The 115,343-nt window shown below is 37.3% G+C and carries 114 protein-coding genes, 1 pseudogene and 1 other annotated feature (1 of these 116 cut by a window edge); of the genes and pseudogenes, 78 read left to right on the top strand and 37 right to left on the bottom strand.

Annotated features, from left to right (window positions below; genetic code table 11):
* Window positions 1–126: 126 nt before the first annotated feature.
* The 15 genes and pseudogenes from MHH88_RS22210 to MHH88_RS22140 all read left to right on the top strand — a co-directional run bounded on the left by MHH88_RS22210 (window position 127) and on the right by MHH88_RS22140 (window position 15,920).
* Complete coding sequence (locus MHH88_RS22210) at window positions 127–1,593, top strand: M23 family metallopeptidase (protein ID WP_339260750.1); 1,467 nt, start codon at window positions 127–129, stop codon at window positions 1,591–1,593.
* Between the two features lie 202 nt (window positions 1,594–1,795).
* Window positions 1,796–2,509, top strand: a complete 714-nt coding sequence (yycF, locus tag MHH88_RS22205) for a response regulator YycF (protein WP_024364334.1) — start codon at window positions 1,796–1,798, stop codon at window positions 2,507–2,509.
* Window positions 2,510–2,514: 5 nt separating this feature from the next.
* Window positions 2,515–4,380 (top strand): cell wall metabolism sensor histidine kinase WalK, encoded by a 1,866-nt coding sequence (walK, locus tag MHH88_RS22200; protein ID WP_069514076.1) that lies wholly within the window; start codon window positions 2,515–2,517, stop codon window positions 4,378–4,380.
* Entirely contained in the window at window positions 4,377–5,693 is a 1,317-nt protein-coding gene (gene yycH, locus MHH88_RS22195) for a two-component system activity regulator YycH (RefSeq protein ID WP_069514079.1), read from the top strand. Before walK ends, yycH begins: the two co-directional genes overlap by 4 nt.
* Window positions 5,680–6,513: a two-component system regulatory protein YycI gene (gene yycI / locus MHH88_RS22190; RefSeq protein ID WP_103977886.1), complete on the top strand. Its 834-nt coding sequence runs from the start codon at window positions 5,680–5,682 to the stop codon at window positions 6,511–6,513. Before yycH ends, yycI begins: the two co-directional genes overlap by 14 nt.
* Before the next feature lie 2 nt (window positions 6,514–6,515).
* Window positions 6,516–7,304 carry an MBL fold metallo-hydrolase gene (locus MHH88_RS22185; RefSeq protein WP_069514084.1) on the top strand — a complete coding sequence of 263 codons (789 nt, stop codon included), beginning with the start codon at window positions 6,516–6,518 and terminating at the stop codon, window positions 7,302–7,304.
* A 184-nt stretch (window positions 7,305–7,488) separates the two neighbouring features.
* The gene (locus MHH88_RS22180) at window positions 7,489–8,787 is read left to right on the top strand and encodes a trypsin-like peptidase domain-containing protein (protein WP_339260735.1); all 1,299 of its coding nucleotides are present in this window, start codon (window positions 7,489–7,491) and stop codon (window positions 8,785–8,787) included.
* 262 nt (window positions 8,788–9,049) lie between these two features.
* On the top strand, window positions 9,050–9,214 hold the full coding sequence (locus MHH88_RS22175) for a CxxH/CxxC protein (RefSeq protein ID WP_036205521.1): 165 nt from the start codon (window positions 9,050–9,052) through the stop codon (window positions 9,212–9,214).
* A gap of 90 nt (window positions 9,215–9,304) precedes the next feature.
* Window positions 9,305–9,784: a 23S rRNA (pseudouridine(1915)-N(3))-methyltransferase RlmH gene (rlmH, locus tag MHH88_RS22170; RefSeq protein WP_069514090.1), complete on the top strand. Its 480-nt coding sequence runs from the start codon at window positions 9,305–9,307 to the stop codon at window positions 9,782–9,784.
* A 395-nt stretch (window positions 9,785–10,179) separates the two neighbouring features.
* Entirely contained in the window at window positions 10,180–11,127 is a 948-nt protein-coding gene (locus tag MHH88_RS22165; RefSeq protein WP_107894917.1) for an ATP-binding protein, read from the top strand.
* 12 nt (window positions 11,128–11,139) lie between these two features.
* Window positions 11,140–12,012, top strand: coding sequence for a tetratricopeptide repeat protein (locus MHH88_RS22160; RefSeq protein WP_339260730.1), 873 nt, complete (start codon window positions 11,140–11,142; stop codon window positions 12,010–12,012).
* Window positions 12,013–12,441: 429 nt separating this feature from the next.
* A pseudogene (locus MHH88_RS22155) lies at window positions 12,442–12,744 on the top strand (carcinine hydrolase/isopenicillin-N N-acyltransferase family protein); the annotation flags it as partial.
* Window positions 12,745–13,006: 262 nt separating this feature from the next.
* Window positions 13,007–13,747 carry a MerR family transcriptional regulator gene (locus tag MHH88_RS22150; protein WP_339260728.1) on the top strand — a complete coding sequence of 247 codons (741 nt, stop codon included), beginning with the start codon at window positions 13,007–13,009 and terminating at the stop codon, window positions 13,745–13,747.
* Entirely contained in the window at window positions 13,740–15,449 is a 1,710-nt protein-coding gene (locus MHH88_RS22145) for an ABC transporter ATP-binding protein (protein ID WP_339260727.1), read from the top strand. Before MHH88_RS22150 ends, MHH88_RS22145 begins: the two co-directional genes overlap by 8 nt.
* Window positions 15,450–15,710: 261 nt before the next feature.
* The gene (locus MHH88_RS22140) at window positions 15,711–15,920 is read left to right on the top strand and encodes a TM2 domain-containing protein (RefSeq protein ID WP_069514101.1); all 210 of its coding nucleotides are present in this window, start codon (window positions 15,711–15,713) and stop codon (window positions 15,918–15,920) included.
* 155 nt (window positions 15,921–16,075) lie between these two features.
* Here MHH88_RS22140 and MHH88_RS22135 read toward each other — a convergent pair whose 3' ends face one another.
* The 4 genes from MHH88_RS22135 to MHH88_RS22120 are packed head-to-tail and all read right to left on the bottom strand — an operon-like array spanning window position 16,076 to window position 17,512.
* Window positions 16,076–16,402 (bottom strand): zinc ribbon domain-containing protein, encoded by a 327-nt coding sequence (locus MHH88_RS22135; RefSeq protein WP_069514104.1) that lies wholly within the window; start codon window positions 16,400–16,402, stop codon window positions 16,076–16,078.
* Between the two features lie 18 nt (window positions 16,403–16,420).
* Window positions 16,421–16,831 carry a zinc ribbon domain-containing protein gene (locus MHH88_RS22130; RefSeq protein ID WP_339260724.1) on the bottom strand — a complete coding sequence of 137 codons (411 nt, stop codon included), beginning with the start codon at window positions 16,829–16,831 and terminating at the stop codon, window positions 16,421–16,423.
* Between the two features lie 15 nt (window positions 16,832–16,846).
* Window positions 16,847–17,128 carry a zinc ribbon domain-containing protein gene (locus MHH88_RS22125; protein WP_069514109.1) on the bottom strand — a complete coding sequence of 94 codons (282 nt, stop codon included), beginning with the start codon at window positions 17,126–17,128 and terminating at the stop codon, window positions 16,847–16,849.
* A gap of 18 nt (window positions 17,129–17,146) precedes the next feature.
* Window positions 17,147–17,512, bottom strand: coding sequence for a DUF2085 domain-containing protein (locus MHH88_RS22120; RefSeq protein ID WP_069514112.1), 366 nt, complete (start codon window positions 17,510–17,512; stop codon window positions 17,147–17,149).
* Between the two features lie 309 nt (window positions 17,513–17,821).
* Here MHH88_RS22120 and MHH88_RS22115 point away from each other — a divergent pair, with 309 nt between their 5' ends.
* Entirely contained in the window at window positions 17,822–18,892 is a 1,071-nt protein-coding gene (locus MHH88_RS22115) for a DUF2920 family protein (RefSeq protein WP_339260721.1), read from the top strand.
* Between the two features lie 168 nt (window positions 18,893–19,060).
* Here the strand turns inward: MHH88_RS22115 and MHH88_RS22110 are convergent, their stop codons facing one another.
* The gene (locus MHH88_RS22110) at window positions 19,061–19,795 is read right to left on the bottom strand and encodes a glucose 1-dehydrogenase (protein WP_339260719.1); all 735 of its coding nucleotides are present in this window, start codon (window positions 19,793–19,795) and stop codon (window positions 19,061–19,063) included.
* A 108-nt stretch (window positions 19,796–19,903) separates the two neighbouring features.
* On the bottom strand, window positions 19,904–20,536 hold the full coding sequence (locus MHH88_RS22105; RefSeq protein WP_339260717.1) for a TetR/AcrR family transcriptional regulator: 633 nt from the start codon (window positions 20,534–20,536) through the stop codon (window positions 19,904–19,906).
* A 748-nt stretch (window positions 20,537–21,284) separates the two neighbouring features.
* On the opposite strand from MHH88_RS22105, the gene helD reads away from it, so the two are divergent.
* Window positions 21,285–23,609, top strand: a complete 2,325-nt coding sequence (helD, locus tag MHH88_RS22100) for an RNA polymerase recycling motor HelD (protein WP_339260715.1) — start codon at window positions 21,285–21,287, stop codon at window positions 23,607–23,609.
* 151 nt (window positions 23,610–23,760) lie between these two features.
* Here the strand turns inward: helD and MHH88_RS22095 are convergent, their stop codons facing one another.
* Entirely contained in the window at window positions 23,761–24,249 is a 489-nt protein-coding gene (locus tag MHH88_RS22095; RefSeq protein WP_339260713.1) for a hypothetical protein, read from the bottom strand.
* A gap of 232 nt (window positions 24,250–24,481) precedes the next feature.
* Here MHH88_RS22095 and MHH88_RS22090 point away from each other — a divergent pair, with 232 nt between their 5' ends.
* Complete coding sequence (locus tag MHH88_RS22090; protein WP_235617058.1) at window positions 24,482–24,631, top strand: hypothetical protein; 150 nt, start codon at window positions 24,482–24,484, stop codon at window positions 24,629–24,631.
* 74 nt (window positions 24,632–24,705) lie between these two features.
* Here MHH88_RS22090 and MHH88_RS22085 read toward each other — a convergent pair.
* A protein-coding gene (locus MHH88_RS22085; RefSeq protein ID WP_339259661.1) for an IS3 family transposase occupies window positions 24,706–25,856 on the bottom strand; the annotation gives its coding sequence in 2 pieces (ribosomal slippage) (window positions 24,706–25,583 and window positions 25,583–25,856; 1,152 coding nt in all).
* A gap of 230 nt (window positions 25,857–26,086) precedes the next feature.
* Between MHH88_RS22085 and MHH88_RS22080 the strand changes: the two genes are divergently transcribed.
* Complete coding sequence (locus MHH88_RS22080; RefSeq protein WP_339260709.1) at window positions 26,087–26,305, top strand: hypothetical protein; 219 nt, start codon at window positions 26,087–26,089, stop codon at window positions 26,303–26,305.
* Window positions 26,306–26,387: 82 nt separating this feature from the next.
* Here the strand turns inward: MHH88_RS22080 and MHH88_RS22075 are convergent, their stop codons facing one another.
* The 5 genes from MHH88_RS22075 to MHH88_RS22055 form a co-directional block, all read right to left on the bottom strand.
* Window positions 26,388–28,118, bottom strand: a complete 1,731-nt coding sequence (locus MHH88_RS22075) for a sensor histidine kinase (protein ID WP_339260707.1) — start codon at window positions 28,116–28,118, stop codon at window positions 26,388–26,390.
* A 2-nt stretch (window positions 28,119–28,120) separates the two neighbouring features.
* The gene (locus tag MHH88_RS22070) at window positions 28,121–28,888 is read right to left on the bottom strand and encodes a response regulator (RefSeq protein WP_069514136.1); all 768 of its coding nucleotides are present in this window, start codon (window positions 28,886–28,888) and stop codon (window positions 28,121–28,123) included.
* A 249-nt stretch (window positions 28,889–29,137) separates the two neighbouring features.
* The gene (msrAB, locus tag MHH88_RS22065) at window positions 29,138–30,250 is read right to left on the bottom strand and encodes a bifunctional peptide-methionine (S)-S-oxide reductase MsrA/peptide-methionine (R)-S-oxide reductase MsrB (protein WP_069514139.1); all 1,113 of its coding nucleotides are present in this window, start codon (window positions 30,248–30,250) and stop codon (window positions 29,138–29,140) included.
* An 18-nt stretch (window positions 30,251–30,268) separates the two neighbouring features.
* Window positions 30,269–30,802 (bottom strand): redoxin family protein, encoded by a 534-nt coding sequence (locus tag MHH88_RS22060; protein ID WP_069514142.1) that lies wholly within the window; start codon window positions 30,800–30,802, stop codon window positions 30,269–30,271.
* A 14-nt stretch (window positions 30,803–30,816) separates the two neighbouring features.
* Window positions 30,817–31,533 (bottom strand): cytochrome c biogenesis protein CcdA, encoded by a 717-nt coding sequence (locus tag MHH88_RS22055; RefSeq protein WP_339260704.1) that lies wholly within the window; start codon window positions 31,531–31,533, stop codon window positions 30,817–30,819.
* A 209-nt stretch (window positions 31,534–31,742) separates the two neighbouring features.
* On the opposite strand from MHH88_RS22055, the gene MHH88_RS22050 reads away from it, so the two are divergent.
* Complete coding sequence (locus tag MHH88_RS22050) at window positions 31,743–32,951, top strand: MFS transporter (protein WP_339260702.1); 1,209 nt, start codon at window positions 31,743–31,745, stop codon at window positions 32,949–32,951.
* A gap of 65 nt (window positions 32,952–33,016) precedes the next feature.
* Here the strand turns inward: MHH88_RS22050 and MHH88_RS22045 are convergent, their stop codons facing one another.
* The 8 genes from MHH88_RS22045 to MHH88_RS22010 form a co-directional block, all read right to left on the bottom strand.
* Window positions 33,017–33,292, bottom strand: coding sequence for a hypothetical protein (locus MHH88_RS22045; protein WP_069514151.1), 276 nt, complete (start codon window positions 33,290–33,292; stop codon window positions 33,017–33,019).
* Window positions 33,289–33,954 (bottom strand): hypothetical protein, encoded by a 666-nt coding sequence (locus tag MHH88_RS22040; protein WP_339260699.1) that lies wholly within the window; start codon window positions 33,952–33,954, stop codon window positions 33,289–33,291. The genes MHH88_RS22045 and MHH88_RS22040 overlap by 4 nt, the downstream gene beginning before the upstream one ends.
* Before the next feature lie 173 nt (window positions 33,955–34,127).
* Entirely contained in the window at window positions 34,128–34,541 is a 414-nt protein-coding gene (locus tag MHH88_RS22035) for a MarR family transcriptional regulator (protein WP_069514156.1), read from the bottom strand.
* A 93-nt stretch (window positions 34,542–34,634) separates the two neighbouring features.
* Window positions 34,635–36,113, bottom strand: coding sequence for a serine hydrolase domain-containing protein (locus MHH88_RS22030; RefSeq protein WP_339260696.1), 1,479 nt, complete (start codon window positions 36,111–36,113; stop codon window positions 34,635–34,637).
* A 33-nt stretch (window positions 36,114–36,146) separates the two neighbouring features.
* On the bottom strand, window positions 36,147–36,806 hold the full coding sequence (locus tag MHH88_RS22025; protein ID WP_339260694.1) for a hypothetical protein: 660 nt from the start codon (window positions 36,804–36,806) through the stop codon (window positions 36,147–36,149).
* A gap of 2 nt (window positions 36,807–36,808) precedes the next feature.
* Window positions 36,809–37,216, bottom strand: a complete 408-nt coding sequence (locus tag MHH88_RS22020) for a permease prefix domain 1-containing protein (protein WP_024364301.1) — start codon at window positions 37,214–37,216, stop codon at window positions 36,809–36,811.
* Window positions 37,213–37,542, bottom strand: coding sequence for a PadR family transcriptional regulator (locus MHH88_RS22015; RefSeq protein WP_069514166.1), 330 nt, complete (start codon window positions 37,540–37,542; stop codon window positions 37,213–37,215). Before MHH88_RS22015 ends, MHH88_RS22020 begins: the two co-directional genes overlap by 4 nt.
* A gap of 176 nt (window positions 37,543–37,718) precedes the next feature.
* Window positions 37,719–38,909, bottom strand: coding sequence for a M14 family metallopeptidase (locus MHH88_RS22010; RefSeq protein ID WP_339260691.1), 1,191 nt, complete (start codon window positions 38,907–38,909; stop codon window positions 37,719–37,721).
* 349 nt (window positions 38,910–39,258) lie between these two features.
* Between MHH88_RS22010 and MHH88_RS22005 the strand changes: the two genes are divergently transcribed.
* Window positions 39,259–42,006 carry a CHASE3 domain-containing protein gene (locus MHH88_RS22005; RefSeq protein WP_339260689.1) on the top strand — a complete coding sequence of 916 codons (2,748 nt, stop codon included), beginning with the start codon at window positions 39,259–39,261 and terminating at the stop codon, window positions 42,004–42,006.
* A gap of 8 nt (window positions 42,007–42,014) precedes the next feature.
* Window positions 42,015–42,869, top strand: a complete 855-nt coding sequence (locus MHH88_RS22000; protein ID WP_339260687.1) for a protein-glutamate O-methyltransferase CheR — start codon at window positions 42,015–42,017, stop codon at window positions 42,867–42,869.
* Window positions 42,870–42,973: 104 nt separating this feature from the next.
* Here MHH88_RS22000 and MHH88_RS21995 read toward each other — a convergent pair whose 3' ends face one another.
* Together MHH88_RS21995 and MHH88_RS21990 are read right to left on the bottom strand one after the other, a co-directional pair.
* Window positions 42,974–44,116 (bottom strand): fused response regulator/phosphatase, encoded by a 1,143-nt coding sequence (locus MHH88_RS21995; RefSeq protein ID WP_339260685.1) that lies wholly within the window; start codon window positions 44,114–44,116, stop codon window positions 42,974–42,976.
* 280 nt (window positions 44,117–44,396) lie between these two features.
* Window positions 44,397–45,407 (bottom strand): hypothetical protein, encoded by a 1,011-nt coding sequence (locus MHH88_RS21990; protein ID WP_339260683.1) that lies wholly within the window; start codon window positions 45,405–45,407, stop codon window positions 44,397–44,399.
* Window positions 45,408–45,739: 332 nt separating this feature from the next.
* On the opposite strand from MHH88_RS21990, the gene MHH88_RS21985 reads away from it, so the two are divergent.
* Window positions 45,740–46,993, top strand: a complete 1,254-nt coding sequence (locus MHH88_RS21985; protein ID WP_339260681.1) for a GNAT family N-acetyltransferase — start codon at window positions 45,740–45,742, stop codon at window positions 46,991–46,993.
* Window positions 46,994–47,012: 19 nt separating this feature from the next.
* Here MHH88_RS21985 and psiE read toward each other — a convergent pair whose 3' ends face one another.
* Window positions 47,013–47,462, bottom strand: coding sequence for a phosphate-starvation-inducible protein PsiE (gene psiE / locus MHH88_RS21980; RefSeq protein WP_069514187.1), 450 nt, complete (start codon window positions 47,460–47,462; stop codon window positions 47,013–47,015).
* 263 nt (window positions 47,463–47,725) lie between these two features.
* On the opposite strand from psiE, the gene MHH88_RS21975 reads away from it, so the two are divergent.
* On the top strand, window positions 47,726–47,950 hold the full coding sequence (locus tag MHH88_RS21975; RefSeq protein WP_107894950.1) for a phosphate-starvation-inducible protein PsiE: 225 nt from the start codon (window positions 47,726–47,728) through the stop codon (window positions 47,948–47,950).
* Between the two features lie 214 nt (window positions 47,951–48,164).
* Here the strand turns inward: MHH88_RS21975 and guaC are convergent, their stop codons facing one another.
* The gene (gene guaC / locus MHH88_RS21970) at window positions 48,165–49,148 is read right to left on the bottom strand and encodes a GMP reductase (protein WP_069514193.1); all 984 of its coding nucleotides are present in this window, start codon (window positions 49,146–49,148) and stop codon (window positions 48,165–48,167) included.
* 291 nt (window positions 49,149–49,439) lie between these two features.
* On the opposite strand from guaC, the gene MHH88_RS21965 reads away from it, so the two are divergent.
* Window positions 49,440–49,862 carry a VOC family protein gene (locus MHH88_RS21965; RefSeq protein WP_103977914.1) on the top strand — a complete coding sequence of 141 codons (423 nt, stop codon included), beginning with the start codon at window positions 49,440–49,442 and terminating at the stop codon, window positions 49,860–49,862.
* Window positions 49,863–49,994: 132 nt separating this feature from the next.
* On the opposite strand, the gene MHH88_RS21960 is transcribed toward MHH88_RS21965, so the two are convergent.
* A complete protein-coding gene (locus MHH88_RS21960; protein WP_339260679.1) occupies window positions 49,995–51,563 on the bottom strand; it encodes an IS1182 family transposase in 1,569 nt (522 codons plus the stop codon).
* Between the two features lie 413 nt (window positions 51,564–51,976).
* Window positions 51,977–53,926: a methyl-accepting chemotaxis protein gene (locus MHH88_RS21955; protein WP_339260677.1), complete on the bottom strand. Its 1,950-nt coding sequence runs from the start codon at window positions 53,924–53,926 to the stop codon at window positions 51,977–51,979.
* A 239-nt stretch (window positions 53,927–54,165) separates the two neighbouring features.
* Between MHH88_RS21955 and MHH88_RS21950 the strand changes: the two genes are divergently transcribed.
* Complete coding sequence (locus MHH88_RS21950) at window positions 54,166–54,540, top strand: VOC family protein (RefSeq protein ID WP_069514201.1); 375 nt, start codon at window positions 54,166–54,168, stop codon at window positions 54,538–54,540.
* Window positions 54,541–54,655: 115 nt separating this feature from the next.
* Here the strand turns inward: MHH88_RS21950 and MHH88_RS21945 are convergent, their stop codons facing one another.
* On the bottom strand, window positions 54,656–55,405 hold the full coding sequence (locus MHH88_RS21945; RefSeq protein ID WP_339260674.1) for a hypothetical protein: 750 nt from the start codon (window positions 55,403–55,405) through the stop codon (window positions 54,656–54,658).
* Between the two features lie 281 nt (window positions 55,406–55,686).
* Between MHH88_RS21945 and MHH88_RS21940 the strand changes: the two genes are divergently transcribed.
* The 8 genes from MHH88_RS21940 (at window position 55,687) to MHH88_RS21905 (ending at window position 63,970) form a co-directional block, all read left to right on the top strand.
* A complete protein-coding gene (locus tag MHH88_RS21940; RefSeq protein WP_339260672.1) occupies window positions 55,687–56,853 on the top strand; it encodes an acyl-CoA dehydrogenase family protein in 1,167 nt (388 codons plus the stop codon).
* Between the two features lie 35 nt (window positions 56,854–56,888).
* Window positions 56,889–57,758, top strand: coding sequence for a transporter substrate-binding domain-containing protein (locus MHH88_RS21935; RefSeq protein ID WP_024364439.1), 870 nt, complete (start codon window positions 56,889–56,891; stop codon window positions 57,756–57,758).
* Window positions 57,759–57,872: 114 nt separating this feature from the next.
* A complete protein-coding gene (locus MHH88_RS21930; RefSeq protein ID WP_025220872.1) occupies window positions 57,873–58,580 on the top strand; it encodes an amino acid ABC transporter permease in 708 nt (235 codons plus the stop codon).
* 9 nt (window positions 58,581–58,589) lie between these two features.
* A complete protein-coding gene (locus MHH88_RS21925; protein ID WP_339260669.1) occupies window positions 58,590–59,294 on the top strand; it encodes an amino acid ABC transporter permease in 705 nt (234 codons plus the stop codon).
* Between the two features lie 13 nt (window positions 59,295–59,307).
* Window positions 59,308–60,063: an amino acid ABC transporter ATP-binding protein gene (locus MHH88_RS21920; RefSeq protein ID WP_339260667.1), complete on the top strand. Its 756-nt coding sequence runs from the start codon at window positions 59,308–59,310 to the stop codon at window positions 60,061–60,063.
* A 244-nt stretch (window positions 60,064–60,307) separates the two neighbouring features.
* Entirely contained in the window at window positions 60,308–61,045 is a 738-nt protein-coding gene (locus MHH88_RS21915; protein ID WP_339260665.1) for a DUF4184 family protein, read from the top strand.
* Window positions 61,046–61,360: 315 nt separating this feature from the next.
* Window positions 61,361–62,773, top strand: a complete 1,413-nt coding sequence (locus MHH88_RS21910; protein ID WP_339260663.1) for a C4-dicarboxylate ABC transporter permease — start codon at window positions 61,361–61,363, stop codon at window positions 62,771–62,773.
* A gap of 27 nt (window positions 62,774–62,800) precedes the next feature.
* A complete protein-coding gene (locus MHH88_RS21905) occupies window positions 62,801–63,970 on the top strand; it encodes an amidohydrolase (RefSeq protein ID WP_339260661.1) in 1,170 nt (389 codons plus the stop codon).
* 179 nt (window positions 63,971–64,149) lie between these two features.
* On the opposite strand, the gene MHH88_RS21900 is transcribed toward MHH88_RS21905, so the two are convergent.
* Entirely contained in the window at window positions 64,150–65,340 is a 1,191-nt protein-coding gene (locus MHH88_RS21900) for a coenzyme F420-0:L-glutamate ligase (RefSeq protein WP_025220869.1), read from the bottom strand.
* A gap of 134 nt (window positions 65,341–65,474) precedes the next feature.
* On the opposite strand from MHH88_RS21900, the gene MHH88_RS21895 reads away from it, so the two are divergent.
* The gene (locus MHH88_RS21895; protein ID WP_069514227.1) at window positions 65,475–66,395 is read left to right on the top strand and encodes a LysR family transcriptional regulator; all 921 of its coding nucleotides are present in this window, start codon (window positions 65,475–65,477) and stop codon (window positions 66,393–66,395) included.
* A 36-nt stretch (window positions 66,396–66,431) separates the two neighbouring features.
* Here MHH88_RS21895 and MHH88_RS21890 read toward each other — a convergent pair whose 3' ends face one another.
* Window positions 66,432–67,319: a LysR family transcriptional regulator gene (locus MHH88_RS21890; protein ID WP_339260659.1), complete on the bottom strand. Its 888-nt coding sequence runs from the start codon at window positions 67,317–67,319 to the stop codon at window positions 66,432–66,434.
* A 113-nt stretch (window positions 67,320–67,432) separates the two neighbouring features.
* Between MHH88_RS21890 and MHH88_RS21885 the strand changes: the two genes are divergently transcribed.
* Window positions 67,433–68,449: a YeiH family protein gene (locus tag MHH88_RS21885; protein ID WP_339260657.1), complete on the top strand. Its 1,017-nt coding sequence runs from the start codon at window positions 67,433–67,435 to the stop codon at window positions 68,447–68,449.
* Between the two features lie 126 nt (window positions 68,450–68,575).
* On the opposite strand, the gene MHH88_RS21880 is transcribed toward MHH88_RS21885, so the two are convergent.
* Window positions 68,576–68,911, bottom strand: coding sequence for a heme oxygenase (locus MHH88_RS21880; protein WP_024364429.1), 336 nt, complete (start codon window positions 68,909–68,911; stop codon window positions 68,576–68,578).
* A 328-nt stretch (window positions 68,912–69,239) separates the two neighbouring features.
* Between MHH88_RS21880 and MHH88_RS21875 the strand changes: the two genes are divergently transcribed.
* From MHH88_RS21875 to MHH88_RS21845, 7 genes are all read left to right on the top strand, one after another.
* Window positions 69,240–69,926: a response regulator transcription factor gene (locus MHH88_RS21875; protein ID WP_339260654.1), complete on the top strand. Its 687-nt coding sequence runs from the start codon at window positions 69,240–69,242 to the stop codon at window positions 69,924–69,926.
* Complete coding sequence (locus MHH88_RS21870) at window positions 69,910–71,337, top strand: HAMP domain-containing sensor histidine kinase (protein ID WP_339260652.1); 1,428 nt, start codon at window positions 69,910–69,912, stop codon at window positions 71,335–71,337. Before MHH88_RS21875 ends, MHH88_RS21870 begins: the two co-directional genes overlap by 17 nt.
* A 152-nt stretch (window positions 71,338–71,489) precedes the next feature.
* Complete coding sequence (locus tag MHH88_RS21865; RefSeq protein ID WP_339260650.1) at window positions 71,490–72,353, top strand: peptidyl-prolyl cis-trans isomerase; 864 nt, start codon at window positions 71,490–71,492, stop codon at window positions 72,351–72,353.
* A gap of 17 nt (window positions 72,354–72,370) precedes the next feature.
* Complete coding sequence (locus tag MHH88_RS21860) at window positions 72,371–73,072, top strand: polyphosphate polymerase domain-containing protein (RefSeq protein ID WP_339260648.1); 702 nt, start codon at window positions 72,371–72,373, stop codon at window positions 73,070–73,072.
* A 17-nt stretch (window positions 73,073–73,089) separates the two neighbouring features.
* The gene (locus MHH88_RS21855; protein ID WP_339260647.1) at window positions 73,090–73,773 is read left to right on the top strand and encodes a DUF4956 domain-containing protein; all 684 of its coding nucleotides are present in this window, start codon (window positions 73,090–73,092) and stop codon (window positions 73,771–73,773) included.
* A 36-nt stretch (window positions 73,774–73,809) separates the two neighbouring features.
* Window positions 73,810–75,588, top strand: a complete 1,779-nt coding sequence (locus MHH88_RS21850) for a CotH kinase family protein (RefSeq protein WP_339260645.1) — start codon at window positions 73,810–73,812, stop codon at window positions 75,586–75,588.
* Between the two features lie 92 nt (window positions 75,589–75,680).
* Window positions 75,681–76,277, top strand: a complete 597-nt coding sequence (locus MHH88_RS21845) for a class I SAM-dependent methyltransferase (RefSeq protein ID WP_339260643.1) — start codon at window positions 75,681–75,683, stop codon at window positions 76,275–76,277.
* Window positions 76,278–76,414: 137 nt separating this feature from the next.
* Here MHH88_RS21845 and MHH88_RS21840 read toward each other — a convergent pair whose 3' ends face one another.
* Complete coding sequence (locus MHH88_RS21840; protein ID WP_339260641.1) at window positions 76,415–77,842, bottom strand: deoxyribodipyrimidine photo-lyase; 1,428 nt, start codon at window positions 77,840–77,842, stop codon at window positions 76,415–76,417.
* Window positions 77,843–77,920: 78 nt separating this feature from the next.
* On the opposite strand from MHH88_RS21840, the gene MHH88_RS21835 reads away from it, so the two are divergent.
* The 7 genes from MHH88_RS21835 to MHH88_RS21805 all read left to right on the top strand — a co-directional run bounded on the left by MHH88_RS21835 (window position 77,921) and on the right by MHH88_RS21805 (window position 84,025).
* Window positions 77,921–78,349, top strand: a complete 429-nt coding sequence (locus MHH88_RS21835) for a hypothetical protein (RefSeq protein WP_339260639.1) — start codon at window positions 77,921–77,923, stop codon at window positions 78,347–78,349.
* 317 nt (window positions 78,350–78,666) lie between these two features.
* Window positions 78,667–79,887 (top strand): ABC transporter substrate-binding protein, encoded by a 1,221-nt coding sequence (locus MHH88_RS21830; RefSeq protein ID WP_339260638.1) that lies wholly within the window; start codon window positions 78,667–78,669, stop codon window positions 79,885–79,887.
* A 205-nt stretch (window positions 79,888–80,092) separates the two neighbouring features.
* The gene (locus tag MHH88_RS21825; protein ID WP_024364419.1) at window positions 80,093–80,968 is read left to right on the top strand and encodes a branched-chain amino acid ABC transporter permease; all 876 of its coding nucleotides are present in this window, start codon (window positions 80,093–80,095) and stop codon (window positions 80,966–80,968) included.
* Between the two features lie 13 nt (window positions 80,969–80,981).
* On the top strand, window positions 80,982–81,917 hold the full coding sequence (locus MHH88_RS21820) for a branched-chain amino acid ABC transporter permease (RefSeq protein WP_024364418.1): 936 nt from the start codon (window positions 80,982–80,984) through the stop codon (window positions 81,915–81,917).
* Complete coding sequence (locus MHH88_RS21815) at window positions 81,917–82,696, top strand: ABC transporter ATP-binding protein (protein ID WP_069514247.1); 780 nt, start codon at window positions 81,917–81,919, stop codon at window positions 82,694–82,696. The genes MHH88_RS21820 and MHH88_RS21815 overlap by 1 nt, the downstream gene beginning before the upstream one ends.
* A complete protein-coding gene (locus MHH88_RS21810; protein WP_024364416.1) occupies window positions 82,696–83,403 on the top strand; it encodes an ABC transporter ATP-binding protein in 708 nt (235 codons plus the stop codon). The genes MHH88_RS21815 and MHH88_RS21810 overlap by 1 nt, the downstream gene beginning before the upstream one ends.
* A gap of 124 nt (window positions 83,404–83,527) precedes the next feature.
* Entirely contained in the window at window positions 83,528–84,025 is a 498-nt protein-coding gene (locus tag MHH88_RS21805; protein WP_103977924.1) for a cupin domain-containing protein, read from the top strand.
* A gap of 396 nt (window positions 84,026–84,421) precedes the next feature.
* On the opposite strand, the gene MHH88_RS21800 is transcribed toward MHH88_RS21805, so the two are convergent.
* On the bottom strand, window positions 84,422–85,141 hold the full coding sequence (locus MHH88_RS21800; RefSeq protein WP_339260634.1) for a hypothetical protein: 720 nt from the start codon (window positions 85,139–85,141) through the stop codon (window positions 84,422–84,424).
* 22 nt (window positions 85,142–85,163) lie between these two features.
* Window positions 85,164–85,865 carry a 23S rRNA pseudouridine(2604) synthase RluF gene (rluF, locus tag MHH88_RS21795; RefSeq protein WP_069514256.1) on the bottom strand — a complete coding sequence of 234 codons (702 nt, stop codon included), beginning with the start codon at window positions 85,863–85,865 and terminating at the stop codon, window positions 85,164–85,166.
* 242 nt (window positions 85,866–86,107) lie between these two features.
* On the opposite strand from rluF, the gene adh reads away from it, so the two are divergent.
* From adh to MHH88_RS21770, 5 genes are all read left to right on the top strand, one after another.
* Entirely contained in the window at window positions 86,108–87,628 is a 1,521-nt protein-coding gene (adh, locus tag MHH88_RS21790; RefSeq protein ID WP_024364412.1) for an aldehyde dehydrogenase, read from the top strand.
* A 21-nt stretch (window positions 87,629–87,649) separates the two neighbouring features.
* Window positions 87,650–88,012: a DUF779 domain-containing protein gene (locus tag MHH88_RS21785; RefSeq protein WP_069514259.1), complete on the top strand. Its 363-nt coding sequence runs from the start codon at window positions 87,650–87,652 to the stop codon at window positions 88,010–88,012.
* Between the two features lie 326 nt (window positions 88,013–88,338).
* Complete coding sequence (locus MHH88_RS21780) at window positions 88,339–89,307, top strand: DUF4003 family protein (protein ID WP_339260630.1); 969 nt, start codon at window positions 88,339–88,341, stop codon at window positions 89,305–89,307.
* Between the two features lie 40 nt (window positions 89,308–89,347).
* Window positions 89,348–90,775, top strand: a complete 1,428-nt coding sequence (locus tag MHH88_RS21775; protein WP_339260628.1) for an aldehyde dehydrogenase family protein — start codon at window positions 89,348–89,350, stop codon at window positions 90,773–90,775.
* 69 nt (window positions 90,776–90,844) lie between these two features.
* Window positions 90,845–91,324 carry an acyl-CoA thioesterase gene (locus tag MHH88_RS21770; protein WP_024364406.1) on the top strand — a complete coding sequence of 160 codons (480 nt, stop codon included), beginning with the start codon at window positions 90,845–90,847 and terminating at the stop codon, window positions 91,322–91,324.
* A 50-nt stretch (window positions 91,325–91,374) separates the two neighbouring features.
* On the opposite strand, the gene MHH88_RS21765 is transcribed toward MHH88_RS21770, so the two are convergent.
* Window positions 91,375–92,685 (bottom strand): globin-coupled sensor protein, encoded by a 1,311-nt coding sequence (locus tag MHH88_RS21765; RefSeq protein ID WP_069514269.1) that lies wholly within the window; start codon window positions 92,683–92,685, stop codon window positions 91,375–91,377.
* Window positions 92,686–93,005: 320 nt separating this feature from the next.
* Here MHH88_RS21765 and MHH88_RS21760 point away from each other — a divergent pair, with 320 nt between their 5' ends.
* Window positions 93,006–93,215, top strand: coding sequence for a hypothetical protein (locus MHH88_RS21760; RefSeq protein WP_024364404.1), 210 nt, complete (start codon window positions 93,006–93,008; stop codon window positions 93,213–93,215).
* 195 nt (window positions 93,216–93,410) lie between these two features.
* Here the strand turns inward: MHH88_RS21760 and corA are convergent, their stop codons facing one another.
* Complete coding sequence (gene corA / locus MHH88_RS21755) at window positions 93,411–94,373, bottom strand: magnesium/cobalt transporter CorA (RefSeq protein WP_069514272.1); 963 nt, start codon at window positions 94,371–94,373, stop codon at window positions 93,411–93,413.
* Window positions 94,374–94,534: 161 nt separating this feature from the next.
* Window positions 94,535–95,212, bottom strand: coding sequence for a class I SAM-dependent methyltransferase (locus tag MHH88_RS21750; RefSeq protein WP_339260624.1), 678 nt, complete (start codon window positions 95,210–95,212; stop codon window positions 94,535–94,537).
* 123 nt (window positions 95,213–95,335) lie between these two features.
* On the opposite strand from MHH88_RS21750, the gene MHH88_RS21745 reads away from it, so the two are divergent.
* The 22 genes from MHH88_RS21745 to rplA form a co-directional block, all read left to right on the top strand.
* Complete coding sequence (locus MHH88_RS21745; RefSeq protein ID WP_069514277.1) at window positions 95,336–95,641, top strand: DUF4870 domain-containing protein; 306 nt, start codon at window positions 95,336–95,338, stop codon at window positions 95,639–95,641.
* A gap of 248 nt (window positions 95,642–95,889) precedes the next feature.
* On the top strand, window positions 95,890–96,360 hold the full coding sequence (locus MHH88_RS21740) for a CtsR family transcriptional regulator (protein WP_024364400.1): 471 nt from the start codon (window positions 95,890–95,892) through the stop codon (window positions 96,358–96,360).
* Window positions 96,361–96,373: 13 nt separating this feature from the next.
* Window positions 96,374–96,916, top strand: coding sequence for a UvrB/UvrC motif-containing protein (locus tag MHH88_RS21735; protein WP_024364399.1), 543 nt, complete (start codon window positions 96,374–96,376; stop codon window positions 96,914–96,916).
* Window positions 96,913–98,022, top strand: coding sequence for a protein arginine kinase (locus tag MHH88_RS21730; RefSeq protein ID WP_069514283.1), 1,110 nt, complete (start codon window positions 96,913–96,915; stop codon window positions 98,020–98,022). The genes MHH88_RS21735 and MHH88_RS21730 overlap by 4 nt, the downstream gene beginning before the upstream one ends.
* Entirely contained in the window at window positions 98,012–100,456 is a 2,445-nt protein-coding gene (locus tag MHH88_RS21725; RefSeq protein ID WP_069514286.1) for an ATP-dependent Clp protease ATP-binding subunit, read from the top strand. Before MHH88_RS21730 ends, MHH88_RS21725 begins: the two co-directional genes overlap by 11 nt.
* Window positions 100,457–100,566: 110 nt before the next feature.
* Window positions 100,567–101,943, top strand: coding sequence for a DNA repair protein RadA (radA, locus tag MHH88_RS21720; protein WP_069514289.1), 1,377 nt, complete (start codon window positions 100,567–100,569; stop codon window positions 101,941–101,943).
* Between the two features lie 282 nt (window positions 101,944–102,225).
* Entirely contained in the window at window positions 102,226–103,311 is a 1,086-nt protein-coding gene (locus MHH88_RS21715) for a PIN/TRAM domain-containing protein (protein WP_069514292.1), read from the top strand.
* Window positions 103,312–103,323: 12 nt separating this feature from the next.
* A complete protein-coding gene (gene ispD, locus MHH88_RS21710) occupies window positions 103,324–104,019 on the top strand; it encodes a 2-C-methyl-D-erythritol 4-phosphate cytidylyltransferase (protein WP_339260620.1) in 696 nt (231 codons plus the stop codon).
* 147 nt (window positions 104,020–104,166) lie between these two features.
* Window positions 104,167–105,317 (top strand): IS3 family transposase gene (locus tag MHH88_RS21705; protein WP_339259661.1). Its coding sequence is split into 2 segments (ribosomal slippage): window positions 104,167–104,440 and window positions 104,440–105,317, totalling 1,152 coding nucleotides; the frame shifts between segments, so codons are not numbered across the junction.
* A 416-nt stretch (window positions 105,318–105,733) separates the two neighbouring features.
* The gene (gene ispF, locus MHH88_RS21700; protein WP_024364393.1) at window positions 105,734–106,210 is read left to right on the top strand and encodes a 2-C-methyl-D-erythritol 2,4-cyclodiphosphate synthase; all 477 of its coding nucleotides are present in this window, start codon (window positions 105,734–105,736) and stop codon (window positions 106,208–106,210) included.
* A 124-nt stretch (window positions 106,211–106,334) separates the two neighbouring features.
* Window positions 106,335–107,795: a glutamate--tRNA ligase gene (gene gltX, locus MHH88_RS21695; protein ID WP_339260618.1), complete on the top strand. Its 1,461-nt coding sequence runs from the start codon at window positions 106,335–106,337 to the stop codon at window positions 107,793–107,795.
* A 49-nt stretch (window positions 107,796–107,844) separates the two neighbouring features.
* Window positions 107,845–108,063 (top strand) — a binding site (T-box leader).
* Window positions 108,064–108,245: 182 nt separating this feature from the next.
* Window positions 108,246–108,896 (top strand): serine O-acetyltransferase EpsC, encoded by a 651-nt coding sequence (gene epsC, locus MHH88_RS21690; RefSeq protein WP_024364391.1) that lies wholly within the window; start codon window positions 108,246–108,248, stop codon window positions 108,894–108,896.
* Complete coding sequence (cysS, locus tag MHH88_RS21685; protein ID WP_339260616.1) at window positions 108,893–110,296, top strand: cysteine--tRNA ligase; 1,404 nt, start codon at window positions 108,893–108,895, stop codon at window positions 110,294–110,296. Before epsC ends, cysS begins: the two co-directional genes overlap by 4 nt.
* A gap of 1 nt (window position 110,297) precedes the next feature.
* The gene (locus tag MHH88_RS21680) at window positions 110,298–110,717 is read left to right on the top strand and encodes a Mini-ribonuclease 3 (RefSeq protein ID WP_024364389.1); all 420 of its coding nucleotides are present in this window, start codon (window positions 110,298–110,300) and stop codon (window positions 110,715–110,717) included.
* Window positions 110,717–111,469 (top strand): 23S rRNA (guanosine(2251)-2'-O)-methyltransferase RlmB, encoded by a 753-nt coding sequence (rlmB, locus tag MHH88_RS21675; RefSeq protein ID WP_069514308.1) that lies wholly within the window; start codon window positions 110,717–110,719, stop codon window positions 111,467–111,469. Before MHH88_RS21680 ends, rlmB begins: the two co-directional genes overlap by 1 nt.
* Window positions 111,470–111,471: 2 nt before the next feature.
* A complete protein-coding gene (locus MHH88_RS21670; RefSeq protein WP_024364387.1) occupies window positions 111,472–111,984 on the top strand; it encodes an NYN domain-containing protein in 513 nt (170 codons plus the stop codon).
* Between the two features lie 68 nt (window positions 111,985–112,052).
* A complete protein-coding gene (sigH, locus tag MHH88_RS21665) occupies window positions 112,053–112,700 on the top strand; it encodes an RNA polymerase sporulation sigma factor SigH (protein WP_339260613.1) in 648 nt (215 codons plus the stop codon).
* 77 nt (window positions 112,701–112,777) lie between these two features.
* Entirely contained in the window at window positions 112,778–112,924 is a 147-nt protein-coding gene (gene rpmG, locus MHH88_RS21660; RefSeq protein WP_080653390.1) for a 50S ribosomal protein L33, read from the top strand.
* Between the two features lie 48 nt (window positions 112,925–112,972).
* Window positions 112,973–113,158 carry a preprotein translocase subunit SecE gene (secE, locus tag MHH88_RS21655; RefSeq protein WP_004233589.1) on the top strand — a complete coding sequence of 62 codons (186 nt, stop codon included), beginning with the start codon at window positions 112,973–112,975 and terminating at the stop codon, window positions 113,156–113,158.
* 312 nt (window positions 113,159–113,470) lie between these two features.
* Window positions 113,471–114,004, top strand: a complete 534-nt coding sequence (gene nusG, locus MHH88_RS21650; RefSeq protein ID WP_069514311.1) for a transcription termination/antitermination protein NusG — start codon at window positions 113,471–113,473, stop codon at window positions 114,002–114,004.
* 231 nt (window positions 114,005–114,235) lie between these two features.
* Window positions 114,236–114,661, top strand: coding sequence for a 50S ribosomal protein L11 (gene rplK, locus MHH88_RS21645; RefSeq protein ID WP_004233593.1), 426 nt, complete (start codon window positions 114,236–114,238; stop codon window positions 114,659–114,661).
* Window positions 114,662–114,779: 118 nt separating this feature from the next.
* A protein-coding gene (gene rplA / locus MHH88_RS21640; protein ID WP_024364384.1) for a 50S ribosomal protein L1 crosses the window boundary here: on the top strand, window positions 114,780–115,343 show its 5' portion. 135 nt of this gene lie beyond the right edge of the window; only the first 564 of its 699 coding nucleotides appear in the window; the start codon lies at window positions 114,780–114,782; the stop codon falls past the right edge of the window.

Genomic DNA, 115,343 nt, shown 5'->3' with positions numbered 1-115,343 from the left:
ATACATTTTCATTACAAAAGGGATAAAATATTCAAACGCCATTTTCTTTATGGTACATTATAGTGGTGCAAAATCTTTGTGGGTAATTAAACCTATGTTAGGCTAAAGTTGGAAGGGGCTTTATTGATGAGTTCGTCTTGTAATAAAAAAGAAGAAAGCAATCGATTCACCTACAATTTTTCTTCTTTTAAAAAAGTGTCAATTATTGCGGTACTAATGGCTAGTTTCACAATAAGCGCAGGCTTTACAAAAGAAAATAATCATAAAGAAACACTAAATAAAATATATCATGTATATGTAGAAAATGAATATATGGGTGCTGTATCTGATGACAAAGCTGTTCAAGAAATAATTGCATCGAAAGAACAGCAAGCAAGTAATCAGTATAAAGACTTATTAATCGATGCTAACTCGGTTGTGAAAATAATACCAGAGCAAGTGTTTAGTAATGAAACAAAGGATGCAGAAACTTTGGCGAAATTAGAGCAAACATTAGTTGCACAATCACCTGCCTTTGCATTACTAGTAGATAATAAGCCAATCACCTTTTTAAAAGATGCGAAAGCCTATGAAGAAACAATTCGCTTATTAAAGTTACAATATGTTTCTCAACCAGCGTTAGATGATTTACTTGCAAACCAACAATCTATAAATGAATTACCAGCTTTACAGTCTGGTGAATCACGCCTGTTAAATATTGTGTTTAAACAAGGTGTTTCAGGTGTAACACAAAAAGTAAATCCTAATGCCATTGTATCGCCTGAAGAGGCAGTGAAACACTTAATGACAGGATCCCTTGAGCAAAAGGAATATAAAATTCAATCAGGGGATGTATTAGGAGCAGTCGCTAAAAAGCATAATTTAACAACTGCTGAGTTAATTGCATTAAATCCTGGTCTGACAGTAGATACAGTGTTACAAATAGGACAAGCACTAAATGTTACGGTTGCAAAACCATTTGTAACCATTGAAGTAAAACAAGAAAAGACCGTTACAGATACAATTCCATTTAAAAAAGTAATGAAAGAAGACCCTACAATGTACAAAGGGGAGTCCGTTATAAAACAACAAGGCGTTAACGGGAAAAAGGAAACCTCTTACTTAATCACGACTGAAAATGGCTCACGTACTTCTAAAGTAGCTTTAAAAGAAAAAGTGTTACAACAACCAGTGGATCATATTGAAGTAGTAGGGACAAAAGTAATCTCGTCTCGTGGAACGGGTGAGTTTGTTTGGCCAACAGTCGGAGGCTATGTATCTAGTGCTATGGGACAACGTTGGGGTGATATCCATCGCGGAATCGACATTGCTCGTCCTAGTAACTACAATATACTAGCTTCAGATAATGGCGTAGTAGTAGCTGCTGGCGTTTCTGGTACCTATGGTAATCGCATTGTTATTAATCATAAAAACGGCTATACAACGCTTTATGGACACTTATCTTCTATTAAGGTTAGTGTTGGGCAGGTTGTTGAAAAAGGTTCTGTTATTGGAATTATGGGCTCTACAGGAAATTCAACAGGTACACATTTACACTTTGAAGTTGAGAAAAATGGTGAGCTGGTCAATCCTTTATCATATGTAGGTCAGTAATTGTAAAAGGCAGTCCAAATAGTGGGCTGCTTTTTTGTATAGTAAGCATAAAAATCTACATTATTTCCCGAGAAATAATTGTCGAAATACGGAAACTGTTCGTGAATAATGCATGGAAGCAAAAAGCATGTTAGAGTTAAGAGTAGTAACTTTACAAATACACATTGTTTAGAATAGATGAATAGCGAAAGGGAGAGAATGTATGAGTAAAACAATTTTAGTTGTTGACGATGAGAAACCAATCGCAGATATTTTACAGTTTAATTTAATTAAAGAAGGCTACAAAGTAATTTGTGCGTATGATGGAGATGAAGCATTAGAAAAGGTTGAGGAAGAGCAACCAGATTTAATGCTGTTAGATATAATGTTACCAAAAAGAGATGGTATGGAAGTTTGTAGAGAAATTCGAAAAAAATATGATTTCCCTATTATTATGTTAACCGCTAAAGGCTCAGAGATTGATAAAGTATTAGGCTTAGAAATGGGCGCGGATGATTACGTAACGAAGCCATTTAGTACAAGGGAGCTAATCGCACGCGTGAAAGCCAATATGCGTCGCCTTCAAGTAGTAGCTCCTGCGGCAGAGGAAGAAGAGGAAACATCCAATGAGATTGTAGTAGGCTCTCTTGTTATCCAACCTGACGCTTATCAGGTGATGAAGCGCGATGAAGCAATTGAATTAACACATCGTGAGTTTGAATTGCTACATTATTTAGGAAAACATATTGGACAAGTGATGACGCGTGAGCATCTTTTACAAACTGTATGGGGTTACGATTATTTCGGTGACGTACGTACAGTCGATGTAACGATTCGTCGCCTTCGTGAAAAGATAGAGGATAATCCAAGTCATCCGGCATGGATTGTCACTAGACGTGGCGTAGGGTATTATTTACGAAATCCTGAACAGGAGTAAAGGAAATGCAGAAAGTAAGCTTCTTTAAATCAATTCATGTCAAGCTTGTACTAATTTATATTTTGTTGATTATGTTGGCGTTACAAATTATAGGCATCTATTTTGCAAAGCAACTAGAGGAAAATTTGAAAAGTAATTTTCAAGAGTCTATTTTTCAGCGTGTAGATTTGATGCAATATAGCATTCGTGAAGAAATTTTAAAAGAACGCGATGAAAGTATGCCTTCGCTTGAGGAAAGTTTGAAATCCATTGTAAAAGAATTTTCCACAGGGTTGAAGGATGTTTCGACAGGCGATATTTTAGAAATTCGCGTAATTGATAGTAGACAGCGTATACTTGCAACTTCAGAAGTAGATAATCAAAATTTAATAGGCCAACGTTCGAATACAGACCTTGTCCGTCGAGCAATATCAGCCGAAACACTATTTGATCTTATAAAACTGGACAATAAAACGAGAAATCGAGTATGGGTGTTAGCAACGCCAATTCGTGATGGTGCAGGCCCTGATGATGAAATTATCGGGGTGCTTTACATTGAAGCAAATATTGAATCCGTTTTTGAGCAGATGAGTGATATTAACCGTATTTTCCTAGGTGGTACTGCTGTATCATTAGTGGTTACTATTTTCTTAGGCATTTTAGTAGCACGCACTATTACGCAGCCGATTGCGGATATGCGTAAACAAGCACAAGCCATGGCGAAAGGGAACTTTTCTCGTAAAGTACGAGTTTATGGAACCGATGAGATCGGACAATTGGCTACTACGTTTAACCATTTAACCAATCGATTGCAAGAGTCTCAATCGACGACAGAGGCTGAACGACGGAAACTTCATTCGGTCCTTAGTAATATGACCGATGGTGTAATTGCAACAGACCGTAAAGGACGTATTATTCTTATTAATGATCCAGCCTTAGAGTTATTGCATATTTCGAGGGATATCACATTAGGACGGCCAATCGCTTCGGTGTTAGGCATCGACCAAGAATATAGCTTTGAGGATTTAATCCATATGAATGATGCCGTCAACTTGGATTTTAGTACGGCAGAGGCACCGTATATTTTACGTGCCAATTTCTCGGTAATTCAAAAAGAAACAGGGTTTATTAATGGGTTAATTACTGTACTTCATGATATTACGGAGCAGGAAAAGATTGAAATGGAGCGCAGAGAGTTTGTATCGAATGTCTCACACGAGCTTCGTACACCGTTAACAACGATGCGTAGTTACCTTGAGGCATTAATTGATGGGGCTTGGAAAGATGAAAATATAGCGCCTACATTTTTAAATGTTACGCAAACAGAGACAGAGCGAATGATTCGTTTAGTAAATGATTTACTACAATTATCACGAATGGATAGTAGTAATTACAAATTGAATACAGATATTGTGTTATTTAATTCATTCTTTAATCGGATTATCGATCGCTTTGAAATGTCTAAATCAGAAAATGTAACATTTGAACGATTACTTCCAGAGACATCCTATTACGTTGAAATTGATACAGATAAGGTGACGCAAGTAATTGATAATGTGATCTCAAATGCAATAAAATATTCTCCAGATGGAGGTAGTGTCCGTTTTGGTTTTACCGTCCAAGGAGATACGTTGAAGGTCATGATTTCGGATGATGGCATGGGTATTCCAAAAGAAAATGTAGGACGTATTTTTGATCGTTTTTACCGCGTGGATCGCGCGCGGGCACGCTCTATGGGTGGTACAGGTCTTGGGCTAGCGATTGCGCGAGAAATGATTGAGGCACATGGTGGGAAGATATGGGCTGAAAGTGAAGAGGGATATGGGACAACCGTTTTCTTCACATTACCATTTGAATTAGACGATTTTGACGAGGCAGGTGAGTGGGAATGAAATATATAGAACCAGTAAAATCCATTGTTTTATTTCTACTCGTTATGCTAAGTGTTGTGCTAACTTTCATTATCTGGACATATACGCCTGATTACAAAGTAATTGAGCAAACAGAAGGTAAGGAAATTTTAATTGGTACACAAAAGAAAATAGAAGATGTTATTAAGCCGTATAAAGCTCTTTATAGTAGTGAAGAAGAATTAACAGGTACTGTATCAAACGGTGCCATGAAAGATATTATGAATATTTTTCATGGTTGGAACATCCTAGACCTAGTTCGAGTGAACAATAATATTTCACCAGCAAATGTTAATGAGATGATACGTGCTAATAATCGTATGACTGTATTTTTTGCTGGGGAAATTCCTTTTTCAGAGCTAGGTACAATTTTTAACTTTGGTGAAAAAGAGTTACCAGAGACAACGTTTAATCGCATTATAATTGATTGGACAAATTATGCTAACAAAGAAGTGCAAATGTATTTCATTAGTAGCTCTAACAAATCACTGTTACGCTCACATGTAAGTATTACAAATGCCAATCAATTTGCAAAAGATATTATTGAACCATCCAAACTGCATAGTGCATATAAAGAAGTGGAACGAGATGGCTATACGTCGCTTTACGTGCCAAATGATACAATTGAATCCGTAAAATATACGTATTATATGAATGAACTTTCACCTGAATTATTTAAAAATGTCTTATTTTCAGAGCCAAACGTTGTACAGCGTAATGTAGAAAGTGCGACATTTGAAAAATATACAGATGGTTTGTCTCTTATGACTGTGGATACAAGGTTTAAATCATTGACTTATGTCTATCCAGCAGCCGAAAGTAGCGAAAGCATAGAGCCATCGAAACTCTTTAAAGATAGTTTTGAATTTATCAACGAACATGGTGGCTTCACGGCGGATTACCGCTATGTATCGGGCAACCCGAGTAAAAATCAATTAGATTATCAGCTTTATTTACAAGGTTTCCCTGTCTATAGTGATCAAGCAACAACTCGTATAACAACGGTATGGGGAGATACACGCATTTTCCGCTATAAACGCCCTTACTTTTCTTTAGACATATCGGAAAAAGAGATAAAAGAACTGCCATCGGGTACAGAAATCGTTGAAAAAATTCATAAGCTTAATAATATTGTATTATCAGATATCGATGAAATTGCTGTAGGGTATTATTTAACACAAGATGAAAATCTAAGATTATTTACATTAGAACCAAGCTGGTTTGTAATTCGCAATGGTTCATGGGTTTTACTGACACCTGAAATGCTTGGGGGTGTAAAAAATGGATTGGAATAGAACAAAATCCATTTTTATAGTCGTCTTTTTAATTTTAAATATTTTCTTATACTCATTATATGTAAATCGTTACAATGAGGCGCAAAGCGTTGAAGTAACAGGTGAGAAAACGATAGATGCCCGTTTAAAAGAGGATAATATTACGTATGGTGTTTTGCCGAATAATGTGGAATCAGCTACCTTTATTACTGGTAAAGTCCACACTTTTACGGCTGCTGATTTTACCAATCCTAATCATCAAGTAACGAGTTTAGATGCAAAATTAGAAGGAAAAGAGGCGCATGTCATTTTCGTAAATCCAGTGAAATTGCGAAATGTTAATGATGATGCCAGTTTCACAGAATTTGTACAAGCGAATATTAAAGAAGGCAGTTCCTATGGATTATGGAAAGTTAATCGTGAAGAGCGTGTAGCCATCTTCTTTCAAAAAACAAATAATCGAATGCTCTATTACAATAAGAGTGGTTTGTTAAAAATACAGTGGAATGCGGACAATGAAGTAACGATGTATGAACAAACGATGCTTGATAGTATTGAAGAAGTGGAGCAACAACAAAGTGTGCTACCACCGATTCAAGTGGTGCAGGCATTATACGCAAAAGGGCTTTTAAAGCCAGATTCACATGTTGACAAGATGCAGCTAGGCTATTCCACACTTGTCTATTTAACGCAAACACAAGTATTATTACCAACATGGGAAGTACGAGTGAAATTAGAAGACGGTGAAATAGAAGAGTTTTTTGTTGATGCTGTGGAAGGCAAGATTATTGAAATTCAAGAGGACAAGCAAGAGGTTGAAGAAGAAGACTGGGGAGTTTAAAGATGCGATTTAGTGTTTTAGCAAGTGGTAGTACAGGCAATTCGATTTATGTAGAGAACGATAATCATGCATTTATTGTCGATGCTGGCTTAAGTGGCAAAAAGATGGAGCAGCTCTTCACAAAAATCGATCGCAATATGAAACAGCTAAGTGGCATTTTAGTTACACATGAGCACAGTGATCATATTAAAGGAATTGGCGTATTGGCTCGGAAATACAATGTACCGGTATATGCAAATGCTAAAACGTGGCAAGCGATGGATGGACTCGTAGGAGATATTCCGCTAGAGCAACGTTTTGAGTTTGAAATGGAGACGGTGAAGCATTTTGGCTCTTTAGCTATAGAATCCTTTGCTGTTTCACACGATGCAGCAGATCCGATGTTTTATTCATTTCATGAAAATGGTCGTAAACTCGTGGTCATTACCGATACAGGCTATGTTAGTGATCGTATGAAGGGCATTATCCGTGGCGCAGATTCCTTCGTGTTTGAAAGTAATCATGATGTTAATATGCTACAAATGGGGCGCTATCCGTGGTCTATAAAACGCCGTATTTTGAGTGATGTAGGACACGTATCGAACGAAGATGCTGCTATTGCAATGAGCGAAGTAGTATTTGAAAAGCCAACGAATATTTATTTAGCCCATTTAAGTAAAGATAATAATATGAAAGAGCTTGCGCGCATGAGTGTGACACAAACGTTGCAATCTTGCGGGATTATCGCAGGTGAGTATGTTCATTTAGTAGATACGGATGCTGAAGAGCCAACAAAACTAGTAATGGTTTAAAGAAAAATCAAGATTTCAAGCGTTCATATAAAAAAGAAAAGCTGTTCAATGGCATTTTATAGTTAATGCATTGAACAGCTATTTTTTATGCCCATTTTATTTATTTTTCATGTAAATTTAATGTTTGAATCGTATGATAAAGGCAAGAATTAATAGATAGAAGTTGTACGAAAGGATGAGGAACATGAGTTATTTAAATGATGATGACAAAAACAGTGATTTTCTAAATAATGATGAAATCCAAAAATCCCCTCTACAGGAGAGATTGGAACGTGAGGAAAAAGAAATGCAAGCGAAGCGTTCTAAAAAGAAAGACGGCGGCGGAGGAAAAGGTGGCTATTTCTTTAGTGGTCTAATAGGGGTTATTATCGGTGCATTACTCGTGTGGCTAATGCTTCCTGGGCTTGTCAATCAGATGCCGGGGACAACAACAAGCAGTTCTGGTAAAAATGAGACAACCATCAATCAGGTTGCAACCGAAGTAACAACGGATGTTACAGGTGCTGTAGAAAAAGCATCAGGTGCTGTTGTAGGTATTACCAATATTCAAGAAGTGGCAAGTGGCGGTTTTTGGAATCAGCAAACAACCCAAGATAAAGAAACAGGAAGCGGCTCAGGTGTTATTTATAAAGTAGAAGGTGATACAGCCTTTATCGTCACAAATAATCACGTTATTGAAGGCGCAAAACAGTTAGAAGTAACAATGCAAGACGGCTCAAAAGAAGAGGCACAATTAGTCGGTAGCGATGTTTGGACAGACTTAGCTGTTATTTCAATCAGTGCAAAAGATGTTAAAACAGTGGCGACATTTGGTAACTCAGATGTACTAAAACAAGGTGAAACAGTGATTGCAATCGGGAATCCACTAGGTTTAGAATTTTATGGCTCTGTAACAACAGGTGTTGTTTCAGGTAAAGACCGTTCAGTACCAGTCGATTTAAATGGCGACAAGGTTGCGGATTGGCAACAAGAAGTGTTACAAACAGATGCTGCTATTAACCCTGGTAATAGTGGTGGTGCACTAGTGAACTTAGCTGGTGAATTAATCGGCATCAACTCCATGAAAATTTCCGAATCGTCAGTGGAAGGTCTGGGCTTCTCAATTCCAATCAACTCAGCAATTCCAATTATTCAGGAATTAGAGAAAAATGGAGAAATGAAACGTCCAACGATGGGGATTTCATTACTCGATTTAACAGACGTACCAGCGTACTACCAACAACAAACATTAAAATTACCTAAAGAAATTACAACAGGTGTTGTCATTACAGATGTTATCGCTAACTCACCAGCTTCAAAAGCAGGCGTGAAAGAATATGATGTAATTGTTGAAATGGACGGTAAAAAAATCGAAACTTCGATTGATTTACGTAAGCATTTGTACAACGACAAAAAAATTGGTGATACATTAACAATGAAAGTATACCGCGAAGGTAAGTTAGTGGAATTAACACTAACATTAACAAATAGCGATTCATTGTAATAAGCTAATCGGTGGTAGATGTAAAATCTACTACCGATTTTTAATTTAAAAAATTAATCCGCAAGATGTATTTTACTAAGAGAATTTACAAATATAGATGTGGATAACTAGAAATTTGTGAATAATTACTTTACACAGCAAGTAGCGAGAGAAAGCCTTTCTTTCCTACTTGCTATTCCTTTGTTACAATAGATTGTGGATAACATAGACCGAATTGTGAATAAGTTTGTGGAAATTTCGGAAAATAAGGAGACATGAAAAAATGGAAAAATTCAGTTGCGAAAAGCATATAGATCACGCTTTAGACATGTTTGTTGCGGAGCAAAAAGTATTCCCAATTATGGATAAAGTAGAAAAGGAAAAAAAGTTATCCACAAAATGTAGTTACTGCGAACAGCCAGCAGAATATATTGTATCAAGTAAATAACTTTACACAATATATAGAAACTACTTGTGGATATGTTGATAACTTTTGTGGATAATTTGTTTGTAAATGAAATGTAAAGGTGGATAACGTGTGAATATAACAATTGTATCAGTCGGAAAACTAAAAGAAAAGTACTTAAAAATGGGGATCGACGAATACGTAAAACGCCTTGGTAGCTATGCCAAAATAGAGTTAACGGAAGTGCCTGATGAAAAAGCACCGGAGCAATTAAGCGAGGCAGAAATGGAAATTGTGAAGAAAAAAGAAGGCGAACGTATCCTTGCAAAACTAAGCCCAGATACATACGTGATCGCCCTTGCCATTAACGGCAAAATGAAAACATCTGAAGAAATGGCAGCCGATATCGAGTCGTTGATGACTTATGGAAAAAGTAAAATTGCCTTCGTCATAGGCGGTTCACTCGGCCTACACGACGACGTCCTCAAACGTGCCGACGAAAAACAATCATTTGGCAAGATGACATTACCACATCAGCTAATGAAGCTAGTCTTGATTGAGCAAATTTACCGAAGCTTTCGCATTATTAAGGGAGAGCCTTATCATAAGTAAGTGCGGTTTTTGAATGAACCACATAGAATTGTTGATTTCTCAGCGTTCAAATGTACTGATGTATTTTTACGTTCTATTCCATTCTAAAACTTCAATTATTTGATTCCTTTGTTGTTTTTGCGAATCCGGCTTTAAGACTTTGGAGCATCTTTTTTTTTCAGCAGGTACATCGCTCTCTTTTTTATACAATGTAAAATTCTTTGTGGACTCCAGTGCAAGGGCAATAATACTATAAACGTGGTGCCAGTCACTCAAGCATATTTGTTGGAGCGACTGGCACCTTTTGTAACGTGTCTTTGGACCTGTAGACGTTTTTTACATTATATTCTAAAATTAACCCGTAAAATTATTCCAATATCCATAGAATAAAGTGAATTTAAGCGAAGGAGATTGTTATGACAATTGATCATGAAGGAAAACGAAAACAGTTAAAAGTAATCCAATTTGATAAAGATCGAAATACGCTTATTGAAAAGACTGAGCCGAGTGAAACTTTTGCTGACGTTGGTGGTTTGGAGGAAGTTAAGAAAAAGATTCAGATGAATTTTATTCTCCCTCTTAAAAATCCGGAGTTTTTTAAAGCATATGGGAAAGAAGCGGGTGGAAGTTTACTGCTTTATGGACCACCAGGTTGTGGGAAAACATTTTTAGCAAAAGCGATTGCTGGTGAAATTAACGCTAGTTTTATACATATGGAATTACAGGCAATTTTATCGATGTATATAGGAGAAAGTGAACATAATCTACACGATGTATTTGAAGCTGCGCGGGAAAACAAACCATGTGTCTTATTTATTGATGAATTGGATGCAATTGGTGGAAATCGTCAAAACATGAGACAGCATCATGAGCGAATGCTTGTCAATCAATTACTTCTTGAGTTAGATGGATTAGATGCTCATAACCATGGTATTTATGTCATCGGTGCAACGAATACACCGTGGTATTTGGATTCCGCATTAAGGAGACCAGGTCGTTTCAATCAATTACTTTTTATTTCCCCGCCTGCTGTAGAGGAAAGGGAGGTCATTCTGAAACTAAAGCTGAAAGACAAGCCACAGAACGCACTTAATCATAAAAAAATTGCTAGTAAAACAGCTCATTTCTCGGGGGCAGATCTTGAACAACTTGTTGGGGATGCCATCGAGTCCGCATTACAACGTTCATTGGAAATGGGCGAATTGCAACCGTTAACGAATAATGATTTAAGCGAAGCATTGAGCCGCCGTAAGCCAACAACTTTGGAATGGTTTTCAACAGCTAAAAATTATGCCACCTTTAGTGATGTGAATAAAGACTATCAACAAGTCCTGGAATATTTAAAAGAGAATAAGATTAGATAGGGTGTGGAATGCGTGAATGAAGAGGCGCAATATGCACAATTCATCCGGATTGAACAATTATATGAATGGGAACGTTTGCAAGAAGCCATTAAAGAGACGGAAAACTATATTCAACAATACCCCGAAGATGCGGATGGCTATGCCGTACTTAGTAAGGTTTATTTAAAACAAGGGGACCACAAAAAGGCCTTACATTGGTCACTAGAATCATTAAAGAAAGACCCAGAAAATGAAATTGCATGGGAATTTAGGGTAAGTACACTTTACACGGCTGGTAAATATAAAGAGACAATGACTGCAATTCAAGAGGCTTTAACGCTGTTTCCTGATGACGCCTTTTATTATTTTTTAAAAGGGAATATTTACAATAAAAATGGGGAGTACGAGGAGGCGAAAGAAAGTTTTCTTATAGCGTTAAAGTTGGAACCATCCAATGCGTTGTATCTTGCGAGCTATAGTTATGTTGAAAGTATTTTGGGGAACCAAGAAATTGCTCTCCAAGCAGAAAAACAAGCGTTACAACTAGATTCAGAGAGTTCGACGGTCTTTTTGTATGTAGCTTGGGCTGCTGACCAAAGAGGAGATTACGCGCAGGCATTGTCTTATTTGGAAAGTGCAGTTCGATTAGGTCCTAACAATCAGCAATTAAGAGTAGAGTACTTGGAAATTTTGCAAAAGCAATTTAAGGTGTACCAATGGCTCTTAGTGCCTTCTAGAATGTTAAATAAAGTAAAGCCGGCAATGGTATTTCTTATTTGGCTTGTGGCCTGGATGTTATTCAAGCCTCTTGTAGTTGTTTTTATTATTTTATATGTTGCTGCTCATTGGATAACAAAAATGATTGTCAATGTAAAAGTGTTCGGTCGGTTATTTGTAAAGGTGTAAATAATACCAAGCAGTCACTGTTTGATAATCCGTTTTGAAATAATAAGGAAGGGGAGACGATATTATTAGCAACTAATGCTATATTGAATTTTCATTTCACCATAGTGTTATATTGCAACAAATTGAGTCTTTATTTGGCTATATTAAAAAATGAAAGAGGACACTATTCAAATTGAAAATTTTTATAATGATGCAGCGTTAATGGACTTTTTTACAGAAGATGGGGTGTCCTATTTTTGGTGGCTGCGTAGAAATTTGTGAAACGATTGAAAGACTATATTTCAATCCAATTGGATTACCATATGGGGGAATGAGCCTTTGCAGGAAGCAATCAAGTCATTTGGGGTAAAAATTATAAATGTGCACGGGTAATTATGTTTTAGTCTTAAATATCAATACTGAAAGCTTCTCTGAGCATTACGAGAAAAAAATAGGAAAGAGATACAAGGATCAGTAAAGCGTAAGGAGTATATAAATAGTCTATTAACAAAGGAACTTTCACCAATATCTGTTTATCGCCATTTTAATAATGGAAATTCTCCTTTATTTTTTAAATACTATAAAGAGTACTTCGGAACGCTACATACCGGTGTCTATTCACCAAAAGATTTAAGCCTCTTAATTGGTGTAGGAGAGAATAGTGAACCAATTATGTTTTCCCTAAGAAAATATTTGGATGGAACTTTAAGTCTTTCTGGAGTTATGAAAGGAAGAATTAATCAAGCTTTATAAAATTGACTAACCTCTTTTGGTTTTGGAGTAGCATAATTGGTGATCAAATGTAAACTAAATAAAAACCGCACTTAAAGTAGGTAAGGTTCACCGTACCTACTTTAAGTGCGGTTGATAATCCCACAACAATAATCATCGCAAAAATATATAGATTGTCATTCACTAAAGAACACGAAATGGGTGTTCTTTTTTATTTATTGAGTAAAGTAGTTGCATCTGACGTAACGGTAGATTTTATACTGGAGGAAAGGGAGCTGAAAATATGTATTCAATCGGTCAATTTGCAAAGAAGACAGGGCTAACGGTACGGACTTTACGGTTTTATAGTGAAAAGGGATTGATAGAACCATGCTATATTTCAGAATCGGGGCATCGTTATTACAATGACGGTAACATAGAGACCCTTCAAAAAATCGTCACATTAAAATATTTAGATTATTCTTTGGAGGAGATAGATGATATTTTACAGAACGGGGAACAGCAGTTAATCGAATCATTAATGTTTCAAAAACGCCAATTAGAGAAGAAGCGAAATCAAATCGATCGGGTAATTACGAGCTTGGATCAGGCGATTAACATAGGAAAACAAAAAGAAGCCATTGATACATCCATTTTTTTAACGATGATATTTAACTTACTCAAAGAGGATGAGCAACGAGACTATTGGCGAGGTATGTTACCTGATGAGTTAATCGAGCGACTATATGACTTTTCCGGAATAAACATGATTGAATTTAATCGAAAATACATGGCTTTAGCTAATCAATTGAAGCAGGCATATATCCAACCGATTCAAGATGATTCTTTAAAAGCACTAATGGAGCAGCTATTATCATTAATTCCACAAGATATGGTAGAAGATTTAGTCGAAGTATTAAAGGAATATGAAGAGATTGAGCTTAATGATTGGTTATTCCCTACACCTTTTACAAAGGAAGAGGAAGAATGGTTTATTTCGCAGGCTGAACGACTAGGAGTGTATAGGGGGGAAGCTGATGAATAATTCAGTACGAGGCATTTGGCAGCTTGTGAATAGCAATCGATTATCAAAGAAACTGACGATAGGCACTCTTTTACTGAGTATTGTTGAAACACTTATTGGATTGACTGTTCCGTTATTTACGATGAGAATGATTAATGATTTTTCAACGCTTGGTTTCTCATGGCAGTCCATTTTATTAGTAGGTGTATTTCTTATTTTCCAGGCTGTACTTAGTGGTGTAACGTTTTATATGATGCGGAAGCTTGGGGAAAGAATTGTGGCTAATTTGCGTATGAAGGTATGGGCGCATGTTTTACGGTTACGTATTCCTTACTTTGATGCACATGAATCTGGGGAAACCATGAGCAGAATTACGCAAGATACGAATGTTATTAAGGAACTTATTACAGATCATTTAATTAGTTTTATTTCGGGCTTATTTGCCATCGTGGGTGCGGTAATCATATTAATCATCATTGATTGGAAAATGACATTATTGATGCTAATATCAGTGCCGGTAGCCATTTTATTGACCTTGCCTCTGGGACAACGTATTCATAAAATCGCGAGGGCAAATCAAGATGAGCTTGCTAGTTTTACAGGACAGTTGGGGCGTGTATTAACGAATATACGACTCGTGAAAACGTCGCAAACAGAAAATTATGAGCAGCTAAATGGAGAAGAAAAAATCCAACATTTGTATCAATTTGGATTAAAAGAATCAAAAATTTTAGCCGTGTTATCACCCATTATGACGTTTATTATGATGGTGGTACTCATTTTATTATTCGGCTATGGCGGCGCAAAAGTAGCAACAGGTGCGATTACTGCAGGTGAACTTGTAGCGATCATTATTTACCTTGTTCAAATCATTATTCCATTTACACAAATGGCAACATTTTTCACTTCGCTTCAAAAGGCAATGGGTGCGACAGAACGATTACAAGAAATTTTAAATGAACCAATTGAAGGACATGGAAAAAATGCTATTGCGTCTTCCAATGAGTCAATTACTTTTGAAAATGTTGTGTTTCAATACAATGATAATCCAATTTTAAAAGGTATTTCTTTTACGATTCCAGCAGGCAAAACAACCGCATTGGTTAGTGCCAGTGGCGGAGGGAAAACAACCATGTTTTCATTAATAGAACAATTTTATCATGTTACAGAGGGTACTATTCGATTTGGAAAACAGCCAATTGAACAAATCCATTTAAAGGAGTGGCGTAGCTTATTTGGATATGTATCGCAAGAAGCTCCGCTGATGAATGGCACAATTCGCGATAATGTAACATATGGAAAAGCTGATGTTTTAGAAACAGATATTATAGAGGCATTAAAAAATGCCTACGCATGGGATTTTGTGCAACAGTTTGAAAAGGGATTAGATACTGAAGTAGGCGAAGGGGGAATTAAATTATCAGGGGGACAAAGACAACGGATAGCAATCGCACGTGCTTTATTCCGAAATCCTGCCATACTATTATTAGATGAAGCAACATCTAACCTTGATAATGACTCAGAGCGAGCGGTACAAAAGGCAATTGAGTATGTTATGAAAGGACGTACAACCGTTATTATTGCACACCGTTTATCTACAATTGTACATGCCGATCAAATTTTAGTGTTTGAGGATGGCCTCATTACGGGTTCTGGAAAACATGAGGAACTTCAAGAACATCATACGTATTATAAACAGCTAATTAAATTAATGACAAAGTAAAAGATTGAATTCTTGGTTAGACATATTCAGAGAAAAATGAATATGTCTTTTTTTATTTTATAAGGTATTAATAGTTATATATAGGATTAAATATCTGTTTGACTGGAACTTATATAACATATTCTAGTTACTGAATAACTAGAAACAGATTATAAAAATGCGGAAAAAGGTATAAGAAAAAAATGTTAAAAAAACCTTAATATGTAATATAATTATTTGGTGGGAACTTATAGTATTTATAAAATTATCGGAGGTATTTTCATGTCAGACAAAAGTTTTGTAGCAACAATATTACTTTGCTTCTTTTTAGGTAGTTTAGGTGTTCACCGTTTTTATGTAGGTAAAATAGGTACAGGGATACTAATGTTTATTACATTAGGCGGTTTAGGTATTTGGACACTAGTAGACTTAATTATGATTATCGTTGGTAAATTTACTGATAAAGACGGCAACCTTGTTAAATCTAATTAATTAAGCATAAGAAGTAGAATAGTGAATAAAAAACAATGAGTTCGTACATACATTTTACGCTTGTTGCTTTTATTTATAGCAATACATTAAAAGAAGGGAGACTTTACAATGTCTACCCTTCTTAATTGTTTCATACAGTTAGTGTTCTATTGTAATTAATAGTAATAATAGCTATCATTCATCATTTCTGTTGCAAAACCTATTACAAATGAAATAATTGCTACAATAATTGAAAGAGCTAGACCAATTACCGCGAATATCAAAGCTGATTTTGCTGCTTTTGGCTGTGTATCTTTCCATGCAAAATAGATAATAAAACCAAGTAGAGGGAAACAGCATAAGCTGAGTACATTAATCCAAATGTTTGGTGCATCTTCTTTTGCTACAGTCTTTTGTTTGTGAAATGTTAATACGTTAACACCACAATGTATACAAATTTCGGCATTGTCATCAATGCTAGAACCACAATTAGGACAAAACATCGTAAAACCCCCTACATATTAAAAAAATTCCCATTTGCCAACTTGCTTCCCTTGTTGTTTTTTATTTGCAATCAGGACAGCATCGATCACGTTAATAGGTGTAATAATAAAAGAAGATAATCCTAAGGTTATCAATGTTAATATAAAAGAAACAACTAACATAACTAACCCTTTAAAAATTTGTCCCATTATTATTTGTCCTAATCCAACGAGGAAAAAGCTTAGAATCCCTATAATCGCAGGATGATAAGATTCTGCTCCTCGCGTTTTCTTAATTTCTCTTAGCATAGAGCCGCAAGCAATACACATGGCTTGATTACAATCTACCTTAGAGCCACATGAGTGACAGAAGTTTTTAGTGACGTAAGGTCGTACACCACATTTCGTGCAAATTTCCGTTAACGCAGCAATAGGTTCACTACAATACATAACTATGCCCTCGTGCTATTGACTTGCTAATCCAATAATGAACATTACGATATAGAATAATACGATAACTCCTATGCTAATGAAGAAGAATGTTAAAGCGGATTTAGCCGCAACTGGTTTTTCATTTTTCCAAATAAAATACATAATTAATCCAACAAGTGGTACACAGCAAAGTGTAATAATGTTAATACCCCAGTTTGGTTTGTCATCCCCAACTGCATTTTTTACTCGGACACCACAGTGAATACAAATTTCGGCGTGTTCTGAAATTTGCTCGCCACAGTTTCTACAAAACATAATAGTACCTCCAATAATTTATTGTAGATTTCTTCCAACATTTTGACCCAATAAAAAAAATTGGTAACCCATAATGTAGAAAATATATATAATACCGATACCACCCGATAAACCAGTAAGGAACCGTCTATTATTAGTACTTGTCCATTTACCAAATAATTGTCCAAAACCATCAATAGCCATTGGTAAAATTAGTAATATGATAATCCGCAAATCTATTAAACCTAAAAGTATCACTAACATGATGGATAAGAGATATCCTACCGCCATCCCAGTACATCTTGCACATAAAGGGAACTTTTTACCTTTATAATGGAATGAGCGGTCTGGTCTTTGATGGCAAAAGAAAAAAACTTGCAATAAAAAATTAATATTTTTTGCCATTTTTGTAAGCTCCTTTATTATTCTAGCGTATAGTATATAACAAAAATGGAAACTAGTGAATACAATACATAATTTTAGTTTTATTGTAATGTAAGGTAAAATAATACATAGTAATTTTTTGCGAAATTATAGATGTTTGAAAGAAGTTTTTAGCTATTCTGAAATGTAATATGCCATTTGATTTAGAGCTGTTGAAAAGAAATTTAATTTTCCCATGAATCTAAAAAGGCAATTAAACAGGTTATTGAGAACCATATTATAAATAAGTAATATTATGTATAATTGTACTTAGTTAAAAGGGGGAAAATTATGGCACACTCTGAAAGTATAAAAATATCTGCTCACCCTAATCTTTATAATGGAAAAAATGGAAGAGAACTAAGGATAGATTTTTCTTTACCTACACAAGGCACCAATAACGAAACTGGTATTGTCGTTTTTGTTCCTGGATTTGGAGGGAATGTTGATTCTAAAGTATATAAAAAGATGCGTGAAACCTTTGCTGATCAATATAATTTAATTACAATGCAATGTGATTATTTCGGAAACAGATTTATGCAAGGTGCAAAAAATATTTCTATAGATCAATCCAAAGTTAAAGAAATACTTAGTATAGATGAGTTAGCATTAGTAGCTGACAAAAAAGCTACAATACTAGAATTAATAACAAATAAAGAACTAACTATCCAAGTTGCAGAGGATTTACAAGAAGACCTAGATGAATTTAATGATATGGGCTTTATGCAAGCTATAGATATTATAACTGCCATTGAAGCTTTAAAAATTATCTTAGTTGATAATAAAATTGAATTTGATACTAAACGATTAATTGGATATGGACATTCTCACGGAGCATTTTTATTGCATTTGTGCAATAAAATGTATGAACCGTTTTCTTTTATTATAGATAACAGTGCTTGGATAGAACCATTATACTTACATGAGAATAGACAGTTATTTAATAGATTTGAAAACTCGAAATTATTAATTGAATTTGATTACATTGCAAAAGACATTATAAAAAACAAAGATAATCTCAATTTATTTGAAATCTATAAAGGCTTTGAAAATAAAGCGCAAATTCTAACATTCCAAGGAACAGAGGATAATTTAGTAGATTATCAAGAAAAGATAAAATTAATGAACAATATAAGTAATGCTGAATACATATTAATAACTGAATCTGATGTTGATAATATTAAGTATAAATCACATAAACATGGATTAGATGCAGACTTTTTAGAGCTATTCAACTATGCGTTGAGTTTTGAAAAAAAAGCTAGTGATGAATTAATAGAAAAAAGAAAGAATTTCGCAATTGGGGATTTAGAATTTATTTTAGACACTAGTCACGGGCTACCAATTTTTAGTATCAATTAAAATGTGTTTTGGGATACAAAAATATATAAAAAACTAGAATGCTTTGAATAGTAAAAGATATTAATAATAATTTATCCCTTAACTACAGCTTATCCTCAATAATGAAGAAATAAAAAAGTGTTAGATTGACGCTGTCAATCTAACACTTTTTCAGTTGTCGGAAACTTCTTATTGAGCAGTTAATCCGCCGTCGATAATGAATTCTGAACCTGTTGAATAGCTAGATTCATCAGAAGCTAAAAATAGCACCATATTAGATACTTCTTCTGGTTGTGCTACACGTTTTAATGGAATATGTTTAGAGAATTCTTCTACTGCAGCTTTTGTATCTTCTTGTACAACCATTGGCGTTGCGATGACGCCTGGGTGCACTGAATTTACGCGAATACCCATTGGAGCTAGATTAATTGCAGCTGCTTTTGTCATACCACGTACTGCGAATTTTGTATCTGTATATCCTACAGCACCAGCAACTAAACCGTTCATTGAAGAAATATTGACGATTGAACCGCCACCAGCTTTCATCATTGAAGCTGCTACCGCTTTCATACCTAAAAATACAGATACTTGGTTAATATCCACAATGCGTCGGTATTCTTCTAATGTCATATCAAGCATATTTTTCGCCATCGTAATACCGGCGTTGTTAACTAATACGTTTACTGGACCGAATTTTTCTTCTGCAGTTGCAATGACTGTAGCCCAATCTTCTTCAGAAGTAACATTTTGTTTAACGAAAATTGCATTTTCACCTAATTCAGTAGCGAATGCATGGCCTTTTTCTTCATTTAAATCTGTTAAAATAACTTTTGCACCTTGCTCTACGAATAATTTAGCATGTGCAGCACCCATACCTTGTGCAGCGCCTGTAATAATTGCTACTTTACCTGATAAACGACTCATATAAAAAGCCCCCTAAACGTCATTTTTAAAATGTGATAGTTAACTATCACTTTATACTTCCTAGTTAACAACTTTCTAGTTCGAATGTCAATTCAAACGACTACCCTATTATTGTGGTCGAATATAGGTTAAAAATACATCCTTTATCATCGCGAGTTGCTTGTCCGCTGAAAGGAATGAAGAGAGGTTCGTATCATGGGTTGTCAGGCTTGATTTAAATGTAAATAAACTAAAATTTTGTACCATCGTTATAATAAAAACATCTAAATCAATGTCGGTTCTTAATGAGCCATCTTGCTTGCCTTGCTCAGCTAATGCTAATAAAATGCTAGCTAATTTGCTTCGAGCAAATAAGTATTCCGCATATTGCTCCGTCGATTCAGCAGCTATTTTTTCATATAAATCAAAGGACTCAAAAAACTTTGCTAAACGTAGTTGTGGGTCCTTTGTGCCACTTATATAATAATCCAAAATTTGTTCAATTTTTATCAAGGCAGGAACCGTCTGCTCGACAATCCTCCCTATATCTGTTGCCATTTCATTCGTAATAGTATTGGAAGCTGCAATAACTAAATACTCTTTTTTAGGGAAATAACGGAATATTGTTGCAATCCCAACCCCAGCGGCATCTGCCACGTCTTGCATCTGTATGTTTTGAACGCCTTGCTCTAAAAATAAATCCTTGGCAATTTGGATAATATTTTGGCGACGTTGTTGTTTTTGTTGTTCTCGTTTACTCATTTTCGTCACTCCAACTGTTCTTCTTACATTAATTGTAGCATGTTTACTTGCTATCAACTTGTGCTCGCATTGCAGGAAACCAGTAACTAGTACGAAGGCTAAGCAAGAGCAGCTAATTCTACGTATTTCTTTATGCTTGTAGTAGTGTGGTTTGTACACAAAAATAAAAAAGTAAGCAATGAATGCATGGGTTGCTAAAATAGAAAAGAGGCTGGGACATAACTAAAAAAATTTAAGGAATAGAGGAAAGCTGTTCATAAATTTTTGCTATATGGAGACCTTAGCTATTCTTGCTTTTGCAATTAAAAAAATTAGAAGTGTTCACTAGTTGTTGGTAGCGAAGGCGGTGACTCCAGCGGGAACAGCACATAATGTTAGACGCAACAGACCGCGCGTAGCGAGGGTTGCGGCTTACGGTGTGCCCGCGGAAAGCACCGCTGTAGCGGACAACAACGGCATAGCAAAAAAGTGTTAGATTGATTGGGTTCAATCTAACACTTTTTCTCTTTTGTCCCAGCCTCTTTTTTCTAAATAAAAAACACCTCTAAGTGGCATCTTAGAAGTGTTTGCGATGTTAATTTATAAAAATAGAAAAGATGCTCAATCCATTGATAAAAATGTGAGCATGTGTTAAATTTATATAGATAGGCACTTTATGTTTAAAAGTGTATAATATCTCTATTTTAATTATAGAGTATTTTTTTTCATAAGTCAACCCATATACTTTAATTTTTAAGGAGTGAATGCGATGAAGTCGGAGTTTCAGCAAGAGCAACAACGTTTGGACATTGTTATGGAGACTATTTCAGAGCAATTGAGTAAGTTGGAGAAAGAAACTTTACAGCGTAAGAATGAAGTAGTAAATATTCGCAAACATTTTTGGGACGAAATTAAGGTCAATATGGATACCTTCGATGATTACCTTGAGACGATTATCGGCTTAAGACAAGAAACGCAAGCACTGTCTGTCAGTCAAAGCACACACAAACATGCTTCTAAAAGATTGTCTACACTGCGTCGGATGCAGAAAGTGCCTTACTTCGGTCGAATTGATTTTTTAGAAGAAGGTATGTCAGTGAAAGAACAAGTCTATATTGGTATTTCATCGCTTATGGATAAAAGCGGGGAGGATTTCCTTATTTACGATTGGAGATCACCTATTTCGAGTGTTTACTACGATTACATGCCAGGCCCTGCCCAGTACACGACACCGGAAGGCATTATTTACGGGGAATTAGAGAAAAAGTGGCAATACCTAATTCGTGAAGGGGCACTTCAATCCATGTTTGATACAAGTTTGACAATTGGAGATGAAATTTTACAGCAAGTGCTAGGGCAAGGTACAAACAAACATATGCAAAGTATAGTCGCCACGATTCAACAGGAGCAAAACCGAATTATCCGCCATGATCAAGGCAGGTTGCTTATTGTACATGGAGCAGCTGGCAGTGGGAAAACTTCAGCAGCTTTACAACGAATTGCTTATTTGCTTTATAAATACCGCGACAGACTGAATGCAGATCAAATTATCTTATTTTCACCTAATGCTATGTTTAACAGCTATGTCTCTAATGTATTGCCTGAACTGGGCGAAGAAAATATGCAGCAAGTAACGTTTCAGGAGTACCTACATCACCGACTAAGTAAAGAGTTCGATGTTGAAAATCCGTATGAACAATTGGAATATGTTTTAACTGAAGCCCATACGCCTACGCATAGTGTAAGAGTGGCGAACATTCGCTTCAAAGCATCTACGCGCTTTTTTGAAGTTATTAAAGCGTACAGAAAGTCGTTAGAGTTTAACGGCATGATATTCAAGGACATTCACTTCAGAGGACAACCGATACTTACTGCACAACAAATTGGGGAACAATTTTATCGTAACGACATGTCACTTAACTTCCATAATCGACTGGAAAAATTAACAGAATGGATTTTAAAGAAAGTAAAAGAAACCGAAAAAGTTGAATGGAAAAAGGAATGGGTGCAAGAAGAAATTGAGTTGCTCAGTAATGAAGAATACCATAAGGCACGCGTCTATTTAGCTAAAAAGCAAGGCTTTGTAAGAGAGACGATAGCCGATTATGAGATGGAGCCTCATAAACTCGCGCGATTGATTGTATCTAAGAAATTGAAGACATTGCGAAAACGGATTCGTGCGTTACAATTTATCGACATTAAGGAAATCTACAAGCAGTTGTTTATAGAACCTGAGCAAATAAAACAGTGGGTAGATGGTGAAACACCAGTAGAGTGGGAGGCTATTTGCCAAGTAACGCGAGAGATGCTAGATGAAGATAAATTATATTACGAAGATGCTACTCCGTTTTTATTGATGAAAGAATTGATTCAAGGTTTTCAAACGAATAGCGCAATCAAGCATATTCTTGTGGATGAGGCGCAGGACTATTCACCATTTCAATTCGAGTTTTTAAAACGCTTATTTCCTTTTGCGAGGATGACGGTGCTAGGGGATTTTAATCAGGCAATCTTCGCACATGCTAGCGAAATGATTGATTTTAATATTCTAAGTAGCCTATATGGACCTGATGAAACAGAAGTCATTACGATGACGCGTAGTTATCGCTCGACAAAACCGATTATCGAGTTTACACGTAAACTAGTGCCGAATGGCGAACGCATTATGCCGTTTGAACGAGATGGCGCATTACCTGTGCTAACACAATTATCGGATCGTGCAGCTTTACATCATGCTATTACAACGAAAGTCGAAGCTTTGCGAAAAGACGGCTATAATAGTATCGCCATTATCTGCAAAACTGCTGAGGAAAGCAAACATGCATATGAAGCTTTATCCAATATTGAGGATGTGAAGCTTATAAAAAATGGCTCACCGGAGTACGAACAAGGTGTCGTCATTATTCCATCCTATTTATCCAAAGGAATCGAATTTGAAGCGGTTATCATCTATGATGCATCTGAGCACATATATGGTGATGACAGTTTATGTAGAGTTTTCTACACTGCCTGCACGAGAGCCATGCATTATTTGCAACTATATAGCGTAGGAGAACCGAGCCCACTTTTACGCAATGCTATACATGAAAATTGAGGTGCCAGTCACTCAAACAATTTGCCTTCCAAGACGCACAGGATGTAAGCCGCAACAATTGTAAGTTGCGGCTTACGTTGTGCCTGCGGAAAGGGCGTGGGTTTTTATGGAATAGTGGATTTCATCATTATTCAATTTGCTGTGTAAAAGCTTAACACCAAACAATTATTTCATGCGGTGTCGTTTGGGCGGGAATGCTTCTTGTCGTAGGTCCATAGACAACAATAAGGGTGCGATTTGCAGGGCTTTTTGAAAACGGTTGCCCATTTTTAAGTAAAATTGGCGTGTAGGGAGCAATATTTAATTGTAATTGCCCATCACTACTCAACAATTGCGAATTAAAAAAGTCGACTTTTACATTTTGATAGCTGTTTTCTTTTGCAACGATTAGTGCTTGATATTGGGGAGGATAAATCATTGGGGCAGGTGCATTCCCATCATAATACCCAACAATGCGATCCCCGCGGCTCACAATTTCTTGATTTACAAAGTAAGTAGAAGGTGAAATAACAAAATTAACGATGCCACCAGCACCGTCTTCTACAGTCATTAAAGTATAACAACCATTTTCCCCATTCTGTCCGACAGCAAAATCATTTATCTGTGTAACGATACCTTGAAAAAATTTAAAATTGACCATAGCCATTCCTTTCTTAAAAAAGTATAAGCGATTACGGAAGGCAACTTCACTTCCTGTAGGAAATTCAACATCCCTTCATACAGTGTCATTGTAATCTATGTAACAAGCCTATTAGGGGTGACTCAAAATATGTCGCTTTATTTTTTTATACAAAGGAATAATATATTTTTTACTTAAATCACTATATACTTATCTAGAACTAAAACGTAATTTTTCTAAGGAGGGGAGCCTTTTGAATTGGATTTCTAAAAATAAGAAACCCTTTTTAGCATTCATCGTTATTCTTATTATTATTGCGGGTCTGCTCGATATTAAATATGAAGGACTATTCTTTCAAATGTTACCTAAAACTGTTCAAGACTTTTTAGCTAACTTGTTTTAAATACAAGTTTTATTAAACGTCTAGAAAAGCAAAAGGGACTGACCCCGATATATAAGACAGTAATCAAAAAAGCATCACTCAACCAGTTGTCGGTATTGAACCGGCGACTGGTTGTTTAGTTTCGTTTGAATTCGGTTATTGTTATAATAGTTTATATAGTCTTTGACAGTTTGTTCTACGATGGCCGTCGTAGTACTGTTCAAATTGTCTAAGTAGAATGTTTCAGACTTTAACACAGAATGAAACGATTCGATTGGGGCATTATCAGCGGGCGTACCTTTACGGGACATGCTCATGGTAATGCCTTTTGCTTTTACGGCCTGTTGATAATCATACGATGTGTATACCGCCCCTTGGTCACTGTGCAACGTACACCCTTCGGGCAAATGGTGAAGTTGAGCTAATGTATCCAGCACAAAATCAGTATCTTGACAGTCTCCAATCGAATAGGCAATAATTTCACCATTATATAAATCTTGAATACTTGAAAGATACAACTGTTTTTGACCAAATGGCAAGTAAGTAATATCAGTTACGAGCTTCTGTAACGGTGCTGTGGCTTCAAAATCGCGATTTAATAAATTTGCTGCGATTGCATATGGTTGTCCTGTTCGTTTCCGTTTTTTCACTTTCACGCGACATTGCCAACCATATTTTTGCATGATACGTTGAACAACTTTATGATTGACGCACATTTCTTGACGTAAGAGTGCTGTAATTTTTCTGTAGCCATAGCGAAATTTATTTGCACGACAGAGTTCACCGATACGTCTCTCTATTGCTTGACGAGACCTTGCATCGGTAGATGCCTGTTTCCAACGATAGTAGGTAGATCGTGCAATCCCAAAGTGTTTACAAATGTCCTTTACAGACATCATGCTTCTTAGTGACGCAACTAACTGTACAGCTACTTCTCCAACCACTTCCTCTCCAACTCTGCGTACTTTTTTAGCACCTCAATTTGTTGCTTTAAATAACGGTTTTCCAATGCTAATTTCGTTTGTTCATTGTCCGGTTCAGGACCTTTATTAAAGATATATTGTTTGCCTACAGGTTGTTTCAAACGATTGACTTCACCATTTCTATACCAACGCACCCATGTTTCGACCTGTGTTTTATGGCGTATATTTAATTCCAATAGAATCTGTTTGACAGGTACCCCCGCTAATCGCATCTCAATCGCTTTCATTTTTACTTCATATGGATAACTCACTCTTGTTCCCATAGAAAAAACACCTCCAAATTGAAATTTAAGTATCTATACCCGAATTTCAATCGAAGATGCTTTTTTTATTTGTCTTTACCTATTGGGGTCAGTTCCAAAGTACAGACTGTGCTTTTTTTGCATAAATGAATTCATGTATAAATAAAAGTCCATCAGCCTGGCCAAACTTTAAGATGAAAAGTAATCGCGCAGTTCGATTCCTTTTCAATAAAAATCAATGGAGGATGGCTATGTCAAATATAAGCACAAATCGTAACAATGCAAAAGCCAAGGACAAGTTCAGTGCGAAAAAACAAGAAGTCAATCAAAATGGTAAGAAGCTCTATCAAGGAGAGTTTGGCTCTGAGTTTGATTTTGATGGGGCTATAGCACAAGCAAATAACTTTCCTGAAGCACAAGGGGAAAATGCCGCACGACAACCCGTAAGCGAACGGACTGCATGGCACTAGTTTGTATTTGACAACTATTCAATACATTGAGTTAAAGGACTAAGGCGTCTATACCTTAGTCCTTTTTAAAAGAATGAGCTTATTATTTTAGTGTTGATGGAATTTTAATTGAGATTGTTGTTCCTATGCCGATACTCGAATCGATCGTTATGCCATAATCAGGTCCATAATAGAGTTTAATGCGCTGATCAACATTTTTAATGCCAACGCCACCAAGTTTTGTGCGCTTTTCACTTGGGTTCTTGCTTAATTGATTGACGTCGAAGCCTTGTCCGTTGTCTTGGACGCTAAGCTCTACATCACTACCAGTAAGTTTTGCACTAATATAAATATGACCAATATGAGAAGAACTTCGAATTCCATGATATAAAGCATTTTCTACGAGGGGCTGTAAAAGGATTTTAGGCATTTGTACATTGCGTATGGCTGGTTCACAGACAATCGTGTAATTTAAGTTCTCCCCGTAACGTTCTTTTTGGATAAATAAATATTGACGAACATGATCTAATTCATTTTCTACGGTTGTCAGTTCATTTCCACCACTTAGTGAAAGTCGGAAAAATTGAGCGAGTGCTTTTGTCATTTCTATCACTTTCTCACTATCATTAAACTCAGCCATCCACACAATTGTATCTAATGTATTGTATAAAAAATGCGGATTAATTTGACTGTGGAGCGCACTAATTTCTGTCGCTCTTAAGTGCTTCTCTTTTTCAGTAATTTCTTGCATTAATTTTTCAATTTGGACAATCATACTATTGAAATGTTTTGCTAAACTTTGTGCCTCATAACATCCTTTGGCATCAATAGGCACCTCTTTTAAGCCATATTCGATAGTTTGCATAGCTTTTTCTAAACGTTGGAATGGTTTCGTAATGCGTCCAGCGAATAATGCAACACTAACAGCAGCAATAATAAAGAGAACAGTTCCTACTAACAGAAAGATTTCGAGCAATTGCCTTTTAATCATTAACAATCCATCTTGTGAAGAGACACCAACAAACGTCCAGTCTGCATTCATTAACTTATAGGTGTGCGTTAACGTATTTTTTTCTTTATCATAGCCTGCTTGATTGGCGATTATTTGCTGTAATTGTTGTTGTTTCATGGAGTCTGCAAAATACGCTGTATCCCTGTGATAAACAACTTCGCCTTGATCATTGATAATGAAAGAAAAGCCATTCTTCCCTAAATCTAAATTAGCTAAAAAGTCTTCAATCACTTTATACTGGATATCGATAAGCAATACGCCAATATTTTGCCCTTCATTATTTTTTATTTCGCGACTAATCGAGATAACCCAGTTGTCTTTATCCATTGAAAAATGCTGCATCCGTGCAGAGGTTAAAACGGGCTTGCTACCGTTATTAACAGCTGCCATATACCATTGTTCCTTCATCATATTGCTCGACATACTCATAATTAACCCTTTTTCATTGGAAAGTACTTGCCCATCTTTACTCACAATAACGACCGATTGAATAAATGGATCGGTTGTCATCGTTGTCCGAATCAGCGACAGTAAATTTTGCTTCATAGCGGGATCGCGCTCTGTACTTGAAAAATAGGATACAAGCTGAGGGTTTTCAGCAAGTAAAGCAGACACCGCTTTTAGGCGCTCAATATAAAGGTCAATATACATACCGCTCTTTTCTACTGCTGTTTTCGTACTAGAGGTTGCTTCACTCAATACAACAGAGGAAATACTATAATATAAAATGCCGCCCATTAATAACAAAATAACGCCACTTGCTTTTAAATAGTGAAGGGCTATTTGCATGCGTAAAGTTTTCAGCATATTGGACTTCTTCATTACTATTCCCTCATTTTTTCTCTAAACTGATTCGGAGAAACATCAAATTTCCTTTTAAATGTGGCACTGAAATAATTAGGGTCGTCAAAGCCGACAGCTGCTGCTACTTCATATACTTTCATATCAGTGCTAAGTAAAAAAATTTTCGCTCGGTCTAAGCGAATAGAGAGCATATAATCTTGAAAGTTTTTGCCGTACAGGCTCTTAAACAAGCTACTCAAATAAGAATTACTTAGCGCCAGTTGTTTTGCTAAGTAGCTTAAAGAGAAATCGACATTGGCAATATTGCGGTCAATTTCCTTTTGGATTTTGGCTTTATAACCCGTATCATCATGTACTTTTGTGTCGTTTAATATTCCTTCGACAAGCCGCGATATTTCATGCTGGCTTTGTGTTGCTTGCCGTTTTTCAATCAGATTTTTTAATGTTTCTTGAATATCTTTTTTAGAGACTGGTTTTAGAACATAGTCATCAATGCCAGCCTTTAACGCTGTTACAGCATAATCAAAATAGTCATAGCCTGTAATAATAGCAATTTTTACATCTGGTTTTAGTGCCTTTGCCGCAATGGCAAAATCAAGACCGTTCATTTTCGGCATATTGATGTCCGCTAATATAAGGTCAGGGCTATGTTTTTTGAAAATTTCAAGTGCGGCTTCACCATTTGAAGCCTCAAGTACCGTTGTAATAGAAAGCTCCTCGAAATGAACAAATGAGCGAATTCCTTTAATGATAATAGCTTCGTCATCGACGACCAATAATGTATACATGACATCACCTCTTTAAAAACATTCATAAAAAAAGAGCTATTCCTTCATTCATTGACAACTAAGCATGCATGCGATGTGGATGGGCACCTATTATGCGAAAAATCTACTGTGTTTTCTGCGGGCACGACGTAAGCCGCAACATTCGTCGCTAACCGCGCGAGCCTGTTGCGGCTTATGTTTTTGTGCATTCCGAAAGTCTACGTGGATTTTTAAATTGTTTCAGAATTGTTTAAGTGACTGGCACCGGCATTATTTTGTGAGATGTACTAAGTACCCGTAACCTGCTGCTTCCATTTCGGCTTGTGGAATAAACTTAATGGCAGCACTATTGATGCAATAACGTAAGCCGCCACGATCTTTAGGCCCGTCATTAAATACATGCCCTAGGTGGCTATCACCACTGCGACTTCTCACTTCAGTTCTAATCATATTATAACTTGTATCTTCATATTCAAGCACTACTGCTGGGTCAATTGGTTTTGTAAAGCTTGGCCAACCGCACATCGAATCATATTTGTCCGCTGATGAAAAAAGCGGCTCGCCCGTAACAATATCAACATAAATGCCTGGATCATAATTATCCCAGTATTCATTGGAGTAAGCCATTTCTGTACCATTGCCTTGTGTTACTCGATATTGTTCTTTTGTTAATATTTTTTTAATTTCATCGTCGCTTGGCTTTGGATATCGTGCAGGATCAATAAGTGATGGTATTTCTTGATTTTCCAAAGAATCAAACTTTACATGACAGTAGCCATCTGGGTTTTTTTCAAGATAATCTTGGTGGTACTCCTCTGCAATTGTAAAGTTTACAAGTGGCTCCACTTCGGTCACGATAGGCTTATCATAGCGTTCTTGTTCTTTTGCTATAACTTTATCAATAATTGATTTGTCGGCTTCATCTGTATAATAAATACCTGTACGATATTGGGTACCACGGTCATTTCCTTGCTGATTGAGTAACGTTGGGTCAATTATTTGAAAGAAATGTGCTAATAGTTTTTCTAAATCAACACGTTCAGGGTCATAGCGCACATGAACTGTTTCTGCATGGCCAGTATTTTTCCAAATGACGTCTTCGTAGGTTGGGTTTTCTGTGTTGCCATTTGCATAACCAGATACGGCATCATAGACACCGTAAACACGCGCCATATAATGTTCTACACCCCAGAAGCAACCACCTGCAAGCCAAATATCTTTTAAATTATTTGTATCAAAACTGACATTGACGTTAGGGTTTGGTGGATATTTAGATTGTGCTTGTGCGGTACTTGCATTACTTGCTAACAGAGAAGTGTCTGCTGAACATGCAGATAAGAGTAGTAAGATACTTACTAATACGCCAAATAATTTTATCTTCATTAGAGATTCCTCCCTTTATTATTGGATACTTTTAAATTTCTCAATAATTTGTGGATTACCTACATGGCCAGGGAGCGTTTGAATTAGCTTGCCATCAGATCCAATATAGGCAGACGTTGGATAAGCTCGCACATTGTATTGTTTTGCAATGGCGCCATCTTCATCTAATAGCACTTTAATATTTGAAGTGTTTTCAACTCCATTAAACCATTTAATAAATGCATCACTGTCTTTTTCATTATTAAAGTTCGGCGAAACAATGCTTAAGACAACAAAATCCTGTTCCTCACCAGCCAATGTATTTAGTTCTTCTAAGCCAGCTAAACAAATAGAGCACCACGAAGCCCAAAACTTTACGTACACTTTTTTACCCTTGTAGTCAGCAAGATTATAACTATCCCCTTTAACATCAACTAAGTTAAAGGAGGGGGCCATAATGCCCTCGTTACTAGCCGCTGCAGTGGTAGTAGCTGTATTTTTGGAATCTGCAGAACACGCCCCTAAAAAAAGGGCTGCTACGAACAAAATAACAAGATGTTTTAAATAATTCATACTAAATCTCCTTTCTATTGTGGAATGAATGTTAATAATAGATTTAAATTATTTGTCATTAAAACAATCCCCATGAAAATAATCATGACACCACCGGCAATTTTAATTTTCTTTGTATGTTTATTGATTTTTGTAACATGTCGTAAAAGGAAATCGGAGAAAAGTGCAAGAACTAAAAAGGGGATTAGTAATCCAAGAGCATAGAAAAACATCATCAGCGCCCCATAAGTTGCTTGCCCCTCACTTGCTGATAAGCCTAACACTGCTCCTAAAATTGGTCCGATACAAGGTGTCCAGCCCATACTAAATGTTAGACCTAAAAGATAGGTGCCGAGTAAGTCCCGTTTATTACTTCGTGTTAGCTGCACTTTCGTTTCTTTATGAAGCACGGCTAATTTAATGAAGCCAATTTGATGTAGACCGAGCAAAATGACTACTGCCCCACAGACGACGATAAACCAGTCTGTATTAATGACCGAACCAAGAAAACCGGCGCCAAATCCTAAAATCACAAAGCTTGTCGAAAGACCGACAACAAAAATAATCGTTTTAAAAAGTAAATGTGTATTTACTTGCCATTTCCCGATAGAGAAGCCTTGTTGCATAGCAGTTCCACTTTCATTTGTTGACAAAACTGAAAAATAAACCGGTAGTAAAGGGACAATGCAGGGGGAGAGAAAAGAAAGAATTCCCGCAATAAAAACAGTACTGAATAAAAGCTGTCCGTCCACGATCGAAGCACCACCTTTCTTGTATAGTTTTATAGTAAGAAAAGTGAATGCAAAGCAACATAGAATGATTTTATGAAACTCTTAGAAATCATCTTGTAAAAATGATAAGTGTGTAAGTTTAGTGGATTTTGTGCATTTAGGATAAGAAGCTATTAACGAAAACACTGTTTTTTCAAAATTTTGGTAAGATAAAGTGGGGAGGGGTTGCTATGAAGATTTTTCGAAACTATGGCTTGTTATTAGGGGGATTTGGCTTTTCTTATTTAGGGAATTGGATTTATCTTGTTGCTTTAAACTTAATGGTTTGGCATTTAACGTATTCAGCAACAGCGGTAGCAGGTATCTTTATTGTTGGTCCGATTGCCCGCATCCTGACAAATTTTGTGGCAGGTTCTATTATTGATCGGTCAAATAAAAGACACATTATGATTGCGATGGATGTTTTACGTGGACTCATTGTTTTTTTAATGCCCTTTATGACATCTATCTGGCTTGTCTACGGCTTATTATTTTTAGCGAATATCGCTAGTAGTTTCTTTGGACCAAGTAGTACATATTATATTGCCAAATACGTGCACGATGAAGATAAGCAACGTTTTAATGCACTGCTAGGCACATTCAATTCAGGTTCTTTTATGTTAGGCCCGGCCATTGCAGGTGTGCTTATTGCCACTTTTAATATTAATATCGCAATGTGGGTAAACAGTGTGACATTTTTTGTTTGTGCATGGGTGATTGCCCGTTTACCGAATTTAGAAGAGGAAGTGAAAGAGAAGCGGGGAGTCCTTACAATACGAGTAATGATAACTGACTTTAAAATCGTTTGGACTTTTATACAACAGCAAAGGCAATTTTTGAAATTTTTTATTGCCTATCAAATTGCGCTCATGGTTGCTTTTGCATTAGACTCGCAAGAAATGACGTTTATCAAAAAAGTTTTATCAGCTTCTGATAGTTTGTATGGCGTACTTGTCAGTGTGGCAGGGGTGGGGGCTATTGTTGGTGGGTTATTGGCAATGGCATTAGTACAGAAATTTTCAATCACTACCTATATAGGAGTTGGACTAACATGCACGATGTTATCCTACACTTTGTTCTATGCGTCCAGCAATATTTGGTTTGCAACTGGTTGCTTTATCACGTTAGGTGTTTTTATGGCATTTAGCAATACGGGATTTGATACGGTCTACCAAAAAAACATTCCACCACATTTAATGGGACGATTCGGTAGCGCTGTCAGCCTTGTGCAAAGTGTTATTCAAATTGTACTCACGTTTAGTTTAGGCGTAATGGCAGACTGGTTTTCTCTACAGCTTGTAGCTGTTATTTTTGGTGCAATTGGTTTGGTATTTGCCCTATACATGGCGATCCATATTGCAACGAATAAACAGGCACTGCAAATTAAGAGCAATATATAAGCGTAAAGAGGTTCAAGCAGGATATAAAACTGTGAACCTCTTTACTAAAACCACAACTCCCCATTTTAAAACTTTAGCTTTGAAAAACAAAATGTGATCGAACGTTTGATGTAGAGCGAACAAAAGAACAGCAAGCCAGATATAACGAGTGCAAAAGGGATACTGAAAGCAACCGGAAGATCAATGCCTTGCCAAATGCTCATTTTTATTGCATCAATGCCTACCGTTCGTAAAATACCAGCAAGTATGGATATTATGGCACTTACAACCAATCCTACGTATAGAACAGCAAGCACAATAAGGGCTAAGGAACAAAAAAATCCACGAAACACTTTCATCATTGTTCCCTCCTCATAATGTGATGTACTTTCGCAAGGGGGGAAATGGTATAACTTTCTGTGTAATAAAGCTTCTGTATTGTACAATGGTCCCCAACTTCAATAACAGTACCGTCTACAACCTCTGCCATTGTGTAAGCAAGGTGTAAATTTTTGCCCTTTATCGAATGACAATGAAGTTTTTTACTAAGAAGAGAAAGTGAGAACTTATCTTTTTCTATGATCATGTCATCTGCAACGAGTTGGGTTATGCTACTTGGACCAGACAATTTTAAGTGAAAATGTGATGCCTGTATTTCTTGAGCTTTTACAAAACCGATTGCTTGGAACTGTTGTGCATGTAAGCATTGTGCAATTGTTAGTTTTCCTGTACTCGTAATAGTCGAAACTTCCCCAGAGCGAATGGTTAAATTTCCCGCATTCGTCAACTCTCCTATTTCACAATAATCTTTCATATTACAAGAGCCTGTATTTTTTAAAGTACGAGCAATAACACGGGAATGAAAGGCACTATGTCCATGTGTGGATATTGTCTTTAAGTTCACTTGTTGATGGACACCAACTGCACCGCGAATATTTAACCGTTCACAGTCGGGCATTAAATCATAAATTTTGCCACTAGTAAGCGTAATACTACGTTGCTTTGGTATGTGTTCATTTGTCATGCTAATTATCACCTCTTTTAATTTAATTAATATATATTTCAACAATTAAAACATATATTAATTAAATTATATGCCACTCTATTTTGTCAAGAACAAAAAACTGCCTAGACTATGGGTGAAAAATAAATACCGTTATGAGGGCAATAAAAAAAGGATTTCAATGTTTGAAATCCTTAAAAAATTTTTTGCATTAACTGATTTACATCCGTTAACACATTTGCTATTTCTGTTAGTTTTTCTTGTGGAAGTTTTAAAAAAATTTCTTGTACTTTTTGTTCTCCTTCTGTTGTTAACTTCATGTTTACGACACGTCGATCTTCACTTTCTCTAACGCGTTGAACAAAATGAAGCTTTTCCAATTTATCGCACATAGATGTAACAGCCCCAGGGGTTACACTGAAGAAATCAGCAATTTCTGTTGCCTTCATACCACCGTTGATTTTTAGCTGAAGAAGAAGGATAAGTTGGTTTTGAGATAATGTTTCGCCTTCTGACAGCAGATTCACAAACATCATAGATTTTTGCTGTATTTCAAGCATTTCGCGCATGATGATTTCAACTTCGTGCATTGGATTATTTTTTGACATATGATCACAGCCCATTAAAATATTTACTTATTAAATTATATAGTAAATATATAATTTATGTGAAGTGAACCATTTATAAATTCCACGTAACCTTTATGAACCTTGTACAGGTTTCTTCAGTAGGTATTGAACTAACGTGATGACCCCTATTATTAAAAGCGATACAGGTATTATAAATAACAAATGTCCTATTCCAGGTGCAAATAAAGTTACAGTAGATAATGGACCAAATAATTGCGGGAAACGAATTAAAACAAATGAAGGCAACAGCAAGTTAAAGACGGTTAGTGAGAACCAATGAAACGCCATATGGAAAGTTGTTACTTTTGGTTTTTTACGTTTAAACAATTGATAGATAGAGCGAACAATGAGTGCAATCATGATCGCTAATAGTAAATCGAACAGTATATATTTTAGAAATGGCTTACTATTTGATAATGAGGGTTGTTCTTGGTGAACAAGTTGATGAAGGCCACTGACGATGGCATCATATTCATTTAAATTAAAATAATCCATCGCATTAATTTGTAGACTAATACCGTATTCTTTGTCCAATAACACTTTTGAATAGGTGTTTTCTGTCCAGCCATTATGGGAGATAATCGTATTTTTTACTTCCCAACCCATTGCATAATAAGTATTATTCCCAATAAATGCAAAAGGGTGGTGTAATTTGTTCATTGCGTTTGGTGATAGTATGTTTTTCCCGTTAAAATGACCATTATTCAAGTGCGCTAACATATAATTTGCCATATCTTCAGCACTAGAAAGAAGATATCCTGAAGAAACAGTGCCACGATGGATTAACTGTTTTGTAGGCATTTTAAATCCAAATACAGTTTGATAGCCCGTAGCGCTAGTATTGTTGGTATCATCTTTTGGATCTGCATAACTATTGTGCATTGCCAGCGGCTTAAAAATATGTTCCTCTACATAGTTTTTATAGGATGTATTTGTAACTTCCTCTATGACTGCACCTAATACGTTATAATTCAAATTCGAATATTCATATTGGCTACCTACAGGTGATGCCAATTTTATAGTGGCTAAGCTCCTTACATGTTCTTGTAAGGATTGATCACCGTCGGATATTGATACTTGACCATCATATGTAGAGAGACCGCTTGTTTGATTTAACAAGTGTAGAATGGTGATTTTTTTAGCTTCTTCTTTATTAGCAAGTTGAAACGTTGGTAGTATAGAGGACACTGTATCATCTAAATGGAGTTTCCCTTGTTCCACAAGCTGCATGATAGCAAGAGCAGTAAATGATTTACTAACGGAGCCGATGACGATAGGTGTTTGTGGTGTCATTTTTGTCCCATCAGGTTTTGAAATACCATAACCTTGCAAATATTCAACTTGGTTTTCTTTAACGATAGCGAGTGAAGCCCCTGGGATGTGCAATCGGTCAATTTCTTTTGTCATAAATGCGTCAATAGCAGAAATATCTAAGTTTTTATCTTTATCCATGACAGGATTGCTATTGGCAAATACAACGCCATTGACAGTGAATAGTATGAGCAGGAAGATGGCGGAAATTTTCCGTATAGCTGATTGTTGTTTATACATAAAGTATGATTCCTTTAGCTGTATTGTAGTCGTTTAATAATCTTTCTTTATTGTAGAACTTTGATAAAGTCTTCTTTTGTAAACATAAAAATACATACTTAATGGCCACCAAAGAACTAAGAATATTGGGTAGATCGCCCAAATTACACTTGGTGAAGAAACAATGTTGACGATAATAAAAAAGATACTGATGTGTAAGCTAGCATAAACCGAGAAGGCAACAAACGTCCTTTTTTGAGCATGATATAGAGCTAATGGCCACCATATCACTAAAAATGCTGGGTAAATCGCCCAAGGATATTGTGGGGACATGATGAAATTAATGAAAGAATAATAGAAGATGGTGCTTGCACAGCCAATCAGTGCAATATTCAATGATTTCGCTTTTTCCTCTAAATACATAAGAATGGGCCACCATACTATCGGATAAATAGCATAGATAAACCATAAATGCTGCGGTGAATACAATAGATTTTCAATAATGAGAAAAGCAATAACCATGGCGCTACAAATGACGGCGTATTGTTTATATAGTTTTTTTGACATGAAATATAAAGTGATTGGCCATAGCAACAGCAATATACACGGGTAAATAAACCATACTGTTTGAGGGGTTGTTGTATAATTAACAATTCCTAAAAATAGCATAGTCATCAAACTGCCAACAACCGAAAAACTAATAAAATGTTTCATATTTACTCACTCCATTTCTTACGTGACCAGACGAAGTACATCGAAAGGGGCCACCATAGTATTGCGAAAATCGGGTAGATTGCCCAAATGGTATTGGGTGTGTAATAAAGATTGATAAAAATAAAAAACGCTGCTATTAAGCCACTTCCCCATAGCGAAAATTCTAAATTTAACTTAGCCATACTTTTCTTTTCAGGCTCTTTTACACCCAATTCCTTTTTTAAATCTTCAATATCGCCAAATTCAACGATTGCTTTATTGATGGCATCCTCTTCTTCCTTCCCTTGCTCCATTAAATAAAATACTTTTTCTTCAAGGTTTTCGATGATTTCCTGCTTCACCATTTCTGTTTCAGTATTGCGTGGCATGTCTTTAAATAGCTCATCAATATGATGTTTAATTTTTTTCATTCTAAGCCCTCCATAAATAAGTCGATAATTTCCTTCACTTCTGCCCATTCTTTTACAAGCTCGCTTAAATAAGCCCTGCCTAATGAGGTAATACGATAATATTTTCTTTTGCCTCCGTGCGATACATCGCCATAATAGGCTTCAATTACTTCTTTTTTTTCTAAACGTTGAAATACAGCGTATAGAGTTGCTTCTTTAATTTGAAAACGATTATTTGTCCGGATGCTTATTTCTTGGGAAATTTCGTAACCATAGCGATCCTTCTCTAAAATTAGCCGCAAAATAATTGAATCCAAGTGTCCACGGATAATGTCACTTCGAACCATACGTCACCTACTTAAAATTATTGCTCTATCTGATGGAGTAATATTAGCAAAGATTACTCTATCTGTCAAAGTAATGATTGGTACTTTATAGAAAAAATGAAAAAATAAAAGCCGACCAAGTAGGACAAGTATCCTGAATGGTCGGCTTCGTTACGTTTATAAAGCAAAATGTGTTGTTATAAATACAATCCGGCTAAAAAAATACCTAACGCTTCTTGGTATATAGTATCGAACTGCCTAATTGGCAGCGGGTTTGTACCGCTACCTAGCTCTACAGTGAAGCCTGGTCTGCGCCAATCTTGAATAAACCAATCTTTATAACCAGCATAGCTATTTGCAGATTGAATGGGTTCATAACCACTTACTCTGCTAAATTCTTCTACCATTGTTTGTGATTCAGGTGGTTCAAGATTTTCAAATCCCCAATAAATGACCCTGCCTTGCGTATGAAATGCTAAAACCCAAGCAAAATTGCTGTTCCTTGTTAAATCGGCCATAGCAATAGCTTCTGGCTGGGTCAACGGAGCCTCTCCTCCATAATCACGTGGTCCTGGAGTTTGTGGATTGCGTGCATTTTCAAGCTCCCACTTTGCAGGAAATTGGTCGTTTAAATCAACACCATTAATGTTCGCCTTCCATCCAGAAAAGTTTGTACTGTTATTATTCCAAGCAATTAGTTTATTTTTTAATGCTTCATTAGCTGGTGGACCATTGATAACTAAATTGACGCCATCGGGGTTAACCATCGGGACTAGTGATAGCGTTGTTTGGTTATAAAGTGACCCCATCGAGAGCCCTCTAATGGTCGTTTGATTTGTTAGTGCGAGTAAATAGTCGTTTAGAAAAGTCATGATGGTTGGTGTAGTAATCCATTCATTTGCATGAAAGGAACCGTTGTAATGTATGCGTTTTGAGCCGTTTCCAATTAAAATCTCAGGGATTGGTTGTGCTAAAACGGAGTTGCCAATGGGTGTGCTTTGAAGAAATGGATAGGCGGTTTGTAGTTTTTTTATATCATTCATCATCATGCTGTAATCATAATTTTGCTGGCCGTTTACGAGCCGCCAAGTTAGCCTTTGAGGAACTTGTATTGTCTGCCCAATGCGTAGTCGACTTGGCTGGATTTCTGGATTGACAAGTAAAATGGCATTGAGCGGAAGATTTTTACTTTGGGCGATTTGCCACAAAGAGTCGCCTTGGGTAATGGTATAACTAGTTGTTACATAACCAGGTATTTGAATGCGTTGTCCTACTTGAAGTAGTTGAGGGTTGATATTTCGATTGGAGTCCAAGAGTAGTTGAAGGGGTATTTTAAACAAATCGCTGAAATACCACAGTGAATCACCAGGTCTAATAAATATATCCACATTTTTCTCCCCTTATTTCAAAATCATTCAATATAAGATGTATATGAAATTATAAAATGCTTATTAACAAATTCTAAAAACAAAGACTTTCTTTAATTTGTCGACAAAATAATGAATATAAATAGAAATGTATAAATAGACAAATTTTCATTAATTGTTAGCGGGTATTTTTGAAATGAGTAGATTAAATGGCTTTGATGGGGGGAAATAAGTAGAGGAGAATAAATTTCCTAAATTTATAAATATGCAATTTAATTAGATGTCATGAAAAGTGAAGGTACTCTGTCAATTTGAATTCCATCATTATACTGTTAATATATTGATAGGACAGGCAAAGGTAGGGAATACAATGGATAAAAAAATGAAAATGGGTATACGGACTAAGATTACCCTCGGCTATGTAGTGATTATTCTTTGTTTACTTGCTTCAGTGATTATATTAAACAATCAAATTACTTCCCTACAAAAGGAAAGGAATTTTATTATTAAATATGATTCTCAAGTTCAAACACTTACTAATCGTATTGAAAAATATATTTTAGATATGGAAACGAGCCAACGAGGTTATATTATTACAGGTGATTCGAGCTATTTAGAGCCATACGAAAATGCCGAAGAAAATTGGAAGATTGACTATAATGAACTCTATCAGTTATTAGAGGATAGAGGCAATCAACAAAAGAAGTTAGATGCGATTAAGGCAACGATAGAACATTGGATAGCGACATCTGGTGAACCGACAATAAAATTAAAAAAAGAAAAGAATACCGCAGCATTACAAGAATTTTTTAAAGTCGATGTTGGTCGCAAAGATATGGACACGATGCGAAAGCAGTTTGACGCTTTCCGTGCAGATGAGAACGCATTTACGCAAGCTAAAGCAAAACAGTTAGACAAGACGAATAGTAATTTAACAACGGCATTGTTTGGCATCTTAGTGCTTGTATCTTTTATTGCGATTGTTATAGCTAGTGGGATTTCACGTTCAATCGTTAAAACAATAACAGAGGTCACACAAACAATTCAAGAAATTGCTGCTTCAAAAGGTAACCATCGAACAAGGATTCACGTTAAAACGAACGACGAAATTAATGCGCTGGCAGATGCGACAAATGAGTTATTAGATACACTTGAGCGAAGAGAATGGCTACAAGCTAATATCGCGGAAATCGTTACGAAATATCAAGGTATTTCTGCTATCACGAAATTGGCTGAAACTTTTCTTTCAGAAATGGCGCAAAAAACGCAATCGTCTTTTGGTGCATTTTATGTGCGAGAAATGCAAAATAACGAAGTCTGTTTTGTGAAGAAAGCGTCCTTTGCTGATGTTGGAGAGAATGTTGGTATTGCACAATTTAAAATGGGACAAGGTTTAATTGGTCAATGTGCGCTTGAAAAAAAGGTTTTCATTAATCAAGATGTTTCGCAAGATTATCGTTTAATCGGAACAGGCTTAGGTGAAGCGCCACCAAAGAGTATTTTTATTTTCCCTATTATATTCGAAGATGAGGTTATAGCTGTTGTAGAACTTGCGACGATGAAGAGTTATACAGCTTTACAGCAGGAATTGGTGAACCAAGTAATCGAAACATTTGGATTAACGGTCAACAGCATTTTAGGACGTATGGAAATTGTTCGACTATTAAATGAATCAAGAGCCATGACAGAGGAACTACAAGTCCAATCAGAAGAGCTACAAACGCAATCGGAAGAATTACAAATGCAAACAGAAGAGCTCACGATGATCAATGAACAGCTAGAAGAAAGAACAAAAGAAGCTGAAATGAAAACGAAAGAATTAGAGAGCGCAAAAAAAGACTTAGAAGATAGTGCGGAGCAACTTGTATTAAACTCTAATTACAAATCTCAGTTTTTAGCCAACATGTCCCACGAATTACGAACACCATTAAATAGCATTTTAATTTTATCTGAAATGTTATCGGAGAATGGCAACGATAATTTAACGGAAGAAGAGATGGAATTTGCAAGAGTCATTCATTCTTCTGGTGAGGATCTACTTGCATTAATCAATGATATTTTAGATATATCAAAGGTTGAGGCTGGTAAAATTGAAATTATTTTTGACGAAGTAAATATGAGTGAATTGCCAATGCAACTAGAGCAAGTCTTTGCGCCAGTAGCTAAGAAAAAGAATTTAGAATTGCATATTTCGAAAGCAGCAAACGTAGTCGATATTTTCTATACAGACGAAAAGAGATTCCAACAAATTTTAAAAAATTTATTGTCAAATGCATTGAAATTTACGGAACAGGGTTATGTACATTTAGATATTAAGCAGCTGGATCATCAACAACTAACAACTAATATGCAAGAAGTAAGCACAGAATGGCTTGAAATTACGGTATCTGATACGGGAATAGGTATTCCAAAGGACAAGCATCAGCTAATCTTTGAATCCTTCCAACAAGCAGATGGGGCTACTGTACGTAAATATGGTGGAACAGGTCTTGGATTATCCATTTGTAAGGAATTTGCAAAATTACTTGGAGGTTGGGTTGCATTACAAAGTGAAGAAGGGAAAGGCAGTAGCTTTACGCTGACTATTCCAAGTTTACCTAATGGCTTAAATACGACAGCCATAGATTCCGCTTATGTTGAAGTGGTCGCTACACTGGAAGCCGACGACTTTGTTGAAGAAGTGGAAGAGCCAGTAGAGGAAAGCTATCAGGTTTCCCCACAAGAAGTAGAAGTGTTTCAAGGGAAAAATATTTTAATCGTAGATGATGATTATCGTAATATTTATGCATTGAAAGCAGCACTTGAAAAAAGAGGTATGAATATTCTCGTTGCTAAAGATGGATTAGAATGTTTAGAGATTATGGAGAAAAATCATAAAATAGATCTTATTCTGATGGATATTATGATGCCGAATATGGATGGATATGAAGCAATGTCTATTATTCGTACGAAAATGAAGCTTACAGATTTGCCAATTATCGCTTTAACAGCAAAAGCAATGAGTACAGATCGTGATAAATCTCTAGAAGCAGGTGCATCTGATTATATTAGTAAGCCGTTAAATCTAGATCAATTAGTATCGGTCTTACGCGTATGGCTAGTTTCTAAAGGGAGTTAAAAATAAGCATGGATAATCAATTCCAAAATTTTGAGCTAAAGCAACAAATGAATAAGCACGCAGATATGGAAATTGAGTTACTACTTGAAGCCATCTATCGTTTATCTGGTTTTGATTTTCGACAATATAATCGTTCATCTATATCTCGTCGGATTTATAATCGCATGAGGGTGAGTAATATACCGACGATTTCGCGAGTACAAGAAAAAGCGATACATGAAGAAAGTTTTTTGGAGCAGCTCTTGAATGATTTTTCTATCAATGTCACGGAGATGTTTCGTAATCCTAGCTTTTTTAAAGCGTTCCGTAAAGAAGTTGTTCCTTATTTAAGACAGTACCCAGAAATTCGTATATGGCATGCAGGATGTGCTACAGGCGAAGAGGTATATTCAATGGCTATATTATTACAGGAAGAAGGACTAATAGATAGGTCTGTGATTTACGCTACCGATATGAATGAGCATGTGTTAGAAAAGGCGAAAAAGGGTGCTTTCTCAATAAAAAAAATGCAAGCATATACAACGAATTATATGCTTGCGGGTGGTAATCATGCTTTTTCGGAATACTATAAAACAGACTATCAATACGCCTATTTCCATCCGGAACTTTTAAAAAATATTATTTTTGCACAGCATAATTTAGTGACAGATCAATCTTTTAATGAATTTCATGTAATTGTCTGCCGCAATGTTTTAATTTATTTTTCTCCTGCTCTACAAAGCCAAGTACATCATTTATTTTACGATAGCCTAAGCCAAGATGGGTTTTTATGCTTAGGAGATAAGGAGACGCTACGTTGTGAAGGGATTATTTCAAAATATAAAGAAACTGTCGCCATAGAAAAAATTTATCAAAAAAAATAGAAGTTAGCCATATCAAAAAATCCGCTATACGTTCTGTTGCAGATAATCGTAAACGCTTGATTGTCTGCAACAGCGTGTATGCGGATTTTTGTTGTCTTCTAAGTTTACTTTGCTTGTGCTTGAATCATTAATACACACATATCGTCTGGTTGATTTTTTTGTTTTTCTTTAGGTAGTAAATTATCTATCAGACATTGTGTATAATTCCATTTGCTTGAGGTTAGCTTTTGTAACTGTTTCTCAGACTCTATTTCACAGGGTCCCATTGCTTCTAAAACTCCATCGGTATATAAAACAATTTGAACATCCTTATGATATTTAATAGTTTGTTTTTGCACCTTTATTTCTTCAAAAAAGCCGACAGCGCAGCTTCCTTGGTTTAAAGGAACAAGTGTTGCTTCATCAACAAGTGCGTAGCCAGCAGGATGGCCAGCGTTAACATATTCAATTGTTTTTTGTTCCGTATCAATCACTATGTAAATAGCTGTAAAGTAATGAATATTTTCTTCCTTTGCATTTTGTAGAAGCGTCATATAACGATTCAATTCCTTAATAACGAGCTCGGGCTCCACCAACTGTTTGACCGCTTCTCTTAGGACCGAAGAGATAAACATACAAACGAGTGCTGCTGGTATACCGTGACCCATCATATCGAGTAAAATAACCGCGTAACGGTGATCGTTAATTTTATACCAATAGTACATATCCCCTGCTAAATTTGAAGAGGGGAGGTAGGATACCTCGATTTGAATATGATCTTCAGTTAAAGGTGCACTTAGTAAACTGCGTTGTACACGTGTAGCTAAATCTAATTCATACTTGATTTTCATTTCTTGTTTCATATGCCAATCTAATTCAGCCTTTAATCTTAGAGCAACACGAATTCTTGCAAGCAGTTCCGTCTTATTGATGGGCTTTGTAATATAATCAACCCCTCCGATATCGAGTGCTTCCGCAAGCTTGTTTTTATCTTCTAATGCTGTAACGAAAATAATTTGAATATCTTTGAATTTTTCATTTTGTTTTATCCGTTTGCAAGCTTCAATCCCATCTATTTCAGGCATCATAATATCTAACAAAATCAGCTCAACAGAAGTACCTGCGGGATTTTTTGCATCTAACTCAAGATAGTCGAAAAGTTCATAAGCTGATGAAAGAGATACACAGTTATCATAACCTGCATTTTTTAAGATTTTTTCAATTACGAATAGATTGACGGCATTGTCATCTACAAGAAGAATTGTCATAGTTTTTTCCCCTTATTCTGCTTGAACCATTGATGAAGTGCAGATTATAAATTGTATTAAAAATACTCTTAACATCATTATTATACAAAATAGTAGAGAATAACGGTATTTTAATGAATTTAAGGTATATTTTACTAGGAAATAAGTTTGCTTTTTTATAGATAAACCTCTGTTTACTATAGATGAAAATCACGACGAGTAGTGAAAAAATAGCAAAATAATGAATATTAATTTATTACCCTTTCTGTTTGGTGATTTAAACTATTTTTCACAAAGATTTTTAGCGCTTTTTAGCCTTTTTAAAACCACTATAAATATCAAATGCACTTGCTAGAATCGTAAGGGTAATGACGACAAGCAGTATGCGATCTAGCGTAAACAAAATCTTTGTAGAAGTGGTTTCCATAATGGCCGCCATATAGGGTATTGCAGCACTATGAATGATATCAGGCTGATTTGCCATGACAATCAACACAATTGTACCAATAAATTGAAGAACGGCACTTATAATGGCAATCGGCAAGGTCCATTGTCTAACCTTCCATTTATAAATGGTTAAAGCCATACTTAAAACGATACAAAATAAAATAATGGGTCTAAACGACAAGAGGGTATCTTGGTTGAAAATAGGCATAACAAATTTTAAGCCACTTCTTTCATCCGAAGAGTAAATTCCAATCAAATGAGCGGCATTCAAATAAACAAATGTAAAAATGGCTATTCCTAATATGCTAAAGATAATATCAGTAAGTGGTATATAATTGTCCTTTTGAATAATTTTTGTTTTCTTTAAATCTTCCGGTGTCCATTCTTTTGTGCTTTTCATAAAGAATAGTGGATCTTTCGTGTTACCATAGCGTTCCGTTATGATAAAGGCAATGGTAACCCAAAACAGTACTTGTAATATTACTTCAATAATAGTGGTAATCGTTATAGAAATGGTTTGAATAATAGCAGACAACAGCAATCCATCCGCAGGGAAGGAAAAAATACTTTTTACAAGAAGTACAATTATTGTAATAAGGATTGCCCAAGGAAGCACTATTTTAATTGTCTGCATGTAAGTGCTGTACAGTTCAGGGCCAATTAAATATTTCGGTCCCTCATGGTAGCTCGCTGCAAGTTTTGCTGGGTCTCCAAGTTTTAAAAGAGCCTCTTTGACCTCTAATTCTGAAAAATCATCAGGTAACATATCTTCAATTGTAGATTTTAATTCAACTCCAATCGCGTCCCTTTTATTTTTAGGAATCCTTCGAACGACTTCATAAATATAGGCATCAATTAAATCCAACTTTGTCATCCTCCTTATAGTCATGTATATAGCCTTAACAACGTGGTTAGAAGCAAATGAAATAGCGTTTCAACACATCATTTTTGAGGCAACTCCTATGCTCCCTGTTTTGCATTTCCCAGCGAAAGTATTGATATTTGGGGGAACCAAACAGTACCTTGCCTTGGAAGGCACATTCTTATCGACACGCTTTTTTCAGTTTTTGTAATGCTCTACAGTTATCATACAGGAATGAATCGTGTGTGGTAATATATGTTATTAATAGGGGCGGGAATTAATGTGAAAGCAAATGGCATTCAGCCAAATATTTTTATTACAATAGGAGGGTGTAAATGCGAATAGTAAAGAAAATTCAAGAAGAAGAAGTTTTAAAATATGTAGATATTGTGATTGGTGCTTATCCGGGAGTTGTGCAAACTTCTCCACAAACAAGAGAGCGATTAGTCTCCATTTTTAAGCATAACATGAGCAATGAACCAACTATAAATTATTATGGACTATGGGAAAATGACAGTTTATTGGGTGGTATGCGTATCCATGATTTTAAAATGAACTTATTTTCGAATATCATTCCAATCGGTGGTGTTGGTCAAGTTGCAGTAGACTTACTGCATAAAAAAGAGCGAGTTGCAAAAGAACTAATCGACCATTTCTATCAAATTTTTTTAGAGAAAGATGTGCACATCGTTGCCTTATATCCATTTAGACCTGATTTTTATAAAAAAATGGGCTTTGGCTATGGACCGAAAATGTACCAATATTCCGTGCAACCATCAAGCTTTCCAAAAGGATCAACCAAACAGCATCTTAAATATTTACATCAACAGGAGCAGCAATTGCTGGAAGATTGTTATAACAGAATAGCACTGAAAAAGCATGGTATGTTTTTAAAAACAAAACATGAGTTGGATAACATTTTTCAAAATTCGCAAAACTATATTATTGCAGTCGACAAAGATGACCATATAGAAGGCTATATCGTATTTTCGTTTAAAAAGCAAAGTGAGTCGAATTTTTTGCTGAATAATATGGTTATAAAAGAATTTCTATATGAAACACCCGAGGCTTTATTGGAGCTTAGTACGTTTTTAAATAGTCAGGCAGATCAAGTAAATCGAATTGAATGGCATACACAGGATGACAATATTCATTTCTTTTTAGGAGATGTACGCAATGAATCCAATCATTTAATCCCGAGTGTATACCATGCCAATGCTATTGTAGGTATTGGTTTAATGTATCGGATAATCAATGTAAAAGGTTTCTTTCAGGAACTAAAGCAACATCATTTTAATAATAGCAATATAACGTTTAAGCTGACTGTTTGTGATTCGTTGTTAGAAGAAAATAATAAGCCTCTTATAATAAGAGCGGTAGATGGCGTTCTGGAGATGTTAGAAAACGCACACTATGATGTAGAAATGACGATTGATATTGCGGAGCTTTCTTCGCTAGTGATGGGCGTGGTGACGGTTCAAGAATTATTTATGCTCGGCATGCTAAAGGTTAGTGATGAACAGTTTTTACAGGAATTGCACAAATTCTTCTTTGTGTTGAATAAACCAACGTGTGTAACAGCATTCTAATAGTAGAAAGGTGTAAGTGCTAATCCTTTTTCATTAGAATGGATGAACGAACGGGTCTTTCTAAAGGTGTAATATTAATAATAAAATAGCTAATAATTAATATTAAAATAATAAGGGCATAGATTAATGTGTTAATGGCATGATCGTGTTCGACAATGATTAAGCGAATCATCGCTGTAATCCCAATATAGATAAAGTATCTTAGCGGGAAATGGTAATCCTCTTTAAAGTACTTAATAATCATTGTAATAAATTCAAAATACAAAAAGAAAATAAGAATATTTGCTAGGAAAAGTTTATAGTCACTTGTACCGCCTGTTAATAAGATGTTTAGAAACTCAATAAGCTCTTTCATCAGCAGGAAGGACAATATAAGTGCTAATAACACAAGGCAGACGTTGAGAAATAATTGTAAAGATTTTGGGACAGCTTTGACAAGTTGTTGATACGTATTATGCTTTTGATTCATGTAATTCCTCCATCTTCTTATTTAAACATAATATTTATCTTATATAATATGAATGAAACGTCGTAAAGAGAATCGCACTTTCATAAAAATTTGAGCTATTTAGTGTATTTTCTTACTTTTATTGAATATAACATGATAACGTAAACAGAAGATGCGTAATACTGTAAATAACTGTATAGTATTGTAAAAGAAAGTTTTTAAAAAATTTAGGCTGTATGATAAAATAGAGTTGCATGAATATAAAATAAAAGGGGTTTTTTTAAATGGCAAAAGCTGCAAAATCTGATGCGAAAATTACACCAGAGCGTTTAGAAGAGGCGTTAAATGTTCGTGACCGTCTTATTATTGAGTTATTAGTACAAGTTCTTGACGAGAAATTAGTCATTGAACGTCCTGTATTACGTGAGCGTTTAGGTAACCTTGTGGACCTTTCTGATCATGATGCAGAATTACAAGAAACTTTACATGCTGTGATCAACAAGCTGTAATTTCTAAGCTTTTTAAAGGCGATTCGGAAAGCATCAAGATGTACTTCAAACAGGCAAGCCCCTTTCACTGTGCTTTGAGTGTGGGGGCTTGTTTCTTTGTATACGGCATACAAGTGCATTAGTAGAATTATCAACATTCGCCATAATAGTATGAAAGTGAAAAGTACCCGATAAGATAGATTATTATCTATCCTATCGGGTACTTTTATAGTGCTTAGTAAACTTTATCGCCGTTAAAAATAGAATTTTTTACAATAACGTAATCTACATTGCGAATAGCCTCTAGCTTTGTGCCACCAGCATAAGAAATAGATGATTGAAGGTCTTGTTGCATTTCAATTAACGTATCTTTTAGGCTACCTTTATGTTCTACAAACATTTTTTTACCTTCGACATTTTTCTTCTCACCTTTTTGGAATTCTGATGCAGAGCCGAAGTATTCTTTTACTATTTTGCCATCGATTTCAATCGTTTCACCTGGCGATTCCTCATGACCTGCAAATAAAGAACCAATCATGACCATTGAAGCACCGAAACGTACAGATTTTGCAATATCACCATTTGTGCGGATACCACCGTCCGCAATAATTGGTTTCGTTGCAGCTTTTGCACACCAACGTAGTGCTGCTAACTGCCAACCTCCTGTGCCAAAACCGGTTTTAATTTTTGTAATACAAACTTTACCTGGCCCAATACCAACTTTTGTTGCATCTGCTCCAGCATTTTCAAGCTCACGTACTGCTTCAGGTGTACCAACATTACCAGCAATAACAAAGCTATTTGGTAAATGTTGTTTAATATGTTGAATCATACGAATGACAGCGTTTGAATGACCATGTGCAATATCAATTGTAATAAATTCTGGAACTAAGCCAGCACTTGCTAATTCTTCTACAAATGTATATTCTTCATCTTTTACACCGACACTAATAGAAGCAATTAGGCCACGGCTTTGCATATCTTTAATGAAGCTAATACGCGTTTCGGGATTAAAACGGTGCATAATATAAAAGTAACCGTTTTCAGCAAGCTTAGCGGCAATACTTTCATCAATAATAGTCTGCATGTTTGCAGGGACTACAGGTAATTTAAATTTGTGTCCGCCTAATGTAACAGATGTATCACATTCTGATCGACTGTTTACAATACATTTTGCGGGAATTAGTTGAATATCTTCATAGTCAAATACGTTATCCATTATATACACTCCTAAAATACGAATATTATTCGATGTTTATTTTAAATTGTTCGCCATTTGGTAATTTACATGATTTTGAATGAAAAGTCAAAGATTTTATCAAAATAAATAAAAAATAGCCAGTTGGAGACAAGAAAGGTACTAAAACGTAGAAAAGCACACGCTTTTTTGACCGTATAATAAGTGGAAAAGAAGTAAAACTATTGAGGATTTCCTAATGATAAGACTAGCTTATCGTTCGTTATCTAAGTACAATAGAGTTGTTTCATAAATGACAGAGGAGTGGTGAGCATGGCAGTAGAGGTGTACTTAATTTTCAATGGCAATTGTCGAGAGGCTGTAACATTTTATGAGCAAGTTTTTAATACGGACAAGGCAGAAATAATGACATTTGGAGATTCGCCAAGTGATCCAAGCTATCCATTACCGGAAGAAGCAAAAAATCTCGTTATGCACACACGCTTATCCATTTTAGGTAGTACGGTAATGTTTTCGGATACATTCCCAGGTTCACCGTTCACTATTGGTAACAATGTAACATTAGCCGTTGTGACAGATGATGAAGTGCAGTTACGACAAGCGTTTGAAAAACTGAAAGAGGGTGGCAAAGTGACGATGGAGCTCCAAGAAACATTTTGGAGTAAATGTTACGGTTCACTTACAGATAAGTTTGGTATTGAGTGGCAGTTTAGCCATGAAGAAAAAGCTAAATAGGAAAATTGAAAGAGGCTGGGACAAAAGAGAAAAAGAGGCTGGGACATAACTAGCTTCGATTAGTGAGAAATCCGAATTTGAATTTATTCAAATTCGGATTTCTCTGTTTTTTATGTTGTCTCCATATAGCTTTTAGCTAATGGCTGTGAATTTTCTTAAATTCACAGCCATTAATGCGAGACCCATCTCGTTATCAACCTTCGATTTTCCTCGTACAGAAAATCGAGTGAAACGCAAATTAGCCTTCAAGAATCCAAAAACAGGTTCCACGTCAATTTTGCGTTGACGATAAATGGTACTCGTTTTTTCTTCTGAAAGCTTTGTTCTCACATGTTCTTTTTGTTGTTCCCACTTCTCATTCACTGTTAACTTTCGATTCGTTCCTTCTTTTGCTTTTGTACAGAATGAACGGAGGGGGCAGCCGGAACAGTCTTCACATTCGTATACCTTAAACTCACGCGTGTACTCATACTTATCCGTTTTCGTGGTACGATATTTAAATTCAAGCTGTTGTTGGTTTGGGCAAGTATATCGATCATTTTCTTCATCATAAGCCCAGTTCGCTGTATTGAATTCGTTTTGCTTATACGGTTTCCTCTGTTCTTTTACATACATGTTGTATGTGATTAAGGCTTCTCGCTTACGGTTCATAAGGATATCATCATAATTTTGTTCACTTCCATATCCAGCATCTGCTACGATATGTTTTGGTAACTTCAAATAATGTTGTTCGATTTCATCCAAAAATGGGATTAATGTACGTGTATCCGTTGGATTCGAAAAAATGCTGTAGGCAAGCGCATACTGACCTTCTGTTGCTACTTGTATGTTATAACCTGCCTTCAATTGACCATTTTTCATATAGTCATCTTTCATACGCATAAATGTCGCATCCGGGTCTGTTTTCGAGTAACTATTTCGTCCGTCAAAGATTTCGAAGTCTCTTTGATATTTTAGTTTGCGTTCCATATAGTCGATTAATTGTTTGCGCGTTTGCTTTGGGAATTTTCGTTCCTTTCTTAAAGCCTTTCGCTCTGCCACATCCGATGAGTCCTCAATTTTTCGATCGTATTCAGAAATCACTTCATCTACTTTTTTGACCATTTGGTCAAGGTCTTCCAATGCTAATTCCTGTTCATTTTCCCGTTCCATTTCGGGTATGATTTCTTTTTCAAGTAGCTCATTGTATAGCTGGTTGGACTTTTCAATGAGTCCGTTATGATATTTCTCAATCGACTTTTTCCACACGAATGTAAATTTATTTGCATTCGCTTCAATTTTTGTTCCATCAATAAAAATCGCTTCCTGATTAATTAATTCTTCCTGTACCAGCTGGCAGCGGAATTGAACGAAGCATTGTCGAATCAACTCTTTGACTTCTGGGTGGACACGGAATCGGTTGATTGTGCGATAGGTTGGTTCATACCCTTGTGCTAGCCACATCATCCGAAGACTATCTTTTAAAAGCGCCTCCATTCGGCGCCCTGAGAAGACGGATTGCGTGTAGGCACATAAGATAATTTTAAGCATCATGCGTGGATGATAGGCAGGACAGCCCTCATTTCGAAGAAATGGTTCAAACGCTTCGGGCGGGATACTTTCGACTAAATGATGGACATGGAAGGCAATGTCATTCTTTTGTAATTTCATTTCTAAATCTAAAGGCAAAACTAATTGATTCATGTTATAATTTTTGAACATAAGAACCCTTCTTTCAGAGATTTGGTATGTGGTGTACTTTTATCTTATCAGAAGTGGTTCTTATTTTTATGTAAAAATAATCAAAGCCGTTGAAATTTTACTCGTCGTAAAATTTCAACGGCTTATTAGTTTTCAGAGGAGGGTTTTGTCCCAGCCTCTTTTTTGCTATGTCGTTGTTGTCCGCTACGACGGAGCTTTAAGCCGCAACCCTCGCTAACGCGCGCGGAATGCCCGCGTCTTACATTGCGTGCTGTTCTGAGCAGGAGTCACCGTCTCCGCTACCAACAACTAGTGAACACTTTTAATTTTTTATTTATTGCAAAAGCAAGAATAGCTAAGTTCTACATAATAGCAAAAATTTATGAACACCTTTCCTCTGTTCCTTAAATTTAGTTATGTCCCAGCCTCTTTTTTTAATATTTAAAACGGCCTACAAAGCTTTGTAATTCGTCCGCCATATCGAGTAAAGCTTTAGCTGCGGATGTCATCTCCTGCATGGAGGACAATGTTTGTTCAGTTGAAGCGGCAACTTCTTCAGAGGCTGCTGCATTCATTTTAGCATGATCAGTTAGCTCGATTGCCGTTGCAGTAACTTCTTCCACTACAGCCGATATTTCTTGGGCAGATGCAGAGATACCTTCCATTTTCGGTGCAATATTACGTAAACTTTCAGTAATGCTCGCGAATTTTTCACTTGTATCTTCGGATAGCTGTAAACCTTCATGTACATCAGAAGAAGCTTTGACCATCGTTTCCACCGATTTAGCCGTATCTTGTTGAATCCCTGTAATAAGCGAAGAAATTTGCTCAGCAGATTGATGTGATTGCTCGGCTAATTTTCTTACTTCATCCGCTACGACAGCAAAACCTTTACCGTGCTCGCCTGCTCTAGCAGCCTCAATGGCAGCATTTAATGCTAGTAAATTCGTTTGGTCTGAAATCGCACTAATGATTTCTAATATTGAACCAATTTCTTTTGTACGATCATAAAGGGACTTAATCATTCTGTCTGATTGTGTCACGGATTCATTAATTGATATCATTTGATTTACAGTACGTTGTACAGATTGACCACCTTCTTCGGCTTGCACAATCGCGTGGTTAGAAAGGTCTGTCACTTGCATTGCGCTATCTGCTACTTCAACGATTCCTTGGGCAATTTCTTCAATAGAGATAGCATTTTGGTCGATACCTGTTGTCTGTCTTTCTGCACTAATCGCTACTTGTTGCATCGCTTGTGAAACCTGCTCTGAAGAAGCAATATTTTGCTCTGCATGGGCAGATAATCCTTGTGCGGATTCTTGCACATGTTGGACGCTGCGGTCAACATTGCGAATAAGGTTTTTCAAGTTCACCTTCATTGAAATAAATGCTTCACTAAGTAAGCCAATTTCATCCTTAGAGTGAATTTCGATAAATTCCGTTAAATCGCCTTCACTAATTTTTAAAGCACTATGTTTTAGTCGATTAATTGGATTTACGACAGATCGGATCATGACCAGCATAAACAACACACCCACAACAATGGACACCGCAATAATAATTAAGTTCATATTAAAGGTTGAAGCGGCCGCCTTTGTTGCTTCGGCTGAGAACATTGTGCCGACTAGCTTCCAACCCGTTAGTTCATTTGTGATAAATTGGAGCTGTCGATCAGCTTCTATAATTGTGCCACTATCCTGTTCATAAATTTTAGAGATATAACTTTCAGTAGCTTCGGAACCACTTTCTTTTCCACGTTGAGAAATATAGAGTTTGTTGTCATCTAATAGTGAGGCAAAGCCTGTTTTTCCAATACGAATATCATTCGTAATGGCACTTAATGTAGATATATTGAGATCTAGTCCGATGACTCCAGAATTATCTGGCAATGCTTGTGTAATTGTAATAACCATGTCACCAGTACCTTGTGAAATATAAGGTGCTGTAATCGCTACCTGCCCTTTGTTGTTTACTGCTTGTGTATACCATGGTCTTGTTCGTGGGTCAAAGTCGTTTTGGTATTGTTGAGCGGGCTCATCGAGAATTTTGCCTTCACTTGTCCCAAAATAGACAAGTTCAATCTCTGGATGCATATTTACGTACTCTTTAAATAGTGATTTAAGCTCTGGCACTTTACTTTCTTGTAAGTAAGATTGATTAAGTTTCTTAGTAAAATATTGAATGTCTTCAATCTTTGGCTTAATGGTACTGGTAATATTCGTATTAAGCATTCGAATACTTTCAGTTGTACTTGTTTGTTGTTCCTTAGAAATTTGCTTCTCTGCGCTTTGGTAAGAAATGATACCGATTAATAATGTTGGAATGAGAAGCATTGCTAAGAATGAAAAAATGAGCTTTTTCCGTAAACTTAGTTTTGTCAATTGTATTATCCTCACTAAAAATGTTTTATTGTTCTATACTTTTTCCCAAGAAGGTAAATAATAGACGACTAGCTAATTTTAACAAAAATACAATAAAAGTTAAGTCCTTATCCGTTTTTATTTTTAGATAATTGATCGTATCGAAGAAATCCTCCAACCTTTAAAAAGATTCTTTGTTAAGAGACATAGAAATGTTCTATTTGATGTATACTATTGCTCAGAAGAGGAGGGAATTTGTAATGATTCAACAAATTGGACAAGTAATGTTATATGTAAATGATCAAGATGCAGCTGTCGCGTTTTGGACTGAAAAAATAGGATTTGTAGTAGTAGCTGATAATACGGAAGCAGGGATGCGTTGGATTGAAATTGCTCCGACAAAGGACGCCCAAACGTCATTTGTACTGCACAATAAAGAAGTAATTGCGAAAATGCAACCGGAATTAAATTTAGGGACACCTTCTATTATGTTTTACGCCGATAACATAACTGACATGTATCAAGATTTCCAAACGAAAGGAATTAAAGTCGGGGACTTAGTCATGATGCCAATCGGTAGAGTGTTTAACTTTGCAGATCCTGAAAACAATTACTTCGCTTTAGTGGAAAAATAAAAAAGGGGGCTTTAAATCCCTGATAACTAAAAATCCGTAGGGCTGTCTACGGATTTTTTTTAATCTAATTAGCATAGTAGTTTTATCTTTAGAGGGCTACCGGTCTTAATGAGCGTTACGATGTTAAATCCTCACCATAAATGGATACAGATTGTCGATCAACGACAAACTCTCGACCATCCCATTTTAAAATGTTTTCAACATATCCTAAACCATCAGCATGATATCTGCCCGCAATTTCTTGGTAAGCTAATATTTCATATGTGCCATCGCGATCAAAATCAACAGGGTATAATCCGCTAATAGGGTCAACCCAACCTTCAATCGGTTGCTTTAATGTGCCGTCTCGATTATAAATTTCCCCTAAGTACTCGGGTCCTTTATATTGTAAATCAAGAATATATTTCTTTTTAGGATTAAAACTCCGCACGGATGCTTTATAGTTATTTAGGTAGCTGACTGAGTAAGTTAGTTTATTATTAAATGACTCGGTATCAAATATGGAACGGACTTTGCCGTTTATAGATGAAAAAATTTCACCGTTAATAATTCCACCACTACCACCAGTATCAGAAATCACCATAATATCTTCTATATGATCTCCAGTAAAATCTCCTAGAAAAATGGTAGGACTATAGCCAACGTTTTCTTTCAGCCCGATTTGTTCGAATTGCCGTGTCTGCCCGTAAAAGATGACAAGTGTAATGTTTTTCCAGAGCGGGCTATCGGGTGTTTTAGTACCCATTAAAAATACAGTTTCAAAAAAACCATCACCATTAATATCTCCAAATTTTGTTTGAATAATTTGAGGAGCCATTTGTGTCATGTTTATAGTACTTGGAGATGAATTTAAATTATTGTTCATTTATACACCTCTTTCTTAGTGTTAGCATATGTTTTGAATACAGCTTGGTGCATAAAATAAGTTGTGAAATAAAAGAGGGCAATAATTCCTATAATACTTACTAAAAAACTTGTGATTAGCCCATTGACAATTAACTATGTTGAAAGTATTATAATGTCAATGAATCAGAAAATTCAGTACCACAAGTTATCTCACTACTTAATGTAGGTAGAGATTTTTTTAAACCGTTAATTCTTAGTAAATATATATGTTTTATATAATTTGGGAAGAAGGAGATTTTTGTGAAAGAGTTATTTATAAAAACGGAGCGTCAGCGTTACTGGCTAGAGCAGTTGGCTTCTATTGCAGAGCCAATCAAATCGGAGGCTGTAGAAGTCGACGAACAGTCGCAGTTTCCATTTGAGGCATATAAGCTACTATTGCAAATTGGCTATCCAAAACTAACTTTACCGAAACAATATGGAGGAGAAGGATTATCTGTTTACGATATGATTCTCGTTCAAGAAACATTAGCTAGTTACGATGAAAACGCCTCTCTTTCACTTGGATGGACATTAGGAGTTGTTGGCGAAATATATGACAAAAAGCTATGGACTGAGGATCTACTCCAAAATTTCGCACAGAAAGTACAACAAGGTGCCATTATCAATCGAGCGGTCAGTGAATTAGCAACTGGTAGTCCAACGCGAGGTGGCCGTCCAGGAACAAATGCCGTATTGACAGCGAATGGCTGGTTATTAAACGGCCGTAAAATATTTACGACTGCATCACCCGTACTCGATTATTTTTTAACGTCTGCTTGGATTGAAGAAAAAGGGCAAATTGGCTTTTTCCTCATTCATAAAGATGTAGCAGGGCTATCAATTGAAGAAAACTGGCAAATGTCAGCGATGCGTGGCACAAGCAGTCATGATTTAGTATTACAGGACGTAGTGGTTCCTGCACATCATTTAGTAGAATTGCCGAGTCATCCGAGTGGTGGCAAGATTAATGGCTGGATTTTGCACATCCCTGCAACTTACTTAGGGATTGCACAGGCAGCGAGAGATTACGCTTTACATTTTGCTAATCATCATCAACCAAACAGTTTAAATGCCCCGATTAGCACATTACCAAATGTACAGCAGTTATTAGGCGACATTGAATTAAAGCTACATCAGGCACGTTTTGTCCTTTATGGCGTCGCCGAGGCTTATGATGATCCAACTAGACGCCATACTTTAACGAATGAAATGGCGGTTGCCAAGCATACGGTGACAAATATTGCGATTGATGTCGTGGATAAGGCGATGCGCGTTGTTGGAGCAAAAAGTTTACAGCTTACAAACCCGCTACAACGCTATTATCGTAATGTTCGTGCAGGATTACATAATCCACCAATGGATGATATGACGATACTGAAATTAGCGACAGCTGCCATTGAGCAACAAAAATTATCTGAACAGTAATCATACAATCACTTGAGATGAAGGAGAAATGACATATGTTTAAACAAAAGAAAAAATTATTTCAAATTGCAGCAGTTGGGTTGGCTTCTCTTGCTATATTAGCGGGATGCAGTTCGGGGGAAGCTTCTAAAAATGAAACAGAAGATGGGGTTAAAGTACGTACTGTGAAGGTAGCATACGATCAAGCTTCTAAGCCGATTAGCTATATTGACGATAAAGGTAATCCGACAGGCTACGACGTGGAAGTAATGAAGCTAGTAGATGAACTATTACCTGAATATAAGTTCGAATATGTTGGAACTACAAGTGATGATTTATTAATCGGTGTAGAGCAAGGGAAGTACCAAGTTGGGGTGAAAAATGCATTCTTCACGCAGGAACGTACAGAGAAATTCATTTTCCCTAAAGAATTTTTAGGATTAAGTAGTGCAGGTTTAGTGCTACGCAAAGAAGATGAAGGGATTAAAACATTAGCGGATTTTGCGTCAAAAGGCTATTCATTAGCGCCGATTGCTGCTAACAATGCCCAGTATACAATTATTGATGAGTACAACAAAGCAAATCCTAACAACAAAGTAAAATTACAAGCAGGAGATGCCTTTACTGTCGATGTTGTGCAATGGGTAAATGAAGGGCGCGTTGATGGTGGTGTCATGATTGAAGGTCCATTTAAGCAGCAAGTATTAGCGGACGATGGCGCTTATCATAATTTGAAGGATGAGGTTGTTTATAACGAATTTGCAGTGATTAAAACATGGCCACTGTTCAATAAAAAAGAACAAGAATTTGCGGATGCTTATGATAAAGCGATTGCCCAAATTAAAGAACAAAAGAAAACAAGTGAATTAAGTAAAGAGTTTTATGGCCGTGATTTATTTGAAGTGTTAGAAAACGTAAATCGATAATGTTTAAAAGGCTGCCTGAGTCAAGTTACTCAGCAGTCTTTCTTAATAAACGGAGAGCGAAGGCGTTGAAATTTAGCTGCCTTTAGTGAAGACATTGATAAAGTTGGTGAGGAAATGGAGAAGTATTTTGATGCATCGTACATTTGGAACGCTATTCCCTTATTATTGCCGTTTTTAAAAGTAACCTTTTTAGTTGCAGGGTCTTCCATTGTACTAGGTATATTCTTCGGCTTATTATTAGCCGCTGCAAAGTTAAGTTCAATGAAGGTATTACAAAAAATGGCGAATTTATATACAACTATTATGCGTTGTACGCCATCAATTGTTCTATTATTCCTTGTTTATTATGGGGTACCTGCATTAGCAGAAAACATCGGTTTAAATCTTCATGCGATAGAGACAGCCTTCTTCGTCGTCGTGACATTTACATTGCAGTTTGCAGCAATTATGTCTGAAGTGATTAGGTCCTCCTATTTGGCGATTAATAAGGGACAGTTTGAAGCGGCAGTTAGTGTAGGATTAACGCCTTTCCAAGCTTATCGCCGCATTATTTTCCCTCAAGCGCTTGTGATTGCATTACCGAACTTCGGAAATGCCATGATTGCGCTATTACAAGAAGGAGCATTGGCTTACACAATTGGGCTAATTGATATTGTGGGCAAGGCCAATTTAATTATTGCAAGTAATATTAATGCCCATGCACTGGAAATCTATATCGCGCTTGCGATTGTTTATTGGGTACTATCAATTGTGATTGAAAAATTCTTTGCTATGTTAGAAAAGTTTTTTGGCAAGGGGAAAAGAACGTTAGAAACAACGTAAGGAGGCGTAATGATGAACTACCAATTTTTAGTTGATACCTTTTTTGTAGCATTATCGGGTGTACCGATCGCACTCCTTGTAACGGTTGTTGCTTTACTCGTTGCCCTTCCACTTGGTTTTTTATTAGCGCTAACACGCATTAATAAAATTCCGGTCATCCATCATCTAGCAAAGATTTATGTATCCTTTGTTCGAGGTACGCCAATTATTATTCAGATTTTTATTATTTATAGTAGTATTCCACTTATCTTAAAAATGGTTTTTGAAAAATATCATATTACCTATGACATTTATAAAATCAATCCAATTTGGTATGCATTTATCGTGTTTGCTTTTAGTACAACAGCTATTTTAATAGAGGTATTCCGTTCGGCACTCGGTACCATTGAAAAGGGTCAGCTAGAGGCGGCACATGCAGTAGGTTTAACGACATTTCAAGCTTATCGCCGAATTATTATTCCACAAGCATTAGTAGTGGCGATGCCGAATATTTGTACAGCAACAGTAAACCTAATAAAAGCGACATCATTGGGATATGCGATGTCCTTACCAGAAATTACATTGAAGGCAAAAGTTGCTGCAAATGTCGGCTACAATTATGTGGAAGCATATCTTGATATATTCATCGTGTATTTAATTTTATGCAGTACGGTTGAATACTTGTTTAAGCGATACGAGCAACATTTGAGCAAATACAAAGTGGCAAATGCCTAAGGGGTGAATCATCATGTTAAAAATCAAAAATATTCATAAATCATTTGGCGATAATGAAATTTTAAAAGGTGTAGATTTATCGATTGATAAAGGTGATGTAGTTGTGATTTTAGGCCCGAGTGGCTCAGGTAAAACGACTTTATTGCGTTGCATTAACTTTTTAGAAAAGGCCGACCAAGGGCATGCGACATTCGGTACAATCGATGTTGATTTTCAAAATGTCAAAAAGAAGGACGTCCATGCTATTCGTCAACGTGTTGCGTTTGTCTTTCAAAATTATAATCTTTTTACGAATAAAACAGCTTTAGAAAATGTGACAGAAGGACTTGTTATTGGCAGAAAAATAGCAAAGGCCGAAGCGATTGAAATTGGTAAAAAAGCGCTTGATAAAGTAGGGCTGTCAGAAAAATATGATGCTTATCCAAGTCAGTTATCTGGCGGTCAACAGCAGCGTGTTGGTATTGCCCGTGCAGTGGCCTTGAACCCAGATATTATTTTATTCGATGAGCCGACTTCTGCACTTGACCCAGAACTAGTGGGAGAAGTATTGACGGTTATGAAGAACATTGCGAAAGAGGGCACGACAATGCTTGTTGTAACGCATGAGATGGGCTTTGCAAAGGATGTGGCTAACCGCGTTATTTTTATGGATGGTGGGGTTGTTGTCGAAGAAGGAAGCCCACATGATATATTCGTTAGCCCGAAAGAAGAGCGGACGAAAAAGTTTTTAAAGCGCGTGATACCAGAGGATTATACATTTTATATTTAAGGTTTCATTGGAACTAATGAAACGTTTTTAGTGGTAGGGATGTAGCGCTAGTTGTTGTAATATCTTTATTCTGACCGATGATTTTCGTTTTTATTTGTCATTACACACTATAAAATTTATACTTTTACTTGAAAAAAGAGATTCAATTCTTGTAGGTATAACAAGGAGTTAAGCAACAGTTTCATTCGGAAAGTTTTTGAGAACTTACAGCAAAAGCTAAATTTTCAAAAAGGGGTTTACAACAATGCCACTCACTTTTGCACATCCCGCTGCCGTATTACCGTTCTCAAGAAAAAGTAAGTATATTCATTTTTCTGCAATGGTTATAGGTAGTATGGCGCCAGACTTTGAGTATTTTCTAAGAGGCCAACCTAAGGGTGAAATAGGTCATACTTTTATGGGGTTTATTACGTTCAATCTACCGTTAGTAGCTTGCATCTACTTTATCTATCATTTCTTTATACACCAAACCTTCGTTCATTATTTGCCTAATATACTACAAGATACTTATACAAATAGAGTAGATTCCAATAAATTGTTGAAATTAGTCGTGTTTATTTATTCTGCCTTGTTTGGCATGCTTACTCATGTCGTATGGGATTCCTTTACACATATAAATGGTTATATGGTGCTTACATTCCCTACAGTATTTACTAAAATCTATCATATTTATGGTTTTGACCTACCTTTGTATAAGTTTTTGCAACATGGTAGTACATTACTGGGATTCATTTTGATATTTGGTTATATGTATTTCAGAGCATTACCTCAGAGACATAGAAATGCTACTGTTGGTGTTACACATAAAATTATTTATTGGTCATCTTTATTCATAATGACATCTTTCGTGGTGCTTATTTGGTATGCCATAGACTATGTGCCATTTTTCAATTATGGCATTCTTGTTGTAAGAATGATTGATTCTTTTTTTATTAGTTTATTCGTCATATCAATCTACTTAAAATATTGGCTAAAAAGGTAAAGTACTGAGATTTATCTTTAAAGAGACTGTTCTGATAAATGGGACAGTCTTTTTTCGTTGCTGATTTTTGAGCGCTGTTTGTTGAAAAGAGGATGAACAAGTAGATTTTCGCTAGATAATGTATGAAATTTCAATTTTTTATTAAACAGAATTATCAAAAAATATTGACATTTAAGTTTTCTTTTTTTATATTTTTACTAATATATTTCCGTTTATCGGAATTAATTTCCGTATAGTGGAAAGATATATAGTGGGTTTTATTTGTAACAAGTTGCTACTTTAAGATTTTGACTACGAATGCAAAGGGGAGAGAGGATGGCAAATCTACAAGAGAATCAGAATATTGAAGAGCCGAAAATCAAGGGGATTAATGCGTTTGTTTTAATGTTTATTATTATTTTAGTTATGAGTGTCCTTACGTATATTATTCCAGCTGGTCAGTATGATCGAGTTGAGATAAACGGACGTATGGTTGTAGACCCTGAATCATTTCACTATATAGATTCGAGTCCAGTCGGTTTCCTTGAAATATTCAATAGTGTCCATTTAGGGATGCTAGAAGGCGCTTCTATTATTTTATTTGTTTTTTTATTTGGGGGCGCACTTGGTATTATGCAAAAGACGGGAGCAATTGATTCATTTATTAAAGTAATGGCTTCTAAGTTTGGTAAGAAGGAGTACGTGTTAATTCCGATTCTCATATTAATCTTTGCTAGTTTAGGAACATTAATCGGTTCAGCAGAGGATACACTTGTATATATTGCCATCATTATTCCATTAACGATGGCTCTTGGAATGGACGCCATTACAGGATTTGCAATTGTCATGCTAGGGACATTAGCAACTGGTTTTACATCTGGCATTACCAATCCATTTAACATCGGCGTTGCTCAAACGATAGCTGAATTGCCAATGTATTCAGGCATGTCTTATCGTATTATTGTATTTGTTGTTTTTTATCTTTTAACAGTAATTTATATTATTCGGCACGCAAAAAAAGTGAAAGAAGATCCAGCGAAGGGAATCTACGGAAAGTTTAAGAGAGAAGATACTGTGGAACTATCTTTAGACTTTAAAATGAGTGGTCGTCATTTATTGGCTTTGCTTGTGTTGTTAGCGAATTTTGTTGCATTAATTGTCGGGGTTATTAAGTTTCAATGGTATATCAGTGAAATTGGTGGCGTATTCTTATTAAGCAGCATTATTATGTCGGTAATTTGTAAAATGAGTCCAAATCAAATGGCTGAAGGCTTTATTTCAGGAGCTAGAGATATGGTGGAGGGCGCTTTAATTATTGGCTTTGCTCAAACAATCCTCGTTATTACGACATCGGGTGGCTTAATTGATACAATTTTACATTTTGTAGCGAATGCAGTCAGTGTATTACCTGCTTCAATTAATGCAGTAGGTATGTTCTTACTACAACTGTGTTTAAATTTCTTAGTGCCATCAGGTAGTGGACAAGCTGCTTTAACAATGCCCATTATGACACCGTTAGCTGATTTAATTGGCGTAACAAGACAGACAGCCGTATTGGCTTTCCAGTTTGGAGATGGTATTTCAAATATGGTGATTCCTACAAGTGGTGTTTTGTTAGCAGGTTTAGCAATCGCAGGTATTCCATTTTCCAAATGGTTTAAATGGGTTTTCCCATACTTCGTTATTCAAACGACGTTAGCCATTATGTTATTAGTTATTGCGCACGTTATGAATTACGGCCCGTTTTAATTTAGAGAATGATAGGAGGATTTACAAATGATAAAAACAAAAGATTTACATCAACAGGTCATTGCTTGGAGACAGCACTTACATATGTATCCTGAATTATCACATCAAGAGCATCAAACAGCACAGTATATTTATGAGCAATTAATAACATTCCCGCATTTAGAAGTAAAACGCTTAACAGAAACAAGTGTCTATGCATGCTTAAAAGGGATGAAGACGGAGGGGCATGGTTATACGATTTTATTGCGTGCAGATATTGATGCATTGCCAATTGAAGAAGAAACTGATTTGCCATTTAAATCAAAAAATCCAGGTGTGATGCATGCTTGTGGACATGATGCACACCCAGCGATGTTATTAGGTGCTGCGAAAGTATTAGCTGAGCGGGGAACAGATTTCAATGGTGAAATCCGTTTTATTTTCCAGCATGCAGAGGAGGTAACGCCAGGAGGAGCTGCTCAACTTGTATCATTAGGTGTTGCGGATAATGTAGATTATGCATTTGCATTACATGTAAGCCCTGATTATCAAGTCGGTCAATTTGCCATGAAGGATGGAAAGTTTACGGCAGCTGCAGATGATTTTGAGATAAAGATTTACGGTCGAGGTGGACATGCTTCGACACCAGAGGTTGCAATTGATCCGTTATTGATTGGGTCAGAAATGGTTGTGGCATTGCAAACTATTGTGTCGCGCAAAGTACCAAGCATTCATGCCCCAGTTTTAACGGTAGCAAAATTTCATTGTGGCACAGCCTTAAATATTATTGCGGATACAGCAGAGCTTGGTGGTACAATTCGTTCACTTGATGCGACAGTACGTGTCGAGGCTCGTCATCATTTAGAGAAAATTGTAAAAGGTATAGCGTTGATGCATGGGGCTAGAGTAGATATTAAATGGGAGCTTGGTTGTCCTTCTGTGACCAACGACAAGGAGCTTACAGCTTTATCGCGTCAAATAGCGGGGGATATTGTAGGCGCAGAAGGTGTACAGGAATTACCTGCACCAATGTTTGGAACAGAAGATTTTGCCGATTTTTCAGAGATTGTTCCTTCTTCAATGCAGTATATAGGGGTGCATAATGAGGATTTTGGTGAAGCCTATCCTTTGCATCACCCTCGCTTTAAAATTGATGAGGATGCCTTGATTTATGGTGTTCGCTATTTTGAAAAAATCGCACGGACATTATGCCCTTAAAACCATCACCAGTGTGGGTGGGTGTTTGAGTGTATTGGTGTAAAGTATCTAGTAGTTAATTGGAGTGAAGTATGGAGACGCCCGCGGAAAGCGCCCGCAGCGGAAATCAACGGCAGTAACTATCTACAAAAATAAACACCCACCTTATGCAGGCGGGTGTTTATCGTTGTTATCGCTTATTATTTTGTATAGTTATCAAAATAACCTTGAATATAAATCATTGGTGTTCCTTTATCGCCTGAGCCTGAAGTTAGGTCAGAAAGAGAACCGATTAAGTCTGTTAATTTACGAGGTGTTGTACCTTGAGCAGCCATTTGACCAGTTAAATCTTCGTCTTTATTTTGAATATATTCAGAGATAGCTGTTTTTAATTCTTCTCCGCGAAGATCAGCAAAATCATTATCTGCTAAATATTTTAATTTTACTTCATTCGGTGTACCGTCTAAGCCTGCAGTGTAGGCAGGTGAAACAACAGGGTCAGCAAGCTCCCAAATTTTACCTACTGGATCTTTGAATGCACCATCTCCATAAACCATTACCTCTACTGTTTTACCAGTAGCTTCTTTGATTTTTGCTTGGATGCCATCAACGATTGGTTGGCACGTATGTGGGAATAGTTTTACACTTTCCTCAGTTGCTTTGTTTGAACCAAGTAGACCGTATTCTGCATTAAAGCCAGAACCATTAATAGATTCAGCTAAAATATTATCTAACGAAAATACCTTTTCAGCACCATTCGTTGTTAAAATACGTTTTGTACGGAAGCGAGTGTGAATATCGCAAGTTAGTACACTTTTTGTATAGGCTAAAATTGTTTTTGGATTGTTTGAGAAGATGACTTCACAAGCTGCACCTTCAGCTTCGATTAATTCTTTGTAGTATTCAATATAATCTACACCTGTAAATGTGTGTTTTTTATAGCCGAAATGCTCGCGGAACTCAGCTTCTGTTAAGGTATCAGTCCAAGGATTAATACCTTTAACATCTAGTTCGTCGATATCAACTAAGTGGTTGCCAACTTCATCCGATGGGTAGCTTAGCATTAAAACGACTTTTTTAACCCCTTTCGCAATACCACGTAAGCAGTTTGCAAAGCGATTACGGCTTAAAATTGGGAAGATCACACCAACCGTATCATCACCAAACTTAGCTGCTACATCCGTTGCAATGTCATCGATTGATGCATAGTTACCTTGTGCACGTGCTACAACAGATTCTGTTACTGTCACAATATCTCGATCCTCAATTGAATAGCCTTCCACTTTAGCAGCGTTTAGCACTGTATCGACAACGATTTGTTCGATGTTATCGCCTTCGTTAATAATCGGACCACGAAGACCCCTTACCACTGTTCCAACTACACGTTCCAAAATAATCTCTCCTTATAAATAGCTATATGTTAATTTTTAATGAGATGAATAAAACCAATATGATTTTACTATACGCTCAGTTAATGATATAAGTAAAATTAATAGTTTAAATAATAGCTATAAGGAGAGCTTATATGATAGGGAAATTAGATTTATATCGTGTTTTTAGTATCGTTGCAAAAAATAGTAGCTTTTCTAGGGCGGCTAAAGATTTATTTATGACACAACCCGCAGTTAGCCAAGCCATGATGCAGCTCGAAGGGGAGCTAGGCACTAGACTCTTCAACCGAACACCAAAGGGCGTCACATTAACGACAGAAGGAAAGTTGCTATTTGAATATACTAATTCGGCATTAGGTCTTTTAGATGCTGGGGAAGAAAAGCTACTAGAATTTAAAAATTTAACGACAGGCCAATTGAAAATAGGGGTAGGAGATACAATTTCACGCTTCTTTTTAATGCCATATCTTGAGTCTTTTCATACGATGTATCCAAATATAAAATTGCAAATGTTAAATGGCACTACTTCAGAAATATGTAACTTTATAAAATCTGGTGAGGCTGATGTCGGGCTTTGCAATTTCCCAATAGAAGATGTCAGTTTACAATTAACCGCGTGCACGGAAGTTCAAGATATTTTCGTCTGTGGAGAGAAATATAAAACGCTCAAGTCAAAGAGCTTAAGTTTTGCGGATTTATTAAAGTTCCCCCTTATTTTTCTTGAGAAGAAATCGAACTCGAGAAACTATGTTGAAACTTATTTAATGTCAAAAGGTATTCAAATTGCACCAGAGTTTGAGCTCGGTTCACATGATTTAGTGCTTGAATTTGCACGTAGTAATTTAGGAATCGCGTGTGTAACAAAGGAATTTTCAAAGGATTATTTACAACGAGGGCTACTTTATGAATTGCCACTTGTAGAAAGCATTCCAAATCGTAGTATTGGGATGTGTTATTTAAAAAGTGTTCCATTGTCCCGTGCTGCTACAAAATTTATCGAGATTATTGAACGTAAACAAGCTCGGAAGCAGATAAACCCCCGAACTTTAAAATAAGCTTAGCGACTAGATGATAGCCTGCTAAGCCTTTTTTTATGCTTCGCTTTTCGTTGTAATCAATTCAATCAGTGCATCGACATTTCGTTTGTTTTTCATTGTAGGAGAGTGTAAATAGGAAAATGTCCGGATAAATCGTTGTTCAGCAAGTGGCAAAATAGCAAGATCACCATTTCGAAGGTCGCGCTCAATTACACTGCCAGATAGTAAAGAAAGGCCTAGTCCTTCAATCACACTTTCTTTCACACCTTGGTTGCTACTAATGGTTAAGAGTGATTGCACTTGAAGACCGTTTGTTCTAAATAGATGGTCTAAATAATTACGTGTACCTGAACCAACTTCACGTGCAACCCAATGTTGCCGTTGTAATTGTGGAATCGTGATAGCAGATTGTTGAACAAGGGGGTGGTCGTTTGCGCTAACTATAAATAACTCATCTTCCATAAAAGGTTGAATAATAAGCTCATTGTCATGTGCCTGACCTTCAATAAGCCCTATATCTACTTGTAATAGTTTAGTAAATCGAATAATTTCATCGGTATTGCCAATAATAACTTGTAGCTCTAATTGAGGGAATTTGTGCTGAAGTTTCGACAACATGGCAGGCAATATATTTTCACCAATTGTAAAGCTAGCCCCTATTACGAGCGTGCCTTGAATCGAATGGTGATAAGCTAATATATCTTCCTTCGCTGCCTCAGCAATCGCCATAATTTGTTTGGCACGCTTATATAAAATCTCACCAGTTGGTGTGATTTGCACAGACTTTGGCGAGCGGATAAATAAAGTAGTCTGCAACGCTTGTTCAAGGTTTTTAATATGCAAACTGACACTAGGTTGGGAAATATGGAGAATTTCTGAGACCTTCGTAAAGTTATTGACTTCAACTAATGTAACGAACGTTTTTAACGCATCGTATTGCATCGTATCACCCCTTATTATTAGAAAAATTAATAATTGTAATTATATATATGTATTTTACTGATGATTAACTTTTTTATAAAGTATAATCATCAAGAATGAAAGAAGTGGACAGCATGAATCAACAACAGGGGATAAAGAATTTACTAGCGCCACCATTTATCAAGGGGATTATATTGACATTAGGTCTTGCCTTAGTGGCTAAGTATATTTCGACATTTCCTTTTTTCTCAATATTGGGCCAGCTTGTAATAGCAATCATACTTGGGATGGTATGGCGAGCAACATTTACTGTACCTGATGTCTGGCAAACGGGTATATCTTTTTCGAGTAAAAAACTATTGCGACTAGGTATTATTTTGCTGGGGATGCGCTTGAATTTAGCTGATATTTATCATGCAGGAGCGAGCGTCTTTTTGATTGCCTTTCTCAATTTAGTATTTGCCCTCTTTGTCGTTTACTGGTTAACGAAGGTACTTCATGTCGATAAAAAGCTCGGCATTTTAACGGCTTGTGGAACAGCTATTTGTGGAGCTGCGGCTGTTGTGGCGATTGCCCCTCAAATTAAGGCGAATGAAAAGGAAACCGCTGTAGGTGCAGCGATTGTCGCCTTGCTTGGCACGGTATTTACACTTATTTATACAGTGGTGTATTCACTTATTGGCTTAACACCGACACAATATGGCATTTTTGCAGGAGGTACATTGCATGAAATAGCTCACGTTATTGCAGCAGCGGCCGCAGGTGGCGATGAGGCTGTAGATATGGCGGTCATTGTAAAATTAACACGCGTCGCATTGCTTGTACCAGTAGCGATTGTAATCGGGATTATGTATCAAAGAAGAAACAAAGAACAAGGAAGCAAAGCATTTTCGTTATCTATAATTCCTTGGTTTATTCTTGGTTTTTTAGTTATGAGCGCTATTAATTCGTTAGGAATAGTACCACCAGCAGTTGCACAAAAAGTCGTGAATTGCGCATATATTTTAATTGCTATGGCGATGGCAGGCTTAGGATTAAATGTAGAAATGAAAACATTTAAGCAATTAGGCATTAAAGCCTTTATCGCAGGACTGATTGGTTCGGTTTGTTTATCAATCGTCGGTTATTTCTTAGTAGTAGTGTTTCAATGACTAAGAATTGTTTGAGAATTGTTTGGGTGCCTGACACCAAAGAAAAAACCATGCATATTTTCTAGAAATATGCATGGTTTTTTAGATAGAATCAGAAGATAATTTAAATAGGTTTACAATTTGTTTTTAACGTTGTGCTTCGATGGAAGAAGCCAGCTCAGCAACGACAATTTTACTGCCGATAATTGGGCTGTTCTCAGGTTTTGCGCCTTCAGAGCCAGGTTCAGGACGGTGATGCGCCGCCGCAAAAGCATCGCTATTACGCCAAGCTTGGAAATGCTCTTTCGATTCCCAGTACATATTAACGCTCATTTCGTCATATGTAGGATCATCTGTAGAAATTAATACCTCTACTTTGTGGAAGCCTTCAAACTGTTGCAGAGGACCTGGCTTCGTAAAGTTTGGTGCCATTTTCGCAGCAAAGCCAGGCTTTACTTGAATACGATTTGTAACAATAATCATACTAATACCCCCTAATCATTTTATTGAAGATAGATTAAAGCAAAATCGAATGAATTATCAATGATTATCATTCGCAATCAATGATAAGTGTCCTAGGAAGTCATTGTCAACAAAATTGCAAAGGAAAACGATATTTCGAACGACTGATATTCGACTTTATCTCTATTATAGCTCAACCAGGTAGTTGTAGGCATTCTATAACTATCGTTACCATCTTGTTTTCAAATATACATACCTAGTGTTCTTTTGTAGTGCGTGCTGACATTTAGTTGACATAAATAAATGCTATCATAAAAAATCAACAAGCCAGTGGCGAGGTGAGAAAGTCATGATAAAAATATTAGTGGTAGAAGATGAGTTCGCGATTAGCCAAGTACTGAAGGCTTATTTGCAAAAGGTTGGCTATGAAGTTGTACAATGCTTTATTGGCGGTCAGGCATTGCCGTTGTTTAGGACGCATCAGCCCGATTTAGTGTTATTAGATATTATGTTACCTGAAAAAAACGGTTGGACAATTTTACAAGAAATTCGCAATGAGAGCACTTGTCCAGTCATTATGTTAACGGCTTTAGGCGATGTAAATTACCGCTTAGAAGGGTTCGATCAAGGTGCGGACGATTATATTGCCAAACCATTTATAGCGGACGAAGTTGTTGCACGAGTAAAAGCGGTTTTAAGACGATCTGAAAGCAAGCGAGAAACATCTTTAACGAAGCGATTTGGACAGTTGGAAATTGATATGCAAGCACATCAAGTGTTCCTCGATGGTCAAGAAATTGTGTTAACACCGCGAGATTTATCGGTATTATTATTTTTAGCCGAGCATCCAAATCAAACATTCACTCGTGACCAACTTATTGAACATGTGTGGGGATGGGAATACGAGGGAAGTGATCGGGCTGTCGATTTAGCAGTGAAGCGATTACGGAAGGCACTTACAGACTGGGATGAAGCAGAAGGAGAGATAAAAACATTACGAGGATTGGGGTATCAGTTAAGTGTTCAAAAAAAATAAGCGAATCTCCTTACTTCAATATTGGACGAGCCGTTACTTACTCACGCTTTTTATAGGGCTAGCTATTATCTCTTTTATTTCTGCTAGTTGGATACGTCACACCGCTTTTGAGAATCGACTAGACTTAATGAATTTTATAGCAGAAGAAACCGTTTATCGTTTGTCGGATACAACTGCTCCAACTAATGCCCCCACAGATGGTATACCAGGCTTTATCGGCAATCGTGAACGCTTGAACATGAGGGAAATTGATCCAATCTTGTATGTGGTCGATAGTAAAGGCAATGTTCTGAAGAGTAATCGACCGATGCCACCTGGAAGTAGTACTAATGTTATCAACTTATTAGATGGTGAAGAGGGAACGAAAAAAATCGTTGTGGAAGTTGAAGGAAAAAAGACAGTTCATTATGTGGTGAAAAAGAAAATTGAAAAAGAGAATAAGATTGTTGCATGGGTGCTTGTGTTAGAGAAGAAGGAAAATTTGACGAAAGTACAACAAGCATATGGACAACTCGCCATCATAATTGCAGCACTTGCTATCCTTGGCTGGGGAGCTATTTACTTTTTATCGAAGCGTTTAGTGCGTCCGATTAAACAGGTAGCGGAAGCGGCTAAACAAGTTCAAGAAGGCAATTATACATTTGAGTTACCTCAAAATAGTAAAGAAGAAGAAGTATTCGAACTGGTTACATCTTTTAAGGATATGGCCAATAAATTACAACAACTCGAACGAACGCGAACGGAGCTGTTAGCAGGAGTTACCCATGAGTTAAAAACGCCCGTTACATCTATTAGTGGATTGTTGCAGGCTGTAAGAGATGGCGTTGTAACGGGGGAAGATGCCAAAGAATTTATTCAAATGGCACTTTTAGAAACGACGAAAATGAAAACAATGGTTGGGGATTTATTAGCTTTTAACAGTTTTGCGGTGGATGCGATTCCTGTTAAGCTCGTAACGCTCAATGTCAATCACATTGTACGGGATGCAGTGGCACAGTGGGAAGTGATGGAGAATGAGCAAAATATTAAGATACAGGTGCACTATCTTCCAGAGCCAGTAAATGTGCAAGCTGATGTTGTACGTATACAGCAAATATTCACCAATCTTTTAACTAATGCAAAGCAAGCCATGCAGGCGGGATACGTGACAATTATATTAAGGGAAAATCTTGATTGTGTGATGATTGCTGTACAAGATTCAGGAAACGGAATATCACAAGAAGATCAAGCATTTATTTTCGAACGCTTTTATCGAGGTGAGAATAAAAAATATACCGTTCGAGGTCTAGGCTTAGGGCTTCCATTAAGTAAAATGATGGCTCAATCAATTGGCGGCGATTTACGATTAGTTGAAAGTAACCCTTCTGGAACATGTTTTGAAATAACAGTATTGAAAGCTACTACGCAGTAACGGCGTGGTAGCTTTTTGTTATGCCGTAAGAGTAAGGGTTGGGCAATGTAAAAATTTATTGAAGGAATTGTAAAGTTGACATCTGACTGACACATTAGCCCTTTATAGTAAGCAATGTAAACGAGGACATACACGAAAGGATGTTATAGAGAATGGCTATATATTCAAGGTTTACCAACGTCATTGCCGTCCCTGTTGCGCTAGTGCTGCTGTTAGCGGGATGTGGTGATAGTAGCAATTATGTGGCAACGGTGGACGGTGATAAAATTCTTCAAACGGAGCTAGATAAGGCGTTGCGCGAACAATATGGCGCAGAAGTGTTAGATACACTTATAAACAATAAAATCATTGCGCTTGAGGCAGAAAAAGAAGGTATTACTGTATCGGATAATGCTATTCAAGCGGAATATGATGAGCTGGTTGAGTCTTATGGTGGAAAGGAAGCTTTGCAAGAGGCACTCGATGCCAATGGTCTAACTGTGGAAAGTGTTAAAGATAATATTCGCATGTATCAGTTGACAAAAGATGTTATAGCGAAAAGCATAGATATTTCGGATGAAGAATTACAGCATTATTTTGAAGAACACAAGGATGACTACGGTCAACAGGAGCAAGTGGCGGCTAGTCATATTTTCCTTGAAGATGAAGCAACTGCAAAACAGGTTGAAGAGAAGCTAAAAGCGGGTGAAGACTTTGCAGAGTTGGCGAAAACCTATTCCATTGATACAGATACAAGTGAAGATGGTGGCGATTTAGGCTATATTAGCCGTGGTCAGATGGATGAGCAGTTTGAAGCGGCAGCATTCGCTCTTGAAAAAGGGGCTGTGAGTGGTGTCGTGCAGTCTGCAGAAGGTTATCACATTATTAAAGTAACAGGTCAAGTGCCTGCGCAAGAAGCTGTGTTTGAAGATGTCAAAGATGAAGTTTATGAAACACTATTGGAATCACGCATCAATGAAGAATATTCGACTTGGCTAACCGAGAAACAAGAGCAATACAAGATTGAAAAGCAATAAAGGAAGGAGCGCTAATCATGCCTAAAGTAACGTCTTTTAATCCAAATGGTCGGAAAGAAATTAAACAGGCAATCTCATATCCGGACTATGCTCTGTTAAAAAGAAAAATCCAGCATTTAATGAAGCTAGATCGTAACGCTGGTGCGGATGGGAAATATTTAATTCGAAGCACATACTTCGATAACTTTGCGAACAAAGTATTGAATGAAAAAAAAGAAGGGTTTATTAATCGTGATAAATATCGGGTTCGTATTTATGGGAAATCGGCTGCTTTAGTAAATTTAGAGCGCAAAAGTAAACGCAATAATTTAACGTTTAAAACAAAGTGTGTAATTTCACAAGCGGAGTTTGAAAAAATGCGTATCGGAGACATGGATTGGATGGAAAATGATGATCGCCTATTAATACGGGAATTATTTTATGAAATGAAATATAACCAAATAAAGCCGACGACAGTTGTCGATTATGAGCGCGAAGCGTACATTTATCCTTTTGGCAATGTGCGTGTAACGTTCGATAGTAAGGTGCAGTCAAGCCTGCGCAATACCGATATGTTCAATCAAAATCTGCCGATGGTGGATGTACTTGAGCCGAACCTTGTTATTTTAGAAGTCAAATATGATGAGTACTTGCCAGATATGATTAAGTATTTACTTCAATCTGTAGATACCCGTGCTGAAGCCTATTCGAAATACCAGCTTAGTCGTATGCATGTATAACAAAGGAGAAATAAAAAATGGATAATATGAATTTTAGTGATATTTTTAAATCGAATTTTCTAGAGAAAACAACCTCATTTTCTTTAACCGATTCCATTATTGGGCTAGTTGTTGCTTTCTTTGTGGGGCTATTTATTTACGCCGTATATAAGAAAACCTTTAATGGTGTAATTTATTCGCACTCGTTTAATATTTCGTTGCTCATTATGACCATGGCAACAGCCCTCGTTATTATGGGGATTAGTTCCAATGTCTTGTTATCACTTGGTATGGTAGGGGCATTATCCATTGTTCGTTTCCGTACACCGATTAAAGACCCGATGGATTTAGTGTATATTTTCTGGGCAATCGTATCAGGTATTCTTTGTGGGGCAGGATTCATTCCACTTGTTATTATTGGTGCTATATTAATTGGCTTAGTTCTACTTGTATTAGTAAATAAAATTACGATTGAAAATCCTTACTTATTAATTGTGAAATTTGAAGAAGATGTAGCTTGTGAAGAAGTAGAACGCATTATTGCGGCACAGTCTAAAAAGTTCGCGTTAAAATCAAAATCAATTATTCAAAATGATGAAGTTGAAACCACTTACGAAATTCGCATAAAGCAAAATGATGCACAGTTTATGGACAATTTAACAAGAGTACCTGGTGTCAAATCAGCAATTATGCTGAGCTACGATGGTAATTTTACAGCGTAATGTGTTTTCTAACGACGAATAAGAGAGGTGCAGTCAATGATTAAAAATCGCATTGTCTATACGAGTATGGCGATTCTCCTTCTACTCTTTGGTGTGATGGTTGCTGTGCTTCCAAACTTAGGTATTGAAACAAAAAATACGGAATTTTCCTATGAGACGCTTGTGTTCAATAAAAGCAAAGTAACAACTGTAGATATTGAAATAGCACAAGAGGATTGGGAGGACATGCTAGAAAACGCTGCTGATGAGGAGCTAAAGCAAGCCAATATTACGATAAACGGTAAGACAGTAGAAAATGTGGCGATTCGTACAAAAGGAAATTTATCGTTACGTTCTGTTGTTAATAGTGACTCCGACCGTTATAGTCTGAAAGTTGATTTTGACTATTATGATGATACGCAAAGCTTATATGGACTGAAGAAATTAAACTTAAACAATAATTACAGTGATTCGACTTTAATGCGCGAATATATTTCGTATGAGCTAATGGAAAAAATGGGCTTACCTACTCCTGCACACTCCTATATGTATGTTACGGTAAATGGTAAAGAGCGGGGCTTATATTTAGGCATAGAAGCGGTCGACGAAACATTTTTAGCGAATCATTACGGATCCAACGATGGATTTTTATTTAAACCAGATGGTACAGGCAGTGATTTAAAATATATCAGTGATAATATTGCCGATTATACAGGAATTGGTTTAAAAACGAATGAAGACAATGTTGAGAAATCGAAGTTAACGGCAATGCTTGATGTCATTAATAATGGTGGAGATATCGAAAAATATTTAGATGTCGATGAGATGTTACGTTACTTTGCTGTGAATACAGCGCTAGTCAATCTTGATAGTTACCAAGGGAATATGAAGCACAACTACTATTTATATGAGGATAAAGGTGTTTTTTCAATCATACCTTGGGATTATAATATGTCATTTGGTGGCTTTGGTGTTGGTGGTGGAATGGGTGGTAATCCTCCCCAAATGCAGACAGAGGAGGACAATGGAGCTACCCTAACAATAAAGCAACCACAAGGTGACCAGTCAAATGCTGAACAATTTCAAGAAAGACAAGCAAACGCCAATCGCAATAAAGGTGACTTCAATATGTTAGGCGGAATGACTGGAGATTTAATGGCAGAGAGTGCCATTAATTTTAGCATTAAGACTCCAGTATCCGGGACAACTTTAGAAGAACGGCCACTATTAAATGCATTATTGTCTAATGAAGCATACCGCGCGAAGTATGAAGAGTACTTAGAACAATTAGCAACAAGCTATTTAACAAAAGATTATATTCAGTCGCTTACCAACAATTTAGCGTTGCTATTAACGAGCTATGAGGAAGCCGATCCTACAAAATTTTTCACAACAGAGCAGTTTTTAGAAGGTGTGGAGGGGGACAACAGTCTACCTGAATTTGCAAAACAACGTTCTGCATCGATTTTAAAGCAACTATCTGGTGAACAAGTTATCGAAACAAGTGCAACTGCACAAGGAAATATGATGATGCCAAATGGTGATGTAAATGGCAACCTAATGCAAATGCCGGATGACTTTGACCCGAGTCAATTACCCGAAGACTTTGACCCTGCGCTAGCGCCTGAAGCTGGCAAAGGCGATGAACAGGGCGAAGGGATGCGAGGTGGTCCAATGCAACGTCCGGAGGGAATGGGCGATCCAAATCAGGGCAATGAGCAGACGATGCAAGCAACAGCAATCAATCGAAGTACAGTGTTAACAGCAACTGCTTCGTTTTCATTTTTAGTAGCTGCTCTCCTCTTTGTTTTTAGATTTAATCGTAGAGGACGCTAAAAAATACACGATATCCAAATTTTTTGGATATCGTGTTTGGTTTTTTACATGCTAAAATAAAGCATTCTTTTTTTTCGAGGAGTATCTAACGGATGAATGAACAACAATTTGATAAATTTTTGCACATTAATACGGTCGGTGAACAATATGGATTTCCTAAATTGGCTCACTACCATCGCTACGAGCCAACTCCATATACAGGCTTAGAACAATTATTTTCCCAATATGAGATGCCAAAAAATCCAGTTTTTATTGATATGGGCTGTGGGAAAGGCAGGGTTCCTATTTATATTCATCATAAATTTCACATTCCGACAATTGGAGTTGAAATGGACGCAGGTTTTTATAAAGAGGCAGAGCATAATAAAGAAAGTTATTGCCGAAAAAAGGGTTCACAAGCGAACATTTCTTTTGTTCATACAATTGCAGAAAACTATAACATACAACCAAGTGATAATGTTTTTTTCTTTTTTAATCCATTTTCCATTAATATATTTCGTACGGTTATTCATAATATATGGAAGTCTTATGAGCAACAGATGCGCGAAATCCATATTATTTTATACTATCCGCCGTACGATTATTTGCAGTTTTTACATCATGGTACCCCTTTTGAGTTGATACATGAGGTGCATCTAGAACACGAAACAAATATAAATGAACGCCTTTGCGTGTTTTCAATAAAGTAATTTCCGTGCAAGAAGTTCTCTTTCGGACGCTACAAAAATGGATTTTCCGCTCGGGTTATTCTTGCAGAGTATGGCAAACATGATGTTTATTGTTTATTTTTAATCACTTTCATTCGACGCTTAGAGCACGAGTAGCTCTAAGCTTTTTTTATAGCGTTGTATCGTTCTAATGCACGGGCTCGTGCTGTTTTATGATCCACGATGGGCAATGGATAGGTATCACCTAATGTAATTCCGGCTTGTTCCAAGATTGCCGTTGGTGCTGTTTGTGGAGCGTGTATATACTTTGCAGGGAGAAGTGCTAATTCGGGCACCCATTTTTTTATATAAGCACCATCTGTATCAAATTTCTCTCCTTGTAAAGAAGGGTTGAAGATACGGAAATAAGGAGCGGAGTCGATACCCGTACCGCTGACCCATTGCCAACCCATAGCATTATTTGCTGCATTAAAGTCGACAAGCGTATGCTCAAACCATGCATAACCTTCTTGCCAAGGTTGTAATAAGTGTTTGACTAGAAAAGATGCAACAACCATTCTTACACGGTTATGCATATAGCCGGTTTCCCAAAGCTCACGCATCCCTGCATCAACAAGAGGATACCCAGTTTGTCCAGTTTTCCATGCTTCAAGACGAATGGAATGAGGCTCCCACTCAAAATGTTGAAAATTACTGCGTAATGAATCAGTAGAAAATGTAGGATAGTTCAATAGTTGATAAATCGAAAACTCTCGCCATATAAGTTGTCTTAAAAAGCTTTCTATCTGCTGACTAAATATTGTGTTGTCCTCATCTTCTATTAGCTCTTGGCATGTTGCCCAAAGAAAGCGAATGCTAATGTTCCCCACTGCAAGAAATGGAGACATTTTAGAAATGGTTTCTTTGGCTGGGTAATCTCGCTTATCGTGGTAGTCAAATAAACTTTGTTCTACGAAAAGCTCCCACTGCTCCATTGCCCCATCTATCCCAGGTTTCCAATAATGGTGAAACTTGTGGTACCAATTACCATGAAGTAATTGCAATTGTTCTAACGCTAGAGATGATACCTTCGTAGGAAAAGCTCTAATATTAGTCGGTTGACCAAGCGGTTGACTCACGGGCTCCTGCAAACAACGCTTATAAAATGATGTAAAAATGGCATAAGGCTTGTTTTGTTGATTTTGAATGTTCGATAAGTTGAATAATGCATCACCATAGAATGCTTTTACTTCAATATTATTAGCCTGTAATATATTGGTTAGCTGCTCATCTTCATTTCGTTCAGTTGGAAGAAAACGCTCGTTAAAATACACAGCGTCTGCTTCAGTATCTAAAGCTAACTGTAGTACTTCTGAAATGACTTCACCCTTTCGTAAAATCAGTTGCATGTCATAGTCATCAAGTGTCGCTTGTAGATTCTGAAGTGAATAGTACGTCCAAAAACTTTGAGCGGTATTGCACATTGAAAATTGCTCATTATGAATATAAACCGGTAAAATGACCCCTAATTTAGCTGCATGCCAGAGCGCGGGGTGATCATCTAGTCGTAAATCATTACGAAATAATACAATTATTTTTTTATTCATTTTGAATCATCCTTTTATAGTTTAAAAATATACGTTAGCACAGGTAAGTAGAAGTTGGATTAAAGCAAGGAGGACATTATGAAAACACTATTCAAACGTCAAGTAATGCTAGCATCCTTAGTTGCAGGTTGCTTATTTGGTATTTTCTTTAAAGTTGTTGAAAATCTAACAGGAAGCCGCGTTTATACATTACTGTTAAATGTCGATTATATACCGATTTTAAAAAATTATCGATTTCCAGAAGTGATTGAATTTTCCTTCCATCTCGTGATTTCGTGGTTTATAACAGCCATATTATATACACTTCGAAACAAGTATAAGTGGAATAATGGTACGTTAATCAGAAATAGTATCGTACTTCAAATGATTATAGGATGTATGTTGTTTCCTACAACAACCTTCTCAACACGAACACCGAACTTTACAGATTTCTACGCATTTAGTTGGTGGCTTGTTGGTCATATTTTGTATGGCGTACTGGTAGGCGTTTTTTTGAAAAAAAAATAAGCCGTTAAACTATAAAAGGAAAGCAATTTTTGCAAAATGGACGTTATTTTTCTAACGTCAAAAAAATAAGGATGATAGCTTTCTACTAATTTATACCAACAATTGATAGATAATTCACAAATAACTAATTATACTGAAAAATCACTCTAGACTAAATATAAAGAATGTTTTACAATGTAAAAGGCTTAATTGAATATTATCTAGCTTCAAAATTAGATAGTTATAAATAATTATTTTTGCTATTGAGGATTAGCCTTAGATTGTTTATAATTATCAGAAATATCTAATATTTGAGAATTTTCAGGGGGAATTAAATTATGAAAGAGAACAACAAGCTTAAAAAGTTCGGTTCACTTCTAGTAGCTTCTTCACTTCTTGCAGGCGTACTGGCAGGTTGCGGTGCTGGAGATAGTGATACAAGTTCGGGAGGCGGCTCATCATCAGGCGGCTCAAAAGATGGCGATACAATTAAAATCGGTGCAAACTTGGAGCTTTCAGGTAACGTAGCTTCTTACGGTTCTTCAATCGGATTAGGTGCGGAGTTAGCTGTTAAAGAAATTAACGATGCAGGCGGTATTGATGGCAAGAAGATTGAGCTTATTAAAGTAGATAACAAATCAGAAAACTCAGAGGCAACAGCAGCGGCTATTAAACTAGCAACGCAAGATAAAGTAGTAGCGATGATGTCTCCAGCAACTTCTGGTAACACCATTGCAACAGTTCAAATTGCAAATGATAACAAAATTCCTTTAGTTGGTGCAGCTGCTACAGCACCAAACGTAACAGTAAATGAAGACGGCAGTGTTAATGAATATGCGTTCCGTACATGCTTTATTGACCCATTCCAAGGGATTGTCGCAGCAAACTTTGCAACGGGTGAGCTGAAAGCGAAAAACGTAGCCATTTTTGCTGATAACGCTTCTGACTATGCAAAAGGATTAGCAAAGTCATTTAAAGATACGATTGCTGAAAATGGCGGAAAAGTTGTGAAAGAAGAAGCTTATGTTGCGAAAGATACAGATTTCCGTACGCAATTAACAAACATCAAATCATCAAATCCTGACTTCATCTTTATCCCTGGATATTATGAAGAAGTGGGTCTAATTGTTAAACAAGCACGTGAAATGGGCATTACAGTGCCACTTATGGGAGCAGATGGTTGGGATTCGCCAACTTTAGTTGAGTTAGCGGGCGCAGATGCACTGAATAATACGTACATCACAAACCACTATTCTGCAGAAGACCCAGATCAAAAAATTCAAGACTTTGTAAAAGCATTTAAAGCTGCTAATGGCGATAAAGCACCGGATGCATTTAACGCACTTGGCTATGATACGGTTTACTACATTGCAGATGCAATTAAACGTGCAGGGTCTACTGACGGTGAAGCAATTAAAAAGGCATTAGCTGAAACAAAGGATCTTTCTTTAGTAACAGGTACTTTCTCAGTTGACGAAAACCATAACCCAATTAAAACAGCAACAGTTCTTGAATTTAAAGACGGTAAACAAGTGTTCAACTCTAAAGTTAATCCTTAATTTTTAAGCAAGGGGGAGGCGGGCAACCTGCCTTCTCTTTTATTTTTTCATAGACAACTAGACTAATAAAAAAAGCATAGATTCTAGCATAAGGAATCGGAAATACTTATTATGAGGGACACGAGTTTTTCTGCATTCACTTTCACTATGTAGAAATAGGTCCCATTTTTGCATGCTTTAAAAAATAATAAAGGAGTGAACGCTCATGGAATGGATACAACAGCTTGTGAATGGTATTTCACTAGGTAGTATCTACGCGTTAATAGCGTTAGGGTATACGATGGTATACGGTATTATTAAGCTCATTAACTTCGCCCACGGTGATGTTTTCATGATTGGTGCATTTATTGGCTTTTACGCAATTGCTAAATGGGAGCTGGGTTTCTTACCAGCATTATTATTAGCAATGGCAGTTTGCGCAATTTTTGGTGTGTTAATAGAACGTATAGCATATAAACGGTTACGAAATGCGACGCGTATTGCTGCTTTAATTACAGCAATCGGGGTGTCGCTATTAATCGAATATACGACAATTTTCTTCAGAGGGGCACAGCCTGCAGCATATCCTGAAGTCATTAAAAATACAACATTTGATGTCTTTGGTGTTCAAATTAGCAGTACATCTATTTTAATTTTATCTGTCTCTATCGTACTGATGATTCTTTTACAATTCATCGTACATAAAACAAAAATTGGCAAGGCGATGCGCGCAGTTTCACATGATGCAGATGCGGCACGTCTAATGGGGATTAACGTAGATAATACCATTTCAGCAACATTTGCTATAGGTTCTGCATTAGCTGGAGCTGCAGGTGTAATCTTCGGTGTGTATTATACAAAAATTGACCCGTTAATGGGTGTTATTCCAGGGGTTAAAGCGTTCATCGCTGCGGTTCTTGGTGGTATTGGTATTATTCCAGGGGCAATGGTTGGCGGCATGTTACTAGGTGTCGTGGAATCGTTTGTAAGTGCACTTGGATTCTCTTTATGGCGTGATGCAGCAGCATTTGTCATTTTAATTTTAATCTTGATTTTCAGACCATCGGGTATCTTCGGTAAAAACGCCCGCGAGAAAGTGTAGGTGAGCGGTAATGATGAAGAAGTCTAAAGTTTTCTGGGGCTATGCAGTATTAGCGCTAGTCATCTATGTGGTTGTTCAGGCACTTATTACAACAGAAGTAATTGACTTGTACTATAAAAATATGTTAATCACCATGTGCATTAACATTATGCTAGCTGTCAGCTTGCACATCGTTATCGGGGTTACGGGGCAATTCTCTATTGGACATGCCGGTTTCCTTGCAGTTGGTGCTTATATTTCAGCTATTATTACAACAAAGCTAATGCTGCCGTTCCCGTTAGCTATTTTCCTAGGGGCGCTTGCAGCAGCAGTAGCTGGATTAATCGTAGGTATTCCAACGCTACGTTTAAAAGGAGATTATTTAGCCATTGCAACACTAGGCTTTGCTGAGATTATTCGTATTGTCTTTTTAAATACGGATTACGTCGGTGGGGCAGCGGGGATGCAAGTGAAATATTTATCGAATTGGACATATGCATTCGTAGGAGTGGTATTGACGATTTTAGTTATTTCTAACTTTACAAATTCTCGCCATGGACGTGCTTGTATTTCGATTCGAGAAGATGAAATCGCTGCGGATGCCATGGGTATTAATACAACTTACTATAAAGTTGTAGCATTCGCGATTGGCTCTTTCTTTGCCGGTCTTGCAGGGGCTATTTTTGCACATAACTTCTACATTATTCAACCGACTACGTTCGGTTTCTTAAAATCATTTGATATATTAATTTACGTTGTTCTTGGTGGCTTAGGAAGTCTGTCAGGTTCTGTTATTGCAGCAGTATTTTTAACGTTGATTTCAACATACTTAGCGAACTTCCCAGAAACGCGCATGATCATTTACAGCTTAGTATTAATCATTGTTATGCTATACCGTCCAACCGGTTTAATGGGGACAAAGGAAATTACGCATTTATTTAAGTTTGGTAAAAAAGGAGGTACAAAATAATGACTGGAAACCTTCTTATCAAAGTAGAAAACATGGGTATTCAATTCGGTGGTTTAAAGGCGGTACAGGGCGTTAATATGTACCTAAATCAAGGTGAATTAGTAGGGCTTATCGGGCCAAATGGTGCAGGTAAAACAACAAGTTTTAATATGCTAACTGGTGTGTATACGCCGACTGAAGGAACGATTACATTTAACGGATCAAAGTTAAATGGCCTTGCACCCTATCAAGTAACGCAAAAAGGTATTAGCCGTACGTTCCAAAATATTCGTCTCTTTAAAGAACTATCTGTATTAGATAATGTAAAAGTAGCGAACCATTCTTTAGCAAAACACTCGATGTGGTCATCTATTTTCCGTTTGCCAAGTCACTTTAAAGGTGAAGCGGCAATGGAACAGCAATCAACGGAATTCTTAAAAATATTTGGCTTAGATATTTATAAGAATGAGTTAGCAAAAAACCTTCCGTATGGTATGCAACGTCGTCTGGAGATTGCACGTGCATTAGCGGCAAATCCAAAGCTATTGTTACTCGATGAACCAGCGGCAGGGATGAATCCACAAGAAACACACGACTTAATGGAACTAATTGCGTTTATCCGTAAAGAGTTTGGATTAACGATTCTACTAATTGAGCACGATATGAGCTTAGTAATGGGGATATGTGAACGAATTTACGTCCTCGACCACGGGCAATTAATCGCTGATGGGACACCAGAAGAAATTCGCAACAATCCAAAGGTAATTGAAGCGTACCTTGGTGAGGAGGTTATCAGCTAATGCTAAAAGTACAAAATATTGATGTATTCTATGGAAATATTCAAGCATTGAAAGGCGTCTCTTTAGAAGTTAACGAAGGGGAAATTGTCACATTAATCGGTGCCAATGGTGCTGGTAAAAGTACATTATTAAAAACCTTGTCAGGCTTATTAAAACCTAAAGGGGGCATCCTTGAATATGAGGGTTTCTCGATTGCAGGTAAGGCTGCGCAAACCATTGTAAAATCAGGTATTTCACATGTGCCTGAAGGTCGCCGTGTATTCGCTAATATGTCAGTAGAGGAAAACCTTGAGCTTGGCGCATACTTGCGTAATGATAAGGCTGGCATAAAGAAAGATATGGATCATGTCTTTGAGTTATTCCCGCGTCTACTGGAGCGTCGTAAACAGCAATCAGGCACATTATCTGGTGGTGAGCAACAAATGCTGGCGATGGGTCGTGCATTAATGGCAAAACCAAAATTGTTGTTAATGGATGAGCCTTCAATGGGGCTTGCACCGCTTATGGTAAAAAATATCTTCAATATTATTGAACAAGTGAATAAAGAAGGTACAACGGTATTGCTAGTAGAGCAGAATGCCAATATGGCATTATCGGTAGCTGACCGCGCATATGTACTTGAAACAGGACGCATTGTATTATCGGGTACAGCGAAAGAGTTACAAGAAAGTGAACAAGTAAAAGCAGCATATTTAGGTGGTATGTAATCGGAAGGGGTGTCTCGAAATGGATTCGAGATACCCTTTTTCATGTTGTAGAACGACAATAATAGATGGAAGTAGCGCGGAACCTTTCTTTTTTGGTAAGGTGGGAAAAAGGAGTGAGGTTAGCATGCACTATTCAGCACAATACTTTATTGAAAAACTAGCATTAGCACAACATCCTGAGGGAGGATACTATATTTCCACGTTTAAATCGACAGAGGAAATAGCTGTAAGAGATGTAGAACGACCGATTTATACGAGCATTTATTTTTTATTACGTTCGCAAGATATCTCTCATTTACATCGCTTAAAATCAGATGAGCTTTGGTATTATCATGCAGGTAGCCCATTAACGGTACATATGATTTACCCTGATGGTACATATGAGGCAAAAAAATTAGGCTTAAATATAGAAGCGGGTGAGGTGCCACAGGTAGCGGTGCCGAAAAATACAATTTTCGGTTCGTCTGTAGAGGATGCCAATACATTTAGTTTAGTAGGCTGCATGGTAGCACCAGGCTTTGATTTTGAGGACTTTGAGCTATTTACACAAGATGAGCTTTTAGCTGATTATCCGCAACATGAAGCGGTTATTCGTAAAATGGCTTACGAGACGATTAAATAGTCACAAAGAGTTTAGCAAAGAGCACTAGGTAGACCGCAGAAAGCGACTGCACAGTAAAAAAGAGAAAAGGTGTTAGATTGATGGCAGTCAATCTAACACCTTTTATTGCTACGCCGTTATTGTCCGCTACGGCGGTGCTTTCCGCTTAGCACAGTAAGCCGCAACCCTCGCTAACGCGAGGAATGCCTGCGTCTTACATTGTGTGCTGTTCTGAGCAGGAGTCACCACCTCCGCTACCAACAACTAGTGAACCCTTCTAATGTTTTATTTATTGCAAAAGCAAGAATAGCTAAGTTTTTCAAATAGCAAAAATTTATGAACACCTTTCCTCTGTTCCTTAAATTTTTTTTGTTATGTCCCAGCCACTTTTCTCTTTTTGTGCCAGCCCTCTTTCCATTACCATAAAATTTCTTCAGGGTAGCTTGCATTGATTGGAATTTCGTGTAGCGCTTTTTTTGTCGTACTGGCAACTTCTATTAGTTGCGATTTAAGTGCAACATATTCCTCATCCTCTAACATTAAACGAAGCGCAAAGGAGGCTAAATGCGCTTTGCGTGTTTGCGTATTTAAATCTATGTATTCTAAATTTAGTACATCTACATACTGCGTAGCATAGCGAAAGGTTAAAGGGCTTTTAGAATGAATCATCCTTAAAAATACTAAAAATTCATCTTCTGTAAGCTCTTGCTCCAAACAGTCAGCAACCGCTGCTTGGAATTTACGAATCGTTGCCACATCACCATTCCAATCGGAAGAATCAATCAATTCCTGATGTAAGCGAATAAAATCGTTTAAAGCAATCGCTGTAAAAAGAAGCTCCGGCCACAGTACTTCTGTCCCGTAGTAGACATTTTTAGTTGGAAAAATCGTTTCATGTCGAGAAAGTATACTTTTGTTCAGTCCATTGCTCACGAATTCAAGCTGATGCTCACCGTGCATTGCTTGACGGAGATTACGGCAAATACCAAGAATGCGAAGTCGCGCACCTTGGTAATCGTAGTATTTATTTTCATCGCCAGTTACTTGATAAATCGCTTGAATAAGGGCATCTAAATCCCAAAAGTCACCGCTTATTCGTACACCCGTAAGTTGTTCAGTACTTTGAATAGAAAGCATCTTTCTCAATCCCCCAATTGCTTTATTTTACTGTGTAATGAAGTAGTTTAAATAATTCTGCTCGCTCTTTATCAGTTAAATCGCGCCATTGACCAACCTTTAAATTGCCAAGCTTAATATTCATAATGCGTATACGTTGTAATCGTTTAACGGAATAGCCTAGTGCTGAACACATACGGCGTATTTGGCGATTTAAGCCTTGCTCTAAAATAATTTTAAACACTTTATCTGAAATTTTTTCAACGTAGCAAGGTAATGTCGTTGTATCTAAAATATCAACACCAGCAGCCATCTTTTTAATAAATTGTTCTGTAATCGGCTTATCAACTTGTACGATATATTCTTTTTCATGGTGGTTTTCTGCACGTAAAATTTTATTTACAATATCGCCATCATTGGTCATTAATAACAATCCTTCAGATTCCTTATCCAGTCGACCAATATGGAAAATGCGTAGAGGATGATTGATAAAATCAACGACATTTCCTTTGATATGGCGCTCTGTTGTACTTGTAATACCAACTGGTTTGTTTAAGGCAATATACACCAGTTGCTCTTCTTTTTTTACCTCTTTGCCATCCACACAAACAATATCGCCCGCTTCTACTTGGCTGCCTACAGTAGCAAGTACGCCATTGATTGTTACTTTACCTTCTTCGACCCATTTATCAGCACCACGACGAGACACGATGCCCGCTTCACTTAAATATTTGTTAATTCTCATATAGTTCTCCTAAACATTTTATCGTAGCTTAAGTATACCCTATCGTTGTTTATAGCGTGAATTCTAGAAGCTTTTCTACTAAAAATAAATATTACAAAATTTTAATTTAAAAAGTTGAAATAATCATGCATTTCTGACAATATAGTGGGTAAGAAGGTTTCTATGAAAATATCGTTATTTCGATATATAATTACGATTTTTCTAGATATTTTCTATTATTTTGTGTAAAGGGGAGAAGTAAAATGGTTTATGCATTTCCAAACACTGAAGGATCGGTAGTTCAATTCAAAGAAAGATACGATAATTACATTGGTGGAGAATGGACACCCCCAGTGAAAGGTCAATACTTCGATAATGTCACTCCTGTTACTGGACAAGTTTTTACACAAGCAGCGCGTTCCTCTGCTGAGGATATTGAACTTGCACTTGATGCAGCACATGCCGCAAAAGATGCATGGGGACAAACATCCGCTACAGAGCGTGCTAACATTTTACTTAAAATTGCGGACCGTATTGAACAAAACTTAGAAAAGTTAGCCGTTGCCGAAACATGGGATAACGGTAAGGCAGTACGGGAAACGTTAAATGCAGATATCCCTTTAGCCATTGATCATTTCCGTTATTTTGCTGGTGCTTTACGTGCACAAGAAGGCGCGCTAAGTCAAATTGATAATGATACGGTTGCTTACCATTTCCATGAGCCAATTGGGGTAGTGGGTCAAATCATTCCTTGGAACTTCCCGATTTTAATGGCTGTATGGAAACTAGCTCCTGCTCTTGCTGCTGGCAACTGTGTTGTGTTAAAGCCAGCAGAACAAACACCAGTATCCATTATGGTATTAGTAGAGTTGATTGGTGATTTATTGCCACCAGGCGTACTAAACGTGGTGAACGGGTTCGGTTTAGAAGCAGGAAAACCACTTGCATCCAACCCGCGTATTGGCAAAATTGCCTTTACAGGTGAAACGACAACAGGTCGTTTAATTATGCAATATGCTTCTCAAAACCTTATTCCAGTTACGTTAGAATTGGGCGGAAAGTCTCCAAATATTTTCTTCGAAGATATTATGGATGAAGATGATGCCTTTTTAGATAAAGCGGTAGAGGGCTTTGTATTGTTTGCCCTGAACCAAGGTGAAGTTTGTACATGCCCTTCACGCGCATTAATTCAAGAATCGATTTATGACAAGTTTATGGAGCGTGTATTACAACGTGTTGAAGCGATTCAAGTTGGGAATCCATTAGATCCGAATACAATGATGGGGGCACAGGCTTCAAGTGAGCAAATGGAAAAAATTCTGTCTTACTTAGATATTGGTAAGCAAGAAGGTGCACAATGTCTAATTGGAGGCGAGAAAAATAATGTAGGGGCAGGCTTTGAAAATGGTTACTACGTTAAACCAACTGTCTTCAAAGGGCACAATAAGATGCGTATCTTCCAAGAAGAAATTTTTGGCCCAGTTGTTGCAGTGACAACATTTAAAACAAAAGAAGAGGCATTGGAAATTGCCAATGATACTTTGTATGGATTAGGTTCAGGCATTTGGACACGTGATATGAATACAGCTTATCGTTTTGGACGTGGTATTCAAGCGGGGCGTGTTTGGACGAACTGCTACCATGCATATCCTGCACATGCAGCGTTCGGTGGCTATAAAATGTCAGGAATCGGTCGTGAGACACATAAAATGATGCTATCGCATTATCAACAAACGAAAAACTTATTAGTAAGCTATAACGAAAACAAACTTGGTTTCTTTTAATTAGTAAGGAGGTGCTAACGCGTGGTTGAACGTGTTTTAGCAACAGAAGAAGCGCTGGCACTAATCGAATTATTGAAGGAAAAGCATGGACCAGTTATGTTTCATCAATCAGGGGGATGCTGCGATGGTTCCTCTCCGATGTGTTATCCTGACGGTGACTTAATATTAGGTGAGCAGGATATATGTTTAGGTGAGGTAGGGGGTACACCATTTTATATGCACAAAAACCAATATGATTATTGGAAGCATACACAAATTATTTTAGACGTCGTTGACGGCAGAGGTGGTATGTTCTCTCTTGAAGGCGTAGAAGGTAAACGATTTTTAACAAGGTCTAGAGCTTTTTCGACAGAAGAGTTAAAAGAGCTAGGTTTAATCGAATAGTTAGGGACAGCGGCAAAAAGCATTTTTGTCGCTGTTTTTTTATGCTAATTTTTTTGGAAAAGAGTATGTAGGCTTACGTTAGTTGTAGAATTTCGCAATAATAAATAAAGCTGTATTCGTTGCTGTAAAGTTTGGGTGAATAAGTATTTCTTTATGGTTTTTTCAATCATAATAAAGCCCCCCATTCATCGTTTATTATCGTTATTTAACCATATAATCCCTTATTCTTACATTAATTTAAGTTTACTTTTTATGTTATTTGTTACAAAAAGATTGAATCTTTACAACAGAATATTACGTAAATAGTGAAAAGGAGTGTGCGGAAGATGAATATTGTTATAATTGAAAACCAATTTACACAAACGGTAGAGGCTGTATCGAAGGTTGCAGGCTGGGCAGTTGATCGCAAAATTATTTTAGCTATTGCCAGCACATATGTTGCAGCAGGGAAAATGTTTGATACGGAAAAGTTTAAAGCTGTTATAGAAGAAATGAAGAATCAAACATCATGGATGTCGCCATTGCGTACATCAATAGGGTTCAGCATTGCAGCCAATATGATGGAGCAAGACAATACCGAACAGGTGGTAAAGACGTTATTAAATAACGAAAAAATATTAAAAGAAGCTCATTTTAAAAGAGGAAACTTTAGTTTTATAGGTGCTCAATTTTTAACAGAAAATGAAAATGACAAAAGGGCGCATGCACAGACGGCAAGAGCTTTATATGAAGCTATTCGCAAACATCACCGCTTTCTCACTTCCTTTGATGATATCCCATATACTGTGCTTTTAAGTAGCCCGAATGACGATGTTGTTTTACGCGCTGAAACGATGAATCGTTATTATAAGGAATTACGCACGTATCAATTTAGTGCGGGAAATGAACTACAATGGTTATCTCAAATTTTAACCTTTTTATCTGCAACATATGACAGTAACCTTGTATCTACTGTGGCGACAATTCGCGATAATTTAAAGAAGCAAGGTGTCAAAATAAAGTATATGCATTATCCACTACTCGGTTTTTTAGCCATCCTTCAATTAAATTCAGGACAGCTACAGCAAATTATTGATTTGTATCATGAATTAAAGGGAATGAAATTATTGAAGTGGCATCAAGAATTTGTGTTGTTTATGGCGGTTCAAATGGCTATTTATGATATGGCTAAAGTGCAACAATCATTATCTATGGCAATTATGTCATCTATTGAATTACTAATTCAAGCACAACAGGCGGCGATGATATCCGCCATGACCGCAGCAGCAGTAGCGTCAAATTCCAGCACTTCATGATAAACTAAAGAGGAACAGAATATTCGGAGGTGTATTGAAAATGAACGAAACAAAGCTTTGGATAAATGGACAATGGCAAGAAGCGAAGGAAACCTATAAATTAACCTCGCCTTATAACGGTGAGATGATTGCAAAGGTTGCAAAGGCATCTGTTTCAGATGTTGAGCAAGCAATTGAAGGTGCCCAAAATGCCTTTCTTTCATTTAAACAAACTACTGCATACGACCGTGCCGAAATTTTATATAAAGTAGTCGACATTATGCGACGTCGAAAAGACGAATTGGCCGAAATTTTAGCACAAGAGGCGGGTAAACCTATTTCAGCAGGTTTACCTGAAATAGAACGCACGATTGCAACCTATCAGTTTGCAGCCGAAGGAGCGAAACAGGTGAAAGGGGAAACGGTACCGATGGATGCTGCGCCTGGAGCTGGCGACCGCATTGGCTGGACAAAGCGTGAGCCATTAGGCGTTATTTCTGCCATTACACCGTTTAACTTTCCTTTTAACTTAGTTGCGCATAAATTGGGACCTGCCCTTGCTGTGGGGAATACGGTCGTGTTAAAGCCAGCAGAGCAAACACCACTTAGTGCAATTGTAATGGCGGAAATATTTAAAGAAGCAGGATTACCAGATGGTGTGCTACAAATTGTTACGGGTAGTGGTGTTGAGCTAAGTGATCCACTCGTAACGCATCCATTCGTGAAAAAAGTAACCTTTACCGGAAGTGGTAAAGTTGGATTAAGCATAAAAGAAAAAGTAGGCTTGCGCAAAGTAACGTTAGAGCTAGGCTCAAATGCGGCGGTTATTGTTGAGCCGTCGACCCCTATTGAAAAAATTGTCGCACGTTGTGTTAGCGGAGCGTTTAGCTTTGCGGGACAAGTGTGTATTTCGCTTCAGCGTATTTATGTACATGCCTCGATTGTCGATGCTTTTACAAAAGCATTTGTAGCTCAAACGGAAAAGTTAGTTGTCGGTGATCCACTCGATAAAAATACAGATGTCAGTGCCATGATTAATCCGAATGAAGTTAGTCGTATTCGTGAATGGATTGAGGAAGCGAAGTCTCAAGGTGCAGTCGTTGCTACGGGTGGAACATTTACAGAACGAACATTAACACCAACAGTAATGACAAACGTGACTGCCGATATGAAAATTGTTTGTCAGGAAACTTTCGCGCCAATCGTCTCAATTGTTTCATATGAAACATTAGACGACGCAATTCGACTAGTGAATGAGTCAGAACTTGGATTAAATGCAGGAATTTTTACGAATGTCTTACCAGATGCATTACGTGCAGCCGATGAATTACAAGCAGGTGCTGTTATTATTAATGATATTCCAACATTCCGGGTCGATAATATGCCATATGGCGGTGTGAAAATGAGTGGTTACGGTCGAGAGGGTATTAAATGGGCGATTGAAGAAATGACGGATATGAAGTTTATAACGATGAAAAAATCATTCTAAATTTGCATCCATTCTTTTTCTACGATACGATGACGAAAGGACATTACATGAAAGGAAGTAACTAGAACTATGACAACCAATGCTGTACCTATGAGCCAATCACGTACGGTTCAAACGCGTCTCGTATTACCACCGGATACTAATAATCATAATTCCATTTTTGGTGGAAGAGTGTTAGCTTATATTGACGAAATTGCCGCAATTACAGCGATGAAGCATGCAAAAGGGCATGTTGTCACTGCCTCCATTGATTCTGTTGATTTTTTATCAGCAGCGCATGTAGGTGATATTCTTGAAATTGAAAGTATTGTGTCATCCACAGGACGTTCATCTATGGAAGTCTATGTCCGTGTTATTTCACGTAACATTGAGACAGGTGAAGAAAAATTAACAACCGAATCATTTGTAACGATGGTTGCAGTAGATGATGATGGTAAACCGAAGGCTGTTCCTGCTATTTTCCCGGAAACGGATGCTGAAAAACGGCTGTTTGAAACAGGTCCGGCTCGACGAGAGCACCGCAAGCAAAAACGTGCTTTGGCACATTAAAAACGAAAAGGAAATTGATACGATGTGATCAATTTCCTTTTTTAGTTGTGTTATATATTTAATTCATTTACAACATTAATGAGTGAGTCAGAAGAAGATGAGACGAGTGTTGCCCCTTGCGATAGCTCTGTAATTAAATTTGAAATGGCTGAAATATCCTTAGCCGTGTTTACATATTGTTGTTGAATACCTGATACTGCTTCAGCAATATCATTAAATGATTTCGAGAGGCTTGTTTGTGTATCAACGCTATGTTGGATTTTTTGGTCCACATTGATAACAGAATTCGCCATTGTTGAAATATTACTTTCTGTTTCTTTTATCAGGTGTGACACGTTTTGCACAGCGCTTTTTGTTTCTTCTGCAAGCTTGCGGACTTCCTCTGCTACAACAGCAAAGCCTTTACCATGCTCACCAGCACGAGCGGCTTCAATGGAAGCATTAAGTGCTAATAAATTTGTTTGGTCTGCAATACCTGTAACAAGTCCAACAATTTCAGAGATTTTTTGAGACGACGTACGCAATTGGTTCATCGTTACTTCAAGGCCATTAACACTTTGCAAAATAACATGTATTAAGTCATTTTGTTCTTGTAATTGCTGCTGTCCGCGTTTAGATTTGTCTTGTGTATCGGCAACGAAGTTCAAACCTTGTTTAGTGGCTACTGCAATATCATCCGTTTGAGAGGAGATGACTAAAAGGGAAGCAGCTGTTTCTTCGCTGATTGCATTTAACTCTTCTGCCGTACTTTGAATTGTAGTAACAAGTGCGTGCTTCGTTTTATCTGCAACGCTACGAATCCGTTCTTCTTCTTTTTCATAAGCCTCTATAACAAGTTGCTGTTCAAAGTTAATCAGTTTACAAAAGGCATTGATGGCACGGATAGCATCATGCTTTGAAATATCTAAATCATTCGTAAAGTTTGTAAAAGTCGAAGTTAATGATTGGAATGAAGCGATATACCACTTTGATTGGAGCCCAATTCGAACATGTGTCTCAGCGATTGCCTTTCTTTCTTTAATGTAGTCGTCATTAATACGACTTTCGAACATATCACTTAGATGCTTATGTAAAGTCACTTTTAAACGGTCAATTTGTGATGTTCTGTTAATAATATCTAATAAATTTTGGCTTAAGCTAATCGCTGCATAAAATTGATCGACCATTTCAGGAATAACATTTTTCACTAATGGTTGCAATTGTTTAATGATGGCTAAATCTTCAGTAGTTAAGTCTAATAGTTGTAATTGTTTTTGTAACTTAGGATGATTAGAAACATCTAATTGTACGTGTTGTTTATACTCTTCAGTTGTTAGTGTAATTGAATAACCATAATTGTTCTTTTTTGAAAACCAACTCATTGTTGTCTGCTCCATTCTTTATAAATCCATAATAATATAGGTATCGAAGACTCTTTGTGTACATATTGTTAGGTTTGTAAATTTGGTGAATATATGGTATTTAATCTATTCTACTATTTTTTGTAGTGTATTTGGTTAAAAATTTCGTTTATTTCTATAATTTTTCACATTCAGGGCTGACATGTTGCAGATTTACTTTTAAGTAATAGCCTTTAGCTCATAAAGCGCAATTTGAATTTCATTTAGGAAACATGTAAAATACGAACTGTTTAGCGTAACAAAAAATGTATGTGAAAGAAATCGTATTGAGGAGGTATGACATGGAGAAGAAGCGTTTTAAGTTTGTGATTCCTGTGATGGTAATTGTAGCAATTGGATCTGTTTATATGTTAACGAACTATTATGCAGAGGTACCTGACTTAAACCAACTATTAATAACGATTTGTGCAACACTAATATCGGGCGTATTAGCATACTTTTTATTCCCACAGCAAGGTGAAAATAAAGTTGATGATCGAGGTCCGTATTAATTATAGTGGAGACATTTAAAAGTTCCCCAAGTAAAACCAACTATTTAAAATTAAAAATCCGCGTTTCGCCTTCTGTGGGTAAAGTATGAGTTGCAACATGTACTAATGTAAGATGTTGTTCCTCATATCTATTTTCCCTAGAGAGCTATGCGCGGATTTTGTTTTTCAAAAACATTGTTTTGTTACTGCTTTAAGTTACGGTTTAAACAATTTGAACCAGCCTTTATATTTGAAAAATGCCAACATAAATAGCCCAATCAATAGCATAATACCAAGAACGATAAAGTAGCTGTAACGGCCATGTAGTTCAGGCATATTATCAAAATTCATGCCATAAACTCCTGCTATAAATGTTAATGGAATGAAAATGGTGGAGACAATCGTAAGCATCATCATAATGCCATTCATTCGGCTAGAGTTCATAGCCATATAGCTATCACGCATATCTGCGGTCAGTTCACGATTAGATTCGACCATTTCCGTAAGCTTGACTAAATGGTCGTGAATATCCCCAAAGTAGGCTCTTTCTGATTTTTTCAGAGCAAAGCGATAAGAATTAAGTATTCGGTATAATAGGTCGCGCATTGGTAAAATGGTGCGTCGTAAATGGAGCAAATCACTGCGGAATTCAAAAACAATTTGCATTGCATTTACATTACTTTGATAAGTTAATTCATCTTCAAGCGCATTCAAATGGTCCTCAATTTTATAGACGAGAGGGAAATAACTATCAACTATTTTATCAATCGTTTGATAGGTAAGGAAAAAGGTTCCGCGTTCCCAATATTTCGGTTGCTCTTCTAAAAGCTTCTGTACTTTATCGATTTCAGGTGCTTCATTTTTGTGGAATGTCACAATAAAATGATCGGAAACGAAAATATTTAATTCCTCAGCAATTAACGTTTCTTCATTCAATTTATGAATAACGAAAAAGTGATAGTCTTCGTAAAAATCCAGCTTCGGTCGTTGTAAACGCATTAAGCAGTCTTCAATCGCAAGTGGATGAAAGTGAAAAAATGTATCGAGCAATAGTTCCTCTTCGGTAGTTGGGCAACTAAAATCTACCCAATACCATTCGTAATGGTTTTGCTTAATGTTATCAAGTGGGAAGTCCTTTATTAATTGTTGATCTTTCGTCATAGCCATCGTGCGAATCACGGCATTCACCTCAAATCTGTTTATCTCATTTTAAATAAGCACGAAGTCTCCTTCAAAGGTGTGAAAGGTAAGAGGAGACATTGGAACGTCAGATCTAGTACCAGTATGTACTTAATAGTACACCACTAAGTTGCAAGGATGCATCATGAAGGAATGGAAGCTTACTCTTTATAGCATATCCAACCACCAAATAATGTCGTTGCAAAAAAACGTGAAGGCTGTGTAAAGCCTGCCTGCTGTAAAAGCGTAACAATGTCATCTTCCCGCATAAATGAAAGCGAGCGAATGGACTGCTCCATGCTAGCTAATTCAGAAGTAGAAAGTTTTGTGTGCTGCAGCCAATATGCGCGCCATAGGTCAAACTGTAGCTCTGTTTCAGAAGAGTCAAGCTGTCCATATTTAGAAACAAGCACAAAGGGTGCCCCAGATTTTAAATGGTTTGCAATCCCTTTTAATGTAGCAAGTTTCTCCTCATAGGTATCAATAAAATGAAGTACAAGTATACAGCTAGCGGCATCAAACTTTGTTGCAGGGATTGATGCAGTGAGCATGGTGCCTTGTAGTAAAGAAATCTCATTTGGTAGTGAGTGTAGACGGTTTTCTGCAATTTCCAACATGGCTAAAGATGGGTCGATACCGACAAAGGACCACTGTGGCCTTTGTTCAGCTAACTGTAGTATTTCATTGCCACTGCCCGAACCAACAACTAAAAAACTAGCATTCTCTTGTAAAGCGGATTGATAAAAAGTTTTCGTTAAACGAAGCATTGTATCGTAACTCGGTAAAGTACGACGAATGCCTTTTTCATACTCGTTCGCAAGCGTGCTGTTAAATTCCATCTGTGTATCACATACCTTTCAAATTAATTTTAAAATTGTCGAAACGATTTGAAACTATTTAGCGTATTGCTCCGTAAATAATAGTATTAATAATAAAGACAGAAAAAAGGGAAGGTTGAATAGATGGAAACAAAATGGTCTAAGGTCATCATACATGCCAGTGCGTTTTTTGCGCCATTTTTAGTGCCGATTATATTTTTCTTAATTAGTTCGGAAGAAGAAGTGAAAAACGTTTCTGTGCAAGCTTTATTGTTCCAAGTCGTAATGGGTGTTCTAATTGTAATTGCTAGTATTTTAAGCTTTGTATTAATTGGTTTACCTTTCTTACTAGTATTTATCGCTATGGTATACATCGTACCAATTATCGGTATTGTAAAGGCGATTTCAGAGGAACCTTGGCGTTATCCGATTGTTGGTCGCTGGGTATAATTTTTAATGACGCAAGTATATGCAAAAAGCATATGCTTGCGTTTTTTCTATAAGGAAAAAGGGTACATTAAACGATAAGTACTTTTTCGAGTGGTTAAAATTATTTAGAAGCCAATCAGCTTTTACAATTGCTTTAGACATTTCTCTGTGCGAAATAATTGCAATTATTTTTAAGCGTTTTGTATAATATACTCAAAGATAGTCAAAGATAGTCAAAGTCAGTGAGGTAAGCGAGGTGTATTCCTAACATGCGTAATATTTCAGACATCATAGAAGGCTACTTAAAGCAAGTACTTGAATTAGGTGGAGAAGGGCATATTGAAATTAAACGAAGTGAAATTGCAGATAAATTTCAATGTGTGCCCTCACAAATAAATTATGTAATTAATACAAGATTTACAGCCGAGCGGGGTTACCTTGTTGAAAGTAAACGAGGTGGGGGTGGATACATTCGAATTTTACGTGTCCGTGCAAACTCACAAATTGATTTGATCGATGATGTGCTCCTACAAATTGAAGGTGGAGCCTCGCAAACAGTGGCGGAAGATTTAGTATATCGTTTAATTGATGAGCAGGTTATTTCAAAGCGTGAAGCGAAATTAATGTTAGCAGCGGTTGACCGCTCAACTTTAGATTTGCAGCTACCTTTACGGGATAGCATTCGAGCGAAAATTTTGCGAGCGATGTTAACCACTATAAAATACGAAAAGCAAAAGTAAAGAGGTGAGGGAAATGATTTGCGAACATTGCAAGCAGCGCAATGCGACAGTAACTGTGACACAAGTTCAAAATGGGCAGAAGGTGGAGCACCATTATTGCGATGTCTGTGCCTCGCAGTTCCATCCGTTCCATGCAGAGTTTAAACAAGAGCCTGTATCGATTCAACAATTGTTATCCAATTGGTTTGGCTCACCTACATGGCAAAAAGTTGGTGAAAAACAGCAAGCGCCACCTCAGCAACAAACATGTCCACAATGTGGATTTACGTATAAGCGATTTTTAAAAGAAGGTAAATTTGGATGTACCAGTTGCTATGACACATTTAGTGAGCATTTGCCAAAGCTATTTAATCGCATTCAAGCGGGGCCACAGCATATAGGAAAAATGCCTGGTGCTCGAAGCAATGTTTTTGTCATTAAAAAGCAAATTGAAGATATTCGAAAACGCATGAAGGCCGCTGTTGACGAGGAGCAGTTTGAAGAAGCAGCGAAGCTTCGCGACGAAGCAAAAAATCTCGAACAGCAGCTACAATTCGAAGGTGGTGATGTGTCATGATGATTGAATCGTTTTTAGCGCGAGCTACACCTGCATGGATGGAAATGGAGGATGATTATTCAGATATCGTCATCAGTACACGCATTCGACTTGCTCGAAACTTAGATGGCTATCGTTTCCCTTTAGTTTTTTCAGAAAATGAAGCATTACAAGTAGAGCAAGCTGTGACACATGCCATTCAAGACAGTCCGAAACTTCAAGAAAGATATTCTTATTTTTCCATAAAAGATTTAACACCGTTACAACGTCAAATTTTAGTTGAGAAGCATTTAATTAGTCCACAGCTTGCAAAAAAAGAGCAAGTCGGCTCCATGTTGCTGTCTGAAGATGAATCAATTTGCATTATGGTGAACGAAGAAGACCATTTACGCATTCAATGTATGACGGCGAGTTTTCAACTTCAAAAGGCATACGAGGAAGCAAACAAAATTGATCGAGCCTTAGAAGGAGCCTTGCCATACGCATTTCGAGATACTTTCGGCTATTTAACAAGTTGCCCAACTAATATTGGTACCGGCTTACGTGCTTCGGTTATGATGCACCTTCCCGCACTTACATTGACAGGTCAGATGAATCAAATTATCAATGCAATGACGCGTTTAGGGATGACTGTCAGGGGTATATACGGTGAAGGTAGTGAAAATTTAGGTAATGTTTACCAGGTGTCGAATCAGATTACACTAGGTAAAACAGAAGAAGATATTTTAGCAGACATTCAAAGTGTTGCAGAAAAAATTATTCAAAAAGAACGGCAGGCAAGAAATAAGCTAATGGAAAAAGCGGAACTTGCCTTAGAAGATCGTATTTACAGGGCGTTGGGTACATTAACGCACGCGCGCATTTTAACAAGTGAGGAAGCTGCGACCTGTCTATCGAATGTACGTTTAGGTGTAGATTTACAGTTGATTCATAATATTAAAGCAACCACATTGAACGAATGTGTGGTCAGTATGCAACCAGGATTTTTACAGCACTATGCAGGAGAAGCCTTACCGCCTGCTGAACGGGATCGCGTTCGGGCAAAAATGCTGCGAGAGGCATTATTTTTAGAAACAATGAGTAAGCCTACTATAGGGGGAAAAGGAGAGGATTCATATGATGTTTAATCGTTTTACACAACGCGCACAAAAAGTATTACAGCTTGCACAGGAAGAGGCAATTCGTTGGAAGCACGAATCAATAGGAACAGAGCACATTCTTTTAGGGCTTATTCGTGAGGGTGGTGGTATTGCAGCGAAAGCATTAGAAGCCATTGATATTAGCCCTCAAATGATTGAAGCTGGGATTGAAGAATTAGTTGGTAAAGGAACAGAGGATGTTGGGCCAATCGTTCACTACACGCCTCGTGCCAAAAAAGTAATTGAACTATCTGTCGATGAGTCACGTAAATTAGGTCATTCCTATATCGGTACGGAGCACTTACTATTAGCGCTTATTCGTGAGGGTGAAGGGGTAGCCGCTCGTGTATTAAACAATGCAGGTGTAGGCTTAAACAAAGCTCGTCAGCAAGTATTACTGTTGTTAGGTAATAATGACAACGCACAATCTGGACAACAAGCGACGCAGGCTGCAAATACGCCAACTTTAGATAGCTTAGCACGCGATTTAACACAAATTGCCCGTGAAGGTTCACTAGACCCTGTGATTGGTCGCAGTAAGGAAATTACACGCGTTATTGAAGTACTATCACGTCGTACGAAAAATAACCCTGTGCTAATTGGTGAGCCAGGTGTAGGTAAAACGGCAATCGCAGAAGGCTTAGCACAACAAATTATTAACAACGAAGTACCAGAAATTTTGCGTGATAAACGTGTTATGACGCTTGATATGGGGACAGTTGTTGCAGGTACTAAATACCGTGGTGAATTTGAGGATCGCTTGAAAAAAGTGATGGATGAAATTCGACAAGCAGGAAATGTAATTTTATTTATTGATGAATTGCATACGTTAATCGGTGCAGGGGGAGCAGAAGGTGCAATTGACGCATCAAACATTTTAAAACCATCCCTAGCACGTGGAGAATTACAATGTATTGGTGCTACAACATTAGATGAGTACCGCAAATATATCGAAAAAGATGCAGCATTAGAGCGCCGCTTCCAACCAATTCAAGTGGATGAACCAACTGTCGAAGAGGCGATTCAAATTATTCATGGTTTACGCGATCGCTATGAGGCACATCACCGTGTGAAAATTACAGATGAAGCAATTGAAGCAGCGGCAAAAATGGGTGATCGTTATATTTCAGACCGCTTCTTGCCTGATAAAGCAATCGACTTAATCGATGAAGCAGGTTCAAAAGTTCGCTTACGTTCATTTGCAGTCCCACCAAATTTAAAAGCACTAGAAGATAAACTAGAAAATGTTCGCTCTGAAAAAAATGCGGCTGTGTCTGGTCAGGAATTTGAAAAAGCAGCTTCGTTAAGAGATACAGAGCAAAAGCTAAAAGACGAAATTGAAATGACACGTAAAACATGGAAAGAAGAACAAGGCAAAGCTGAATCGAAAGTGACAGTTGACGATGTAGCAGCAGTAGTTTCTATGTGGACGGGAATACCAGTAGCCAAAATTGCACATGAAGAATCAGCTAAACTATTACATCTTGAAGAAGAATTACACAAGCGTGTGGTAGGTCAAGGCGAGGCAGTCGAGGCAATTTCTCGTGCAATTCGACGTGCAAGAGCTGGTTTAAAAGATCCAAAACGTCCAATCGGTTCATTTATTTTCCTTGGTCCTACAGGGGTAGGGAAAACAGAACTAGCTAGAGCGCTGGCAGAAGTAATGTTCGGTGATGAAGATGCGATGATTCGTGTTGACATGTCTGAATATATGGAGAAACATTCAACTTCACGTTTAGTTGGCTCACCTCCTGGTTATGTAGGCTTTGATGATGGTGGTCAGTTAACAGAAAAAGTTCGACGTAAACCATATTCTGTGGTGCTTCTTGATGAAATTGAAAAAGCACATCCAGATGTTTTCAATATTCTACTGCAAGTACTTGAAGATGGTCGTTTAACAGATTCTAAAGGACGTGTCGTTGATTTCCGTAATACGGTTGTGATTATGACTTCAAACGTTGGTGCGGATGCGCTAAAATATCAAAAAAATCTTGGCTTCAGCTTAGGAAGCTCAGAGTCGAAACATAAAGATATGAAGGGCACAATGCTTGAAGAATTGAAAAAAGCATTCCGTCCTGAATTCCTAAACCGTATCGACGAAATGATTGTGTTCCATTCATTAGAAAAAGAACACTTAAAAGAAATCATTTCAATGATGGCGAATACACTAACAAAACGTTTGCAAGAACAAGATATTACGTTAGAGTTAACAGATGCAGCACTCAATAAAATTGCAGAGGAAGGCTACGACCCTCAATATGGCGCTCGTCCACTCCGTCGTGCATTGCAAAAACAAGTGGAAGACCGTCTGTCGGAAGAACTGCTAAAAGGCAATGTAGAAAAAGGAAACCAAGTCGTAATTGATTATGTGAATGATGAATTCGTCGTGAAGAAAAAAGAAGGCGTTTCAATTTCCAAATAAGCGATTACTCTATTAGGAAAGCATAAATTTGCAAGACAGCGAGGCATACCGTGCCAAGCTGTCTTTTTTTATGTAAAATGAAAACAAGAACAAATATTCGAGGTGGTACGATGGCGAAGAAAAAAACTAAATTTGTCTGTACAGGTTGTGGCTATGAATCTGCAAAGTGGATGGGACGCTGTCCAGGATGTGGTGAATGGAATAAAATGGTTGAGGAAGTAGAGGTTGTGGCGAAAGGTCCAAGAGGGGCATTCCAGCACTCTGCAACTGTCACGCAAAAGGCTGTACCGATTATCCAAGTAGAAGCGGCTGAGGAGTCTCGGGTCGCTACAGAAATGGGTGAGCTCAATCGTGTCTTGGGCGGAGGAATTGTTCCTGGATCTCTGGTGTTAATCGGGGGTGATCCGGGTATCGGAAAATCGACATTGCTATTACAGGTGTCTGCGTTGTTGTCCAATAAAGGTCATCGAGTGCTCTATATTTCTGGTGAGGAATCCATTCGACAAACGAAACTACGTGCAGAGCGTTTAGGGGTTGTATCTCAAGAGCTGTATATTTATTCGGAGACGAATTTAGAGTTGTTAAATCAAACAATCGACGATGTACAACCAAAGTTTGTGATTGTGGATTCTATCCAAACGGTGTTCCATCCAGAGGTGACAAGTGCGCCAGGTAGTGTATCACAAGTACGTGAATGTACAGCGGAGCTAATGCGGATAGCGAAAACAAAAGGCATTGCCATTTTCTTAGTTGGGCATGTGACGAAGGAAGGTCAAATTGCAGGACCACGTATTTTAGAGCATATGGTTGATACAGTGCTGTATTTCGAAGGAGAACGACATCACAATCACCGTATTTTACGGAGCCAAAAAAACCGCTTTGGTTCTACAAATGAAATTGCTATCTTTGAAATGCTTCAGGGGGGCTTAAAGGAAGTTTTGAATCCGTCTGAACTATTTTTACAGGAACGTTCACAAGGGGCAGCAGGTTCAACAATCGTGGCATCAATGGAGGGAACAAGGCCAATTTTAGTAGAAATCCAATCACTTGTAACCCCTACAAGCTTTAATTATCCGAAACGGATGGCAACAGGAGTGGACCAAAACCGTGTGCAATTGCTTATGGCAGTGCTTGAAAAGCGCATGGGTCTCATGTTACAAGCACAAGATGCATATATTAAAGTTGCTGGCGGAGTAAAGCTAGATGAGCCTGCCATTGACTTAGCTGTCTTGACGAGTATTGTTTCTAGCTTTAAGGATCAGGCAGTACGGGGAACAGATTGCTTTATTGGAGAAGTAGGGTTAACAGGAGAGGTTCGTCGTGTTACACGAATTGAACAACGTGTGTTAGAGGCGGCAAAACTAGGATTTAAGCGAGCATTTATCCCTGCATCTAATATTGGTGGTTGGGATTTCCCGCCTGGTATTGAAATTGTTGGTGTGGAAACAATTAAAGATGCATTAAATGCCTGCTTTAGAGAGCTATAAAGACATGAAGATTTGTGTCTGCATGTAGCGTTACGTTAGGCAATTACTTTAACTAAAATAAATGCATGTTGGGCGACATCCTAGCATGCATTTTTACATCATAGGAGCAACAAACATTAATTTCATGAAATTGGATAACAATTATTGTGGAAATTAGGCATCTCTTAAGCCTTCCATAACGTCCAATAAACTGAAGGAAATTTAATAATGTTTTGATGAGCTCAAAAAAGATTTTCTACAGTAAAATATGTATAATCGAATATAAGAATTGGAGGTGACAGTATGAAAAAATTTATTCAAATTGCTTTTTTACTGATTGGAGGAGCTTTAGGCCTTGTTTTCTTACCGCCATTATACGAATTGCTTCATTTATCATCTAATCCTTGGCTTGATAATCCTTACGTATCAGTTGCTTTAGGTGCGCTTTTACTATTTACATTATCATTTGCTTTTTCCGATTATTTTGTTCGGCTAATTAGCTGGATGGAAGAGGTGCTTTTTAAAGTGCCTGTTGGGGATTTATTATTTGGTACGCTTGGGCTAATTGTAGGACTTATCGTAGCCTATTTCCTAGGCTTTGCGATTGATAGCGTTCAGATTCGCGGTATTTCAGAAGTAATTCCGATTATCTTATCGTTTGTGCTTGGATATTTGGGATTCCGTGTTGGTTTTAAAAAGCGAGATGAGTTACTTCAGTTATTTACCTTACGTGGGAATAATGCAAAGAAAAAAGCAACTGAAGGGATTGACGTTCCAGAAAATCGCGGTAGTTATAAATTGCTAGATACGAGCGTTATTATAGATGGGCGTATTGCGGATATTTCGGAAACAGGTTTTATTGAAGGCGTTTTAGTTGTGCCGCAGTTTGTATTAACGGAACTACAGCATATTGCAGATTCCTCCGATACATTAAAACGTACAAGAGGTCGCCGTGGTTTGGATATATTAAAGAAACTGCAAGATGAACGTATGACAAAAGTAGAAATTACCGAAGAAGATTTTGAAGATGTGCAGGAAGTGGATTTAAAACTTGTACGTCTTGCAAAGAAAATGGATAATGATACACAAATTGTGACAAATGACTTCAACTTGAACAAAGTATGTGAATTACATCAAGTGAAAGTACTGAATATTAATGATTTGGCAAATGCAGTGAAACCAGTTGTGATTCCTGGAGAAGATATGCAAGTGGTCGTTATTAAAGATGGGAAAGAGCATAACCAAGGTGTGGCCTATTTGGATGATGGCACGATGATTGTTGTAGAAGGAGGCCGCAATTATATCGGACAGGCTATTACCGTAACTGTAACGAGCGTTCTACAAACATCTGCAGGTCGAATGATTTTTGCTAAGCCAAAGGACGATTAGGAAGTGGACAATGTGCAGTATGAAGTAGTGCTTCCAGCAGCAGGAAGTGGCAAGCGAATGGGAGCAGGGCGAAATAAATTATTTTTAGAGCTTTTAGAGAAACCGATTTTAATACACACATTAGAAGTATTTGAGCAAGATGAAAACTGTACTGGCATTTGGCTTGCGGTGAAACCAGCAGAACGTGCTGTGATTCAAAAGATGCTAGAAAACTATGGGGTTTCTAAGGTCAAAGGCTTGCCTGATGGTGGAGCAGAGCGACAGCATTCAGTGCACGCTTGTATGAAAGAAATGGAGCAGGTTGATATTGTTTTAGTGCATGATGCAGCACGCCCATTTATTACGCGCGATATTATTGCAAACCTTGTGCAAAGTGCGCATAACTTTGGCGCTGCAATCGCTGGTGTTCGTGCAAAGGACACAATGAAAAAAGTACGTAATGGCATCATTGAAGAAACGGTGGACCGTGAAAGCTTATGGATGATTCAAACGCCTCAAGCCTTCCGCTTCGATTTGATTGTAGAAGCGGAAGATGTTGCTGAGAAAGTGGGCTTCCTCGGAACAGATGAGGCGATGTTAGTCGAGCGACTTGGTCATGAGGTGCACATTGTTGAAAGCAACTATGAAAACGTAAAGATGACAACAAAAGAAGATTTACTTTTTGGTGAAGCTATTTTACGTAAACGAGCGTTGGGGAATAATTTGTAATTGCTTTATAAAGAAGCTGGGACAAAAGAGAAAAAGTGTTAGGTTGAACCCGGAACTGACCCCAATAGGTAAAGACAAATAAAAAAAGCATCTTCGATTGAAATTCGGGTATAGATACTTAAATTTCAATTTGGAGGTGTTTTTTCTATGGGAACAAGAGTGAGTTATCCATATGAAGTAAAAATGAAAGCGATTGAGATGCGATTAGCGGGGGTACCTGTCAAACAGATTCTATTGGAATTAAATATACGCCATAAAACACAGGTCGAAACATGGGTGCGTTGGTATAGAAATGGTGAAGTCAATCGTTTGAAACAACCTGTAGGCAAACAATATATCTTTAATAAAGGTCCTGAACCGGACAATGAACAAACGAAATTAGCATTGGAAAACCGTTATTTAAAGCAACAAATTGAGGTGCTAAAAAAGTACGCAGAGTTGGAGAGGAAGTGGTTGGAGAAGTAGCTGTACAGTTAGTTGCGTCACTAAGAAGCATGATGTCTGTAAAGGACATTTGTAAACACTTTGGGATTGCACGATCTACCTACTATCGTTGGAAACAGGCATCTACCGATGCAAGGTCTCGTCAAGCAATAGAGAGACGTATCGGTGAACTCTGTCGTGCAAATAAATTTCGCTATGGCTACAGAAAAATTACAGCACTCTTACGTCAAGAAATGTGCGTCAATCATAAAGTTGTTCAACGTATCATGCAAAAATATGGTTGGCAATGTCGCGTGAAAGTGAAAAAACGGAAACGAACAGGACAACCATATGCAATCGCAGCAAATTTATTAAATCGCGATTTTGAAGCCACAGCACCGTTACAGAAGCTCGTAACTGATATTACTTACTTGCCATTTGGTCAAAAACAGTTGTATCTTTCAAGTATTCAAGATTTATATAATGGTGAAATTATTGCCTATTCGATTGGAGACTGTCAAGATACTGATTTTGTGCTGGATACATTAGCTCAACTTCACCATTTGCCCGAAGGGTGTACGTTGCACAGTGACCAAGGGGCGGTATACACATCGTATGATTATCAACAGGCCGTAAAAGCAAAAGGCATTACCATGAGCATGTCCCGTAAAGGTACGCCCGCTGATAATGCCCCAATCGAATCGTTTCATTCTGTGTTAAAGTCTGAAACATTCTACTTAGACAATTTGAACAGTACTACGACGGCCATCGTAGAACAAACTGTCAAAGACTATATAAACTATTATAACAATAACCGAATTCAAACGAAACTAAACAACCAGTCGCCGGTTCAATACCGACAACTGGTTGAGTGATGCTTTTTTGATAACTGTCTTATATATCGGGGTCAGTCCCCCCAATCAATCTAACACTTTTTTGCTATGCCTTTGTTGCCCGCATCTTACATTGTGTGCTGTTCTGAGCACGAGTCATCGCCACCGTACCAACAACTAGTGAAGACTTCTAATTTTTTATTGATTGCACAAGCAAGAATAGCTAATTTCTTCTCCTTAATAGCAAAAATATATGAAAACCTTTCCTCTGTTCCTTAAATTTTTTAGTTATGCCCCAGCTACTTTCTTTTACGATTATGAACAAACTATAATATGTTGACTATAGTCGTTACGGACAGCTCAATTTCCTAGGAAATATGTTAAACTGTCTATAAATAGAAAATGAAAAAGGCAGGTGAATGCTGTTGCAATGGTCACTGTTGTAACGGCAGTATTGTATGTTTCGAGTAGGACAAGGTTTTGACGTACATGCATTTGAAGAAGGGCGTCCACTAATTATTGGTGGTATTACAATCCCACATGAAAAGGGCCTAGTAGGACATTCAGATGCGGATGTCTTATTGCACACAGTAACAGATGCTGCGCTGGGGGCAATTGGAGAAGGTGATATTGGGCGTCATTTTCCAGATACAGATCCAGAATGGAAAGATGCCGATTCAGCAAAGTTGCTAGAGTATATTTGGAAAATCGTTGAGGACAAAGGCTATGTGCTTGGCAATGTTGACTGCACAATTATGGCACAACGTCCGAAAATGGCGCCTTATATTGAACAAATGAGAAATCGCATTGCAACGTTATTAAACGCTGATGCATCACAAGTAAATGTAAAAGCGACAACTACTGAACGACTTGGCTTTACAGGACGTGAAGAAGGCATTGCTTCAATGGCAACAATTTTACTGATTAAAAAATAAAAAAATGGCGCGTGTCCACTTGAAAAACACGCGCTACTTTAATTTCCTATACTACAGTGGTAAAATGAACAAAGTTAATAAGGTCGGAATTATTTTCAGACGAATATTTAGGAGGCATTTAATTATGACGAAAGAAGTTCGCGTTCGTTACGCGCCATCACCAACTGGATTTTTACATATTGGCGGTGCACGTACAGCGTTATTCAACTATTTATATGCAAAACATCATAACGGTAAATTCATCGTGCGTATTGAAGATACGGATATTGAGCGTAATGTAGAAGGTGGAGAAGCGTCTCAGTTAGATAACTTAAAATGGTTAGGTATCGAATATGACGAATCGATCGACATTGGTGGTCCGTATGCACCTTATCGTCAAATGGAGCGCTTAGATATTTACAAAGAGCATGCTGAAAAGTTATTACAACAAGGCACAGCGTATAAATGTTTCTGTTCATCAGAAAAATTAGAAGCATCGCGTGAAGAACAAAAAGCTCGTGGTGTTGCAGCACCTACTTATGATGGAACTTGCCGTCATTTATCAGCGGAAGAAGTAGCGGCTAAAGAAGCGGCTGGCGAACAATATACAATTCGTATGCGTGTACCTGAAAATGTAACATATGAATTTGAGGATTTAGTACGTGGACATGTAGCGTTCGAATCGAAAGATGTGGGCGACTGGGTGCTTGTGAAAGCAAACGGTATTCCAACTTACAATTACGCAGTAGTATTAGATGACCACTTTATGGAAATCTCACATGTGTTCCGTGGTGAAGAGCATTTATCAAATACACCAAAACAAATGATGATCTTCGATGCATTTGGCTGGGAGTATCCTCGCTTCGGACATATGACATTAATCATCAACGAAAATCGCAAAAAGCTATCAAAACGAGACGAGTCCATTATCCAATTCGTAACGCAATATAAAGACCTTGGTTACTTACCAGAAGCGATGTTTAATTTCTTTGCTTTACTTGGTTGGTCTCCTGAAGGTGAAGAAGAGATTTTCTCTAAAGAAGAATTTATTAAAATCTTTGATGAGAAGCGTTTATCGAAATCACCATCTATGTTTGATAAGCAAAAGCTGACTTGGATGAATAATCAATACATCAAAAAATTATCTTTAGAAGAAGTCGTGGCATTATCTTTACCGCACTTACAAAAAGCAGGCTTATTACCAGAAGAGTTAACAGCAGAAGAGCGCGCTTGGGCAACAGATTTAATCGCACTTTATCATGAACAAATGAGCTTTGGTGCTGAAATCGTGGAACTGTCAAGCCTATTCTTTAACGATCATATTGAATATGATGAAGAAGCAAAAGCCGTTTTAGCTGGCGAGCAAGTACCAGAGGTAATGGCTGCATTTAAAGCGCAACTTGAAAATTTAGAAGAATTTACACCTGAAACTGTCAAAGCAGCTATCAAAGCTGTACAAAAAGAGACAGGTCATAAAGGTAAAAATCTATTTATGCCAATCCGTGTTGTGACGACTGGTGAAACACACGGTCCAGAGTTACCAAATGCGATTTGTTTAATTGGTAAAGAGAAAACAATTGACCGTGTAGAAAAATACGCGAAGTAATAGAATTTTATTGACAATTTATATTGTCGATGTAAAATGAATGTACATTGTGAAAGCGTTGATAAGGAGAAGTACGTAGCGCATGCTCTAAAGAGAGGACCATCACCGGCTGAAAGTGGTCTGAGCCAAGGCAAAACCGAAATGCACCTTTGAGCATAGAGCTGAACATTAGTAGGCTCTATCGGTTCGTTCCCGTTATAGGACGTCCAAAGTGGAAGGCTTTTGCCTTCAATCAGAGTGGAACCGCGCAAATTTCAGCGTCTCTGTCATTCCTTTATGGGAATGATAGGGGCGCTTTTTTATTTTTCAAAAAAATTCAGTGTTAGATGTAAGAGGGCAATCATTACTAATAACAATAGGTTGTAAGGCTATTCATTGTGCGGGGGTGTAGGATTTAAGGTCGCAAGGTTGAGGTCATGACACACATTGTAACGAAAAGGGGGAGCTTTAATGTTTAAAAGAATGAAGGAAGATGTAGATACTATTTTTGAGAATGACCCAGCGGCGCGCAGTGTACTGGAAGTGGTATTAACATATTCAGGCCTGCATGCTACATGGGCGCATCGTATTGCCCACTGGTTTTTTAAAAGACGTTTTTATTTTATCGCACGTGTAATTTCACAAATTAGTCGTTTCTTTACGGGAATTGAAATACATCCTGGTGCTAAAATTGGTCGACGCTTCTTTATCGACCATGGTATGGGCGTGGTTATAGGGGAAACTTGTGAAATAGGCGATAATGTTACCCTTTATCAAGGTGTTACACTAGGTGGTACAGGGAAAGAAAAAGGAAAGCGCCATCCAACATTAGAAGATAATGTGTTAGTTGCCACTGGTGCCAAAGTATTAGGTTCTATTACAATTGGTGAGAATAGTAAAATTGGTGCAGGTTCAGTCGTTTTAAAAGAAGTGCCACCAAACGCTACAGTAGTAGGGATTCCTGGTAAAGTTGTGATGAAAGATGGTGTTCGTTTAGAGAAAAAACTAGACCATCAAAATATTCCTGACCCTGTAGAGGAACGTTGTCAAGGTTTCGAGAAGCAAATCGCAGCATTGCAAGAAGAAATCGGGCGCTTACAAAAGGAGAGAGAAAAACAATGAGTATTCAAATTTTTAACTCATTAACAAGACAAAAAGAAACATTCGTACCGCTAGAAGAAGGAAAAGTTAAAATGTATGTTTGCGGTCCGACGGTTTATAACTATATTCATATTGGGAATTCACGTCCTGTAATTGTCTATGATACGGTTCGCCGCTATTTTCAATATAAAGGCTACGAAGTAAAATTCGTCTCAAATTTCACGGATGTAGACGATAAAATTATTAAAGCAGCTAATGAGCTCGGAGAAGAAGTTCATGAACTGACAGACCGTTTTATTGCCGCATATTTTGAAGATGTGACGGCATTAGGTTGCAAAAAGGCAGATGTCCATCCTCGTGTAACGGATCATATGGATGATATTATTGACTTTATTAAAGTGTTAATCGACAAAGGTTATGCATATGAGTCAGCGGGTGATGTCTATTACCGAACTCGAAAATTCAATGGTTACGGTAAATTATCTCATCAGTCGGTAGATGATTTAAAAATTGGTGCACGTATCGAAGCTGGCGAGAAAAAGGATGATGCATTAGATTTCGCATTATGGAAAGCAGCAAAGCCTGGTGAAATCTATTGGGAAAGTCCTTGGGGCAACGGACGTCCAGGATGGCATATCGAATGTTCTGTGATGGCGCGTGAGCATTTAGGTGATACAATTGATATACATGCAGGTGGTCAAGATTTGACTTTCCCGCATCATGAAAATGAAATAGCGCAATCCGAAGCGCATAACGATACAACATTTGCGCGTTACTGGATGCATAATGGATATATTAATATCGATAATGAAAAAATGTCAAAATCCCTTGGTAATTTTGTGCTCGTGAACGATATCCGTAAACAAATCGACCCGCAAATTTTAAGATTCTTTATGTTATCTGTTCACTATCGCCACCCAATTAACTTTGCGAAGGACTTAGTAGATGCCGCAGCAACTGGTTTAGAGCGTATTCGTACTTCATACAACAATGTTAAGTATCGCCTATCTGCAACTGCAAGTCTCGGCGATTGCACAGAGGAATGGCTCCGTCAAATTGCTCAACAAAAAGCGCTGTTCGAGGAAGCGATGGATGATGATTTCAATACGGCGAATGCTATTTCAGTATTATTTGAATTAGCACGAATTGCTAATATTTACTTGAATGAGACAAATACGGATGAGAAAGTGTTATTAACATTTGTTGAAACTTTTGAAGTATTAGGTGACGTCTTAGGTATTGAATTTGCTAAAGAAGCAGAACTACTGGACGAAGAAATCGAAGCACTGTTGCATGAACGCGTAGAAGCGCGCAAAAACCGCGACTTTGCACGTTCAGATGAAATTCGTGACCATTTACAAGCGCAAGGTATCATTTTAGAGGATACGCGTCAAGGGACAAGATGGAAACGGGGTAAGTAACTTGGATAAACTCCGAAATGAAGATGTGAAGCAATTAAATGCATTAGCGCTTGCTTATATGGGAGATGCGGTTTTAGAACAGAAGGTACGGGAGTATTTACTGCGTAGCGGACGCGTAAAACCGAACACACTCCATAGAGAAGCAACGCATTATGTATCAGCAAAGGCACAGTCAACAATTGTACATCGCATGATGGATGAAAACTTTTTAACAGAGCAGGAATTGGCAGTGTTCCGACGTGGACGCAATGCCAAATCCGGTTCTGTTCCCAAAAATACAGATGTACAAACTTATCGCAATAGTTCAGGCTTTGAAGCGGTACTTGGAAGCTTGTATTTACTAGGTGAATTAGAACGCGTTTATGCCATCATTGCATACGCTATTCAAATAATCGAGGAATTAAAAGGAGTGTCAAAATAATGGCAGAACAAAATGGTGAAATTATTGCCGGTAAAAACCCAGTGTTAGAAGCACTTCGTTCAGGCCGCGATATGAATAAAGTATGGATTGCAGAAGGTGTAAAAAAATCAGGGGTCAATGAACTGCTTGATTTAGCTCGCGAACGTGGCATCATTGTACAATTTGTACCGAAAAAAAAGGTCGACCAACTATCAGATGCTAACCATCAAGGAATAGTTGCATCTGTAGCAGCATATAGCTATGCAGAGCTAGACGATTTATTTGCAGCGGCACAAAAAAAACAAGAAGATCCGTTTTTCTTAATTTTAGATGAGTTAGAAGACCCACATAATTTAGGCTCTATTATGCGAACTGCAGATGCAATTGGTGTGCATGGTATTATTATTCCAAAGCGTCGCTCAGTGAGCTTAACAGCCGTTGTGGCGAAAGCGTCGACAGGCGCAATCGAGCACGTGCCTGTCGTGCGTGTTAATAACCTAGCCCAAACAGTAGATGAGTTAAAAGAACGTGGCGTCTGGATTGCTGGTACGGATGCAAAAGGCTCTGCGGATTATCGTAAAATGGATGCTACCCTACCACTTGCTATTATTATTGGTAGTGAGGGTAAAGGAATGGGGCGCCTGCTAAAAGAGAAATGTGACTTTTTATATCATCTGCCTATGGTTGGGCATGTCACATCATTAAATGCTTCTGTAGCTGCGGCGCTTTTAATGTATGAAGTGTACCGTAAACGTCAAGAAGCGAATGATTAACGATGAAGAACATTTTGCTTGTTGACGGTTATAATATGATCGGAGCTTGGAAAGAGCTACGTCCATTACGTGACACAAACTTTGAAGATGCCCGTAAGCGTCTAATTGAGCTTATGGCTGAATATAAAGCGGCAATAGGGTGGCGCGTGATAGTTGTTTTTGACGCCCATCTTGTGCCGGGTGTGGAGCAATCTTATATAGAAAATGGCGTCGAGATTATTTATACAAGGAAAAATGAAACAGCAGATGAACGCATTGAAAAGATGACACAAGAACTAAAAGCAAGACATATTCAAATTCATGTGGCGACTTCCGATATGGCTGAACAAAGTGTTATTTTTGGCAATGGCGCACTACGCAAATCGGCAAGAGAGCTTGAAATTGATCTAAGCATTATTCAACATAAAATTTCTCATGATGTAAAACGTAAGCAGGATAGCAAGCCACCTTCACGCATAGAGCTAAAGCCAGATGTGGCACTCGCTTTTGAAAAGTGGCGCCGTGGTTTGAAATGATTGATTGACTGATATTTTCCAATTCCGTTATACTGTTCCTAATTATCTGTTGCAGCTGAGGTGATACCATGTTTAAAAATAGTATTGTACAAGTGTCACAAGATTTTGAACGATTCAATGATGAAGAGCTTATTGAAATGGTGCATCAAGGTAATACAGATGCGTTGGATTTTTTAATTACAAAATACCGTTTGCTAGTAAGAGCAAAGGCGAGATCCTATTTTTTAATTGGCGCTGATAAAGAAGACATTGTACAAGAAGGAATGATTGGCTTGTATAAAGCTGTCCGTGATTTTAAAGGGGACAAGCTAGCTTCTTTTCGGGCTTTTGCGGAGTTATGTATAACAAGACAAATTATTACCGCTATTAAAACAGCAACAAGGCAAAAACACATTCCACTCAATTCCTATGTTTCGTTAGACAAGCCTATTTTTGATGAGGAATCTGATCGTACATTAATGGATGTATTAACAGGTGCTATTATGGATGATCCAGAAGAGTTAATGATTCATAGAGAAGAGTTTGGTTATTTAGAAGAAAAAATGAGTGAGATTTTAAGTGAATTAGAGCTGCAAGTGCTAGCACTCTACTTAGATGGACAATCCTATCATGAAATTTCCGCGAAATTGAATCGTCATGTGAAGTCAATTGACAATGCTTTGCAACGAGTAAAGCGGAAATTAGAGCGTCATTTAGTGCTCGAGGAAATGTCGTAGAGGTCACTTACCCTTGTTGACATTGACAATTTTAGGTGTTAGTCTTTAAAAGACAAAGTGCCAAAAAAGGTGATTACATGACAAAGAAAGTCGTGCTAAATTGTGAAAAATGCGGTTCGAGAAATTACACATTTCCTGCTAAGGGAGATTCTACTGTACGCCTCGAATTAAAGAAATTTTGCTCGCATTGCAATGAACATACAGTGCATAAACAAACGCTATAAAATATTTTGTAAATAGACAGATATGATTGATTCGGAGGTTAGGCTAGAATGGGTAAGATTAAAAGTTTTTTCAGCGACGTAATGTCGGAAATGCGAAAAACTAGCTGGCCAAAAAGTAAAGAACTGACGAAATATACAGTCGTTGTAATTTCAACTGTAGTAATTATGGCTTTATTTTTTGTGTTAGTAGACTTAGGTATTTCATCATTATTCCGCTGGTACTTAGATTTATAAATTAGAAAAGAGCATGTTAATACTTTTGAAAATAGCCCGTCCTTTCCAATAACGGGTTTTTTCGTTTGTTTTATGAAGTAAAGAGCAGTAAAATGTTCTCATTATGATAAGCGTGCTACTAGTAAAAGTATGTTGGTAGCGATAGATGACTATGCTAATTAGGTATTTATCATCGGGCTTTCGCTTGCTATGGCGAAAGCTATGTTTTTCTATTGAGAAGCTTGTGAAAAGAATAAAGGATGCAAAATTGCATATCGCGATCATTTTCACTTTTATTAGTAAGGGAGGGACGGACGAGTAGTCCTAGCAGTTATGGAGAAAAATTGGTATGTTGTTCATACGTATTCAGGGTATGAGAACCGTGTAAAAGCAAACCTAGAAAAACGTGTTGAAACAATGGGAATGCAAGATAAAATCTTCCGTGTTATCGTGCCTGAGCATGAGGAAACAGAAATGAAAGACGGCAAAAAGCGCACAATGATGCGTAAAGTTTTCCCTGGTTATGTCCTAGTAGAACTAATTATGACAGATGATTCTTGGTATGTTGTACGTAATACACCAGGAGTAACTGGCTTTATCGGTTCATCAGGTGGTGGAGCAAAACCAACACCTCTATTACCAGAGGAAGCAGATCGTTTATTACAACAAATGGGCATGACAGAAAAAGTTGTTGAAATTGATATTACAGTTGGTGAAGCGGTTGAAGTATTAGAAGGACCGTTTGCACACTTCCAAGGGCGTGTTGAAGAAATTGACGCTGAAAAAGGAAAACTGAAAGTATCTGTAGATATGTTTGGTCGCGAAACAATTATGGAACTGGATTTTGAGCAAATTCAAAAATTGTAATTTAAAATTCTAGTAACTAATTCGTGTATGGTTGAGCGTATATCGCAAATTTTGTTAATTACTACTTGCTTAAAAAAATTAAAAGTGGTATCATTTCAAAGGTCAGACTGTCAAACTTCGGTTGACGTCTGTAATGATAATTTTAATGTTATCGGCACTTAGCTGACAGACAGATATTGAGTGGGAGGGGCAACCCAATTACCACATCACGGACTTAAGGAGGTGTGTCTCGTGGCTAAAAAAGTTATTAAAGTTGTTAAACTTCAAATCCCTGCTGGTAAAGCAAACCCAGCTCCACCGGTTGGTCCTGCATTAGGTCAAGCAGGTGTGAACATCATGGGATTCTGTAAAGAGTTCAATGCGCGTACTGCTGATCAAGCTGGTCTTATTATTCCAGTTGAAATTTCAGTATTCGAGGACCGTTCATTCACTTTCATTACGAAAACTCCACCTGCAGCAGTTTTACTTAAAGTAGCAGCTGGTATCCAATCTGGATCTGGTGAACCAAACCGTAAAAAAGTTGCAACGGTTAAACGTGATAAAGTTCGCGAAATCGCTGAAACTAAAATGCCAGACCTTAACGCTGCTTCAGTTGAAGCTGCTATGTTAATGGTTGAAGGTACTGCACGAAGCATGGGTATTGTTATCGAAGACTAATTCCCATTTACTTGATGTTTTTGTTTTTTGGAAGGTTGCGGAGTTTCTTTGTGAACGCGCAACCTTTATTCGTGGGAGGTAAAATCCGCTATAACCACAATCAAGGAGGAAATATATAATGGCTAAAAAAGGTAAAAAACTGCAAGATGCAGCGAAATTAATCGACCGTAACAACGTATACGGCGCACAAGAAGCAATCGAACTTGCTCAAAAAACTAGCACAGTAAACTTCGACGCTACTGTAGAAGTTGCTTTCCGTTTAGGAATCGATACTCGTAAAAACGACCAACAAATCCGTGGTGCAGTAGTGCTACCAAACGGTACTGGTAAAACTCAACGCGTATTAGTTTTCGCTAAAGGTGAAAAACTTAAAGAAGCAGAAGCTGCTGGCGCTGACTATGTAGGCGATGCAGAGTACATCCAAAAAATCCAACAAGGTTGGTTTGACTTCGATGTAATCGTAGCAACTCCTGACATGATGGGTGAAGTTGGTAAACTTGGTCGCGTATTAGGACCTAAAGGCTTAATGCCAAACCCTAAAACTGGTACAGTTACATTTGACGTAACAAAAGCAATCGAAGAAATCAAAGCTGGTAAAGTAGAATACCGCGCTGACAAAGCTGGTATTATCCACGCTCCTATCGGTAAAGTTTCTTTTGCAACAGAAAAACTTGTAGAAAAC

It is taken from the genome of Lysinibacillus sp. FSL K6-3209 (assembly GCF_037976175.1).
In the GTDB taxonomy this organism is placed as follows: Bacteria; Bacillota; Bacilli; order Bacillales_A; family Planococcaceae; genus Lysinibacillus; species Lysinibacillus sphaericus_D.
Note: the sequence above shows the minus strand (reverse complement) of the source record. Positions and strands in the feature narration are given on the sequence as shown.

What these genes read in the sequence shown, in the direction of transcription:
- MHH88_RS22210 (WP_339260750.1), top strand. Translation starts at nt 127, where the DNA reads ATGAGTTCGTCTTGTAATAAAAAAGAAGAAAGCAATCGATTCACCTAC.
- yycF (WP_024364334.1), top strand. Translation starts at nt 1,796, where the DNA reads ATGAGTAAAACAATTTTAGTTGTTGACGATGAGAAACCAATCGCAGAT.
- walK (WP_069514076.1), top strand. Translation starts at nt 2,515, where the DNA reads ATGCAGAAAGTAAGCTTCTTTAAATCAATTCATGTCAAGCTTGTACTA.
- yycH (WP_069514079.1), top strand. Translation starts at nt 4,377, where the DNA reads ATGAAATATATAGAACCAGTAAAATCCATTGTTTTATTTCTACTCGTT.
- yycI (WP_103977886.1), top strand. Translation starts at nt 5,680, where the DNA reads ATGGATTGGAATAGAACAAAATCCATTTTTATAGTCGTCTTTTTAATT.
- MHH88_RS22185 (WP_069514084.1), top strand. Translation starts at nt 6,516, where the DNA reads ATGCGATTTAGTGTTTTAGCAAGTGGTAGTACAGGCAATTCGATTTAT.
- MHH88_RS22180 (WP_339260735.1), top strand. Translation starts at nt 7,489, where the DNA reads ATGAGTTATTTAAATGATGATGACAAAAACAGTGATTTTCTAAATAAT.
- MHH88_RS22175 (WP_036205521.1), top strand. Translation starts at nt 9,050, where the DNA reads ATGGAAAAATTCAGTTGCGAAAAGCATATAGATCACGCTTTAGACATG.
- MHH88_RS22165 (WP_107894917.1), top strand. Translation starts at nt 10,180, where the DNA reads ATGACAATTGATCATGAAGGAAAACGAAAACAGTTAAAAGTAATCCAA.
- MHH88_RS22150 (WP_339260728.1), top strand. Translation starts at nt 13,007, where the DNA reads ATGTATTCAATCGGTCAATTTGCAAAGAAGACAGGGCTAACGGTACGG.
- MHH88_RS22145 (WP_339260727.1), top strand. Translation starts at nt 13,740, where the DNA reads ATGAATAATTCAGTACGAGGCATTTGGCAGCTTGTGAATAGCAATCGA.
- MHH88_RS22140 (WP_069514101.1), top strand. Translation starts at nt 15,711, where the DNA reads ATGTCAGACAAAAGTTTTGTAGCAACAATATTACTTTGCTTCTTTTTA.
- MHH88_RS22135 (WP_069514104.1), bottom strand. Translation starts at nt 16,402, where the DNA reads ATGTTTTGTCCTAATTGTGGTTCTAGCATTGATGACAATGCCGAAATT.
- MHH88_RS22130 (WP_339260724.1), bottom strand. Translation starts at nt 16,831, where the DNA reads ATGTATTGTAGTGAACCTATTGCTGCGTTAACGGAAATTTGCACGAAA.
- MHH88_RS22125 (WP_069514109.1), bottom strand. Translation starts at nt 17,128, where the DNA reads ATGTTTTGTAGAAACTGTGGCGAGCAAATTTCAGAACACGCCGAAATT.
- MHH88_RS22120 (WP_069514112.1), bottom strand. Translation starts at nt 17,512, where the DNA reads ATGGCAAAAAATATTAATTTTTTATTGCAAGTTTTTTTCTTTTGCCAT.
- MHH88_RS22115 (WP_339260721.1), top strand. Translation starts at nt 17,822, where the DNA reads ATGGCACACTCTGAAAGTATAAAAATATCTGCTCACCCTAATCTTTAT.
- MHH88_RS22110 (WP_339260719.1), bottom strand. Translation starts at nt 19,795, where the DNA reads ATGAGTCGTTTATCAGGTAAAGTAGCAATTATTACAGGCGCTGCACAA.
- MHH88_RS22105 (WP_339260717.1), bottom strand. Translation starts at nt 20,536, where the DNA reads ATGAGTAAACGAGAACAACAAAAACAACAACGTCGCCAAAATATTATC.
- helD (WP_339260715.1), top strand. Translation starts at nt 21,285, where the DNA reads ATGAAGTCGGAGTTTCAGCAAGAGCAACAACGTTTGGACATTGTTATG.
- MHH88_RS22095 (WP_339260713.1), bottom strand. Translation starts at nt 24,249, where the DNA reads ATGGTCAATTTTAAATTTTTTCAAGGTATCGTTACACAGATAAATGAT.
- MHH88_RS22080 (WP_339260709.1), top strand. Translation starts at nt 26,087, where the DNA reads ATGTCAAATATAAGCACAAATCGTAACAATGCAAAAGCCAAGGACAAG.
- MHH88_RS22075 (WP_339260707.1), bottom strand. Translation starts at nt 28,118, where the DNA reads ATGAAGAAGTCCAATATGCTGAAAACTTTACGCATGCAAATAGCCCTT.
- MHH88_RS22070 (WP_069514136.1), bottom strand. Translation starts at nt 28,888, where the DNA reads ATGTATACATTATTGGTCGTCGATGACGAAGCTATTATCATTAAAGGA.
- msrAB (WP_069514139.1), bottom strand. Translation starts at nt 30,250, where the DNA reads ATGAAGATAAAATTATTTGGCGTATTAGTAAGTATCTTACTACTCTTA.
- MHH88_RS22060 (WP_069514142.1), bottom strand. Translation starts at nt 30,802, where the DNA reads ATGAATTATTTAAAACATCTTGTTATTTTGTTCGTAGCAGCCCTTTTT.
- MHH88_RS22050 (WP_339260702.1), top strand. Translation starts at nt 31,743, where the DNA reads ATGAAGATTTTTCGAAACTATGGCTTGTTATTAGGGGGATTTGGCTTT.
- MHH88_RS22045 (WP_069514151.1), bottom strand. Translation starts at nt 33,292, where the DNA reads ATGATGAAAGTGTTTCGTGGATTTTTTTGTTCCTTAGCCCTTATTGTG.
- MHH88_RS22040 (WP_339260699.1), bottom strand. Translation starts at nt 33,954, where the DNA reads ATGACAAATGAACACATACCAAAGCAACGTAGTATTACGCTTACTAGT.
- MHH88_RS22035 (WP_069514156.1), bottom strand. Translation starts at nt 34,541, where the DNA reads ATGTCAAAAAATAATCCAATGCACGAAGTTGAAATCATCATGCGCGAA.
- MHH88_RS22030 (WP_339260696.1), bottom strand. Translation starts at nt 36,113, where the DNA reads ATGTATAAACAACAATCAGCTATACGGAAAATTTCCGCCATCTTCCTG.
- MHH88_RS22025 (WP_339260694.1), bottom strand. Translation starts at nt 36,806, where the DNA reads ATGAAACATTTTATTAGTTTTTCGGTTGTTGGCAGTTTGATGACTATG.
- MHH88_RS22020 (WP_024364301.1), bottom strand. Translation starts at nt 37,216, where the DNA reads ATGAAAAAAATTAAACATCATATTGATGAGCTATTTAAAGACATGCCA.
- MHH88_RS22015 (WP_069514166.1), bottom strand. Translation starts at nt 37,542, where the DNA reads ATGGTTCGAAGTGACATTATCCGTGGACACTTGGATTCAATTATTTTG.
- MHH88_RS22005 (WP_339260689.1), top strand. Translation starts at nt 39,259, where the DNA reads ATGGATAAAAAAATGAAAATGGGTATACGGACTAAGATTACCCTCGGC.
- MHH88_RS22000 (WP_339260687.1), top strand. Translation starts at nt 42,015, where the DNA reads ATGGATAATCAATTCCAAAATTTTGAGCTAAAGCAACAAATGAATAAG.
- MHH88_RS21995 (WP_339260685.1), bottom strand. Translation starts at nt 44,116, where the DNA reads ATGACAATTCTTCTTGTAGATGACAATGCCGTCAATCTATTCGTAATT.
- MHH88_RS21985 (WP_339260681.1), top strand. Translation starts at nt 45,740, where the DNA reads ATGCGAATAGTAAAGAAAATTCAAGAAGAAGAAGTTTTAAAATATGTA.
- psiE (WP_069514187.1), bottom strand. Translation starts at nt 47,462, where the DNA reads ATGAATCAAAAGCATAATACGTATCAACAACTTGTCAAAGCTGTCCCA.
- MHH88_RS21975 (WP_107894950.1), top strand. Translation starts at nt 47,726, where the DNA reads ATGGCAAAAGCTGCAAAATCTGATGCGAAAATTACACCAGAGCGTTTA.
- guaC (WP_069514193.1), bottom strand. Translation starts at nt 49,148, where the DNA reads ATGGATAACGTATTTGACTATGAAGATATTCAACTAATTCCCGCAAAA.
- MHH88_RS21965 (WP_103977914.1), top strand. Translation starts at nt 49,440, where the DNA reads ATGGCAGTAGAGGTGTACTTAATTTTCAATGGCAATTGTCGAGAGGCT.
- MHH88_RS21960 (WP_339260679.1), bottom strand. Translation starts at nt 51,563, where the DNA reads ATGTTCAAAAATTATAACATGAATCAATTAGTTTTGCCTTTAGATTTA.
- MHH88_RS21950 (WP_069514201.1), top strand. Translation starts at nt 54,166, where the DNA reads ATGATTCAACAAATTGGACAAGTAATGTTATATGTAAATGATCAAGAT.
- MHH88_RS21945 (WP_339260674.1), bottom strand. Translation starts at nt 55,405, where the DNA reads ATGAACAATAATTTAAATTCATCTCCAAGTACTATAAACATGACACAA.
- MHH88_RS21935 (WP_024364439.1), top strand. Translation starts at nt 56,889, where the DNA reads ATGTTTAAACAAAAGAAAAAATTATTTCAAATTGCAGCAGTTGGGTTG.
- MHH88_RS21930 (WP_025220872.1), top strand. Translation starts at nt 57,873, where the DNA reads ATGGAGAAGTATTTTGATGCATCGTACATTTGGAACGCTATTCCCTTA.
- MHH88_RS21925 (WP_339260669.1), top strand. Translation starts at nt 58,590, where the DNA reads ATGATGAACTACCAATTTTTAGTTGATACCTTTTTTGTAGCATTATCG.
- MHH88_RS21920 (WP_339260667.1), top strand. Translation starts at nt 59,308, where the DNA reads ATGTTAAAAATCAAAAATATTCATAAATCATTTGGCGATAATGAAATT.
- MHH88_RS21915 (WP_339260665.1), top strand. Translation starts at nt 60,308, where the DNA reads ATGCCACTCACTTTTGCACATCCCGCTGCCGTATTACCGTTCTCAAGA.
- MHH88_RS21910 (WP_339260663.1), top strand. Translation starts at nt 61,361, where the DNA reads ATGGCAAATCTACAAGAGAATCAGAATATTGAAGAGCCGAAAATCAAG.
- MHH88_RS21905 (WP_339260661.1), top strand. Translation starts at nt 62,801, where the DNA reads ATGATAAAAACAAAAGATTTACATCAACAGGTCATTGCTTGGAGACAG.
- MHH88_RS21895 (WP_069514227.1), top strand. Translation starts at nt 65,475, where the DNA reads ATGATAGGGAAATTAGATTTATATCGTGTTTTTAGTATCGTTGCAAAA.
- MHH88_RS21890 (WP_339260659.1), bottom strand. Translation starts at nt 67,319, where the DNA reads ATGCAATACGATGCGTTAAAAACGTTCGTTACATTAGTTGAAGTCAAT.
- MHH88_RS21885 (WP_339260657.1), top strand. Translation starts at nt 67,433, where the DNA reads ATGAATCAACAACAGGGGATAAAGAATTTACTAGCGCCACCATTTATC.
- MHH88_RS21880 (WP_024364429.1), bottom strand. Translation starts at nt 68,911, where the DNA reads ATGATTATTGTTACAAATCGTATTCAAGTAAAGCCTGGCTTTGCTGCG.
- MHH88_RS21875 (WP_339260654.1), top strand. Translation starts at nt 69,240, where the DNA reads ATGATAAAAATATTAGTGGTAGAAGATGAGTTCGCGATTAGCCAAGTA.
- MHH88_RS21865 (WP_339260650.1), top strand. Translation starts at nt 71,490, where the DNA reads ATGGCTATATATTCAAGGTTTACCAACGTCATTGCCGTCCCTGTTGCG.
- MHH88_RS21860 (WP_339260648.1), top strand. Translation starts at nt 72,371, where the DNA reads ATGCCTAAAGTAACGTCTTTTAATCCAAATGGTCGGAAAGAAATTAAA.
- MHH88_RS21855 (WP_339260647.1), top strand. Translation starts at nt 73,090, where the DNA reads ATGGATAATATGAATTTTAGTGATATTTTTAAATCGAATTTTCTAGAG.
- MHH88_RS21850 (WP_339260645.1), top strand. Translation starts at nt 73,810, where the DNA reads ATGATTAAAAATCGCATTGTCTATACGAGTATGGCGATTCTCCTTCTA.
- MHH88_RS21845 (WP_339260643.1), top strand. Translation starts at nt 75,681, where the DNA reads ATGAATGAACAACAATTTGATAAATTTTTGCACATTAATACGGTCGGT.
- MHH88_RS21840 (WP_339260641.1), bottom strand. Translation starts at nt 77,842, where the DNA reads ATGAATAAAAAAATAATTGTATTATTTCGTAATGATTTACGACTAGAT.
- MHH88_RS21835 (WP_339260639.1), top strand. Translation starts at nt 77,921, where the DNA reads ATGAAAACACTATTCAAACGTCAAGTAATGCTAGCATCCTTAGTTGCA.
- MHH88_RS21830 (WP_339260638.1), top strand. Translation starts at nt 78,667, where the DNA reads ATGAAAGAGAACAACAAGCTTAAAAAGTTCGGTTCACTTCTAGTAGCT.
- MHH88_RS21825 (WP_024364419.1), top strand. Translation starts at nt 80,093, where the DNA reads ATGGAATGGATACAACAGCTTGTGAATGGTATTTCACTAGGTAGTATC.
- MHH88_RS21820 (WP_024364418.1), top strand. Translation starts at nt 80,982, where the DNA reads ATGAAGAAGTCTAAAGTTTTCTGGGGCTATGCAGTATTAGCGCTAGTC.
- MHH88_RS21815 (WP_069514247.1), top strand. Translation starts at nt 81,917, where the DNA reads ATGACTGGAAACCTTCTTATCAAAGTAGAAAACATGGGTATTCAATTC.
- MHH88_RS21810 (WP_024364416.1), top strand. Translation starts at nt 82,696, where the DNA reads ATGCTAAAAGTACAAAATATTGATGTATTCTATGGAAATATTCAAGCA.
- MHH88_RS21805 (WP_103977924.1), top strand. Translation starts at nt 83,528, where the DNA reads ATGCACTATTCAGCACAATACTTTATTGAAAAACTAGCATTAGCACAA.
- MHH88_RS21800 (WP_339260634.1), bottom strand. Translation starts at nt 85,141, where the DNA reads ATGCTTTCTATTCAAAGTACTGAACAACTTACGGGTGTACGAATAAGC.
- rluF (WP_069514256.1), bottom strand. Translation starts at nt 85,865, where the DNA reads ATGAGAATTAACAAATATTTAAGTGAAGCGGGCATCGTGTCTCGTCGT.
- adh (WP_024364412.1), top strand. Translation starts at nt 86,108, where the DNA reads ATGGTTTATGCATTTCCAAACACTGAAGGATCGGTAGTTCAATTCAAA.
- MHH88_RS21780 (WP_339260630.1), top strand. Translation starts at nt 88,339, where the DNA reads ATGAATATTGTTATAATTGAAAACCAATTTACACAAACGGTAGAGGCT.
- MHH88_RS21775 (WP_339260628.1), top strand. Translation starts at nt 89,348, where the DNA reads ATGAACGAAACAAAGCTTTGGATAAATGGACAATGGCAAGAAGCGAAG.
- MHH88_RS21770 (WP_024364406.1), top strand. Translation starts at nt 90,845, where the DNA reads ATGACAACCAATGCTGTACCTATGAGCCAATCACGTACGGTTCAAACG.
- MHH88_RS21765 (WP_069514269.1), bottom strand. Translation starts at nt 92,685, where the DNA reads ATGAGTTGGTTTTCAAAAAAGAACAATTATGGTTATTCAATTACACTA.
- MHH88_RS21760 (WP_024364404.1), top strand. Translation starts at nt 93,006, where the DNA reads ATGGAGAAGAAGCGTTTTAAGTTTGTGATTCCTGTGATGGTAATTGTA.
- MHH88_RS21750 (WP_339260624.1), bottom strand. Translation starts at nt 95,212, where the DNA reads ATGGAATTTAACAGCACGCTTGCGAACGAGTATGAAAAAGGCATTCGT.
- MHH88_RS21745 (WP_069514277.1), top strand. Translation starts at nt 95,336, where the DNA reads ATGGAAACAAAATGGTCTAAGGTCATCATACATGCCAGTGCGTTTTTT.
- MHH88_RS21740 (WP_024364400.1), top strand. Translation starts at nt 95,890, where the DNA reads ATGCGTAATATTTCAGACATCATAGAAGGCTACTTAAAGCAAGTACTT.
- MHH88_RS21735 (WP_024364399.1), top strand. Translation starts at nt 96,374, where the DNA reads ATGATTTGCGAACATTGCAAGCAGCGCAATGCGACAGTAACTGTGACA.
- MHH88_RS21730 (WP_069514283.1), top strand. Translation starts at nt 96,913, where the DNA reads ATGATGATTGAATCGTTTTTAGCGCGAGCTACACCTGCATGGATGGAA.
- MHH88_RS21725 (WP_069514286.1), top strand. Translation starts at nt 98,012, where the DNA reads ATGATGTTTAATCGTTTTACACAACGCGCACAAAAAGTATTACAGCTT.
- radA (WP_069514289.1), top strand. Translation starts at nt 100,567, where the DNA reads ATGGCGAAGAAAAAAACTAAATTTGTCTGTACAGGTTGTGGCTATGAA.
- MHH88_RS21715 (WP_069514292.1), top strand. Translation starts at nt 102,226, where the DNA reads ATGAAAAAATTTATTCAAATTGCTTTTTTACTGATTGGAGGAGCTTTA.
- ispF (WP_024364393.1), top strand. Translation starts at nt 105,734, where the DNA reads ATGTTTCGAGTAGGACAAGGTTTTGACGTACATGCATTTGAAGAAGGG.
- gltX (WP_339260618.1), top strand. Translation starts at nt 106,335, where the DNA reads ATGACGAAAGAAGTTCGCGTTCGTTACGCGCCATCACCAACTGGATTT.
- epsC (WP_024364391.1), top strand. Translation starts at nt 108,246, where the DNA reads ATGTTTAAAAGAATGAAGGAAGATGTAGATACTATTTTTGAGAATGAC.
- cysS (WP_339260616.1), top strand. Translation starts at nt 108,893, where the DNA reads ATGAGTATTCAAATTTTTAACTCATTAACAAGACAAAAAGAAACATTC.
- rlmB (WP_069514308.1), top strand. Translation starts at nt 110,717, where the DNA reads ATGGCAGAACAAAATGGTGAAATTATTGCCGGTAAAAACCCAGTGTTA.
- MHH88_RS21670 (WP_024364387.1), top strand. Translation starts at nt 111,472, where the DNA reads ATGAAGAACATTTTGCTTGTTGACGGTTATAATATGATCGGAGCTTGG.
- sigH (WP_339260613.1), top strand. Translation starts at nt 112,053, where the DNA reads ATGTTTAAAAATAGTATTGTACAAGTGTCACAAGATTTTGAACGATTC.
- rpmG (WP_080653390.1), top strand. Translation starts at nt 112,778, where the DNA reads ATGACAAAGAAAGTCGTGCTAAATTGTGAAAAATGCGGTTCGAGAAAT.
- secE (WP_004233589.1), top strand. Translation starts at nt 112,973, where the DNA reads ATGGGTAAGATTAAAAGTTTTTTCAGCGACGTAATGTCGGAAATGCGA.
- nusG (WP_069514311.1), top strand. Translation starts at nt 113,471, where the DNA reads ATGGAGAAAAATTGGTATGTTGTTCATACGTATTCAGGGTATGAGAAC.